The organism is Sinomonas cellulolyticus, assembly GCF_014656475.1.
Taxonomy (GTDB): Bacteria; Actinomycetota; Actinomycetes; order Actinomycetales; family Micrococcaceae; genus Sinomonas; species Sinomonas cellulolyticus.
Map to the genome: position 1 here is coordinate 1 of NZ_BNCM01000012.1, position 112,787 is coordinate 112,787.

Genomic DNA, 112,787 nt, shown 5'->3' on the forward strand with positions numbered 1-112,787 from the left:
AGGCCATCCTCGACGCCCTCACCACCGGGAAATCTCAGGCACTAAGCAAATGACCAAACTCAGGAGGGCGGAGAGTGCCGTGCCGAGCGGGCCTCCGAGCAGCCGCTCCGGCAGGAGGATGGCGAGGGCATCCCCCTCGCTCGCCAGGTCCGGAGCGGCGAGGCGTCCTATCGCGCCGAACGCCGTGGGGAACAGGTAGAACACTGACAGCAGGCCGAGGACGATGACGGTGGTGCGCCGCGCCGTGCGCCCGTCGGGGTTCGTGTAGAAGCGCACGAGCACGTGGGGGAGCCCGAGGGTGCCGAAGAGCAGGGCGAGGAGCAGCGAGAAGGTGCGGTACCCGCCGTCGTGCCCGGCCCCGTCCGTCACGCCCGACGGGGCCAGCACGCCCACTCCGTCGGGGAGAACCGGCGCGCCGCGCCCCGCGAGCAGCAGGACGAGGAACACCGCCGGGATCGCGAGGGCCCCGAGCTTGAGCCAGAACTGGAACGCCTGCACGAACGTGATCGAGCGCATGCCGCCGATCATGACGGCGCACACGACGACGGCCACCACCGACACTGATCCGACCCACCCGGGCAGCCCCGTCGTGATGCGGACGGCAAGCGCGGCGCCCTGGAGCTGGGGGACGATGTACAGCCAGCCGATCAGCACGACGAGGACGCTCGTGGTGCGCCGCGCCGCGAGCGACCCCAGCCTGGCCGCTGTGAAGTCGGGCAGCGTGTAGGCGCCCGAACGGCGCAGGGGGGCGGCGACGAACAGCAGGAGCATGAGGAACCCGGCCGTGTATCCGACGGGGTACCAGAGGGCCTCGGATCCGCTGACCATGATGAGGCCGGCCACTCCGAGGAAGCTCGCGGCGGAGAGGTACTCGCCGCCGATCGCGGAGGCATTCCACCAGGGCCGCACCGTGCGGGAGGCGACGTAGAAGTCGCTCGTGGTGCGCGAGATCCTCAGCCCGTAGAAGCCGACGAGGACTGTCGCCACGGCCACCACGCCGAGCGCCGTGAGCCCGAGGGCCGGACTCATCCGTGGTCCTCGAGGAGCTCCGCGTAGCGCTGCTCATTCCGGGTGGCTCCCCGGTAGTAGGCGATGCCGGCGAGCACCGCAGCAGGATAGGGGAGCAGTCCGACGAGGAGCCAGCGCAGCGGCAGGCCGGGCAGCCACGGGAGTGACCCGGCGAGCTGCGAGACGCCCCACAGGGCTGCGACGGCAGCGAGGAAGGCCCCCGCCACGAGGGCGCCGAGGCGCAGCTGCGCGCGCAGGAGCGAGCGCAGGACGACTGCGCCGATCTCGGACTGCTCCGCCACCTCCCGGGAGAGGGAGGGTGCCTTGGGCACCCGGGCGGCACTCGAGAGCGGGGCCGTGACGCGGACGCGCTGGCTCCGGTCGATCCGGCGCTCTCCGTCCCCGAGCCCAGTCACCGCGCCGCGCCCCTCACGGGAGCGGCCGGATCCGGCTCGCCGCGAGCCGTTCCCGAAGCCCGGGCAGGCTCCTGCGGCTCACCGGCAGCTCGCTCCCGGCCGCCACGACCGTTGGCTGCGAGCCCCCGAGCCGCAGCTGCTGCACGGCGTCCATCGCCACCAGGTAGGAGCGGTGGATGCGGACAAACCCCGAGGAGCCCCACTGCCGTTCGAGATCGCTGAGCGGGACCCGGACGAGGTACGACCCCTCCGCCGTGTGGAGGCGGGCGTAGTCGCCCTGCGCCTGGACGAAGGCCACATCGTCGCGGCGGATCATGCGCGTCACGCCGGCCTGCTCGACGGTGATCATCTCGGGCGCCGCCTCGGCCGGGGGCCGGTTCCCCTCGCGCTGCTCGGCAATCCGGCCGATGCAGCGCTCGAGCCGCTGCGGACGCACCGGCTTGAGCAGGTAGTCGACCGCCGCGACGTCGAACGCCTCGAGCGCATGGTCATCGTCCGCGGTGACGAAGACGACGGCCGGGGGCGCCGAGAAGCGCGCGATCACCCGGGCAAGCTCGAGCCCGCTGAGCCCGGGCATGTGGATGTCGAGGAAGATGGCGTCCACCTCCTCGCGCTCGAGGACCTTCAGGGCCTCTGTGCCGGACGTTGCGGAGTGGACGGCGCCGATGCGCCCATCACGGCCCAGCAGGTAGGAGAGCTCCTGCACAGCGGGCAGCTCGTCGTCGACGACGAGGGCGGTGATCATGCGCCTCAGTCTACTGGCGGCCGCACCTCGTGCTGGGGCTGCGACTTCGGGATGCGCATCGTGATGAGCGTGCCCTGGCCGGGTGCGGTCTCGACGACCAGCCCGTGGTCGTCGCCGTACACCTGGCGCAGCCGCGCATCGACGTTGCGCAGGCCTACGTGGGCGCCCCCCGCGTGCCCGGCGAGGACGTCCCGCAGACGCTCCGGGTCCATGCCCGCGCCGTCGTCCTCGATCTGCACGACCGCCTCGTGAGGGGTGTCCTCCGCGGTGATGCTGATGTGGCCGACGCCCTCGCGCGCCTCGAGGCCGTGCCGGACGGCGTTCTCGACGAGCGGCTGGAGGCTCAGGAAGGGGATGAGCGTGCCCAGGACCTCAGGGGCGATGCGCAGGCTCACCTGCAGCCTCTCGCCGAACCGCGCCCGCTCGAGGAGGAGGTACTGGTCGATGCTGCGCAGCTCCTCCGAGAGCGTGGTGAAGTCGCCGTGGCGGCGGAACGAGTACCGGGTGAAGTCCGCGAACTCGACCACGAGCTCGCGTGCCCGGGCAGGGTCGGTGAGGATGTAGGAGGCGATTGCCGTGAGGGAGTTGTAGATGAAGTGCGGACTGATCTGCGCCCGGAGGGCGCGGACCTCCGCCTCCATGAGCAGCGTCCGGGAGCGGTCCAGTTCCGCCAGCTCCGCCTGGGTGGCCACCCAGTCCGCCACCTCGCCGGCGGCGCGCACGAGACCGGCACCGGCCGACGGCGAGAAGGCCACCACCGTGCCGATGACCCGGCCGCCAGCCCTGACGGGTGCCACGACTGCCTCGCGCAGCTGGCAGTCCGCCGCGGTGCAGCCGGCTGCGGCGCAGTCGAGCTCGTCGTCGTGTGCGACGCGGACCCGCCCCTGGGCGAGCGTCTTCTCGGCGAGGCCCATCACCGTCCCCGCATGCGCCGTTCCCTCGCCGTCCCACGCAAGGAGCCGGGACTCGTCGGTGAGGGCGAGCGCAGGGGCGCCGAGCATGGAGCGCAGGTGGCGTGCGGCCTTGGCGGCGCCCTCCGGCTCGAGGCCGCTCCTGAGGTACCTTCCAGCCTGTGCTGCCGAGTGGAGGATCGTGTAGCTGGCCCGCTCCGCCTCGCTGCCGAAGTCCCGGCGGCCGCGCCACACGCGCCACGCCACGGCGCCCACCCCGGCACCCACCGCGAGCACGAGGACGAGTGCGGCGAACGTGAGGACGTCAGGGGACATGCAGCAAGGCTAGCGGGCGGCTACGCGGCCGACGGCGGGCAAGGCCACCGAGCCCGCGGCGACCGCGCGTGAGCGCCGCCGTTCGGCGTCGAGGGTGTGCCGCTCGGCGCACGCAGACGGCCGTTGGGCGATCCGCGTCCGACGGCGCTGGCACGCGCGGCGCACCGGCGGCCAGAGTGATGCACATCACTCATCCGCCGGGCGGGACGTCCGGCACGATACGGAGGATCCATGGGCAACGACGCCTCCCGGGACGCGACGGCCGCCACGGCCCCGCACCCGGACTTCCAGCTGGTCCAGTCCAGCAGCGAGTTCCGCACCCTGCGCAAGAGCCACCGCAGCTTCGTGTTCCCCATCGCCGGAGCGTTCCTGCTCTGGTACTTCATGTACGTCCTGCTCGCCGACTACGCACATGACTTCATGTCCATCAAGGTGGCCGGGAACATCAACCTCGGCCTCATCCTCGGCCTGCTGCAGTTCGTGACGACCTTCGGCATCACGGCCTGGTACGTCAGCCACGCCAACAGGAAGCTCGACCCGGCAGCGGAGTCCATCCGCACCGAGATCGAGCACCATGACTTCGACAACGGCACCGCGGCCGCAACGGGCGCCGACGCCGAGGGGAGCACGCGATGAACGTGGCAGCCAGCCTCCAGAGCACCTCGTGGCTCAACATGACCATCTTCGGCCTCTTCGTGGCCGTGACGATCGTGATCGTGCTGCGGGCCAGCAAGAACAACAAGACCGCAGCCGACTACTACGCGGGTGGCCGCTCCTTCACGGGCGGCCAGAACGGGACGGCGATCGCCGGCGACTACCTCTCGGCCGCCTCGTTCCTCGGCATCACGGGTGCGATCGCCGTCAATGGCTACGACGGCTTCCTGTACTCGATCGGGTTCCTCGTGGCATGGCTCGTGGCGCTGCTGCTGGTCGCCGAGCTCCTGCGCAACACGGGCAAGTTCACGATGGCGGACGTCCTCTCGTTCCGCCTGCGCCAGAGGCCGGTCCGCATCGCCGCGGCGATCTCGACGCTCGCGGTCTGCTTCTTCTACCTCCTCGCGCAGATGGCCGGCGCGGGCGCGCTCATCGCGCTCCTGCTGGGCATCTCCGACTGGGGCGGCCAGGCGATCGTCATCACCGTGGTGGGCGCCCTCATGATCATGTACGTCCTCCTCGGCGGCATGAAGGGCACCACGTGGGTGCAGATCATCAAGGCCGTGCTGCTGATCATCGGCGCGTTCGCCATGACCATGTGGGTCCTCGCCATCAACGGGTTCAACCTCTCGGCGCTGCTGGGCAGCGCCGTCGAGAGCGCCGGGGCCGCCGGGGACAAGATCCTCAACCCGGGCCTCGCGTACGGCAAGAGCGACACGTCCAAGCTCGACTTCGTCTCCCTGGGCCTCGCCCTCGTGCTCGGCACCGCGGCCCTGCCGCACGTGCTTATGCGCTTCTACACGGTGCCCACCGCGAAGGAGGCCCGCAAGTCGGTGGTCTGGGCCATCTGGCTCATCGGCGCGTTCTACCTCTTCACCCTCGTGCTCGGCTACGGCGCGGCGGCCCTCATCGGCCCGGACGCCATCAAGGCCGCTCCCGGCGGCGTCAACTCCGCGGCCCCGCTGCTCGCGTTCCAGCTCGGCGGCCCGCTCCTCCTCGGCTTCATCTCGGCCGTCGCGTTCGCCACGATCCTCGCGGTGGTGGCGGGACTCACGATCACGGCTGCGGCCTCGTTCGCCCACGACATCTACGCGAATGTCCTCGCCAAGGGCAAGACGACCCCGGCATCCGAGGTCAAGGTCGCCCGCCGCACCGTGGTGGTGATCGGCATCTTCGCGATCATCGGAGGCATCTTCGCCAACGGCCAGAACGTCGCGTTCCTCGTGGCCCTCGCGTTCGCGGTCGCAGCGTCGGCCAACCTCCCGACGATCCTCTACTCGCTCTTCTGGAAGAAGTTCACCACCCAGGGCGCGCTGTGGAGCATCTACGGGGGCCTCGCCTCCGCGATCCTGCTCATCACCTTCTCCCCGGTGGTCTCGGGGGCGAAGACCTCGATGATCCCGGGCGCGAACTTCGCGTGGTTCCCGCTGAGCAACCCGGGCATCATCTCGATCCCGCTCGCCTTCGCCCTCGGCTGGCTCGGCACGGTGCTCGACAAGCGCCGTGAGGACCCGGCCAAGCAGGCCGAGATGGAGGTCCGTTCCCTCACCGGGATCGGTGCCGAGAAGGCGGTCTCGCACTAGGCGCATCCCGCGCACCCGAGCGGTGCAGCGCTCGACGGCGGGCGGCGGCTTCCCCACGGAAGTCGCCGCCCGCCGTCGTGCACCGGGGCTCCGGCGCTTGCGGCACCGTCCCCGCTAGGCAGGCGGCCGGGGTCCCCTTGCCAGGAGGGGATCCATCCTGAAGGGGATGAGCTCTCCCATGGCGAGCGCCGTGTCCGTCCGCTCGACCCCGTCCACCGCGAGGATCTTCCCGTTGATGCGGAACAGGTCCTCGGCGTCCACGGCTGCCACGCGCAGGAGCAGGTCAGCGGTGCCGGTGAGGCCGTGCCCCTCGAGTACTTCCGGGATCTCGGCGATGTGCGCCGTGATCTCGGCCAGCTTGCGCTGCTGGACGTGCACGGTGATGAAGGCCAGAAGTGGGTAGCCCAAGGACGTGGGGTTGATGCGCCGGTCGAAGGCGAGGAACGCGTGCCCGCTCTCAAGCCGGGCGAGCCGCGCCTGCACGGTGTTGCGCGAGAGGCCCAGCTCCTGGGCGAGGGCAACCACCGTGCGGCGGGGGTCCTTGGCGAGGGCCCGCAGGATGCGGGCGTCGGTCGCGTCGACGACGTGCATGCTGCGCAGAGTAGCACGGTCGCGAGGGGCCGATCTGGGCATCCTGACCAATCTCGGAGTGGTTGGTTGTACCCCCTGTGCGTTGTGAGTATGGTCACATTTACCCGGGGGCCCACAGGCCTCCCGAGACCAGAGAGGGATGCGAACCACAGTGTCCACCTACCAGATGTTGACGGGCGACGACGGGTCGCCGCTCCAGCTGCTCTCACCCGACGGCACGCGCCGGCCACACGAGCGGTACGACCGCCTCGTGGCCGATCTCGACCCTGAGTCCCTCGTGGGACTCTACGAGGACATGGTGGTCGCCCGGCGCATCGACGCCGAGGGCACTGCGCTCCAGCGCCAGGGGCAAGTGGCCCTCTGGCCCCCGTTCCTCGGCCAGGAGGCCGCGCAGATCGGGTCCGCTCGGGCTGCGCGTCCCGACGACTTCATCTTCGCCAGCTACCGCGAGATCGCGGTCGGCTACGTCCGCGGAATCCCGGCCGAGGACCTCATGAAGCAGTGGCGCGGCACGCAGAACGCCGGCTGGGACCCCTTCGAGTTCAACATGGCCCCCACCCAGGTGGTCATCGGCGCGCAGCCGCTGCACGCCGTCGGCTATGCCATGGGCGTTCAGTTCGACGGCGCCGAGACCGCCGTCATGACCTACTTCGGCGACGGGGCGACGAGCCAGGGAGACGTCAACGAGGCCATGGTCTTCGCCGCGAGCTACCAGGCGCCGGTGGTGCTGTTCTGCCAGAACAACCACTGGGCCATCTCCGAGCCCGTGGGCCTGCAGGCGCACGTCCCGATCGCCCTTCGCGCCCCCGGATTCGGGATCCCGAGCGTGCGGGTGGATGGCAACGATGTGCTCGCGTGCCTGGCCGTGACCCGGGAGGCGCTCGAGCACGCCCGCGCCGGCCACGGGCCCTCCTATATCGAGGCCGTGACCTACAGGATGGGCGCCCACACGACAGCGGACGACCCGACCCGCTACCGGGACGCCAACGAGCTCGAGGACTGGAGGGCGCGGGACCCGATCTCGCGCTTCGAGGCCTACCTCACGCACGAGGGCATCCTCGACGGTGCGCGCCGCACCGCGGTGTCGGCCAAGGCCGACGCCGTCGCCGCCGAGCTCCGGGAGGCGACCATCCACATGCCCGACCCGGAGCCGGAGGAACTGTTCGAGCACGTCTACGCCGCTCCGCACGCGGTCCTGGACCGGCAGCGCAGCCAGTTCGAGAGCTACCACGCAGTCTTCGACGACCATCCCGAATCGGTCGCCTACAGCGACTTCACGGAAGGGGCGCACTGATGCCCGAGATGACGTTCTCCAAGGCGCTGAACACCGGGCTGCGCAAGGCGATGGAGCGGGACCCCAAGGTCGTGCTCATGGGCGAGGACATCGGCCGCCTCGGCGGCGTGTTCCGCATCACGGACGGCCTCCAGAAGGACTTCGGGGCCCACCGGGTCATCGACACCCCGCTGGCCGAGTCCGGCATCATGGGCACCGCGATCGGCATGGCCTACCGGGGCTACCGGCCGGTCGTCGAGGTCCAGTTCGACGGCTTCGTCTACCCGGCGTTCGACCAGATCGTGTCGCAGGTGGCCAAGCTCCACTACCGCTCGAGGGGCACCGTGAAGGTCCCCATCACACTCCGGCTGCCCTTCGGCGGCGGCATCGGCTCGCCCGAGCACCATTCCGAGTCGCCGGAGGCGTACTTCGCGCACACGGCGGGGCTTCGGGTCATTGCACCCTCGAACCCCCAGGACGCGTACACGATGATCCAGGAGGCCATCGCGTGCGACGATCCGGTGGTCTTCCTCGAGCCGAAGCGCCGCTACCACGACAAGGGGCAGGTCGACGAGGCCCTCGTGGACAGCGTGGGCGGCCTCGGGCTGGGCTCCGCCCGCGTCGCAGTGGAGGGCACGGACGTCACGCTCGTGGCCTACGGGCCGATGGTCAAGACGTGCCTCGATGTCGCTGTCGCCGCTGAGGACGAGGGCGTCTCGGTCGAGGTCATCGACCTGCGCTCCCTGTCCCCGGTGGACTACGGGCCGCTCGTGGCATCCGTGCGCAAGACGGGGCGGCTCGTGATCGCCCACGAGGCGTCCCGCACGCTCGGCCTGGGCGCCGAACTCGCGGCGGAGATCACCGAGCGGTGCTTCTACCACCTCGAGCACGCCCCCGTACGGGTCACGGGGTACGACGTCCCGTACCCGCCGTCGAAGCTCGAGTTCTACCACCTGCCCGATCTCGACAGGATCCTCGACGGGGTGGACCGCGCCATGGACCGCCCCAACTCGCTCAGTTCCATGGAGGACGACGCATGAGCGCGGCCGCCGCAGACCCCACGCCCGGGACGACGACCCGCGCCTTCCTCCTGCCCGACCTCGGCGAGGGCCTGACCGAGTCGGAGATCGTCTCGTGGCGGGTCGGGGTGGGGGACACCGTCACGCTCAACCAGGTCATCGGCGAGGTCGAGACGGCCAAGGCCGTCGTGGAGCTTCCGAGCCCCTACGCGGGCAAGGTCACCGCGCTGCTCGTGGCGCCGGGAGACGTCGTGGCCGTCGGCGCGCCGATCGCGGAGTTCGAGGTGGCGGCCGACGCCGGCCGCGCACCCGGCGGGACGAGCTCGCCGAAGCGCGAGGCGACTCTGGTCGGCTACGGTGCGATGCCCGAGACCGGGGGGCGCCCAGCGCGCCGAGCGCGCCGCCTCTCGGTGGTGGAGCCGGCGGCGCAGGAACCTCAGGCGCCCGCGGCGGAGCGTGGTGCATCGGCGGAGCCGGCCGTGACCACAGCCGCGTCCGCGGAACCTGAGCCCATGGCGCCCGAGGAAACCGCGCCGGAGCCGACCCGCGGCGCCGCCTCCGAGCGGCCCCGCTCAACCCCTCCGGTCCGCAAGCTCGCGAAGGACCTCGGCGTCGACCTCACCTCCCTGACGGGCACGGGAGCCCACGGCCTCATCACCCGCGACGATGTGCTCGCCTCGATCGGCACGCAGACACCCCCGTCAGGCGCGCCGGCCACAGTCCCCGAGGGGACCCCGGCGGCCGGTGCCCCCACCGCTGAGGGGGCCGGCCGCGTCGTGCGCGAGACGCGCTCCCCGATCAAGGGCGTGCGCAAGCACACAGCGGCGGCCATGGTGGCCAGCGCCTTCACGGCCCCGCACGCGAGCGAGTTCCTCACGATCGACGTGACGCCGGCCATGGACCTCATCGGCCGGCTCAAGGCAAGCCGGGCGTTCGCGGGCCTCAAGGTCACGCCGCTGACCCTGGTCGCCAAGGCGCTGCTGATTGCCCTCACCCGCAACCCGACCCTGAACTCCCACTGGGACGAGGACGCACAGGAGATCGTGCAGTACCACTACGTGAACCTCGGCATCGCCGCCGCGACACCCCGGGGGCTCATGGTGCCGAACCTGAAGGACGCCGAACGGCTCTCGCTCGCGGAGCTTGCCGGGGCGCTCGCCGAGCTCGCGCAGACCGCGAAGGACGGGCGCACAGCCCCCGCGGACCTGTCCGGCGGCACGATCTCGATCACGAACATCGGCGTCTTCGGGATCGATGCGGGCACCCCGATCCTCAACCCCGGCGAGGCAGCCATCCTCGCGATGGGCCAGGTCCGGCGGCTCCCCTGGGAGCACGAGGGCGAGATCGCGCTGCGGCAGGTCATGACGCTTTCGCTGTCCTTCGACCATCGCCTCGTCGACGGCGAGCAGGCCTCGAGGTTCCTTGCCGATGTCGGTGCGGTCCTCGCCGACCCGGGCATGGTCCTGACGATGGTGTGAACCGCCAGCGACCCCGCAACGGTGTGGCAGGGACCCCGCAACGGTGTGGCAGGGACCCCGCAACGGTGTGGCAGGGACCCCGCAACGGTGTGGCAGGGACCCCGCAACGGTGGGCTTCCGTTGCGGGGTCCCTGGCATCGGGTTGAGCGGTCAGGCCGGGGCGGTGAGCGCCGCCAGCGCCATGGCTGTGAGGATCCGCCGGGCGGGGGACGCTGCCACACGTCCCCCGTTCCGGCGCACCGAGTGCGGTGTGGAGTTGATGAGGCCGAACACCGCCTGCGCCCGCAGCCTCAGCTCCGCCGCGCTCACGCCGGGGTGCAGCGTGCGCAACGCGCCCACCCACACGTCGACATAGGCGAGCTGGAGGGCGCGCACGCGCTCGCGGTCCTCCTCCGCCAGCGAGGGGAAGTCCCGGTCCTGGACCCGGATCACGTCCGGCTGCCGCAGCGCGAAGTCGACGTGGAAGTCCACGAGCGCGCGGAGGCGGGCGGCGTCGTCGTGCTCGGCCGCCGCGACCCGCTGCCCCCCGGCGAGGAGGTCCTCGCTCACGCCGGTCAGGAGTGCCCCGAGCACGGCCTGTTTGCCCGGGAAGTGCCGGTAGATCGCCGGTCCGCTGACCCCGGCCGCGGCCCCGAGGTCCTCGAGGGAGGCGCCGGGGAACCCCTGGGCCGCGAACAGGCCCGCGGCGGCATCGAGGATCGCCTGCCGGCGCTCGGCCTTGGCCTGGACGCGGGGACTGGATGGCTCGCTCATGTCCCTCCCGTGCTGGACATCACAGTTAATCCAGATTAACTTAGAACTCGGTTAGCCACCACTAACTGAGTTGATCCCGTCAACCCGCCCACCGGAGGATCGATGGAGACCCTGACCAGCCGGATCGACCCGGCGGGCCCCGTGTTCGCCGAGAACGAGTCCGCCCAACTGGCTCTCGCCGCGGAGCTGAAGGAGCGCCTCGCCGCGGCGGCGCTCGGCGGCCCCGAGCGCTCCCGCGAACGCCATGTGGCCCGCGGCAAGCTGCTGCCGCGCGAGCGCATCGACGTGCTCCTCGACGACGGCTCGCCGTTCCTGGAGATCGCCCCGCTCGCCGCGGACGGAATGTACGACGGCGAGTGCCCGGCGGCGGGGGTGATCGCCGGCATCGGACTCGTCCATGGACGCCACGTGATGGTGGTCTCGAACGATGCGACGGTCAAGGGCGGAACGTACTACCCGATGACGGTCAAGAAGCACCTGAGGGCGCAGGAGATCGCGCTCGAGAATCGGCTCCCGTGCGTCTACCTCGTGGACTCCGGGGGAGCGTTCCTGCCCAAGCAGGACGAGGTCTTTCCCGACCGCGAGCACTTCGGGCGGATCTTCTACAACCAGGCGCGCTTGTCTGCGGCCAAGATCCCTCAGATCGCCGCCGTCCTCGGCTCGTGCACTGCCGGTGGCGCCTATGTGCCCGCCATGAGCGACGAGACGGTCATCGTGCGCAACCAGGGCACGATCTTCCTCGGCGGTCCGCCCCTCGTGAAGGCCGCGATCGGGGAGATCGTCACCGCGGAGGACCTCGGCGGCGGCGAGGTCCACGCCCAGGTCTCGGGGGTCGCGGACCACCTCGCGGACAACGACGAGCACGCGCTCGAGATCGTCCGGAGCATCGTCGAGACGCTGCCCCCGCCGGAGCCCGCGCCGTGGGAGGTGCGCGCCGCGGTCGAGCCCAAGGCCGACCAGGCCGAGCTCTACGGCGTGGTCCCCACCGATGTCAACGCGCCCTACGACGTGCGTGAGGTCATCGCGCGGATCGTGGACGGCAGCGAGTTCCACGAGTTCAAGAAGGACTACGGCGCCACCCTCGTCACCGGGTTCGCCCGCCTCGAGGGCCACCCCGTGGGGATCGTCGCGAACAACGGAGTGCTGTTCTCGGAGTCGGCGATGAAGGGGGCCCACTTCATCGAGCTGTGCGACCAGCGCGGCATCCCGCTGCTGTTCTTGCAGAACATCTCCGGGTTCATGGTGGGCAGCGAGGCCGAGCGCGGGGGTATCGCGAAGCACGGGGCGAAGATGGTCACTGCCGTCGCAACGACCCGCGTGCCCAAGCTCACCGTCGTCATCGGCGGCTCCTTCGGCGCGGGCAACTACTCGATGTGCGGGCGGGCCTACTCGCCACGGTTCCTGTGGATGTGGCCCGCGAGCCGGATCTCCGTCATGGGCGGCAATCAGGCGGCCTCGGTCCTCGCCACTGTGAAGCGCGACCAGCTCGAGGCCCGGGGCGAGGAGTGGCCGGCTGCCGACGAGGAGGCGTTCAAGGCGCCAATCCGGGAACAGTACGAATCGCAGGGCAGCCCCTACTACTCCACCGCCCGCCTCTGGGATGACGGCGTGATCGACCCTGCGGACACGCGGCGCGTGCTCGGCATGGCCCTCGCCGTCGTGGCCCAGAGCCCGCTGCCGGAGACCTCCTTCGGCGTCTTCAGGATGTGAGCGAGATGCCAGTGACCCCTCCCGCCGCCGCCCCTTTCCGGAAGGTGCTCGTGGCCAACCGCGGCGAGATCGCCTGCCGCGTGATCCGCACCCTGCGCCGCCTCGGCATCGCGTCCGTAGCCGTCTACAGCGATGCCGACGCCGGTGCGCGCCACGTGCACGAGGCCGACGAGGCCGTCCGGATCGGGCCGGCCGCGGCGGCCCAGAGCTACCTCAGCATCCCGGCGATCCTCGGGGCATGCCGGGCGACCGGCGCCGAGGCCGTCCACCCCGGGTACGGCTTCCTCAGCGAGAACGCGGAGCTTGCCCGCGCCCTCGAGGAGGCCGGGATCGCATTCGTGGGGCCCGGCACGGAGGCGCTCGCCGTTATGGGAGACAAGATCCGGGCGAAGAACCACGTGAAGGGCTACGGCGTGCCCGTGATCCCCGGGGTGTCGGAACCGGGCCTCACCGACGACGAGCTCATCGCGAGGGCCCGCGAGGTGGGCTACCCGCTGCTCATCAAGCCGTCCGCCGGCGGCGGCGGGAAGGGCATGCAGGTCGTCGAATCGGCGGCCGATCTTCCCGGCGCCCTCGCGACCGCACGCCGCGTCGCCACGGCCGCCTTCGGGGACGGCACCCTCCTGCTCGAGCGGCTCGTCCGATCGCCCCGGCACATCGAGGTCCAGGTCCTCGCCGACGCGCACGGCGCCACCATCCACCTCGGCGAGCGCGAATGCTCCCTGCAGCGCCGGCACCAGAAGGTGATCGAGGAGGCGCCCTCCCCGCTCTTCGAGACGCCGAAGGGAGCCCAGACACGTGCCCGTATCGGCGCCGCGGCGTGCGACGCCGCCCGCTCAGTGGGATACGTCGGCGCCGGCACTGTCGAGTTCCTCGTCTCCGACGAGGCGCCGGACGAGTTCTTCTTCATGGAGATGAACACGCGGCTCCAGGTGGAGCACCCCGTGACCGAGATGGTCACAGGGGTAGACCTCGTCGAGCAGCAGCTGCGCGTGGCCGCCGGCGAACCCCTCGGCCTGCGCCAGGAGGACATCCGCCTCGACGGCCACGCGATCGAGGCCCGCGTCTACGCCGAGGTGCCCGCCCGCGGCTTCCTGCCCGCGACGGGCCGCATCGAGCTGCTCGACGAGCCGACGGGTGAGACCGTGCGCGTGGACAGCTCGCTCGAGCAGGGGCTGGCCATCGGCTCCGACTACGATCCCATGCTCTCCAAGTGCATCGCATGGGGACAGGACAGGGCGGAGGCGCTCGCGGCCCTCGACGCCGCGCTCGGGGAGTACACGGTGCTCGGCGTCGCGACGAACATCGAGTACCTCAGGCTCCTCCTCGCTGATCCGGACGTACAGGCCGGCCATCTCGACACGACGCTCATCGAGCGCCGGCTCGACTCCCTCGCCTTCCGGGCGCCGGGCGAGGCGGAGTATGCGGCTGCCGCGCTGCTCGCGCACGACGGCGGCCGGCTCGCGGACGTCTCCGGCGGACCGGCGCCCGGTCCTTGGGCCCTCGACGGGTGGCGCCTTGGAGCGGCCGCCGCCCATCGGGTCACCCTCGGCACGCCGGACGGCGGCATCGCGACGGTGCACGTGCTGTCCACGCCCGAGGGGGTCCGCGTGAGCGTGGACCTCGCCGGAGAGAGGGGAGCCGAGCGGAAGGCCACGCTCGCGGCCGAGGCCGGCGGCGTCGTCGTGCTCACCCTCGACGGCGACGAGCACCCCTACCGCTGGGCCCAGGGAATCGCGGCGGCGGGGGAGCGGACCGTATTCCTCGGCGATCGCGGTTGGTCGGTTGCGCTGCCTGTGCTGGGGCGGGCAGAGCGGCTCGCGCGGGTGCGTGCAGCGGTGCACCGCCACGAGGGCGAGGCTGATCCGGAAGTCCGGACCCCGATGCCCGGCACGGTCGTCTCGGTCGCGGTCGAGAATGGGCAGCGGGTCGAGGAGGGCCAGCCCCTCGTCTCGGTCGAGGCCATGAAGATGGAGCACCAGCTCACCGCAGCCCTCCCCGGCACCGTGCAGCTGCACGTTGCCCCCGGCGCCCTGGTCAAGGCAGACCAGGTCGTCGCCACAGTGATCCCCCCTGATCTCACCCCGCGCGAAGCGCACGAAGGAGCCTGAACCATGGATTTCCAGCTCACGGACGAGTACCAGGAGCTCTCAGACACGGTGCGGGAGTTCGCCGACGAGGTGGTGGCGCCCGTGTCCGCCAAGCACGACGAGGAGCACAGCTTCCCCTACGAGATCGTCGCCCAGATGGGCGAGATGGGGCTGTTCGGACTGCCGTTCCCGGAGGAGTACGGCGGGATGGGCGGGGACTACTTCGCCCTGGCACTTGCGCTCGAGCAGCTCGGCCGCGTGGACCAGTCGGTTGCGATCACCCTCGAGGCCGGCGTCTCGCTCGGCGCCATGCCGGTCCACCGTTTCGGCACCGACGCCCAGAAGGAGGAGCTCCTGCCCGATCTCGCCGCGGGGCGCGCGCTCGCGGGCTTCGGCCTGACCGAGCCGGAGGCGGGCTCCGACGCTGGCGGCACCAAGACGAACGCGCGGCTCGAGGGGACGGACGGGTCTGGTGAATGGGTCATCAACGGCTCGAAGGAGTTCATCACGAACTCGGGGACGGACATCACGAAGTTCGTGACCGTCACGGCGGTCACCGGCACCGAGGAGCGGCCCGACGGGACCACCCGTAAGGAGATCTCCACGATCATCGTGCCGTCCGGCACGCCGGGATTCCGCGCCGAGAAGGCGTACAGCAAGGTGGGGTGGAACGCCTCGGACACACACCCGCTCTCCTTCAAGGACGCCCGCGTCCCCGAGGCCAACCTGCTCGGTACCCGCGGCCGCGGCTACGCCAACTTCCTCTCGATCCTGGACGAGGGCCGGATCGCGATCGCCGCGCTCGGCACGGGTGCCGCCCAGGGCTGCGTGGACCTCTCGGTGAAGTACGCCAAGGAGCGCAGTGCCTTCGGGACGGCCATCGGCAAGTACCAGGCCATCCAGTTCAAGATCGCCCGCATGCAGGCCCGTGCCCACACCGCCCGCCTTGCGTACTACGACGCCGCAGCCAGGATGCTGGCCGGCAAGCCGTTCAAGACGCAGGCCGCGATCGCCAAGATGGTGGCGGGCGAGGCGGCGATGGACAACGCGCGCGACGCGACCCAGGTCTTCGGCGGGTACGGATTCATCAACGAGTCCACGGTGGCCCGCCACTACCGCGATTCGAAGATCCTCGAGGTCGGCGAGGGCACCACTGAGGTGCAGCTGATGCTGATCGCACGGGAGCTGGGACTGTAGCGTAGGCCACAGATGGACACCGAGGTCAGGAGGGGCACGTGATCGACAAAGTGGTGGCGAGCGCCGAGGAGGCGGTCGCGGACATCGGGGATGGTGCGTCCCTTGCCGTCGGGGGGTTCGGGCTGTGCGGGATCCCCGTGGCCCTCATCGACGCCCTCCACCGTCAGGGCACCTCGCGGCTGACCACGATCAGCAACAACTGCGGGGTGGACGACTGGGGGCTCGGCGTCCTCCTCTCGGACGGCCGCATCGAGCGGACCATCAGCTCCTACGTGGGTGAGAACAGGGAGTTCGCTCGGCAGTTCCTTGCCGGTGAACTCGAGGTGGTCCTCACTCCGCAGGGCACCCTTGCCGAGAAGCTCCGCGCCGGCGGCGCCGGCATCCCTGCGTTCTACACGGCGGCGGGCGTGGGCACCCTCGTCGCGGAGGGCGGCCTCCCGCAGAAGTACGACGCCGAGGGGAACGTCACGCTCGCGTCCTCGCCCAAGGAGGTGCGCACCTTCAACGGCTCGGAGTTCGTCCTGGAGGAATCGCTCACCCCGGACTTCGCGCTCGTGCACGCCCAGAAGGGCGATCGGCACGGAAACCTCGTGTTCCACGCGACGGCGATGAACTTCAATCCCCTCTGCGCCATGGCCGGGAAGACCACGATCGCAGAGGTCGAGGAGCTCGTGGAGCCCGGCGAGCTCGACCCCGAGACCATCGACCTGCCGGGCATCTTCGTCCAGCGGGTGGTCCACGTTCCCCTCGGGAGCCCGCACGGCGAGAAGAGGATTGAGAAGCGGACCGTGTCGACGCCCCCGGCGCCGCAGACCACCGAGGAGGCCTCCTGATGCCCTGGAGCCGCAATGAGCTCGCCGCCCGCGTCGCCAAGGAGCTCGAGAACGGACAGTACGTCAATCTGGGCATCGGCATGCCCACGCTCATCCCCAATTACATCCCCGACGGCGTCGAGGTGGTCCTGCACTCGGAGAACGGGATCCTCGGGACGGGCCCGTACCCCCGGGACGAGGACGTGGATCCGGACCTCATCAACGCAGGCAAGGAGACCGTGACGGTCAACAAGGGGGCCGCGTTCTTCGATTCCGCCACATCCTTCGGCATGGTGCGCGGCGGACACGTCGATGTGGCGGTGCTCGGCGCCATGCAGGTCTCCCGGAACGGAGACCTCGCGAACTGGATGATCCCGGGCAAGATGGTCAAGGGCATGGGCGGCGCGATGGACCTCGTGTTCGGCGCCAAGCGGCTCATCGTCATGATGGAGCACACGGACAGGAACGGGAATCCGAAGATCCTGTCCGAGTGCACCCTGCCGCTCACCGGCCGTGGCTGCGTGGACCGCATCATCACCGACCTTGCCGTGATCGACGTGGTGCGCAGCACCGACGGAGACATCGTGGGCGCGGGGATGGAGCCAGGCTCCGGACCCGTCCTCGTGCTGCGCGAACTCGCCCCTGGTGTGACCGAGGAGCAGGTGCAGGCCGCCACGGGCACTGACCTCGAGGTGGAGATCCATGACAACGAGCCCTGATCCCACGTCGAGCCCTAATCCCACCTCGGGCCCTGAGCCCACCTCGGGCCTTGAGCGCCGCGCCGCCGAGGCCCAGTTCGGGGAGCCGCCGCGCGCCGTCGTCCAGCGCGGCCTGTACTACGACGAGCTCGAGGAGGGCGTGGTCTATGCCGCGAGGCCCGGGCGCACCGTCACCGAGGCGGACAACGTCCTCTTCACGACGCTCACGATGAACACGCAGGCCCTCCACCTCGATGCGGCCTGGAGCGCGGGCCAGCCCTTCGGGCAGAGGCTCATGAACTCGATGTTCACACTCTCGACCATGGTCGGCCAGTCGGTGGCACAGCTGACCCAGGGCACGATCGTGGCGCAGCTGGGGCTCACGGACGTCGCGTTCCCGCACCCCCTGTTCCACGGCGATACGCTCTACACCGAGACCACCGTCGTCGAGAAGCGGCTCTCGGCGTCGCGGCCGGGCCAGGGAATCGTGACGTTCGAGCACACCGGCCGCAATCAGGACGGAACTGTCGTGGCACGGGCGCGGCGCTCGTGCCTCATGTGGACTGAGGATGCGCACGCCAGTGACCGAGATGACTGACCCGTTTGCCATGGGTCCGGCCCTGCTCTTCTGCCCGGCCGACCGCCCAGAGCGCTTCGCCAAGGCGGCCGAGCGTGCCGACGCGGTGATCCTCGACCTCGAGGACGCGGTGGCGCCGGATGCCAAGGCAGACGCGCGGCTCAACCTCGCGGAGACGCCGCTGGACCCGGAGCGGACGATTGTGCGCGTGAACTCGGCCGACTCGGTGCACTTCGAGGCGGACCTCGAGGCGCTTGAGGCGACGGCCTACCGGACCGTGATGCTCGCCAAGGCCGAGTCGGCGAACCAGCTGGCCCTCCTGCGGCCCTACCGGGTCGTCGCGCTGTGCGAGACGGCGGCCGGGGTCCTGGCCGCTCCGGCGATCGCCGCCCAGCCCAACACCGTGGCCCTCATGTGGGGCGCCGAGGACCTCGTGGCATCCCTCGGCGGGACGTCGAGCCGGAGGCACGACGGCGCGTACCGTGCCGTCGCCCTGCATGCCCGGTCCGCCGTGCTCCTCGCGGCCGGCGCCAACGGGAAGGCGGCCGTCGACGCCGTCTACACCGACATCCCCGACGTCGACGGCCTCGCCGCCGAGGTCGAGGACGCCGTCGCCTCAGGATTCGCCGCGAAGGCCTGCATCCACCCCCGCCAGGTCGCCGCCGTACGGGCCGCCTATGCTCCCTCGGACGAGGCGGTCGCCGCCGCCCGAGCGCTCCTCGCCGCTGCCGAGGCCGCAGGGACCGGGGTGTTCCAGTACGAGGGGAAGATGGTCGACGGTCCCATCCTGCGGCACGCCCAGACCGTGGTCGGGCGCGCCGGTCAGGGGCGCTGAACGCATCCCGATGCGTCGGTCAGCGTGTCGGACAGAACACCTGCGTGCGCCAGCTCGCCGGGTCTGACTCCGCCTCGGGGTCGCTGAGGTATACCTCCCACATGCTCTCGCCCGGGGTGAGGCCCTTGCTGCGCATCCACTCGGTCATCTCCCGGTAGGTCTCGGAGAGCCCCTCGTACGGGCCGATGTGCATGGCCTGGACCGCGGGGCCGCCGGGGAGCACGCTCGCGGTGACGCCGCCGCCGTCGGCGAAAGGTCCCGCCACGGGGAATCCGGCCTCGACGTCGATGGTCTCCGTCGGCATCCCGTGGTACATCGCGAACGGTGGCCCGACCACGCGTGCCCCGGCGCTCTGCACGGCCGCGACGACTTTGCCGAAGACGCCGTCGAAGAAGGGCCGGAGCTCGTCGGTGCGGACGGTGGCGCGCACGACGGCGGTCGGCTGCTCGGTGAGGTCGGTGCTGCTGATCTCAGTCATGCCTCCATGCTGGCCCAGATGGGCCGCGAGGGCGAGGGCACGATGAGCCCGGCGTGGCCTTTCGTGCGTGGAACTCCCGCCGCTGGACGGCTTCCGCCGAGGAAGCCCCGAGCGCAGACTGGGCTGTGCCCTCAGTCTCAGAGCTCTCGTCCTGCCCCGCTCCCTTCGCCCTCGGCGGCGGCCGTGCGGGATACTGGCAGACATGCAGAAACCCGGCGAGCCCTCCCGCGAGACCCAGCGTTCCGTCGTCATCCTCGGCTCGACCGGCAGCATCGGCACCCAGGCCCTGGACGTGGTCGACGGCGCCCCGCACCGGTTCCGCGTCACCGCGCTGAGCGCGGGCGGCCACAGCCTCGGGCTCCTCGCGACCCAGGCCGTCCGCACGCGCGCGGAGGCGATCGGCATCGCCTCGGGCGATGTGGACGAGCTGCGGGCCCTGATCGACGGGGAAGCCGCCGCCCACCGAGTGACCGGGTACACCCCGGAGCTCTTCGCCGGACCCGATGCCTCCACCCGCATCGCCTCGTTCAGCGGCGAGAGTGGCCCGGCCGACGTCGTGCTCAACGGCATCACGGGCAGCATCGGCCTGGCTCCGACGCTCGCTGCCCTCGCCTCGGGGGCGTCCCTCGCGCTCGCGAACAAGGAGAGCCTCATCGTGGGCGGGACGCTCGTGACGGGGGCGGCCGCGCCGGGGCAGATCGTCCCCGTCGACTCGGAGCACTCCGCCATCGCCCAGTGCCTGCGGGCAGGTCGGGCGGACGAGGTCGCCAAGCTCATCCTCACCGCCTCGGGCGGCCCGTTCCGCGGCCGGACCCGGGCCGAGCTCGCCGATGCCACCCCCGCGCAGGCGCTCAACCACCCCACGTGGGACATGGGCAGGGTGGTCACGACGAACTCGGCCACCCTCGTGAACAAGGGCCTCGAGCTCATCGAGGCGCACCTCCTCTTCGGCGTCCCCCTCGAGGCGATCGACGTCGTCGTGCATCCCCAGTCCGTGGTCCACTCCATGGTGCAGTTCACCGACGGCTCCGTCATCGCCCAGGCGAGCCCGCCGGACATGCGCCTGCCGATCGCCCTCGGGCTCGGCTGGCCCGACCGCGTGCCGGGCGCCGCCGCGCCCTGCGACTGGACACGGTCCACCGCGTGGACGTTCGAGCCGCTCGACGAGGCCGCCTTCCCGGCCGTGGAGATCGCGCGGGACGCCGCGAAGCGGGGAAGCACCTTCCCCGCCGTGTTCAACGCCGCGAACGAGGAGGCCGTCGAGGCCTTCCACGAGGGCCGGATCGGGTTCCTCGAGATCGTCGACACCGTGGAGGCCGTGCTGAACGAGCATGGAGGTTCCTCGGAGCTCTCTGTGGATTCCGTGCTTGCGGCCGAGGAGTGGGCACGCGCGCGGGCCAACGAGCGTTTGGGTACGCAGAAGTCCAAGGAGTCCCTGTGAACCCCACCGTCCTGTTCATCCTCGGCGTCGTGTTCGTCGCCGTGGGCATCGCCGTGTCCATCGCCCTGCATGAAGTGGGCCACCTCGTGCCCGCCAAGCTGTTCAGAGTCCGCGTCACCCGGTACATGATCGGGTTCGGGCCCACCGTCTTCTCCCGTAGGCGCGGAGAGACGGAGTACGGCCTCAAGGCCCTCCCGCTCGGCGGATACGTGGCGATGGTGGGGATGTACCCGCCCAACACCGCGGACGGTTCGGTGCGCCAGTCCAGCACGGGAATGTTCCAGAGCCTCGCCGAGGCTGCCCGGGACCAGGCGCACGAGGAGGTCCGTCCTGAGGACCACGGCCGGCTGTTCTACCAGCTGCCGGTGTGGAAGAAGATCATCATCATGCTCGGCGGCCCGGCCATGAACATCCTCCTCGGGGTGCTCTTCACGACCATCCTGCTCATGGGATTCGGCACGCCGCAGCCCACGACGCAGATCGCCACCGTCTCGGCCTGCATGGTCACCCAGACGGCCAACGGCTCCCAGACCGGCAGCCAGGACACCAACCCCGCGACCTGCACCAAGACCCCGGCCGCGGCGGCCGGCCTGCAGCCGGGGGACACCGTGGTCGCCTTCAACGGCCAGAGGGTCACGGACTGGGACCAGCTGACCACCTGGATCCGGGACTCCGCGGGCCGCGAGGTCACCGTCACGCTCAAGCGCGGCGGCTCCGAGATCCAGACGACGGTCACGCCCGTGCTCAGCGAACGCCCCGTGATCGGCGCCAACGGGCAGGCCGTGAAGAACGCTGACGGCTCGTACCAGACCGTCCAGGCCGGCTTCCTCGGCATCGGTTCCCAGCAGGCCCTCGTGCCCCAGCCCGCCACGAGCGTCCTCCCCGCCGTCGGCGACAGCATCGCCCAGGTGGCCGGCGTCGTCGTGAATCTCCCGGCACGCGTCATCGCGGTGGGGCAGGCTGCGTTCAGCAGCGCGCCGCGCGACCCGAACGGCCCGATCAGCGTGGTCGGCGTGGGCCGGGTGGCCGGCGAGGTCGCCGCCATGGAGGACGTCCCGCTCAACGCCCGCATCGCGACGCTCGTGGGCATCCTCGCCGGAGTGAACCTCGCCCTGGCCGTGTTCAACCTCATCCCGCTCCTGCCGCTCGACGGCGGCCACGTCGCGGGCGCGCTCTACGAGGGCGCACGACGGCGCGTCGCCGCCTGGCGCAAACGGCCTGACCCCGGGCCGTTCGACATCGCCAAGCTCCTGCCGCTGACCTACGTCGTGGCGAGCGTGCTGATCGCGATGAGCGTCCTGCTCATCTACGCGGACATCGTGAAACCCGTGAAGCTCTTCGGCTGACGGCGTCGGCGCGGCGCCGCGGGAGATAGTCTGGACCCATGACTGTCTTCGCCGTCGAGTACCGGTACGTCTCCGCTCCGGAGGAGGCGGTCCGCCGCCTCGACGAGGTGCGTCCCGCCCATCGCGCGTGGCTCCGTGAACGCGCAGAGTCCGGCGAGCTCCTCGCGAGCGGTCCCATCGACGACGGATCGAAGGCCCTGCTCGTCTTCCAGGTGTCGGATCGTACCGCCCTCGACGCACTCCTGGCCCAGGACCCGTTCCAGAAGGCGTCCCTCGTTGCCGAGACGCAGGCCCCGGAGTGGAACCCCATCATCGGCCGCCTCGCCGACGCCGCGACCGTCTGACGCAGCCACCACGTAGCACCCCTCCCAGCAGTACCCGTAAGGAGCCATCAGTGACCTCGGTCAGCCTCGGAATGCCAGACGCCCCGCCGCCCGTCCTCGCGCCCCGGCGCAGGACGCGGCAGATCAAGGTGGGGTCGGTCGGCGTCGGCTCCGACTCGCCGATCAGTGTCCAGTCGATGACCACGACGCCCACCACGGACATCAACGCCACGCTCCAGCAGATCGCCGAGCTCACGGCCGCCGGCTGCGACATCGTCCGCGTAGCCTGCCCCTCCGCGGATGACGCCGAGGCATTGCCGATCATCGCCAAGAAGTCGCAGATTCCCGTCATCGCGGACATCCACTTCCAGCCGAAGTACGTCTTCGCCGCGATCGAGGCCGGCTGCGCGGGCGTGCGCGTCAACCCCGGCAACATCCGGAAGTTCGACGACCAGGTCAAGGAGATCGCCCAGGCGGCGAAGGACCACGGCACCTCGCTCAGGATCGGGGTCAATGCCGGCTCCCTCGATGCGCGCCTGCTGAAGAAGTACGGCAAGGCCACTCCGGAGGCGCTCGTGGAGAGCGCCGTGTGGGAGGCGAGCCTCTTCGAGGAGCACGACTTCCACGACTTCAAGATCTCGGTCAAGCACAACGACCCCGTGGTGATGGTGCGCGCCTACGAGATGCTCGCTGAGCGCGGCGACTGGCCCCTGCACCTCGGTGTGACCGAGGCGGGCCCGGCATTCCAGGGCACCATCAAGTCGGCCACGGCCTTCGGCGCCCTCCTGTCCCAGGGCATTGGCGACACGATCCGCGTCTCGCTCTCCGCCCCGCCCGTGGAGGAGGTCAAGGTCGGCATCCAGATCCTCCAGTCGCTCAACCTGCGCCCGCGCAAGCTCGAGATCGTCTCCTGCCCCTCCTGCGGCCGCGCGCAGGTGGACGTGTACACGCTCGCCGAGCAGGTCACCGCGGGGCTGGAGGGCATGGAGGTTCCTTTGCGCGTGGCGGTGATGGGCTGCGTGGTGAACGGCCCGGGAGAGGCGCGCGAGGCCGATCTGGGCGTCGCCTCCGGCAACGGCAAGGGTCAGATCTTCGTCAAGGGAGAGGTCATCAAGACGGTGCCCGAGAGCGAGATCGTGGAGACGCTGATCGAAGAGGCGATGAAGATCGCCGAGGGGATGGGGGAAGCCGGTGGCGAAGATCCTGTCCAGGGCGGCCCCGTGGTCACCGTCTCGTAGCCGCCCGCCCGGGCGTGCGGTCCGCCGGCTCAGCGACGGGGACACCGCCGCCCTTGCCGAGCTCGTGGGTGCCGACCCCGTCGCGAACGTCTTCGTCGCCGCGCACCTCGCGGCGCACGGCACGGCCGCCGGCGCCTCCTCCGGCGCCGAGATCGTGGGGATGTTCGACGGCGACGGGCGGCTGATGAGCGCGTGCTGGCTCGGAGCGAACGTGGTCCCCGTCGAGGTGCCGGCGGACCACGCCCAGGCCTACGCCGACGTCATCCGCCACTCCCGCCGCCGGTTCGCCTCGATCTTCGGACCCGCCGAGGCGACGCTGGCGATCTTCGCCGAACTCTCCGGGCCGGCGGCACGGGATGTCCGCCGGGCCCAGCCCCTGCTGGCCATGGAGGGCAGCCCGGCCGTGGCCCCGGACCCCCTCGTGCGGGTCACGACCGCCGACGACTTCGACACGCTCGCCCCCGCCTGCGTGTCGATGTTCGAGGAAGAGGTGGGCTACTCGCCGGTGGCCGGCGGCAGCGAGAACTACTACCGCCGGGTGCGCCAGCTCATCGACCTCGGCCACTCGTTCGCGAGGTTCGGCGAGGACGGCGAGGTGGTCTTCAAGGCCGAGCTCGGCTCGGTCTCCCCGGCCGCATCGCAGGTCCAGGGCGTGTGGGTCGAGCCGTCCCACCGCGGCGAGGGGCTCAGCCACGGCGGAATGGCGGCCGTCGTCGAGCATGCCCGGCGCCTGGCGCCGGTCGTGAGCCTCTACGTCAACGACTACAACTACAAGGCCCGGGCGAGCTACCGCCGGGTCGGATTCGAGCAGGTCGGCACGTTCGCCACGGTCCTGTTCTGAGGCCCAAGGCTGGGCTCACGGCGCCCCGGCCAGCCCTCGAACCGGCGGCAGGGTCCCGGTGAGATGCCGCTCGAGGGCCGGGGCGAGGTACGCCTCCGCCTCGCGGACGGTCAGCGAGGCGATCGGCTCGAGCCGGACCACATACCTCACGAGCACGAAGCCCACCACCTGTGTCGCGGCGAGGCCGGCGCGCAGCTCCCGCTCCGCGGCGTCGCACGGGAGCCCCTCGGCGATCCGGGCGAGGATGCGCCGGCGCACGACGTCGCGCAGCAGCCTCGTGCGGGAGGCCGAGCCGATCGTGGCTCGCGCGAAGGCGGCGAGGACGTGCTGTTGAGGGCCCTCCCAGAGCGCGAGCACGGCGTGGGCCACGAGCTCGCCGCGGCCCTCTGGCACGGCCGGGTCGAGCCCGGCGAGAAGATCGCCGGGGTCAGCAGGGAGGGAGACCGCGGCCCCGAAGAGCTCGTCCTTGCCCCCGAAGTAGTGGTGCACGAGCGCCGGATCCACCTTCGCCTCCCGGGCGACGCGGCGGAGGCTCACGGCGTCGTACCCGTGGTCTGCGAAGAGGCGCCCCGCGACGGCAACGATCCGCGCGCGCCGGTCGCCGCCGTCGCCGGGACGTCCGCGGCTCGCCTCCCGGCCCGCTGGGCTCACGAGCTCTTCCGCGGCAGCGTGAACGAGGCGAGCACGAGAAGCCCCAGGACGATGGCCGCCATGATGCCGAAGTCGCGCCACATCGTCGCGGTCGGATCGGCGTTCTTGGCGATCTCCTGCAGCGCGTTGACGGAGTAGGTGAGGGGCATCCAGTCCGAGACGGTCTGGAACACGTCGTTCATCCTGTCACGCGCCACGAACAGGCCGCAGAGCAGGATCTGCGGGATCACGACGACGGGCATGAACTGCACGGCCTGGAACTCGGTGCGCGCGAACGCGCTGCAGAACAGGCCCAGCGCCACCCCGAGCACGGCGTTCACGACAGCGACGAGGACCACGTAGCCGCCGTTGCCCTTGATGTCGAGGTTGAACACCCAGTACGCGACGGCAGTGGCGATCGCGGACTGGAGCGCGGCCATGAGCGAGAACGCGATGCCGTACCCGAAGAGCAGGTCCGCGGTGTGGATCGGTGTGGTCATGAGCCGCTCGAGGGTCCCGGTGGTGCGTTCGCGCAGCATCGTGATCGAGGTGATGAGGAACATGACGATGAACGGGAAGATTGCCAGCATGATCAGGCCCACGCGGTCGAACGTGCGCGGCGCGCCCGGGGGGAGGGTCTCGTTCTCGTAGAGCCAGTACACCACCGCGAGCAGCGCGGAGGGTACGACGACGATGAGCGCGAGGCTGCGGTGGTCGTGCCGCAGCTGGGTCAGGACGCGCACTGCGGTGGCCCACAGCATCCGGGGGTTCATGCGGCATGCTCTTTCGCGGGGACGGGCAGGCCGGCCGCCTGCCGGTCGAGGTCGGCCCGGATGATGCCGAGGAAGGCCTGCTCGAGGTCGTGGCTCCCGCCCCGCTCGCGCAGGTGGTCCGGGGTGAGCTGTCCGAGGAGGCGGCCCTCCCGCAGGAGCAGGAGGGTGTCGCAGCGGCTCGCCTCCTCCATCACGTGGCTCGAGATGAGCAGCGTGCACCCGGAGTCCGCGAGGGCCCGGAAGCGCTCCCAGAGGTCCACGCGGAGCACCGGGTCCAGGCCCACGGTCGGCTCGTCGAGGACGAGCAGCACGGGATCCCCCACGAGCGCGCACGCGAGGGAGACACGGCTGAACTGGCCTCCCGAGAGGTCGGAGGCCTTGCGCTTGGCGAGGTCGGCGAGTCCGACTGCCTCGACGGCTCCACGGGCGTCCGCAGCGGACTTGCCATGGAGGGCGCCGAAGTACCGGACGTTGTCCAGGACGCTGAGGTCCCGGTAGATGCTGGCCTCCTGGGTCATGTAGCCGAGGGAACGGCGCAGGGACGCGGACCCGGCGGGCCTCCCGAGGACGGTGAGGGTGCCCCCACCCAGCCGCTGGACGCCCACGATGGAGCGCATGAGCGTGCTCTTGCCGCTGCCGGAGGGCCCGAGGAGCCCGGTGACCCGGCCCGCGGGGACCGTGAAGTCGAGCTCATGGAGGATGGGGGTCCGGCGGATGCGCACGGAGAGGCGGTCCGCCTCGATCGCCGGCGGGGTGGAAGCGGCATGCGCTCCCGTGGTGTGTTCCATGGCTCGCTCCCGGGCTGTGGGCCAGTGAGAATTCATCAAGTGATGAATTGCACGCTAGACCCGGGCCCGGCGGCGGTCAATGGAGCGATGTGACAGGACGGCCCGAGCGCGGCCCGGCACGGACGAAGACCCCCGGGCAGGGGCCAGGCGCCGGTGGGACGGCCGGCGCCTGGAGTCGTGGGGGAGGGAGGGGGGCTACGCCTCGCGGCGGAACTGGACCTTCCACTCCTCGGGGCCCTCGGTGAGGTACGTGATCTCGAAGGCGCCGTCGCGGTAGCGCTGGTCCACCTGCGCGAGGAGGGGAAGGGGGGCGTGGTTGGCGATGATCACGAGCCCGGAGCCGACGGCGAGCGAGTCGAGCGCGCCGAAGATCGTCGCGTGCCGGATGGCGTGCGGGATGACACGGACGTCCAGCTCGGGGAAGCCCTCGGCGTCGTGCTCGCCGCAGGCGCAGGACGACTTCTGGGTCAGGGTCAGGGGGTTCGCCTCGGTGTATTCCATCTCATGTCCTTCCAGGGGAGGTGTCCTGCTCCAGACTTTACTACAATAAATTCCGTGGAAAAGACCTCTCTCGGCCCGCAGCCCGCTTCCCCCGGCCCCGCGCTTCCCCTCTCCGGCGCGCGTGCCGCCATTCTCGACCTGCTGCGCGCCGCCGGGGGCCCGCGCACGGTCGAGGAGCTCGCCGGAGAGACCGGGCAGCACCCCAACACCGTCCGGGAACACCTCGAGGCCCTCGTGGGCGCGGGGAGAGCGGAACTCGTCGACGGCCCTCCGCTGGGGGAGGGCCGTCGCGGACGTCCGGCCAAGCACTACCGTGCCGTGGAACGGCCTGAGAGCGTCGGCTACGCCGGGCTCGCCGGTGTGCTCGCCAGCGAGGTGGCGCGCCTCGCACCGGATCCCGAGCGCGCCGGGGTGGAGGCGGGACGCAGCTGGGCCCGCCGAACGCTGGGCGCTGCAGTCCACAGCGGCGCGGCCCAGGGCGATGCAGCGGGCGGCGGCACGGCAGGGAGCACCCCAGCTGCTGCTGTCCCGGCCGCAGACGCACGACGCCGCGTGCTCGCCGAACTCGATGAATTGGGCTTCGGCGTCGAGGAGCCGCAGAGCCGGGGCGCCCGTGCCAAGGGGACCGTGCGCCTCGTGGCCTGCCCGCTGCTGGCTGCGGCCAAGGACGAGCCCGGCGTCGTCTGCTCGGTGCACGCGGGCCTCGTCGAGGAGTCGCTGAGGCTCCTCGGCCACCCTGAGCTGGGCTCCGCCCTCGAGCCGTTCGCCGAGCCCGGCGCATGCCTGCTGACGATCGGCCGCGCGTGAGTCCCCGTACCGCGCCACCGCCGAGCGCAGCGCCCAAGATCGCCACCACTGTCTGGCCGCGCGCCCTCCTCCTGGTCCTCGGGGGCGCCGCCCTGCTCGCAGGCCTCGACGCGGCACTGGCGCTTCTCGGCGTCGCCGCCCCGGTAGGCGCGCAGGCAGCGCCCGCACTGCCGCCCTCGCACGGGACGCTCATGGTGTTCGGGTTCGTCGGCACCCTCATCGCGCTCGAGCGCGCCGTGGCCCTGCGGCGGTGGTGGGGCTATTCGGCTCCTGCACTGCTGGGTGTCGGCTCCCTCGCGCAGCTTGCGCCCACGCCGGGCGCCGGCACGGCCTGGGTACCGCGCGCCGTCGTGCTCGCGGGTGCCGTGATGTTCGCCGTTGTCTACGTGCCGCTCTGGCGGCGTCAGCGGGACCCCGCCGTCCTCGTGCAGGCACTCGGTGCGGTCGCCGCAGCCGGTGGGGCAGCGCTGCTCGCAGCCGGGGTGAGCGTTCCCGCCGTCGTGCCTTGGCTGGCCGCCTTCCTGCTGGCGACCATCGCCGGCGAGCGTCTCGAGCTCGCACGGCTGCGGATCTCGGGCCGCTGGGCAGAGCCGCTGCTCGTTGCCGCGTGCGCCGTGCTCGTCGTACTGGCCCCCGTCACCCTGCTCTGGCCCGCCGTGGGCTATCCCCTGTTCGGGCTGGCCCTGCTCGGGCTCGCCGCGTGGCTCGTACGGTACGACGTCGCGCGCGCCACCATCCGCTCCCGCGGGCTCCCGCGCTTCGTGGCCGCCTGCCTCCTCTCCGGCTATGCGTGGCTCGCGGTCGCGGCTGCCGTGAGCCTCCTCGCTCCCGGCTCGCGGTCCGGAGCGCTCACGGGATCGGCCTACGACGCATTCCTCCACGCGGTGTTCCTCGGCTTCGTCATGTCCATGATCATGGCGCACGCGCCCGTGATCCTCCCGGCGGTCCTGCGCCGGCCCCTTCCGTACCTGCCGGCGATGTGGGTCCCGGCGGTGCTCCTGCATGCAGCCCTCGTGCTGCGCCTTGCCGTGGGTGACGCTCGCGGCGACATCGTCGCGTGGCAGTGGGGCGGGATGGGCAACGTGGCCGCCGTGCTCGCGTTCGTTGCCGTTGCCGCCTATGCCGTGGCGGCAGGACGGCGGGGGAGGCGGCCCACGCTCGACCGTTCCCGGCCCGCGCGCGCCCGTCAGGAGGGGGCAGCATGATCCCCACCGTGCCGCCCCGGGGGGCCAGCCCCGCGCCGGTTCCCGGCCGGCCCGGCACCGGCCGTGCCACATGGCACCGCTGGGCCAACGTCCCGACACTCGTGTGGCTGCTGGCCATCGCGGTGCTCTCCGGAATCCACCGTGGCGTCCCCGCCGCAGGGTGGCTCCTGACGCATCTTGCCCTGCTGGGCGCGGCGACCAACGCCATCATGGTCTACTCGTGGCACTTCGCCGAAGCGCTCCTGCGGCTGCCCGTGCCGTCACGCCGAGCCCTCGCCGCGCGGCTTGCACTGCTGAACCTCGGCGCCGCCGTGGCCATGGCCGGCGTTGTGGGCCAGATGTGGCCCGCGACGGTCGCGGGCGCCGCGGCCATCGGGGCCGCGGCGGGCTGGCACGGGATCGCCCTGCTGCTGCGCGTGCGCCGGGCTCTGCCCTCGCGGTTCGCCTCGACCCTGCGGTACTACCTCGCGGCATGCGCCCTCCTGCCCCTCGGCGCCGCAGCGGGAGCCCTGCTCGCGCTCCCCGGCCTCGAGGACGCGGGTGACCTGCACCCGCGCCTCCTGCTCGCCCACGAGTCGGTCAACGTCCTGGGCTGGGTGGGCCTGAGCGTCCTCGGCACCCTCGTCACCCTGTTCCCGACCATGCTGCGCACGCGCGCCGACGACGCGGCGGAGCCCACGTCGCGCCGCGCACTGTGGGCCCTCCTGGCGGGTGTGGGGCTGGCCGCCGTGGGCGCACTCGTCGGCGTCCGGCCCCTCGCAGCGGCCGGCGTGCTCCTGTACCTGTCCGGCGTGGTCGTCTCGGCCGTCCCGCTCGCGCGCGCGGTGCGGAGCAAGCCGCCGGTGGCCTTCGCGCCGCTCTCGGCACTCGCCTCCCTGCTGTGGCTCGCCGGTGCCCTCGTGCGCCTCGCCTGGCTGTGCGCCACCGCATCGGACTGGGAGTCCCTCCACGTGGCCCTCGCGGACCTCACGCCAGCCCTGGCCGCCGGGTTCGCCGCGCAGGTGCTGCTCGGTGCTCTCTCGTACCTGCTCCCGGTCGTCTTCGGCGGAGGCCCGGCCGTGGTCCGGCGGCGCACCGACATGCTCGACGGCGCCGCGTGGTTCCGCGTGGTCCTCGCCAACGGGGCGCTCGCGCTCTACCTCCTCCCGGTGCCCAGCACGGTCCGGGTGTCCGCGGCCGTCGCGGGCCTCGTGGCGCTCGCGGCCTTCCTGTGGCTGGCCGGCCGGGCGTGGTTCTCCCGCCCCCGCCCCGAGGACCAGCCCCGGTACCCGGCAGGCTCCGGGCCTATCGCCGTGGGCGCATCCGTCCGCAGCCGCCTCGGCTCGGGGGCCGTGGGACTGGCCGTGCTGCTCACGGCCGTCGTGACCGGGGTTGCCGCAGATCCGTCCGTGCTTCCTGCCGCGGGCGGGGGCTCTCCTGTGGCCGCCGAGGCGGCCGGCGCCGCGGGAGCGGACGGAGGCACCGGCGTCGTGCCCACCGGCCACACCACGACCGTGGACGTGGCCATGTCCGGGATGCGCTTCGTGCCGGACACTGTGGCCGTTCCCGCGGGGGACCGGCTCATCATCAGGCTGTCCAATAAGGACCAGACCCCGCACGACCTCGTGCTCGCCACCGGCCAGGACTCCGGGCGCGTCTACCCCGGGCAGGGCGGCCAGCTCGACGCCGGGGTGATGGCCGCCTCCGTGGACGGCTGGTGCTCTGTGGTGGGGCACAAGCAGATGGGCATGGTGTTCCGGGTCAACGTCACGGGCACGGCCGGCCCCGGTGCTCCCCAGGCTGGGACGATGGACATGCCAGGCATGCAGCACGCGGCCGCGTCGTCCGCTGCCGCAGCACCCGCGTCCCCCGGCGCCTCCGCAGGGGCCCACACCCCGTACCCCGCCGACCTCCCGCCCGTGCCCGAAGGGACGACCCACAAGGTGACCCTCACCGTGCGGGACACGGTCACGGAGGTGGCACCCGGGGTTGAGCAGACGCTGTGGACCTACAACGGAACCGCGCCGGGGCCCGTGCTGCACGGCCGGGTGGGGGACACGTTCGAGGTGACGCTCGTCAACGACGCCTCCGCGGGGCACTCGATCGACTTCCACGCGGGCTCGCTCGCCCCGGACGGTCCCATGCGGACCATCGACCCCGGCCAGCAGCTCACCTACACGTTCAGGGCCACCCAGCCGGGGATCTGGATGTACCACTGTTCCACCATGCCGATGTCCCTGCACATCGCGAACGGGATGTTCGGCGCCGTCGTGATCGACCCGCCGGATGCGCCGCCCGTGGACCACGAGTTCGTGCTCGTCCAGAGCGAGCAGTACCGGGGCGCCGCGGCGGCCGACGGCGCGCCGGGGATCGCCGACTCGGCGAAGATCGCTGCTGGTGCGCCGGACGCCGTGGTCTTCAACGGGTACCCGAACCAGTACGACGCCGCGCCGCTCGCCGTGCGCGCGGGGGAGCGGGTCCGCGTGTGGGTCCTCGACGCCGGCCCGGACCGCGCGACGTCGTTCCACGTGGTCGGCGCCCAGTTCAGCGCCGTCTGGGCGGAAGGGGCGTACCGGCTCGCCCCGGGCGCGGACGGCGGGCAGGCGGGGGCGTCCCAGGCCATGGACCTTGCTCCCGCGCAGGGCGGCTTCGTGGACCTGACGTTCCCTCAGGCGGGCCACTATCCCTTCGTGAGCCACTACATGGTGGACGCCGAGCGCGGGGCGCACGGGGTGTTCGAGGCCGGTGCCGCCAAGTGAGCGGCGAGTGCCGGACAGTCGCGCTGGGATACATTGGTAGCTGACATTTTCTCCTGCTCCACATCCAGAAACGGAAAGCCCTGTGGTCCTGCGACTCTCCACCCTGTTCCTGCGCACGCTCCGGGAGGACCCCGCCGACGCTGAGGTGGCGAGCCACAAGCTGCTCGTGCGCGCCGGCTACATCCGCCGCGCGGCACCGGGCATCTACACCTGGCTCCCGCTCGGGCTCGCGGTGCTGCGCAAGGTCGAGCAGGTGATCCGCGAGGAGATGGCAGCGATCGGCTCGCAGGAGGTCCACTTCCCGGCGCTCCTGCCGAAGGAGCCCTACGAGGCGACCAACCGCTGGACCGAGTACGGCGAAGGCATCTTCCGCCTCAAGGACCGCAAGGAGGCCGACTACCTCCTGGCCCCCACGCACGAGGAGATGTTCACCCTCCTCGTGAAGGACCTGTACTCCTCGTACAAGGACCTCCCGCTCTCGCTCTACCAGATCCAGAACAAGTACCGCGACGAGGCCCGCCCCCGCGCGGGCCTCCTCCGCGGGCGAGAGTTCATCATGAAGGACTCGTACTCGTTCGACGTGGACGACGCCGGCCTCGACGTGAGCTACGCCAAGCACCGTGAGGCGTACCTGAAGATCTTTGCCCGCCTCGGCCTCGAGGTGGTCCCCGTCAAGGCCACCGCGGGCGCCATGGGCGGCTCCAAGAGCGAGGAGTTCCTCCACCCCACCGAGGTGGGCGAGGACACCTTCGTCCGGTCGGCGGGCGGATACGCCGCGAACGTCGAGGCCGTCACCACCGTGGTGCCGGAGGAGGTCGACTACTCCGACGCGCCGCCCGCACAGGTCCTCGACACCCCGGACACGCCCACCATCGAGACCCTCGTGGCCGCGTCCCAGACGATCTTCCCGAACCCCGAGCGGCCGTGGACCGGCGCGGACACGCTCAAGAACGTGGTCCTCGCCGTGACCCTGCCGACGGGGGAGACGCAGCTCGTGGTGATCGGCCTCCCCGGCGACCGCGCCGTGGACCTGAAGCGCGTCGAGGCGAACATCGGTGCCTTCCTCCCCGTCGCCGGCGAGATCGGCATCGAGGCCGCGAACGACGAGCAGCTCAAGCAGCAGCCCCTCATCGTCAAGGGCTACCTCGGCCCGGGCCTCGATCGCGAGGACGCGCTCCTCGGCCTCGAGGGCAAGGCCAAGATCCTCTACCTGGTGGACCCCCGCGTCGTCTCCGGCACGCGCTGGATCACCGGCGCCAACGAGCACGGCAAGCACGTCTACGGCCTCGTGGCCGGCCGCGACTTCGGCTGGGACGGCGTCATCGAGTGCACCGAGGTCCGCGCCGGCGATCCGGCCCCGGACGGCTCCGGCCCCCTCGAGACGGCCCGCGGCATCGAGATGGGGCACATCTTCCAGCTCGGCCGCAAATACGCTGAGGCCCTCGAGCTCAAGGTCCTCAACGAGAACGGCAAGCAGGTCACCGTCACGATGGGCTCCTACGGCATCGGCGTGACGCGTGCGGTCGCAGCCCTCGCTGAGTCGAACCACGACGACCGCGGGCTCATCTGGCCGCGTGCGGTGGCCCCCGCCGACGTGCACGTCGTCGCGGTGGGCCGCGGCGAGGAGATCTTCGCCGAGGCCGAGCGGATCACCGCAGAGTTCGAGGCCCGCGGCCTCACTGTCATGCTCGACGACCGCCCCAAGGTCTCCCCGGGCGTCAAGTTCGGCGACGCCGAGCTCATCGGCGTCCCGACCATCGTCGCCGTGGGCAAGGGCTTCGCGACGGGCACGCTCGAGGTCAAGGACCGCCGCACGGGCACCGCCGAGGATGTCCCCGTCGACGGAGTCGTGGACCGCGTCGTAGCGCAGGTGCGCGGGACGGCCCCTGAGGCTGTTCCCGCCGCAGCCTCGGCCGACGTCGACTAGCGCCGGCGTGCCCAGCGGGTTCGAGGCCGTCGATCCCCTCACCCTCGTCCTGATCATCGTCGCCGGGTTCTGCGCCGGCTGGGTCGACGCCGTCGTGGGGGGCGGGGGGCTCATCCAGCTGCCTGCACTGCTTGCGGTGCCGGGCATTGCGCCCGTGCAGGCGCTCGCCACGAACAAGATGGGCTCGGTCTTCGGCACGACGACGAGCGCGCTCACCTATGCGCGCCGCGTGCGCCCGGACCTACGCACGGCCATCCCCATGGCGCTCGTCGCGCTCGGGGGAGCGTTCGGCGGCGCCTCGGTGGCCACGGTGCTCCCGGGGAAGGTGTTCAAGCCGATCATCCTGGCGGCGATCGTCGCGGTGGCGCTGTTCACGGCCTTCAAGCCGCAGATGGGCCAGTACACAGAGCTGCGCCTCAAGGGCCGGCGCCACCTCGCCGCGGCCTGCGGCCTCGGGCTCGTGATCGGCTTCTACGACGGGCTCATCGGCCCGGGCACGGGCTCGTTCCTGGTCATCGCGCTCGTCTCCGGCATGGGGTACGCGTTCCTTGAGGCAAGCGCCAAGGCCAAGATCGTCAACATGGCCACGAACATCGGCGCGCTCATCCTCTTCGGACTCTTCGCGCCGGCCGGGACCCTCCTGTGGGGGCTGGGCCTCGTCCTCGGAGCCGCCAACATGCTCGGCGGATACACCGGGGCGCGCATGGCCGTGGCCAGGGGCAATACGTTCATCCGGTGGGTCTTCCTCGCCGTCGTCGCGGCCCTCGCCGTCAAGCTCGGCATTGATGTGTGGACGGAGAACTTCGCCTGACACGGCCCTGTGCGGGCCCGAGAGCCGGGCGTAGCATGCAGCCATGCTGCGCCCCGAGGACTTCGACGAACCCCTGTCCCGCGCCGCAGGACACGCCCGGCGGTGGCTCGCCGGCGTGCCCACACGGCACGTGGCACCCCGCGCGACGGCGGACTCACTCGCCGAGGTGTTCGGCGGCGCCCTCCCGGCAGAGGGCCTCGACCCGGCCGAGACCATCGACCTCCTCGCCTCTGCTGCCGAGCCGGGCCTGACTGCCATGGGCTCGGGACGGTTCTACGGCTTCGTGATCGGCGGGACGCTCCCCGCGGCGATGGCCGCCGACTGGCTCGTCTCCGCGTGGGACCAGAACGCGGGCCTGCGCTTCGCGACGCCCGCCGCTGTGGCAGCGGAGGAGGCGGCGGGGAGGTGGGTCGTGGACCTCCTCGGCCTGCCGGCTGGCGCCGATGTCGGGTTCACCACGGGTGCAAGCATGGCCAACTTCTCCGGCCTCGCCGCCGCACGGTGGCGCGTCCTCGAGCGTGCTGGGTGGGACGTCAACGCCCGGGGACTGGCCGGAGCGCCGCGCGTCCGTGTGCTCGTCGGGGCAGAACGCCACGACACCGTGGACATGGCCCTGCGCATGCTCGGGCTCGGCGCGCCAGAGGCCGTCGAGGTGGACAGCCAGGGGCGGATCCGGCCGGATGCGCTGCGCGCGAGGCTTCAGGGCGCCGGTTCAGCGTCCGACGACGCCGGCGTCCCGACGATCGTGTGCCTCCAGGCCGGGAACCTCCACTCCGGTGCCTTCGACCCGTTCCGTGAGGCAGTCGAGGCGGCCCGCGACCATGGGGCCTGGGTCCACATCGACGGTGCCTTCGGGCTGTGGGCGGCGGCGTCCTCGACCACCCGTCACCTCATGGACGGAGCCGAACTCGCGGACTCGTGGGGCACCGACGCCCACAAGAACCTCAACGTCCCGTACGACTGCGGGATCGTGGTGTGCCGTGACATCCCGGCCCTGCGGACCGCGCTCGGGATGCATGGTGACTACCTCATGCACGACCCGCTCGGCGGACACGGGCCCGGTGACCCTTTCGAGAAGGTGCCGGAGCTGTCGCGGCGTGCCCGGGGCGTGACGGTGTGGGCGGCGCTGCGCTCGCTTGGCCGGTCCGGCGTCGACGCCCTCGTGGCCGGTCTCGTCGGGAACGCGCGCGAGCTGGCCCGCCGCATTGCCGCGCTCGACGGCGTCGAGGTGCTCAACGACGTCGTCTTCAGCCAGGTGTGCCTCGCCTTCGGTTCCGATGAGCGCACCCAGGCTGTGGCCGACTGGCTGGTCGCGGACGGCCGCGTCTGGATGACCGGCTCCCGGTGGCACGGCCGGAGCGTGCTGCGGATCTCGGTGGCGAACTGGTCGACGGACGCGGCGGACGTCGAGGCAAGCGTCGCCGCCGTCCATGACGCGCTCACCGCGACAGCGGACCTCTGAGGGCCGCAGGACGGCTCTGGAGGACGCTCAGTCCCGGACGGGAGGAGCAGTCAAGGCGCACCAAGTCCTGAACCTCCGGCGGTTATGGCAGGAGATGACCGGGCAGCTCAGGCGATCCCGGTGGTCCCCAGGAGCGTGCCGAGGCCGAAGGTCGCCGCGAGTGCGAGCGCACCGCCGACCACCACTCGGGTGGAGGCCTTCACACGCGAGCCGCCGCCGATCCAGGCACCCACCCATCCGGTGATCGCGAGCGCGATCAGGACGGCCACGAACGTCAGGGGTACACGGACGGAGGCCGGCGCGAGGAGGATGGTGAGCATCGGCAGGATGGACCCGATGAGGAAGGAGACCGCCGAGGCGAACGCGGCGTGCCACGCGCTGACGATCTCGTCCGGGTTGATCCCCAGCTCGATGTCGAGGTGCGCGCGCAGCGCATCCTTCTCGGTGAGCTCCTTCGCGACCGTCCGGGCCGTCTCCTCGGACAGGCCCTTGTGGCGGTAGAGGCCCACCAGCTCGTCGAACTCCTCCGTGGGCTGCTCGCGGAGCTCTCGGGTCTCCTTCGCGATGAGGTCCCTCTGGCTGTCGCTCTGGCTGCTGACCGACACGTACTCGCCGAGGGCCATCGAGATCGCACCGCCCACGACGGCGGCGAGGCCGGCGGCGAGGATCGGTCCGGTGTCCCCGGTGACGCCGGCGACGCCGACCACAACCGCCGCGACCGAGACGATGCCGTCGTTGGCACCGAGGACGCCCGCCCGGAGCCAGTTGAGCTTCGCTGCGATGTCTGTGCCCTGCGGCTCGGGGTGGAGCTGGGTGGCTGATTCGCTCATGCCACCACTGTCGCACTCAGGCCCGCTCGCTTCCAGCGAAGCAAGCCTTTCCTTAGCCCCTCCACATTGGGGTGCGGCGGCGCCGATCACGGGCGGTGCCGGCCGCCATCAGGAGGCGGCAGCCGCGAGGTCGGCGATCTTCCCCGGGTTGCCCGGAAAGGCCCGTGAAGCAGCGGATCCCGGGGCCACGGCCGCGGCCTGGCGCGCGGCCTTCACGAGGCCCTGTGCGGCCTCCTGGCGCAGGCCCGGGTCGGCGGCGCCCACGAGTCCGCACCACGCCGCGGCGGCCGATTCCTCGAGCTGCGCCAGCTGGGCTGGAGTGCCGGCATCGGCGGGGAGCGCGTAACCGGGCGCGGGCGTTGGAAGGGGAGCGCCCGCACGGCGGGCCAGTGCGGCAAGCTCCTCGAGCCGCGTCCGGTGCAGGCTTGCCGCGGCAAGGTCCGCCGAGCGCGCCGCGGAGGAGGCCCGGGCAGCGAGGACCGTGTACGTCCACACGGCCGCCTGCTCCGCCGACTGGGCGGCTGCGAACGCGGCCGTCTCGGGGGCGCTGGCCGCGCTCGGGACCGGGGTGGTCGGGGAGGCCGACGACGTCGCGGAGCCGCCGGCGCCGGTCGGCGCACCGGTGCCGGTGGGGCGTGCCGTCGAGGGGTCTGCGGCCGGGGTTCCCGCCGCAGGCGTTCCCGCGCCCCCAGATGCGCCGGTGCCGGTTGGGGGTCGGCCGGGTGCTAGCTGGTCTGCGGCAAGGACCTGCCCCGCAGCGACGGATGCGAGGAGGGCGGCGGTGGGCCCATCGACCGCGCCGAGGTCCGCGAGCCGCGCGGAGGCGCTCAGGTCCAGCTGGGAGGCCAGCGCCGGGCCCGAGAGCGTGGGCGGGGGGGACCCGGTGAGCGTGGCGGACGCGCTGGATTCTGAGGATTCGGTGGGTCTTGAGGACGCGGAGGGAATGGTGGACCCGCGGGGTGTGGAGGATCCGGTCGACGAGGGGGACCTGGTGGGTGCGGCAGACCCCGTGGGTGTGGCCCCTGCGGTGGGGACGAGCCGCGGCGGAAGCGAGGCCGCGAGCATCCGTGCCTGGAGGTCCAGGAGGTCGTGGATGCTCGGCCTGCCATCCAGGCCCGCGTCTCCAGAGGAGGAGGCGGCGGCGAGGCGGGCGGCGTCGTCGTGCGCGCGCAGGAGCGCCGCCTCCGCGGGGGTGGGCTGCGGCTCAGCCGCGTCGGGCGCGGCCATGACCGACGCGGCCGCCGCGAGCACCGCAGCCACCACGAGCGCGGCCGCCCACAGCCACCAGGGCACCGTGCCGCCGGACGCCGTGCGGGGCGGGCGGTCGGCGGGGGCGGTGGTGGATCTCACGGAGTCGATGATCCCATGGGCCGCCTCCCCACCCTCGCCGGGTCCGGCGAGCGGATAGTCTTGGAGGACAACTCAAGCAGAAGGAGGCGGACCCCCATGTCCGAGCCCGACCTGCCCTCGCGGGGCACCCCGACGCAGGCAGCACAGGATTCGCATGCGGAGGGGGAGGAAGCGCGCCTCCACTCGCTCCTCGAACCGACTGTCGAGGCCCGCGGCCTCGCGCTCGAAGGCGTCACGGTCAAGCCCGCCGGCCGGTACCGCACGGTCCACGTGGTCGTGGACCTCACCGACGACCAGACCGGCGGCGTCGGCCTGGACCTCATCGCCGAGCTTTCCCGCGAGCTCTCCGACGTCATGGACGCGGATCCTGAGGGTGACAGCAGGCCCTACGACCTGGAAGTGTCGTCCCCCGGGGTGGCCCGTCCCCTGACCCAGCTCCGCCACTGGCGGCGCGCACGGGGCCGGCTCGTCAAGGTCAACGTGATCGGCGGGGAGAACGTCACCGGGCGGCTCCGGGAGGTCAGCGATTCGGGCATCGTCGTGGTGCCGGATCTCCCCGCGAAGAAGGGCATGAAGCCCAAGCCCGGAGAACCGCTCGAGCTTCCCTTCGAGAAGGTCCGCTCGGGCCGGGTCGAGATTGAATTCACCCATCTCGAGGACATCCCGGCTCCCCCCGCGGGAGACGGCCACGACACCGACAACGCCGAGGAGGCCTAGTGGACATCGACATGAGCGCGCTGCGCCTGCTGGAGCGTGAACGGGACATCCCCGTCGAGAAGCTCATCCCGACCATCGAGCAGGCCCTCCTGCTCGCCTACCACAAGTCTCCCGGCGCGATCGAGCGCGCCCGCGCAGAGGTGGACCGCAAGAGCGGCCACGTCACCATCTGGGCCGTCGAGGAGGACGACGAGGGCAATCCCGTCGGCGAGTTCGACGACACGCCCCAGGGATTCGGGCGCATCGCCGCCACCACGGCGCGCCAGGTCATCCTGCAGCGGCTGCGGGACGTGGAGGACGACAACGTCCTGGGCGAGTTCAAGGGCCGTGAGGGGGAGCTCGTTGCCGGACTCATCCAGCAGGGCCACAACCCGAACATGGTGCAGGTGAACCTCGGCACCGTCGAGGCCGTCCTCCCGCCGCCCGAGCAGGTCCCGGGCGAGAAGTACCTGCACGGCTCCCGCATCCGCGCCTACGTCGTGGACGTGCACCGGGGGATGAAAGGTCCGTCCATCACGCTCTCCCGCTCGCACCCCGGCCTGGTGAAGAAGCTGTTCGAGCTCGAGGTGCCGGAGATCGCCGACCGGAGCGTGGAGATCGTGGCAATCGCACGCGAGGCCGGCCACCGCACCAAGATCGCCGTGCGAGCCCTCGTACCCGGCGTCAACGCGAAGGGCGCCTGCATCGGCGAGATGGGATCGCGCGTCCGCGCTGTCATGACGGAGCTGAACGACGAGAAGATCGACATCGTGGACTACAGCGACGTCCCGACGGCCTTCATCGCGAACGCCCTCTCGCCGTCGAAGGTCACCAGCGTGACTATCGTCGACGAGGCGACCCGCTCGGCGCGTGTGATCGTGCCCGACTACCAGCTCTCGCTCGCCATCGGCAAGGAGGGCCAGAATGCCCGGCTCGCCGCGAAGCTGACCGGGTGGCGCATCGACATCGGATCCGACGCACAGTCCGCCGAAAGGGTCTAGACTAGATAGGTCCGGGCTGTGCCCGGCGGCAGGGCTGGCCACCGCGCCGGCCCAAAGTGATGTGAGAGAGCAGGGATGGCGCAGATTTCCGGTCAGCCTCTGCGAACATGCATCGGATGCCGCCGCGTCGCGGCCCGGTCGGAACTGCTCCGGCTGGTGGTAGATCCCGAGGACGCGCGCCGCGTCGTCGTGGACCCCCGCCGCCGGCTGCCCGGTCGCGGCGCATGGCTGCATCCCGACCGGGCATGCCTGAAGCAAGCCGTCAAGCGGCGAGCCTTCCATCGCGCCTTCCGGGCGCCGGTGGATGCGACCGCCGTCGACGACTACTTCGGCACCTCCCTCCCGGCCACCGCCGGGGTGGGAACCGTCCAAGCTGAAAGCGGGTCAGAAATCTGATGGACACCCGATGAGTCCCCGACCGATGAGTGCGTAGCAATGACCTTCTCGTTGCGCACCGCCGAGGGCTCCGTGACGCGCACCCGCGCTGAGGGAGCCTGCAGCAAGCAGTAGACGGTCCGTGCCTGGCTCGGCGCGGACCGAGACAGGAGAAATGTGGCCAAGGTCCGCGTACACGAGCTCGCCAAGGAGCTCGGTATCACCTCCAAGGACGCTGTCGCCAAGCTCGCAGAGCTCGGCGAATTCGTGCGTTCTGCGTCCTCGACCATCGAGGCGCCCGTCGTGAAGAAGCTTCGCGACGCCTACCCCGGCGAGGCCGGGAAGAACACCGGCAGGAACGGCGCGGGGGCGAAGGCCTCCGCCGGGACTGCGGAGAAGCCCTCCCGCCCGGCGCCCAAGCCGTCCGGTGCCCCCAGCCCCGGTCCGGCGCGTCCTGCGCCCGCACCCCAGGCAGCCGCCCCTGCGGCGACCCCGGGACCGGCACGCCCCGCCGCCCCCCAGCAGCCGGCAGCCGAGTCCACCCCGCGGCCGGCAGCACAGCCCGCGCGCACCGGCGGTTCCGACGCCCCGCGTCCGGCAGCGCGACCCGCTGCCGGATCCTCGGCTCCGCGCCCGGGCACCCGCTCGGCCGCCACTCCCGGTCCGCGGCCGAGCGGCCCGCGTCCCGGCAACAACCCGTTCTCGTCGTCCCAGGGCATGCAGCGGCCTGCACGCGACGGCGACCGGGCGCCCCGCCCGGGCAACAACCCGTTTGCGTCCTCCCAGGGGATGCCGCGCCCGGGCGGCCGTGACGGCGACCGTCCCGGCGGCCCGCGTCCCGCAGGACCCCGTCCCGGCGGTACGGCAGGGATCCCGCGTCCCGGTGCCCCGCGTCCGGGAGCTCCCCGGCCGGGCGCCCCCCGGCCCGGCGGCGCGCCGCGCCCCGGGGCTCCGCGCCCCGGCGGCTCGGGCGGCGCTCGCCCCAACCCCGGCATGATGCCGCCGCGCACTGACCGCCCGCAGCCGGGCGCCCGCCCGGCGGGCACCGGCGGACGCGGCCCGGGTCGGCCCGGTGGCGGACCCGGCAGCGGTCCCGCCGGCGGCGGCTTCGGCAAGGGCGGACGCGGACGCGGCGGCACGCAGGGCGCCTTCGGCAAGGGAGGCGCCGGCCGCGGCAAGCAGCGCAAGTCGAAGCGCGCCAAGCGCCAGGAACTGGAGCAGATGAGCGCACCGTCGCTCGGCGGCGTCTCGGTGCCCCGCGGTGACGGCTCGACGATCGTCCGGCTCCGCCGCGGCGCGTCCATCACGGACTTCGCAGAGAAGATCAACGCGAATCCGGCCTCGCTCGTGACCGTGCTGTTCCACCTCGGTGAGATGGCCACGGCCACGCAGTCGCTCGACGAGGAGACCTTCGCGGTGCTCGGCGAAGAGCTCGGCTACAAGATCCAGGTCGTCTCGCCGGAGGATGAGGAGCGCGAGCTCCTCGAGTCCTTCGACATCGACCTCGACGCTGAGCTCGAGGCCGAGACGGACGAGGACCTCGAGAAGCGCCCCGCCGTCGTGACCGTCATGGGCCACGTCGACCACGGCAAGACCCGCCTGCTCGACGCCATCCGCAACACCAACGTGGTGGAGGGCGAGCACGGCGGCATCACGCAGCACATCGGTGCCTACCAGATCGCGTTCGAGCACGACGACCGCGAGCGCAAGCTCACCTTCATCGACACCCCGGGCCACGAGGCGTTCACCGCCATGCGTGCCCGCGGCGCCCAGGTGACGGACATCGCTGTGCTTGTCGTGGCCGCGGATGACGGCGTCATGCCGCAGACGGTCGAGGCGCTCAACCACGCCCAGGCGGCCGGGGTCCCGATCGTGGTCGCGGTGAACAAGATCGACAAGGAGGGCGCCAACCCGGAGAAGATCCGCGGCCAGCTCACCGAGTACGGCCTCGTTCCCGAGGAGTACGGCGGCGACACGATGTTCGTCGACGTCTCGGCCCGGCAGAACCTGCACATCGACGACCTGCTCTCCGCGATCCTGCTCACGGCCGACGCCGCGCTGGACCTGCGCGCGAACCCGAATAAGGACGCGCGCGGCGTGGCCATCGAGGCAAACCTCGACAAGGGCCGCGGCGCCGTCGCAACGGTGCTCGTGCAGTCCGGCACGCTCCACGTCGGGGACAACATGGTGGCGGGCACGGCCCACGGCCGCGTCCGTGCCATGTTCGACGAGGACGGCGAGGCCGTGGAGGCCGCGACCCCGTCGCGTCCGGTCCAGGTCCTGGGCCTGTCCTCGGTGCCGCGTGCAGGCGACACGTTCCTCGTGACCGAGGACGAGCGCACTGCCCGGCAGATCGCGGAGAAGCGCGAGGCCGCCGAGCGCAACGCACAGCTGGCCAAGCGCCGCAAGCGCATCAGCCTCGAGGACTTCGACCAGGCTGTGGCCGAGGGCAAGATCGACACCCTCAACCTCATCCTCAAGGGTGACGTGTCCGGTGCCGTCGAGGCGCTCGAGGACTCGCTGCTCAAGATCGATGTGGGCGAGGAAGTCCAGCTCCGGGTCATCCACCGCGGCGTCGGTGCCATCACGCAGAACGACGTCAACCTCGCCACGGTCGACAACGCGATCATCATCGGCTTCAACGTCAAGCCGGCCGAACGCGTTGCCGAGCTCGCCGACCGCGAGGGCGTGGACATGCGCTTCTACTCGGTCATCTACGCGGCGATCGAGGACATCGAGCTCGCGCTCAAGGGCATGCTCAAGCCGGAGTACGAGGAGGTCCAGCTCGGCACCGCCGAGGTCCGGGAGATCTTCAAGTCCTCCAAGTTCGGCAACATCGCCGGCTCGATCGTCCGCAGCGGCCTCATCCGCCGCAACGCCAAGGCCCGCGTGCTGCGCAACGGGGTCGTGGTGGGCGACAGGCTCACGATCGAGTCGCTCAAGCGGTTCAAGGACGATGCCACCGAGGTCCGAGAGGGCTTCGAGTGCGGCATCGGGCTCGGGTCGTTCAACGACATCCAGCTCGAGGACATCATCGAGACGTTCGAGATGCGCGAGAAGCCGCGCGCCTAGCCGCCTCCAGAGGAAGGGGTCCCGCCCGTGGGGCCCCTTCCTCCTGTCCCGTCCACGCAACCTTCCGACGAAGGAGAACACCATGGCCGATCCGGCCCGTGCCGCGCGCCTCGCGCAGCGCATCAAGGTGGTCGTCGCCGAGGCCCTGCGCAGGTCCGTGAAGGACGAGCGCGCAGAGGCGATCACGATCACCGACGCCCGCGTCACCAATGACCTCCAGCACGCCACGGTCTACTACACCGTGCTGGGCGACAGGACCGCTGCCGAAGGCGCCCGTGAGGTGCTCGAGACGAAGAAGGGGGTGCTCCGCCGCGAGGTGGGGCGCAACCTGACGATCCGGCTCACGCCGACCCTCGAGTTCGTTGCCGACGAGATCCCGGTCAATGCCTCGCACCTCGAGGACCTCCTCCGCGAGGCCAGGGCCCGCGACGCCGAGGTGGCCCAGCTCGCCCAGGGCGCGACGCCCGCCGGCGACCCCGATCCGTACCGCAAGGACGACGAGGGGGACGCCTACGACGGCGAGGAAGAGTCCGACGGCGTCGAGCCGCGCGACGACTGACCTGCGCGTCCCAGGACGAAAGGGGCGGTGCGGCATCCCCTCGGGTGCCGCACCGCCCCTTTCTCGTCCGCGCTGGTTTCCCGTGTACTGGCCTAGAGCTTCAGGGAGATGAGCTTCCCGGCGCCCAAGACGTCGGTCGTCGCATACAGGGTGCTGCCCTTGACGGTGACGTCGGCGGTCAGCGGTTCCTCGAGGAACATCTGGGCCGCGTGGGTGCCCGCGGCGACCTTGAAGACACCACCTCCGAAGAGCGAGGCGACGTAGAGGTTTCCGGATCCGTCGAACGCAATGCCCGTGGGGGAGACCAAGCCGGTCACCCACTCCTGGACGGCTCCCGTGGTCGGGTTGACCCTGTAGACCGAGCCGTTCGCTCCGAGGCTTCCGTCCTCGGGTCCACCGGGCAGCGACGAGACGTAGAGCCAGCCGTCCGGGCCCACGGTCACGTCTGTGGGCACTGCCTCGAGCGAGTATTGCACTCCCGCGCAGGCCTCGAGTCCCGGAAGGGCCGGGATGGCCACCGTCCGTGGCGGGATGACAGCGAGTGTCCGGATGGCGCCGGAGGTCAGGTTGACGGCGAGGATGTCGTTGCCCCCGGCGTCCGCGACGTACGCCGTGTTGCCGTGGACCGCGATGGCGTAGGGGTGCGAGTCGACCTCGCCCGAATACGAGCCCGGGAACCCCGCTCCTTCAAGTGCCGCGATGCAGTCTGTGGCGGCACTCGGAGCGCCGTAGTGCGTGTCCCCGTCCGGGTTGTGCGCGGTCTCCCACGCGCCGATCTGCTCGGTGATGGTCCGCGCTGTCCCCTTGCTGTCGATCGCGACGAGCGAGCCGGCGAGGGGGTGCGTGTCCTCGGGGCCGGCGCCCTGGCTCTGCACGACGTACGTGGTGCTTCCCTGTGTCGCTGTCCCCGCGACGTCCCAGCCTGGGTCCTCGTGGAGGGGATCTGCCGTACCGACCCGTGTGAGCCTGCCGGCGAACTCTTCCGAAACGATCGGGGTGCTGCCCGTGCCGATCGAGACGTGGAGAGGGGTCACGAGGCCGGTCGCGAGCGTCGTCGGACCGGACGTCGGTGGCGCCGCGGCGGCAGGGTTCGCCGTCCCGACCGCCAGGAGCCCGGCGGCGAGCAGTGCGAGTGTCTTCTTCACTTCAACTCCTCAGGTGTGCGAGTGCCCCGAGGCCACGGTGTTCCCCCCACCTGATCCGGGATCCTAGTCCCCACGGTGCGCGATGGCCATGCTCGACCACGCCGGCACCGCCCGGGCCACCCTAGGATGGGCCCATGCCCCAGATGTCCGAGCCTGAGATGCCCGCGCGCCCGCTGCCCCAGCCCACGGCGTCGGCCGACGCCGAGCGGTTCCTCGCGCGCGCCGTCGAGCTTGCGACCGCGAACGTCGCCGACGGCGGCGGCCCGTTCGGCGCCGTCCTGGTGCTGCCCGACGGGCGAACCTTCGAGGGGCAGAACCGTGTCACGCGGGACAACGATCCGACTGCCCATGCGGAGGTGGTGGCGATACGGCGGGCGGCTGCCGCGGTCGGCTTCGACCTGACGGGGGCCGCACTCTACGCCAGCTGCGAGCCGTGCCCGCTGTGCCTCGCGGCGGCCCTCTGGGCGCGGATCGGGACGCTGCACTACGCCGCGGACAGGTACGCCGCCGCCGCTGCAGGGTTCGACGATGCGGCGTTCTACGCGTACCTCGACGCCGGCCCGGAAGCACACGGCCCCGGATCCCTCCTGGCGGTCACGCGGACCGAGATCGCGAGCCAGGGCAGGCCGTTCCGGGCGTGGAGCGAGTCCGAGGGCCGCGTCGAGTACTGATCCGGCTCCATATACTGGGAGGCGTGCTTTCTGGACTGGTGATCGTGGACAAGCCACGCGGGTGGACGAGCCACGACGTCGTGGGGAAGGTGCGCCGGCTCGCCGGCACGCGCAAGGTGGGCCACGCCGGAACCCTCGACCCCATGGCCACGGGGGTACTGGTGGTGGGCATCAACAAGGCCACGCGCCTCCTATCCCACATCGTCGGCACCGAGAAGACCTACACCGCGACGATCCGGCTCGGCCAGCGCACCGTCACCGACGACGCCGAAGGCGAGGTCGTCGAGGAACGGATTGCCGCCGCCGTCACAGAGGAACAGGTCCGGGCGGCCGCGGCCCGGCTCACGGGCAGCATCATGCAGGTGCCCAGCAGCGTCAGCGCGATCAAGGTCGCGGGCGAGCGCTCCTACGCGCGGGTCCGCGCAGGCGAGGAGGTGGCCCTCGACGCCCGGCCCGTCACCATCCACGCATTCGAGATCCACCGGATCCGCAGGGAGCGGGCAGGCCGCCTCCAGGACGTCGACGTCACGGTGCGCTGCTCGTCCGGCACGTACGTACGGGCGCTCGCGCGGGACCTCGGGGACGATCTGGGTGTCGGAGGCCACCTCACCGCGCTGCGCCGGACCCAGGTGGGCCCCTACGGGATCGACCAGGCGCGCACCCTCGAGCAGTTGGCCGAGGACTTCGAGGTGCTCCCGCTCGCCGATGCCGCGCGCGAACTCCTGCCCGTGCGCGAGCTCAGTCCCGAGGAGACGGTCGAGCTCTCGTTCGGCCGGCGCATTCCCGCCACCGGCTCGGAGGCGCTCACCGCGGCCTTCGCCCCCGACGGCGCGCTGGTCGCCCTTGTGAAGGACGTGGCCGGGCTCGCGAAGCCCGAGCTCGTCTTCGCTGCCCAAGGGGAGGGAGCCTGACCGTGGATCCCTTCTTCATCGTCGGGACGGCAGTGTGCGCCCTGTCCCTGGTCCTGTGCATCGCCGCGGTGGCTACCAAGACCTACCCCGGAGACGCGGCCATTGTCTCGGTCGCCGTCGTCGAGCTCTTCCTCATCGTCTTCGGCGTGGCAGCCGGCATCCGGCAGGGCGGCGGCGAAGCCATCCGCGGTGCCGTCTGGGAGTTCTGGGGATACTTCGCCACCGCCCTCATCATCCCGATCGTCGCCTTCTGGTGGGCCATCGCGGACAGGACCCGATGGAGCAACGTGGTGCTCGGCGCGGTCCCCCTGACCATCTTTGTGATGCTGTTCCGGATGGAGCAGATCTGGAACGGAGCCCCCTTCTCATGAGCCCTGACACCCACGCACCCCGCGCCGAGCATTCCCCGCGCACCCGCAGCGTCGGGCTCGGACGGATCCTCGTGGCCGTCTACGGCGTGTTCGCGCTGTCCGCGACAGCACGGGCCGTCTACCAGATCGCGGCCCAATTCTCCCAGGCGCCGCTCGCCTACATCCTCAGCGCCGTCGCAGGCGTCATCTATATCGTTGCGACCCTCGCGATGGCGCGGCGCGGCGTCACCAGCTGGTATGTGACTCTGGCCGCCGTGCTTCTGGAACTCGTGGGAGTCCTCGCTGTCGGTGCGGTGAGCGTGCTCGACCCCGCGGCCTTCCCCCACGACACGGTCTGGAGCGGGTTCGGGCGCGGCTACGGCTACGTTCCCCTCGTCCTGCCGTTCGTCGGGCTCGCCTGGCTCCTGTACAACAGGCCGCGGAAGGCCGCGGCGGCGCCGCAGCAAGGCGCATAGGCTGCGCTGCCGGTCCGCGCGGGGCCTGGGCAGAACCGGCACGGGACCCGTCCGCCGGTGCGTCCGCGCCGAGCCGGTAGTCTTATCAGGCACGCAACAGGGCGACGAGGCGAGGACGATGGTCTTGATCTGGCACGGGACGGACGAGGTTCCGGCGAACATCGGTCCCACGGCGGTCACCATCGGCAACTTCGACGGGGTCCACCGCGGCCACCAGCAGGTCCTCGCGCAGCTGAAGGAGACGGCGCGCGAGAGCGGCAGTCTCGCCGTCGCCGTCACGTTCGATCCCCACCCGGCTCAGGTCCACCGGCCCGACGCCGCCCCGCACCTCATCATGGGGCTCGAGGACCGGCTCGCCGCGCTGTCCGCCTCCGGCCTCGACGCGGTCCTCGTGCTCCACTACACGCTCGAGTTCGCCCAGCAGAGCGCCGAGGAGTTCGTCCGCAGGATCTTCGTCGATGCCCTCCACGCCTCGCACGTCGTGGTGGGCCATGACGTCCGGTTCGGCCGCGGCAATGCCGGGGACCTCGGCACGATGCAGGGACTCGGCGAGCGTTATGGCTTCCGGGTGGTGGTGGTCGAGGACTTCACCGAGCACATCGCTCCGGCGGAAGGGGTGGCCGCGGACGACGACGAGCAGCGCCGCTGCTCATCGACCTGGGTCCGGGAGGCCCTCGAGAAGGGCGACGTCGTCACGGCCGCGGAGATCCTGGGACGCCCCCACGCGATGCACGGAGAGGTGGTCCACGGGGCCGCCCGCGGGCGGGCCCTCGGCTTCCCCACGGCCAACCTCGCGCACGACGCGGCGGGGCACATCCCCGCCGACGGCATCTATGCCGGCTGGCTCGTCGACGAGTCCGGCACACGCTGGCCGGCCGCGATCTCCGTCGGATCCAACCCGACCTTCGCGGGCGTCTCGCGACAGGTCGAGGCACACGTGATCGACCGTCCCGACGAGGCCCCTGAGGCCTTCGACCTCTACGGCCAGCAGGTCGTCATCGAGTTCGTGGACCGCCTCCGAGGCATGGTGGCCTATCGGGGGCCGGAGGCCCTCGTGGAGCAGATGAAGGTCGACGTGGACCAAGCCCGCCGCGTGCTGGCCGGGCGCGGATCCATCGCCTGAGCCGTGCCCGTCGTCGCGCTGCGCCGTCGCGCTGTGGACGTGCGGCGTCGAATGCTCCGACCCCCTGTTTCGACACATCACGGCGGGAACCGATAGAATCCTCTGTGGCCCTCGCTGCAGTCCGTGGCGGCCTGGGCCGCGCCGGCCGTACCGGCACGTGTCCCGACCGTGCTGGAAGGGTCCGGTGTTCCCCGGGGACGCAGCGTCCAGCGGGCCGCACGGCACGAAACGAGGAGCTCCAATGGCTTTGGATCCCGCCGTCAAGCAGGCGATCATCAAGGAATATGCCACGAAGGAAGGCGACACCGGGTCCCCCGAGGTCCAGATCGCCGTTCTCACCAAGCGCATCAAGGACTTGACTGAGCACATGAAGCAGCACAAGCACGACTTCCACACCCAGCGCGGCCTGCTCGCGCTCGTGGGTCGCCGCAAGCGCATGCTCGCCTACCTGCACGACACCGACATCGCGCGCTACCGTTCGCTCATCGAGCGTCTCGGCCTGCGCCGGTAGTCTTGGGAGCGGCCCGACCTTCCGTCTGAGGGAGGCGGGCCGCTCCTCACCATGGGCCACGGCACGCCGAGCCCCACAACCGAATCACCACCAGGAGGCACCGGCGGCCTGCGGTCCTCGGTAGTGGCCTTTGCGGGCAGGACGTCCTTGGGCGTCGATGCGCCAAGGGCCTCGATCGAAGACCGGGTTCCGTTGCCTCCACGCTCACGAAATGGAGGTGCTCTCCCATGGAGGGTCCCGAGATCCAGTTCTCCGAGGCCGTTATCGACAACGGCCGCTTCGGCCAGCGCGTCGTGCGCTTCGAGACGGGCCGCCTGGCCAAGCAGGCCGCCGGCGCCGCGATGGTCTACATCGACGATGACACCGCACTCCTCTCGGCCACGACGGCCGGCAAGTCCCCGCGCGAGGGCTTCGACTTCTTCCCGCTCACGGTGGACGTCGAGGAGCGCATGTACGCCGCGGGCCGCATCCCCGGCTCGTTCTTCCGCCGCGAGGGCCGCCCCTCGACCGAGGCCATCCTTGCGTGCCGCCTCATGGACCGCCCGCTGCGCCCGGCCTTCGTCAAGGGCCTCCGCAACGAGGTCCAGGTGGTCGTGACCGTCCTCGCCGTCAACCCCGACGAGCTCTACGACGCCGTCGCGATCAACGCCGCCTCGATGTCGACCCAGCTCGGCGGCCTGCCGTTCTCGGGCCCGATCGGTGGCGTGCGCGTTGCCCTCGTCCACGACGAGAACGGCGCCCAGTGGGTCGCGTTCCCGAAGCACTCGCAGCTCGCCAAGGCGACGTTCTCGATGGTCGTCGCCGGGCGGATCGTCTCCGGCGGTGCTGGCTCCGACGAGGCCGACGACATCGCCATCATGATGGTCGAGGCCGAGGCGACCGACCACGCGTGGGGCCTGATCAAGGACGAGGGTGCCACCGCCCCGACCGAGGAGGTCGTCGCAGAGGGCCTCGAGGCCGCGAAGCCGTTCATCCGCGCCCTGTGCGAGGCCCAGCAGGACCTCGCGAACCGTGCTGCGAAGCCCACGAGCGAGTTCCCGGTCTTCCTCGACTACGAGGCGGACGCGTACGACGCCGTCGAGGCGGCTGCCGCCGCGAAGCTCGCCGAGGTCTTCCAGATCGCCGACAAGCAGGAGCGCGAGGCCGCCTCCGACGCGCTCAAGGCCGAGGTGCTCGAGCAGCTCGCCGGGCAGTTCGAGGGACGCGAGAAGGAGCTGTCCGCAGCGTTCCGCTCGGTCACCAAGAAGGTCGTGCGCCAGCGCATCCTCAAGGACCAGGTCCGCATCGATGGCCGCGGCCTCACCGACATCCGCCAGCTCACCGCGGAGGTCGAGGTGCTGCCGCGCGTCCACGGCTCCGCGATCTTCGAGCGCGGCGAGACCCAGATTCTGGGCGTGACGACGCTGAACATGCTCAAGATGGAGCAGCAGATCGACTCGCTCTCGCCGGTCACGCACAAGCGGTACATGCACAACTACAACTTCCCGCCCTACTCCACGGGCGAGACCGGCCGCGTCGGCTCCCCGAAGCGTCGCGAGATCGGCCACGGCGCCCTCGCCGAGCGCGCCCTCGTGCCGGTGCTGCCGTCGCGCGAGGAGTTCCCCTACGCGATCCGCCAGGTCTCCGAGGCCCTGGGTTCCAACGGCTCGACGTCGATGGGCTCCGTGTGCGCCTCGACCCTGTCGCTGCTCAACGCCGGCGTGCCCCTCAAGGCCCCGGTCGCGGGCATCGCCATGGGCCTCGTCTCCGACCAGGTGGACGGCCAGACCCGCTACGCCGCCCTCACGGACATCCTGGGTGCCGAGGACGCATTCGGCGACATGGACTTCAAGGTGGCCGGCACGTCCGAGTTCGTCACCGCGATCCAGCTCGACACGAAGCTCGACGGCATCCCGGCCTCGGTGCTCGCCGCAGCGCTCAAGCAGGCCCGCGAGGCCCGCCTGCACATTCTGTCCGTGATCAACGCAGCGATCGACCGCCCGGATGAGCTCTCCGAGTTCGCGCCGCGCATCATTGCGATCAAGATCCCCGTGGACAAGATCGGCGAGGTCATCGGCCCCAAGGGCAAGATGATCAACCAGATCCAGGAGGACACGGGCGCAGACATCTCCATCGAGGACGACGGCACCGTGCTCATCGGCGCGACCGACGGCTCCTCGGCGGAGGCGGCGCGTGCCGCGGTGAACGCGATCGCCAACCCGCAGCTGCCCGAGGTCGGCGAGCGCTACCTCGGCACGGTCGTCAAGCTCACGACGTTCGGCGCGTTCGTCTCGCTCACCCCGGGCAAGGACGGCCTGCTGCACATCTCCGAGCTGCGCAAGCTCGCCGGCGGCAAGCGCGTGGACAACGTCGAGGACGTTGTCGCCGTGGGCCAGAAGGTCCAGGTCGAGATCACCAAGATCGACGACCGCGGCAAGCTCTCCCTCGCGCCGGTCGTGGACGAGAAGCCCCAGGACGCCGAGGCTCCGGCGGCCGAACCGGCCGACGCGTAGCCGCATGGCAACAGTCGAACTGCCGCTGACCGCTGGCCAGCTCGTGGACGGCGCCCCCGCGTCGACCACGATCTTCGGGAAGGAGGGCGGCGCCGTCGTGCGCCGTTCCGTCCTCCCCGGGGGCGTCCGCGTCCTCACGGAGGCGATGCCCGGCCAGCGGTCGGCGTCGATCGGCTTCTGGGTCGGGGTTGGCTCCCGTGACGAGGCCGACGGCCAGCACGGGTCCACCCACTTCCTCGAGCACCTGCTGTTCAAGGGCACCGAGCGTCGCACGGCCCTGGAGATCGCGTCGGCGTTCGACGAGGTGGGCGGCGAGTCGAACGCCGCGACCGCCAAGGAGAGCACGTGCTACTACGCCCGGGTTCTCGACACCGACCTGCCGATGGCGATCGATGTCATCGCGGACATGATCACGTCCGCGGTCCTGGACGCGGACGAGCTCGAGCAGGAGCGCGACGTCATCCTCGAGGAGATCGCCATGGACGGCGACGACCCCACGGACGTGGCGCACGAGCACTTCGTCGCGGCCGTCCTGGGCCAGCACCCGCTGGGCCGCCCGATCGGCGGCACGCCGGAGGCGATCAAGGCGGTCCCGCGGGACTCTGTCCTCGCGCACTACCGCCGCTACTACCGGCCCGAGGAACTCGTGGTGACTGCCGCGGGCGGCCTCGACCACGAGACCGTGTGCTCGCTCGTCCTCGACGCGCTCCGCGGTGCGGGGTGGGAGCTGGCCGAAGGCGCCGCGCCTGTGGCGAGGCGCACGACGGCGCCCGCCTCCATCACGGGCCGCCCCGGCCTGACCGTGGTGAAGAGGCAGGTCGAGCAGGCCAACGTGATCATGGGCTGCCCGTCCATCATCGCGACCGACTCCCGGCGCTATGTGATGAGCGTGCTCAACGCCGTGCTGGGCGGCGGGATGTCCTCCCGCCTGTTCCAGGAGATCCGCGAGAAGCGCGGACTCGTGTACTCGACATACTCGTTCGCCTCGGCGTATGCGGACGCCGGCTACTTCGGGATCTACGGCGGCTGCGCCCCGGCGAAGGTTCCCCAGGTGATTGCCCTCATGGCCGCCGAACTCGAGAAGCTGGCCGAGCACGGCATCTCGGACGAGGAGCTGCGCAAGGCCGTGGGCCAGCTCAGGGGCGGCATTGTCCTCGCGCTGGAGGACACGGGCTCGCGGATGTCCCGCCTCGGCAGGGCCGAGCTCGTCTCCGGCGAGTTCCAGGACATCGAGGAGACCCTCGCGCAGATTGCGGCCGTCACGGCCGAGGAGGTCCAGGAGCTCGCGAGGGTCCTCGCGACCGCCCCGCGCACCACGACCGTGGTAGGCCCCTTCGAGCAGACCGAGACGTTCGGCCTCGCGCTCTGATCTGCCCGCTCCCCTTGAGAAGTGACCCCTCAAAGGTGACGTGACCCCTCAACCCATCTGCGGTTGGGGGGTCACTTCACTGATGAGAGGTCATTTCCCTTCGCCCCAGGGTCAGGCCAGGATGTCCTTCGTGGTGAACCGGCCGTACGCGAGGGCCCCGAAGAGGGCGATGTACCCGAGCTGGAGCCACACGTTCTGCCCGAATGAGTCCCACGAGATCGGGTCGCGCAGGAGGTCGGCCAGCCCGAGCCAGCGGTCGGTGAAGAGCCATGGGTGCAGCCAGTCGAGCTGGTCGAGCGCGCCGAGGATCTGCGAGGCCACCGCAAGCACCGCCGCACCGGCCATGGCGCCCACGGGAACCGACGTGAGGGTGGAGGCGAACAGCCCGATGGCCGCGAGCCCCAGGAGCGAGACCGTCACGTAGGCGCCCATGAGCAGCAGCCTCCCGAAGGAGTCTCCCGCCCCGATCTGGGTGCCCGAGAGCAGCGTCGCCTTCCCGAGCGGGAACAGCACCACCCCCACCGCTGCCCCTCCGAGCACGACGGCGAGCGCGGCCGCGGCGCAGAACACCGCGGAGCTGAGGTACTTCACCGCGAGGAGGCGCACCCGGCCGACAGGCGCGGCGAGCAGGTACCTCAGGGTGCCGAGGTTGGCCTCGCCCGCGATGGCGTCTCCCGACACGACGCTCACGGTGAGCGGCAGGAACAGGGGCGTGCACACCACGAGCCCGACGACACCCGCGAACAGGCCGTTGTCCGTGATCTGGTCCAGGAATGCCGGGCCGCGTCCACTGGGCGGGCGGCCGGGAGCGAACCGCACGGCCAGGCCGATCACGACTGGGACGGCGGCGAGGGCGGCGAGCATGGCCCACGTCCGCCAGCGCCGGAACAGGACGCGCAGTTCGGAGCCGAGGAGCCGCAGCGTGTGCCCGGCCGCTGTGGGGGAGGGCGTCTCAGCCTGCGACATCGAATCCCTCTCCCGTGAGTTCCACGAACCGTTCCTCCAAGGTGGCCGCTTCTGCGGTGAAGCCACGCACCCGCACCCCGGCCGCGACGAGCGCGGCGACAACATCCTCCGCCGCCGGGGGCCGCGCGCCGTCGTGCGCTGCCGCTTCCGCGCCCGGCGCTTCACGGGCGGCAGCGACCACGGTCTCCGGCCCGGCCGGCTCGAGGTCGAAGCTCAGGCCCCGCAGCACGCGCGCTGCCGCGGCCGCGTCAGGGGTCCGTACCGTCAGGCGCGGTCGTGAGGCGCCCCGCAGGGAGTCGAGCGTCCCTTGGGCCACGAGGCGTCCTGTGCGGAGCACCGCGGCGTGCGTGCACACCTGCTCGACCTCGGCGAGGAGGTGGCTCGAGACGAAGACCGTGGTGCCGTCTTCGGCGAGGGAGCGGATGAGCGCCCGCACCTCGCGCGTGCCCTGCGGGTCCAGCCCGTTGGTGGGTTCGTCGAGCATCAGGAGGGTCCGCGGCGCCAGGAGCGCTGCGGCCAGGCCGAGCCGCTGCTTCATGCCCAGCGAATAGGCGTGGACCTTCTTGGCGGCCGCGTGGGCCAGGCCGACCCGCTCGAGCGCTTCCCCCACCCGGGCGCGCCGCGTGCGCGAGGGCGCGAGCGGGTCCGCTGTGTCGAGCCGTGCGAGGTTCGCCGCACCGGTGAGGAATGGATAGAACGCGGGACCCTCGACGAGTGCTCCGACCCGCGGCAGCACCTCGCGGGCGCCGCGCGGCATCACACGCCCGAGCACCTCGGCCCGCCCGGCGCTCGGCGCGACAAGGCCGAGCAGCATGCGGATCGTCGTGGTCTTCCCGGACCCGTTCGGCCCGAGGAACCCGTAGACGGAGCCTTGGGGTACGGTCAGGCTCAGGTGGTCGACCGCGGTGTGGGCGCCGAAGCGCTTGGTGAGGTCATCGGTGACGATCGCGGGGCGGTCGCTCACTTGGCTCCTGTGGTGGCCGGCGCCGCCGCCGCTGCCTCGAGCGTGGAGGCCGGTACGGCGCCGGCGAGCACGCGCCCGTCCGCGGCGAGGAAGACCGTGAACAGCGAGGACGAGATGACGGAGCCTCCCGCCACGGGCGTGGCCAGCTGCTTCACGAGCGGCTGGTCCGCGAATCCCGCCGGAACCTTCGCTGCCGGGACGGTGACGACCGCGTCCCACCCCCGAGGCGCGGTGGCGGCCTTCGAAGCCGGCGCCTTGTCGGTTCTCGCGTGATCCGTTCCCGCCGGGGCGGACGGCGCCCCCTTCTCCGTGACGGTGGCCCCTGCTGGCGGCGTGAACGCGAACACCGACGGGTCAGGGGCCCTGAGGGCGAGCTTCGTGAAGGCCGCGTGCACGGCAGGTTCGGACTGGCCCTTGGCGAAGACGTCCACGGCAAGCGGCAGGCCCGTCTGGGACTCGACCGCGATCGTCACCCGCGCCACGAGCGTGCCGGAGGCCTTCGGTGTCAGGACGAGGGTGTAGGCGCCGTGGCCGGCCACGGTGGTCGGGCTCCCGAGGGACACGTCGGTGTTCGGCCCGGCTGCGGCCAGGAGCCGTTGCGCGAGCTGGTCCGGCGAGAGGGCCGCGGGCGTCGGCGCTGACGCGGCCGTCCCGGCGGGCAGCTGTGCGTGCGTCACCTTGTGCGTCGAGGAGTCGTAGGTCCACGCATCGGTCCCGTTGCGGATCGCGTCCCGCTCGGCGAGCTGGTCGATGACCTGAACACGCTGGCGGGTGGGGCCGTCGGCGTACACGTTGGCCGTGTGCGAGGCGGTCAGCAGGTCCAGCAGGGCCGCCTCGGAGCCCAGGCTCGAGCTCCCCTTGGCGGCGCTGAGGGCCTGACCCGGAATCGATGGCAGGCCAAGGTCCGTGTGCTCCTCCATGGTCCCGGAGAACGACCGTGCCGTGTGCGCCGCCACGAGGGCGAGGACCTGCTGCGGGGTCGAGGGCGGGGGAGGCGAGCCGGCGGTCGCACCCGAGGCCAGCACTCCGACCGCTACGACGGCGGGGACCGCAGCGGCGGGGATCCAGCGCGTCCACCGGCGCGGCGTCGCGCGCTCCTGCCGGACGTCCGCCTGCGTCTCCTTCATGGCAACCTCCCGGAACGGCCTTGATCCCACGCTACGCCTCCCGTACGGGAGTGTCGTCATCCCTGGGACGGATCTGCGGCCGGGGGCGGTCAGCCCCCCGCGAAGGGCGGGAGCACATCGACCTGGTCCCCGGCGGCGAGCGGCCGGGCCGGGTCCTTCGCCGCCACCTCGTTCACCAGGAAGGAGCACCGCCGCAGCACGTCGGCGAGCTGCGGCGCTCCGTCGCGCGGCCGGCGGACGACGGCGCGCACCGCCTCGAGCGCATCGGCGAGGGTAGCGCCGTCGGGCACCTCGAGGTGCTCTGCGTCGACGCCGGCGGCCGCCTGGGCCGCGGCGTAGTACCGCAGGGTGATCTGCACGGGGTGCTCCTTGGGTCTCAGCCGCCGATGGCGGACATCGAGCGGTCGGGCTGGGTGAAGCCGTCGGCGCCGAGGCCGGTATGGTCCATGCCGTGGGCCCGCGGCTTGAGCCACATGGCCTCCTGCCAACGCTGTGCGACGTCCTCGTCGGAGGCACCGGAGCGCAGGAGGGCGCGCAGGTCCACTTCCTCGTGGGAGAAGAGGCAGCTCATGACCTTGCCCTCGGCTGTGATCCGTGTGCGCTTGCAGTCGGAGCAGAACGGCTCCGTCACCGAGGCGATGATGCCCACGGTGCCCAGGGCGGCGTCGTCATCCTTCCGGCGCACCTCGAAGCGCTCGGCGGGGGCTCCGTCGCGGGCCCGGGGGTCCGGGGCGAGGCGGAAGCGCTCGGAGAGGATCGCGCGGACCTCGGCGGCGGTGACCATGCCCTGCCGTGTCCACCCGTGGTCCGCGTCGAGGGGCATCTGCTCGATGAACCGCAGCTCATAGCCGCGCTCGAGGCACCAGGCCAGCAGGGCCGGCGCGTCGGCGTCGTTGATGCCGCGCATGAGCACCGAGTTGACCTTGATCGGACCGAGGCCCGCGGCGTCGGCAGCCTCGATGCCGGCGAGCACGCGGTCGAGGAACGGGCGGCGTGCGAGCTTCGCGAAGGTCTCGGGGTGCAGCGTGTCGAGCGAGATGTTGATGCGGGTCAGGCCGGCGCCGCTGAGCGCGGCCGCCTTCGCATCCAGGCCCACGGCATTGGTGGTCAGGGCGATCGGCAGGTGAGGATGGGCCGCGCGCAGCGCCGCGATGATCTCGACCAGATCGGCGCGGACGAGGGGCTCGCCGCCCGTGAGCCGGAGCTCGCGCACGCCGAGGCGATGCACGCCGATCCCCACAATCCGCACGATCTCCTCCGCGGAGAGCACGGCGTCCTTGGCGAGCCAGGGCAGCCCGTCGGCCGGCATGCAGTAGGAGCACCGCAGGTTGCACTTGTCCGTCAGGGACAGCCGCATGTCTGTGGCCACGCGGCCGTACCGGTCCACGAGTCCGGCGAGCCCGGCGGGACGGTCGGCAGCGCGCGGATCCCGGCCCAAGGGGTCCGTGGTCCGCCGTTGCGGCATCCCGAGCTCAACAGTCATGCGTCTACGGTACGCCAGCGCCGCAGACGGCGGGCGGACGTCTCACTGCGCGGTCACGCGGCCGGTCTCGCTCCGCGGTCGCGCTCACTCCGCGGTCGCGCGCCCGCGGGAAGCACCCCGCCCAGAAGTCCACATCGCGGCGCGCCGTCGCCGGGTCCCGCGCGCCGCCGCCGATTTACGCTGGAGGCATGAGCCCCCGCACTGCAGCCAGCCCCGCGCCCGCAGTACGCGCCGCGAGCCGGAGGCGCACGGGGTTCGCGGCACTCGCCGGGGTGCTCTCGGCGGCCGCGGGCGTCCTGACGGGCGAGGTGGGCGCGGCCCTCCTCAGCCCCTCGCTGAGCCCGGTCTCGGCCGTGGCCGGAGCCGTCGTGGACGCCACGCCGCCCGCCGCGAAGGACTGGGCGATCCAGACCTTCGGCACGGGCGACAAGGCCTTCCTCGTCACCGTGATCGGCCTCGCGCTGGCGGTCCTCGGTGCGGCCGCTGGCGTGCTCGAGCTGCGGAGGCCGGGCGTCGGGGTAGGCCTGGCCGGGGCGATCGGGCTGGTGGGCCTCGGGGCTGTCGTGACGCGCTCGCTCGCCGGGCCCGGGGCGTGGCTATGCGCTCTCGCCGCCGGCATCGTCGCGATGGCACTCCTCCGCTGGCTTGTGAACAGGCTCCGGCGCGAGCCCCTGGGCCACGTCGGTTCATCCCCCGGAGGATTCCCCCGGCGGGGATTCCTCCGGGCGCTCGCGGGTACGGGGGCGGCCGTCGTGCTGGGAGGCGTCGTGACCGCCGTCCTGCGGGGAGCCGCGGTTGCGGCGGCCTCGGCCCGGGACGCCCTCAGGCTGCCGACGCCCGCCGACCCCGCGCCGCCGATCCCGGAGAGTGCCCAGGTCGGCGTCGCGGGCGTCTCCGCGCTCGTGACTCCCGCTGCCGACTTCTACCGCATCGACACCGCGTTCGTCGTGCCGTCGGTGGATCCGGCCACGTGGCAGCTGAGGGTCACGGGCCTCGTGGAGGAGCCCGTGACTCTCACGTGGTCAGAGCTGCTCGGCAAGCCGCTCGTGGAGCGGTACGTGACGCTGACCTGCGTCTCGAACGAGGTCGGCGGGAACCTCGCGGGCAACGCGCGCTGGCTCGGCTGGCCCGTCCGCGAGCTGCTCGCGGCGGCCAGGCCGCGGCCGGGTGCGGACATGGTCCTCTCGCGCAGTGTGGACGGATTCACTGCCGGCACGCCGCTGACAGCGCTCACCGATCCGGGCCGGGACGCGCTGCTGGCCGTGGCGATGAACGGCGAGCCGCTTCCCCCCGAGCATGGATTCCCCGTGCGCCTCGTGGTGCCGGGGCTGTACGGCTATGTCTCCGCAACCAAGTGGGTCACCGAGCTCAAGGTCACGACCTTTGCCGCGGACACCGCCTACTGGAGCACGCGGGGCTGGAGCGAGAAGGGACCGATCAAGACTGCGTCCCGCATCGACGTGCCCCGGCGTGGGAGCGGGGTCACGGCGGGAGAAGTCACCGTGGCCGGCGTCGCGTGGGCGCAGCACCGCGGCATCTCGGCCGTGGAGGTCAGGGTGGACGACGGCGCGTGGCAGCCCGCGCGGCTCGGCACCGGGATCTCTCGGGATACTTGGTACCAGTGGGCCGCCTCGGTCCGGCTTTCGCCGGGACGCCACCGGATCGCGGTCCGGGCGACCGACGGCGACGGGCAGGTGCAGACCGCGGCCCAGGCGCCCCCCGCCCCGGACGGGGCCACGGGATACGACATCATCGACGTGGAGGCCGCATGACCGCACAGCATCGGAACGCGACATCGCAGCGGCTCGCCGGCGCGTCTGAGGTCGGTTCGGCCCTCGGGCACGTCAGCGGGCGCGTCAGCGGGCACCCCAGCGTCGCTGATCACCGCGCCAGGATCGCCCGCCTGCTCGAGCCCCTGGCCGCGCGTCCCGTCCAGCGTGTCCCTCTGGGCGAAGCGCTCGGTGCCGCCCTGGGCGAGGACCTCGTGGCACCCGTGAGCCTGCCGCCCTTCGACAACTCCCAGATGGACGGATTCGCCGTGCGTGCGGCGGACTTCCACGGCGACGGCTCTGACGGGCCACACGCCCCGGGCCGGCGGGAGTTCACGGTGGCGGAGGCGATCCCGGCCGGGGCCGTGCCCGAATGCCTCGTCCCCGGCAGGGCCGCACCGATCATGACGGGGGCCGTGATGCCGGACGGCGCGGACGCCGTGGTGCCGGTCGAACAGGCCGTTCCCTCCGCCTACCCGGCGGCGGGGGAGACGGTGCTGCTCCCGCGGGCGGAGGCGGGCACCTTCGTGCGGCGAGCCGGCAGCGACGTGGAGGCGGGCGCCGTCGTGCTCCTGGCCGGGACACCCTTGGGGCCGGCCCAGCTCGGGCTGGCCGCGGCCCTCGGATTCGGGGATCTGCCCGTGCGGCCGCCCCTGCGCGCCGCCGTCGTCAGTACGGGCGCGGAACTCGCGGCTCCCGGCGACGCCCTCGCCCCGGGCCAGATCCACGACGCCAACGGTCCCCTCCTTGCGGCCGCGCTGAGGGAGGCCGGGCTCGCGGTGGAGCATCTGGCCGTCCGGACGGATGACCCCGCCGAGCTGCTGCTCGCCCTCGAGTGCCTCGCCCGGCCCAGCGCCGACGAGGGGCCGGACCTGATCGTCACCACGGGCGGTGTGTCCCAGGGCGCCTTCGAGGCGACCAAGCTGGCTCTGGCCGGCGGCGACGTCGAGTTCTCGCACCTCGCGATGCAGCCCGGCGGTCCGCAGGGGCTCGGCGCCTTCCGGGGCGTCCCGGTCATCGCTTTCCCGGGCAACCCCGTGAGCTGCTGGATCTCCTGGGAGGTCCTGCTGCGCCCAGTGCTCTCCGAGCTTCTCGGCGCGCCCAGGCCCCGGCGTGTGCTGAGCTCCCGGCTGGGCGAGCCCCTCGTCTCCCCGGCTGGGAAGCTCCAGATCCGCCGGGGGCGCCTCCGCCGCGACGGGGCCGTGCAGCTCGTGGGGGGCCCGGGCTCCCACCTGCTCGGCGCACTCGCCTCATCGGACGCGCTCGTCATGGTGCCGGAGCACGTCACGGAGCTCAGTGCCGGTGCCGAGGTGGAAGTATGGCTGACGTGAACGAGACCCCCAAGCTCACCCACGTGCGGGCCGACGGCAGCGCCCACATGGTCGATGTGAGCAGCAAGCAGGAGACCACGCGCGAGGCGACCGCTCAGGCGGTCCTCACCACCACGCGCGAGGTGATCGCGCTGCTCGCGGAGGGCGGCCTGCCCAAGGGCGATGCCCTCGCCGTGGCGCGCGTGGCCGGGATCATGGCCGCGAAGAAGACCCCCGAGCTCATCCCGCTCTGCCATCCGCTGCCGATCGCCAAGGTCACGGTGGACTTCGAGCTGGGCCCGACGAGCGTCACCGTCTACGCGACCGTCAAGACGCGGGGCGTGACGGGGGTGGAGATGGAGGCACTGACCTCGGCTTCCGTCGCGGCGCTGGGCGTCTACGACATGGTCAAGGCCGTCGACAAGCACGCCGTCATCTCCGAGCTGAAGGTCCTGGCCAAGTCCGGTGGCAAGAGCGGGGACTGGTCATTGCCGGGCGCCAGCGGCGGCGACGCCGGCGGGACCCCCCGCGGGGATGCCTCGTGAGGCGCGCGGGCATCCTCATCGCCTCGACCCGGGCGGCGACGGGCGCGTACGAGGACCGGACGGGCCCGGTCATCGCGGACTGGCTCTCCGAGCACGGCTTCGAGGTCATCCCCACCGCGGTCGTCCCCGACGGTCCCAGCGTCGGCGCCGCCCTCCGGGCCCTGCTGTCCCTCTCTCCCGCCGCAGTCATCACGAGCGGGGGGACGGGGCTGAGCCCGGACGACCGCACCCCTGAGGAGACACGGCCGCTCCTGGACCGCGAGGTCCCCGGCATCATGGAGGCCATCCGCGCGGCCGGCCTGGCGAAGACGCCCCTCGCGGCACTGTCCCGGGGGCACGCCGGACTCGCGGGCACCTCGTTCGTCGTCAACCTGCCGGGGTCGCCGTCCGGCGTCATGGACGGCCTCGCGGTCCTCGACCCGATCATCGAGCACCTCTGTGACCAGGCTGCCGGAAAGGCCGGCCACGACCACGGCAAGGAGAACCATGTCCACGAGTGATCGCCGGGTCCACGTGGTCCACGCCGCAGTGACCCTTGAGCCGCTCGAGGAGACCGCGGCGCGGGCCGCCGTCGACGCGGCGGACGCCGGCGCCGTCGTGCTCTTCTCCGGCGTGGTCCGCGACCACGACGAGGGCCGGGGCGTCACCCGCCTCTCGTACACCGCGCACCCCACCGCGGAGGCAGTGCTGCGCGAGGTCGTGGACCAGGTGATCCATGAGCACGCCGCCGTGCACCCCGCCTCCGAGCGGGCGATGCGGGTGTGGATCGCCCACCGCGTCGGGGAGCTGGCAGTGGGGGACGCCGCCTTCGTCTGCGCCGTATCGGCAGCCCACCGCGGGGAGGCGTTCCGGCTCTGCTCGGACCTCGTGGACACCGTCAAGGACCAGGTGCCGATCTGGAAGGAGCAGTTCTTCGACGACGGCGGGAGCGAGTGGGTGGCCGCACTCGGCTGACCCCGAAGGGGGCGCCGGCCGCGCTGGGCTAGGCTTGAGGCCATGGCAGAACGACTTCCCGTGGCAGTGCTGGGCGCGAATGGGCGCATGGGTTCCGAGGCCGTCAGGGCAGTCAATGCAGCGGAGGACATGGAGGTCGTCGCAGCGCTCGGCCGCGGCGACTCGCTCGAATCGCTCGTCGAGTCCGGCGCCACCCACGTCGTCGACCTCACCGTCCCCGACGCCACCGAGGAGAACGTGCGTTTCGCCGTCGAGCACGGAATGCACGCCGTCGTGGGCACCACGGGGTGGACCGACGGGCGGCTCGAGTCCCTCGGCACCCTGCTCTCCGAGTACCCCGGTACCGGCGTGCTCATCGCTCCCAACTTCGCACTCGGCGCCGTGCTCGCCTCAGCCTTCGCCGCGAAGGCCGCGCAGTACTTCGAGTCCGTCGAGATCGTCGAGCTCCACCACCCCGACAAGGTGGACGCTCCTTCCGGCACGGCCGTGCGCACCGCGCAGCTCATCGCCCAGGCCCGCGCGGCCGCCGGCGTCGGGCCCTCGCCGGACGCGACGGCGAAGACGCTCGACGGCGCGCGCGGCGCCGACGTCGACGGCGTCCGGGTGCACGCGGTGCGCCTCCGCGGCCTCGTGGCCCACCAGGAGGTCCTCCTCGGCAGCGTGGGGGAGGAACTGACTATCCGCCACGACTCGTTCGACCGCGCGTCCTTCATGCCCGGAGTGCTGCTCGGCCTGCGCCAGGTCGCGGCGCACCCGGGGCTCACCGTCGGCCTCGACGGCTACCTGGACCTCGGGCTGTGAGCGCCGTGGACTGGTTCAGGGCCAACCGGGTGAAGATCGGCGTGGCACTGGTCACGTTGCTGCTGGTGTTCTACCTCGTGGTCACGTTCGACCGTGCCCGCATCCTGCTGACGGACCCGCAGCCGGTCGCGAAGGCGATCGGCGCAGCCTATCTCGTGCTGCCGATCGTGGGAGCGTGGGCGCTCCTGCGCGAGCTCTCCTTCGGTGCCCGCCTCGAGCGGATGGGCAAGGAGCTCGCCGCCGAGGGCGGCCTCCCCGAAGACAACCTGCCACGCACAGCTGGGGGCCGGATCGTGAGGTCAGCCGCAGACGCGGAATTCGGGCGTTACCGGGGCGAGGCCGAGGCAGCGCCGGAGGACTGGCGGTCCTGGTACCGGCTCGGCCTCGCCTACGACGCCTCCGGCGACCGCAAGCAGGCACGCGCCGCGATGCGCCGCGCAGCCGCGCTGCACCGCGGACGCTAGCGCCGCAGCGTCCGCGGCGGGGCGCCCGACGCGAGGAGGCCCAGACGGGACGCTCCGTGGGCCACCCACTCGAGGGGGCCGCGCCAGCCGTTCGCGTTCACGAACAGGCCCACGGCGAGGGCCACCGTCACATGCAGGGCGAGCAGGGTCTCGCGGGTCACGTGGGCGAGGTCGGCTACGGGCAGAGAGAGCGCCCACACATGGGCTGTATAGAGGGTGAGGGTCATCGTGCCCGCGCCTGCGAGAGGCGCGAGCAGGCCGGTGCGCATGAGCGGGCCGACGCGCGCAAGGAGGAGGAACCCGCCGATCACCGCCGCGGAGGTCCCCGAGGTATGCAGGAGGTCCAGGGTTGTGCCCGAGTGTGGGGATGCCGTCGTGAGCCACCACCACGTTCCGGTCTGGTCCACGCCGGTGAGGTTCGCCTCGAGCATCGCCCGCAGCGGCCAAACCCGGGCCTGATCGGTGGCCAGGAGCACGTTCAAGCCGCCCAACGGTGTGAGGAACGCCCACGCGCACGCCTTGGCGGTCACGGCCGTCACGACGCCTCCGACCACGAGCCATGCCTGGGTCGACGTCCTCGCGAGGTCGGCGCGGCCGACCCACAGGCCAACGAGCACGTAAGCGAACCACTGCAGGGCCGGGTAGTAGCCGGTCACGGTCAGGTCTGCGAGGAGGCGCCCGGGCTCGGCCAGATCGGCCCACGCGGGGTTGTGGCCCAGGCGAAGCGGCTGGGGGGACTCCAGGAGCGCCGGGCGCAGCAGGTAGGCGACCACGGGCGCGGCGAGGAGCCACGCCGCAGCGAGCAGTCCGAGCGCCTGCCGCCTCAGTCCCAGCACCGGCAGGGCGCACCAGAACAGCAGGGCGTATTGGACCAGGATCACCGCGACGTTGACCTCCGCGAGCCCGAGGGTGAGGCCGACGGCGGCGATCACCGCAGCGCGCAGCGCGAGGCCCGCGCGGTTGCGCACCGCCGGGACGCGGCCGAGCGTGAGCGAGACTCCCGCGAGGACTGCGAAGAGGGCGGCTGCGCGACCGGAGAATACAAGCCCCACCCACGTCGGCGACCAGGCCGAGGACGAGGCATCCCGTTCAAAGGTGGGAAGGATGTGGGTTGCCATCATGGCCAACAGTGCACTTCCGCGCGCGAGGTCGACGCCGCCCAGACGGGCGCCCGCAGCATCGCGCCGCCGGGTGCCGCGCCCCGCACGGGGTGTTTCCGACCGTCCGCCCATGGGCCGATCGTCTCATGGCCGCCCGATGCCCGGGTCTCCGGGCGCAGGGCTTGTTATTCGAAGATATGTTCGACTAGAGTGGCGTCCATGAGCAGGGACCATACGCCCGTTCAGGGAACCGCCGCCGCCCCGTTCCTGTCCCCCGGGGCGGGGGGCCCCCTCTCCCGGCAGCTGGTGGAGAGGTCGGTGGGGCGGGACCCCTCGGTGCATTCTTGGCGCGCCGGGGGCCCGCTCCTTCCCGGCGAGCCTCCGCCGGGGGAGCTCGCGCGCCGGCTCTCCGAGACAGAGGTGCGGTACCTCACGGACTTGGAGCTGGAGGCGTACGTGCGGGCCTGCGCGGACCTGGGTGCGTGGGCGGGAATCCGTGCGTGCGCCGCCCACGCAGAGATGGCGGCGCGCCTCCGCGGCCGTGTCTAGGAGCATTGGAGCCTGCCCTACGATGGCGTTATGCCCGCCGAGCTCACCGTCGCAGCCGTGCAGTCCGTGCCGCTTCCTGGAGGCCTCCAGGCGAACATCGATGAGCACGTCCGCCTCCTCGAAGACGCCGAGGGGCATGGCGCGCGGCTCGCCGTCTTCCCTGAGCTGTCGCTGACCGGCTACGACCTCTCGCTGCTCGCCGACGGAGGGTACTGGATCACCAGCATCTCCACCCAGCTCGCGGAGATCCAGGCCGCCTGCGAGGATATGGGGATCGTCGCCGTCGTCGGGGCTGCCGTCCGCGAGCCGGACGGCACGCCGCGCCTCGCATCGCTCCTGCTGCGACCGGGAACTGCCCCCCTGATCGCGCCGAAGATGCACCTCCACGGAGATGAGCGCGACCTCTTCGAACCGGGAACCCGGCCCACCGTCGTCGACGTCGATGGGTGGAGGGTTGCCCTCGCGGTCTGCTTTGACGTCGCCCAGCCTGGACATGCGGCCGAGGCGGCCGCCGCGGGCACCGACCTTTACGCGGCGTCATCCGTCTACGTGGCCGGCCAGGAACGCCGGCTCGACCTCCACTTCGGGGCGCGCGCCATGGACAGCCGATTCTTTGCCCTTCTCGCGAATGCCGGAGGAACGAGCACCCTGGGGGCTTCGTGCGGCGGGACCGGCATCTGGGGCCCTGACGGCCACCGCATGGCCGCGGCCCGCGGCACCGGTTCCGAGGTGGTGCCGGCCGTCCTGTTCCGCTCCGCGCTCGAACGGTACCGCGGCCGTCACTGACCCGCGTTGCCCAAAGCGCCTGCCCACACGGTAACGTTCTGTGCATGGCTGACTCCGACCTCACGCGCACTTTCGGCACTCTCCTGACCGCCATGGTGACCCCGTTCACCGAGGACGGGGAGGTCGACTTCGAGGCGGCGGGCAAGCTGGCAGCCAAGCTCGTGGACGACGGCTGCGATGGCCTCGTGGTCACGGGTACCACGGGGGAGACGTCGACCCTCACCGACGAGGAGAACCTCGGCATGTTCAAGGCCGTCCTCGAGGCGGTGGGCGGGCGCGCCAAGGTCATCGCCGGAACAGGCACGAACGACACGCGCCACTCGGTGAGCCTGTCCCGCCGCGCCGCGGAGCTCGGCGTGGACGGGCTGCTCCTGGTCACCCCGTACTACAACAAGCCGAGCCAGGCGGGAGTGCAGGCGCATTTCGAGACCGTCGCGTCCTCGACCGACCTTCCGGTCATGCTCTACGACATTCCGGGCCGCTCGGGCATCGCCATTGCGACCGAAACCATCATCCGGCTCGCCGAGCACCCCAACATCGTCGGCCTGAAGGATGCCAAGGCGGACTTCGCGGCCGTCACGCGCGTGCTCGCCAAGACCGACCTCGCCGTCTACTCGGGCGACGACGGGCTCACCCTCCCGTGGATGGCTGCGGGCGCGCTCGGCGTCGTGTCCGTCACGGCCCACGTGGCCACCGCCAAATTCCGCACCCTCGTCGACGCTGCGCTGGCCGGCGACTTCGCGACGGCCCGCAGGGTCCACTTCGAGCTCGATCCGGTGATCCGCGGCGTCATGACCCGGGTCCAGGGCGCGGTTGCAGCCAAGCAGGTTCTCAAGTGGCAGGGTGTCCTGCCCAACTCCGTGGTCCGCCTTCCCCTCGTGGAACCGGGCGAGGCGGAGCTTTCCCTCATCCGCAACGATCTGGCCGAAGCCGGAATGGACTTCGGCGCCTAGGAGCAGCACCAGCATGACCCAACGAGCCCTGTCCGTCCTCACCACCCCGCCGCCGCTCCCTTCGGGCAGCCTGCGGATCGTCCCGCTCGGCGGGCTCGGTGAGGTCGGGCGGAATATGGCCGTCTTCGAGATCGGGGGCAAGCTCCTGGTGGTCGACTGCGGCGTCCTGTTCCCGGAGGAGACGCAGCCCGGCGTCGACCTCATCCTCCCCGACTTCTCCTACATCGAGGACCGGCTGGACGACATCCTCGCCGTCGTGCTCACCCACGGGCACGAAGACCACATCGGCGGCGTCCCGTACCTCCTCCGGCGCCGCCGGGACATCCCCCTCGTGGGCTCCCAGCTCACGCTGGCCTTCGTCGAAGCGAAGCTCGCCGAGCACCGCATCACTCCCGTGCTGCGCGTGGTCGAGGAGGGGCAGGTGCTCGACTTCGGCCCGTTCCAGACCGAGTTCATCGCCGTGAACCACTCCATCCCGGACGCCCTCGCCGTGTTCATCCGCACCGCGGGCGGCACGGTGCTGCACACAGGCGACTTCAAGATGGACCAACTCCCGCTCGACGGCCGCATCACGGACCTGCGCCACTTCGCCCGCCTCGGCGAGGAGGGCGTGGACCTGTTCATGGCGGACTCGACGAACGCCGACGTCCCGGGCTTCACGACGGCGGAGAAGGAGATCGGGCCGACGCTGGACCGCTTCTTCGGCCAGGCCCGCAAGCGGATCATCGTCGCGAGCTTCTCCTCGCACGTCCACCGCGTCCAGCAGGTGCTCGACGCCGCGCATCACCACGGCCGCAAGGTCGCCTTCGTGGGCCGGTCGATGGTGCGCAACATGGGCATCGCGGCCAAGCTCGGCTACCTCGACGTCCCGCCGGGGATCCTCGTGGACATCAAGCAGATCGATGAGATCCCGGACCACCGCCTCGTGCTCATGTCCACGGGATCGCAGGGCGAGCCGATGGCGGCCCTGTCGCGCATGGCAAGCGGCGACCACCGCGTGCAGGTGGGCCAGGGCGACATGGTCATCCTGGCCTCCTCGCTCATCCCGGGCAACGAGAATGCCGTGTTCCGCGTCGTCAACGGCCTGCTCAAGCTCGGCGCCACCGTGGTCCACAAGGGCATGGCCAAGGTCCACGTCTCCGGCCACGCGGCCGCGGGGGAGCTTCTCTACTGCTACAACATCGTCGAGCCGCTCAATGCCATGCCCGTGCACGGCGAGACCCGGCACCTCATCGCCAACGGCAACCTCGCCCTCGAGACCGGCATGGAGCCGGAGAGCGTCATCCTCGCGGACAACGGCACGGTCGTAGACCTCGCGGACGGCGTCGCGAAGATCGTCGGGCAGGTCGAGGTCGGCTTCGTCTACGTCGACGGCAGCAGCGTCGGCGAGATCACCGACGTCGACCTCAAGGACCGCCGGATCCTCGGCGAGGAGGGCTTCATCTCCGTGATCACGGTGGTGAACCGCTCCACGGGCAAGGTGGTGTCGGGCCCCGAGATCCACGCGCGCGGCGTCGCCGAGGACGACTCGGTGTTCGATGACATCGTCCCGAAGGTCAACGAGGCGCTCGAGGAGGCCATCCTCGCCCGGCCGGACCACACGGCGCACCAGCTCCAGCAGGTGGTCCGCCGGGTGATCGGCACGTGGGTGAGCCGGAAGCTCCGCCGCAAGCCCATGATCATCCCGGTGGTCCTCGAGGCCTGAGGCACCGCTCGCCTGCGATAAGGCCGCCGCTCCCGCCCAAATCCGCGGGGACGGCGGCCTTTCGCGGTACGGTGGCCAATATGGCGACTCGTACCTCCTCCACGCCACCCACCAGATCCGGCACCTCGAACCGGTCCAGCGCGTCCAAAGCGGGCAGCCGGGCCGGTGCGTCCCGCGCGAGGACGGGCAAGGGCGGTGCGGGGTCGCGCCGCGTCACGACGACGGAGAGTGGACAGCCGTGGCTCGCGCGCGTGATCGGCGGCGTCTGGGGCGGCATCGCCCACACCGTCGGCGGGGGAGTGCGCCGCATCGGGACGGACGTGAGCGACGTCGACCCCGAGGTGCGGCGTGACGGGGCCGCGCTGTTCAATCTGGTCCTGGCGGTATTCATCGCCACCTTTGCCTGGTGGGGGTGGACGGGCTGGTTCCCGGACGCGGTCTACGCCGTGGTCAACGGCACCTTCGGCTGGGTCTCACTCCTGCTCCCGCTCATGCTGGGCGTGTGCGCGTTCCGCCTCTTCCGCAAACCCGCCGACCACCGCGGGAACAACCGAGTGGGCATCGGCTTCCTCGTCATGGCCTTCTCTGCGACCGGCCTGGCCCACGTCTTCGGAGGGCTGCCCTCGGCTGCCAACGGGTTCGACGGGCTGCGCACCGCCGGCGGGATGCTCGGCTTCCTCGCGGCGTCCCTCCTTGCCACGATCCACCCCGCCGTTCCGGTGATCGTGTACTCGCTGCTCGCGTTCGTCTCGGTGCTCATCGTCACGGCGACTCCCTTCGCGGCCATTCCACGCCGCATCCGCGGCGCGTGGGAGCACCTCATGGGGCTGGACCTCGGGCCCGAGGAGCAGGACGGCCACGACCGCAGCTACCTCTACGACTCGGAGCGCCGCGCCCAGGACGCCGCGCACGAGCGCCGCCGGAAGAAGCGCGGCCTGTTCGGCAGGCAGCCCGAGGGCAGCGAGGAGGAGCCTCAGGAGCGTTCGGGGGACGAGCCCTATGAGCGGGCCATCGTCGACGACGCCGAGGCCCCCGAGCCCACCGCCCAGATGCCTGCGGCGGGTCCCGGCCGCTCCCAGGCGGAGGCGGCCATCCAGAAGATCCGCGCGGCGCAGGGCCGCGCGGCGGCTGCGGGCCCGGCGGCCGGGGTCCCCACGGGGGAGCCGACGGAGGCGATCCCCACCGTCGGGCTCCCCACCCCCACGGTCGGCGCCGCTGTCCACGTGCCGTCGAATCCCGTGGCGCCGACCCCGCCGCCGGCGCCGATCCCGCAGCGCACCGAGCAGCTCCAGCTCTCGGGCGACGTCGCGTACACGCTGCCGTCCTCGGACTTCCTCGTGCAGGGTTCCGCGCCCAAGGAGCGCACCGAGGCGAACGACGCCGTCGTGGCGGCGCTGACGAGCACGCTCACGCAGTTCAATGTGGACGCCGAGGTGACCGGGTTCTCCCGGGGCCCGACGGTCACGCGGTACGAGATCGAGCTGTCTCCGGGAACCAAGGTCGAGAAGGTCACGGCGCTGTCCAAGAACATCGCCTACGCGGTGGCGAGCTCCGACGTGCGCATCCTCAGCCCGATCCCGGGCAAGAGCGCGATCGGGATCGAGATCCCGAACACCGACCGCGAGACGGTCTCGCTCGGCGACGTGCTGCGCAGCCAGAACGCGCGCCGAACGGAGCATCCGATGGTGATGGGCGTCGGCAAGGATGTCGAGGGCGGCTTCGTCGTCGCGAACCTCGCCAAGATGCCCCACCTGCTCGTCGCAGGTGCGACCGGCGCGGGCAAGTCCTCGTTCGTGAACTCGATGATCACCTCGATCCTCATGCGGGCCACTCCCGATGAGGTGCGCATGGTCATGGTCGACCCGAAACGCGTGGAGCTCACGGCCTACGAGGGCGTGCCTCACCTCATCACCCCCATCATCACGAGCCCCAAGAAGGCCGCCGAGGCCCTCCAGTGGGTGGTCCGTGAAATGGATGCGCGGTACGACGACCTCGCCAACTACGGCTTCAAGCACATCGACGACTTCAACAAGGCAGTCCGTGCGGGCAAGGTCGTGCCCCCGCCGGGCTCCGAGCGCAAGGTGCGTCCCTATCCCTACCTGCTGGTGATCGTGGACGAGCTCGCCGACCTCATGATGGTCGCCCCGCGCGACGTCGAGGACTCCATCGTGCGCATCACCCAGCTGGCGCGCGCGGCAGGCATCCACCTGGTGCTCGCCACCCAGCGCCCGTCGGTAGACGTCGTCACGGGCCTCATCAAGGCCAACGTGCCGTCGAGGATGGCATTCGCGACGTCCTCCGTCACCGACTCCCGGGTCGTCCTCGACCAGCCCGGCGCCGAGAAGCTGATCGGCCAGGGCGACGCGCTGTTCCTGCCCATGGGGGCGTCGAAGCCCATGCGCGTCCAGGGCGCGTGGGTGTCCGAGTCCGAGATCAACAAGGTGGTCGAGCACGTCAAGGGCCAGCTGACCGTGACGTACCGCGAGGACGTGGCGGCCGAGCCCGAGAAGAAGCAGATCGACGAGGAGATCGGCGATGACCTCGAGGTGCTGCTCCAGGCGACCGAGCTCGTCGTGACGACCCAGTTCGGCTCGACGTCGATGCTCCAGCGCAAGCTGCGCGTGGGCTTCGCCAAGGCCGGCCGGCTCATGGACCTCCTCGAGAGCCGCGGGGTCGTCGGGCCCTCCGAGGGATCCAAGGCGCGCGATGTCCTCGTCAAGCCCGACGACCTGCCCGCGGTGCTCTCCGCGCTGCGAGGCGAGGACGCGCCGTCGTCCGCCGCTCCCGACCAGGCCCGGAGCGACCACGCGCTCGCCGACAACGCGAGCGCAAACCACCACGTGGGCGACTACGAGGTCGACTCGCCCTACGCCGAGGACCTCGTGGCCAAGGACCTCGACTCCCGTCCGCAGGCTGTCGACTACCACGACGGTGACGACGACGGCGACGGCGAGGACGCCTGGCAGCTCACCGGACGCTAGGCTGAGACGGTGACCATCCCCTCGGCAGCGCCGCCATCACAGCTGTGGAACGTGCCCAACATCCTCACCATGGTGAGGATCATCCTCGTCCCGTTCTTCATCTGGTCGCTCCTCGCCGACGGCAGCCAGCACGGGGTGCTGCGGTGGATCGCCTTCGTGCTGTTCGCGGTCGCGATCTACACGGACCAGCTCGACGGCGCCATCGCCCGCAAGCGGAACCTCATCACCGACTTCGGCAAGATCGCCGATCCCATCGCGGACAAGCTCCTCACCGGATCAGCACTCGTGCTGCTCTCCGTGCTCGGCGAGCTGCCATGGTGGATCACGGTCCTCATCCTCGTGCGCGAATGGGGGATCACGGCCCTGCGGTTCGTCGTGATCCGCTACGGTGTCATGCCCGCCTCGCCTGGGGGGAAGCTCAAGACCGTCCTGCAGACCGTTGCGATCCTCCTCTACCTGTTCCCGCTCACCCCGGGACTTGCAGTCTTGGCGGCGATTGCTTTCTGGATCATGGTCCTCGCCCTCGCCGTGACCGTGGTGACGGGCCTCGACTACCTTGTGAAGGCTGCGCGGCTGCGGGCGAGCGCCCTGAAGGGCCGGTGAGCTGATGGCGGCCGACGTGTCCGAGGGCGCAGCCACGACAGCGCGCGACGTGGTGGAGGCCTTCATCGCGCAGGGTGCGACGGCGGCGACGGCCGAGTCCCTCACGGCGGGCCTCGTTGCGGCGTCCCTCGCGGACGTCCCGGGTGCCTCCGCCATGCTGCGCGGCGGCGTCGTGAGCTATTCGAGCGAGGTGAAGGCGGACGTGCTCGGCGTGTCCCGCGCGCTGCTCTCGGCGGTAGGTTCGGTCGACGCCGAGGTGGCGCGCCAGATGGCCGACGGCGCCCGGCGCGTCTGCCGTGCGGACTACGGCGTCTCGACGACCGGCGCCGCAGGCCCCGAGCCTCACGACGGCAAGCCGGTGGGGACGGTCTTCGTTGCCGTCTCGGGGCCGGCGGGTACGACCGTGAGGCCCTACCTCTTCAGCGGCGACCGGCCCGCTGTCCGCGCGGCCGCCGCCCAGGCCGCGCTGGACGGGCTGCTGGCCGCGCTCCGCGGGGGCTCCTGAAAACTGGGAGCCCGCTGTGAATTGTGTGTGGCCGGGCGCCGACGGGGAACAATCCCAGTGTCGTGAAAGTTGTGGATAGTGTCGTCACCGGATGGCGGCAGCACTAGGATGATTCACACGGACCCGCCCGCCGCGGGGATCTGGACCAAGGAGCGCATCGATCCACATGGTTAAGCAGCCCGTATCCGTCAACGGCGTTGTGCGCTGGCGTGACGTGGGCCTGGCCGACATCGGTAAGCAGGAACAGAAGGAGCGCAAGATGGTTGTTCTGCGTCATGAGATTGGAGACGTCCTCCGCGACGTCCGTCAGCGCCAGGGCCGAACGCTCCGTGAAGTCTCGCACAATGCGAGGGTGTCGCTCGGATACCTCAGCGAGGTCGAGCGCGGTCAGAAGGAGGCCTCCTCGGAGCTGCTCTCCTCGATCTGCTCGGCACTGGATGTGCCGCTCTCGGTCATGCTCCGCGAAGTCAGCGACCGCGTTGCCGTCGCGGAAGGGATCACGATCCCGGACACGGTGCCTCAGGAGTTCGCCCAGCGGTATGGCAGGGACACGAACACTGACCTGGACGCCGAGCTGAGCACGATCAGCTGACGCCACCACGACTCGGGAAGGACCGGACGCGAAAGCGTCCGGTCCTTCGTCGTCTCCGGCCGCTCGTCGGGGCGGGGAGCTCAGTGGTGGGGGGCGAGGGCGTCGTTCATCCGGCGGAGGTACTCGGCCAGCTCGGTGAGCTCACGGGGGTCCCAGGAGGCGAGCCGCTCGGCGAAGAACTCGTGCCGGCGGCGCTTCAGCTCTGCAACCTGGCGCTCGCCCTCGCCCGTCAGGGTGACTTGCTGGGCGCGCCCGTCACTGGGATCTGCCTCCTTGGCCACGAGTCCGAGTTCTTCGAGGAGCGCGATCTGCCGGCTCACCGTCGGCTTTCCAACCCCGACGGAGGCGGCCAGGTCAGTCACCCGGCGCGCCCCGTCGCGGTGGAGGATCGTCAGCAGGCCGTAGGCCGCCGGGTCGAGATCGGGATGGAGTCCGCGGGACAGTCCCACCGACGCAGCGCGGCCGCGGCGCCAGAACACCGCAAGCTGCTGTTCGACGTCGACAAGGGCGGTGTCGAAGGCGGCTGGGGCATGCGGTATGGACATGCCTTCATCTTAGGGCGGCTCGCCGGCTCCCGATCGGCAGGGGGCAGGAGGGGGACCGCGGGCTGTGGGGGAGAATGGCCGAGTGCGCAACAGTGATTTCTGGAGGCTGATGGAAGACGAGTTCGGCGCGGGCTACGCGCATGTGCTTGCTTCCAGCGCCGTGCTCTCTGCCGTGGGCGGCCGGACCGCTGAGGATGCCCTCAAGGCAGGGGTCCCTCCGCGCACGGTATGGAACGCTGTCTGCGATCTCCAGGATGTGCCCCCGGAGCGGAGGCTGGGCAAGGACCGTCCCCTCAAGGACTGAACCTGGAGCCCGCTTCCGGGCGCCTGCGGGAGAGCTGACGACACGCCGAGTGGGATTCGAAGATGTGTTCGGGGGAGCTGTAGTGTCGTATGCAGAGCATTCCAGAGGCTGACTGCGCCGAGTTGTCCACATGGCGGGGTGACTGCGCTTCCATTGTCGGTGGGGGTCGGTAGCGTGAGCGGCATGGAGGAGCGGCAGGCAGGACAGGGCGCTGCCGCGACAGAACCCGACTCGGAGGAAGACCATGGCAGCATCAACGCCGTCCACGCCGGAGCGCCAGAAGGCGCTTGAGGCGGCACTGGCGCAGATCGACAAGCAGTTCGGCAAGGGCTCGATCATGAGGCTTGGAGATGACACCCGGGCGCCCATCGAGGTCATCCCCACCGGGTCCATCGCACTCGACGTCGCCTTGGGCATCGGCGGCCTCCCGCGCGGCCGCGTGGTCGAGATCTACGGCCCGGAGTCCTCGGGCAAGACGACGGTGGCCCTCCACGCGGTCGCCAACGCCCAGCGCAACGGAGGCATCGCTGCGTTCATCGATGCCGAGCACGCGCTCGATCCGGAGTACGCCGCCAAGCTGGGCGTCGACACGGATGCGCTGCTCGTCTCCCAGCCGGACACGGGAGAGCAGGCGCTCGAGATCATGGACATGCTCGTGGGCTCCGGCTCGCTGGACATCATCGTCATCGACTCTGTCGCGGCGCTCGTGCCGCGTGCAGAGATCGAGGGAGAGATGGGGGACAGCCACGTCGGCCTCCAGGCGCGTCTCATGAGCCAGGCCCTCCGGAAGGTCACCGGTCGGCTCAACCAGACCAAGACCACCGCGATCTTCATCAACCAGCTGCGTGAGAAGATCGGCGTCTTCTTCGGCTCGCCTGAGACGACAACCGGTGGCAAGGCGCTCAAGTTCTACGCGTCGGTCCGCATCGATGTCCGTCGGATCCAGACCCTCAAGGAGGGCGCCGATTCGGTCGGCAACCGGACCAAGGCGAAGATTGTCAAGAACAAGATGGCGCCGCCCTTCAAGCAGGCCGAGTTCGACATCATCTACGGTCAGGGCATCTCCCGCGAAGGGGGAATCATCGACATGGGCGTCGAGCACGGCATCATCAAGAAGTCGGGCTCGTGGTTCACGTATGACGGCGATCAGCTGGGTCAGGGGATGGAGAACTCACGCCGATTCCTGCGGGACAACCCCGAGCTGGCTGAGGAACTCGAGCGGCTCATCAAGGAGAAGCTCGGCGTAGGAGTCAAGAAGGACGCCGAGGACGAGGACCAGCCGCGCCTCAAGGCCGTCGACGGGGACTAGGTGACTGGCGGAAGGCGCACTCAGGGCCCACCGCCCGAGCTGGATCCGGACGCCGACCCCGAGGCTGTGGCGCGGGCGATCCTGCTCCGCCAGCTCACCATGGGGCCGCGCAGCCGACTGCAGCTCGAACAGAAGCTGCGCGATCGGAACGTCCCCGAGGACCTCGCCCACGCGCTCCTCTCCCGGTTCGAGGAGGTCGGTCTTGTCGACGACGCGGAATTCGCCCGGATGTGGGTCCGGAGCCGTGGGGAGACGAGGTCGCTTGGCCGGACCGCGCTGCGCCGTGAGCTGAGCGAGAAGGGAATCACCGGCGAGACGGCAGAAAAGGCATTGGGCGAGCTCAGCCCCGAGGCCGAGGAGGACGCCGCTCGGCGCTTGCTGGCGCGGCGCGTCAGGCCCTTCGACCGTGAGGATCGGGCCGCCCGCGACAAGGAGCTGCGCCGACTGGTCGCCATGCTCGCGCGGAAGGGGCATGCACCGGGTACCGCTTTTCGCCTTGCCGCGGAGGTACTCGCGGCCGAGGTGTTGGACGCCGAGGCCCTCGAGGTGCCGAACGGAGAGACCTGACATCGTGTAGGGACTCATCTCCGGCGTGTCTCCGAGGTTGCTGGGAATCCTGTGACTACAGTGACAAATGGGATTACTGGGGTATTCTCTAACCCGTGCGATCAGAGCAGGGCTTCCCCTTACGCCGGCGCCTCGGGCGGGTGCGTAGCGCAGTGCTGCTGACGCTCGCCGTGGTCAGCGCCTTGCCGGCAGGGGCGCCGATGGCGGGTGCTGACGACGGGCCACCCTCTGGCTACCCCACCTGGGCAGATGTGCAGGCCGCGAAGTCCAACGCCGACTCCGCCAAGGCGGAGGCAGACCGGATCGGCTCGCTACTGACCAGCGTCGAATCCACCGCCGCCGACGCGTCGGCGAAGGCTGTGACGGCGGGCGCCGCATCCGCGAAGGCCGCCCAGGCCGTCAAGGACCAGCAGCAGGTCGTGGCGGTGCTCGACGCGGAGGCAGCGAAGCGGGCGGCTGAGAGGGATGCGGCGCAGCGTCAGGCCGGCCAGCTCGCCGCCGACTCCTACATGGGCGGGTCAGGCGGTGGCCCCATAGAAGCGCTCTCGGTGATCGGCCAGCAGGACGGGCTGAACCGCCTCCAGACGCTGCAGGTCCTTGGGGACCAGACGGCGCAGGCCGTGAGGGACTACCGGGTTGCTGCCAACGCCGCGGCGGCTGCCGAAGACGCGTCACAGGCCGCGAAGGATGCGCTGGCCGATCTCGCCGCCACGGCCGCCCAGCAGTTCAGCCTTGCCCAGCAGGCACAGCAGCAGGCACAGGACGTGGTCACCCAGACCCAGCAGCACGAAGACCTGCTCCTGGCCCAGCTGGCGGACCTCAAGGGAACGTCTGTCGAGGTCGAGCAGAAGTACCGTGAGGGGCAGGCCGCGCAGGCTGCCTACGCGGCCGCGCAGGAGGCCAAGCGCCGGGCCGCCGAACAGGCCGCCCAGCAGGCGGCGGCCGAGGCGCAGCGGCGGCAGCAGGAGGCGCTCGCCCGCCAGCAGGAGGCCCTGGCCCAACAGCAGGCGCAGCAGCAGCAAGTCCAGACGCAGCGTCAGGTTCCGGTGCAGCCGCCGGCGCCCGTGCAGGGACCCGCAGCCTCAGGACAGGCGCAGGGAGCGGCTGTCATCCCGGCCGCTCCCGTCGTCGCTCCCCTCCCGGCGGCACCCCCGCCGCCCCCGCCGGCAGTCAGCCCGGGTGTGGGTGTGGTCGACGACCCGGCCGGTGCCCAGGCCTACGCATCCTCTCAACTCGGAGCCTATGGGTGGGACAGCGGCCAGTTCGGCTGCCTCCTGAAGCTCTGGACGCAGGAATCGAGCTGGCTCACCGACGCGACGAATCCTTCGAGCGGCGCCTACGGGATCGCCCAGGCGCTCCCGCCGAGCAAGTACTACACGGCGGGCAGCGACTGGCTCACCAACTACCGTACGCAGATCAACTGGGGGCTCGGCTACATCGCCTCCCGCTACGGCACGCCGTGCAACGCGTGGGCGCACGAGGTCTCCGCCGGCTGGTACTAGGACAAGCCGCGGAGGTCGGGACGATCCGGTCTTCCGGTGGGCGAGGCGGCCGGTACCCTTGGTGGGTGAGTTCTCCGCTGCCCGCCCCCGCTGCCGAGCCGTCCCCACGCTCCTATGAGGTGCGCACGTTCGGCTGCCAGATGAATGTCCACGATTCAGAGCGCATGTCCGGTCTTCTCGAGTCCGCTGGCTACGTCCGGGCGCAGGAGGGCAGCGAGCCGGACGTCGTCGTGTTCAACACCTGCGCGGTGCGTGAGAACGCCGACAACCGGCTCTACGGCCACCTCGGCCAGCTGCGGCCGGTCAAGGCACGCCACCCCGGCATGCAGATCGCCGTCGGTGGCTGCCTCGCGCAGAAGGACCGCGACACCATCCTCGCGAGGGCGCCGTGGGTTGATGCCGTCTTCGGCACCCACAACGTCGGGGCGCTTCCGGCCCTGCTCGAACGGGCGCGCCACAACGCCGAGGCGCAGCTGGAGATCCTCGAATCCCTGGAGGTCTTCCCTTCCACGCTGCCCACCAAGCGTGAGTCTGTCTACAGCGGCTGGGTCTCCATCTCGGTGGGCTGCAACAACACCTGCACGTTCTGCATCGTGCCCAGCCTGCGAGGCAAGGAGCGCGATCGCCGGCCGGGCGACATCCTCGCGGAAGTTCAGGCCCTCGTGGACGACGGCGCGATCGAGGTGACGCTGCTCGGGCAGAACGTCAACTCCTACGGCGTCGAGTTCGGCGACCGGCTCGCGTTCGGCAAGCTGCTGCGCGCGTGCGGGCAGATCGAGGGCCTCGAGCGTGTCCGCTTCACCAGCCCGCATCCCGCGGCCTTCACTGACGACGTCATCGAGGCGATGGCCGAGACCCCGAACGTCATGCCCCAGCTGCACATGCCGCTCCAGTCCGGCTCCGACCGGATCCTGCGCGAGATGCGCCGCTCCTACCGCAGCGCGAAGTTCCTCGGAATCCTGGACCGCGTCCGCGAGCGCATCCCGCACGCGGCGATCACCACCGACATCATCGTGGGCTTCCCCGGCGAGACCGAGGAGGACTTCCAGGCCACGCTCGACGTTGTGGAGCGTTCGCGCTTCTCGAATGCGTTCACGTTCCAGTACTCCCAGCGGCCCGGCACGCCGGCGGCCACGCTCCCGGACCAGCTGCCCAAGGCCGTGGTCCAGGAGCGCTACGAGCGCCTCATCGCCCTCCAGGACAGGATCGCCGCGGAGGAGAATGCGGCGCAGGTCGGCCGGACGATCGAAGTCATGGCGACGGCCCAGGCGGGCCGCAAGGCGGGGGAGACCCATCGCCTGTCCGGGCGCGCGCGTGACAACCGTCTCGTGCACTTCTCGGTTCCCGAGGGAGCCTCGGCCCCCCGCCCGGGTGATCTCGTGACGGTGACGGTCACCGACGCGGCGCCGTTCCACTTGATTGCCGATCCGGCAGGCCCGGATGCCTACTCGCTGCGGCGCTCCCGGGCCGGAGACGCGTGGGACCGCGCCCAGGCGGATACGTGCGGCGTGCCGTCCCAGGGCGTCTCGTCGGCGCCCGGTGGATCCGTGAGCCTGGGCATGCCCGCCCTGCCCCTCCGCACCGCGTAGCCGCAGTGCCGGGAGCAGAGGACGCAGCCGGCGCGCCGCCCGTCATCGCGGTCGTCGGGCCCACTGGGTCCGGGAAGTCAGACCTCGCGGTCGAGCTCGCGCTCATCCTCGGCGGCGAGGTCGTCAACGCGGATGCGCTGCAGTTCTACCGCGGAATGGACATCGGCACCGCGAAGATCACCGTGGCCGGGCGCCGGGGCGTCCCGCACCACCTCCTCGACGTCCTCGACGTCACCGAGGAGGCATCCGTGTCTGCATTCCAGGCGTGGGCGCGCGGGGCCATCGCCGACATCCACGCCCGTGGACGCCGCGCAATCCTCGTGGGCGGCTCTGGCCTCTACGTCCGCGCGGCCCTCGACGTCCTCGAGTTCCCCGGAACCGACCCTGCCGTCCGCGCCCGGCTCGAGGCGGAGGCGGAGAAGGTCGGGATCGAGGTGCTGCGGGAGCGGCTGCGCTCCGTGGATCCGGATTCTGCCGGCCGGCTCGGCGACGCCCGTCGGATCATCCGCGCCCTCGAGGTCCACGAGATCACCGGCCGGCCATTCAGCTCCTTCATGCCGGAGCGGCAGTACGCCGCGCCCGCGGTGCAGATCGGCCTCGACCTGGACCGCGCCGTGCTCCACGAGCGGATCGCGGCCCGCGTGCACCGGATGGTCGACGCCGGTCTGGCCGCCGAAGTCGCGCGTCTGGCCGCCGCGGGGCTCCGTGACGGCAGGACCGCCTCCCGGGCGCTGGGCTACGGGCAGTTCCTCCGGGTCCTCGACGGCGAATCCACGGCCGAGCAGGCGGTCGAGGAGACCATCGTCGCAACCCGGCAGTTCGCACGCCGCCAGCTCACGTGGTTCCGCGCAGATCCCCGTGTGCGCTGGCTCGACGCAGTGGCGCCGGACCTCGTAGAGCGGGCGCTCGCCGTCGTGCGCGAGGCCGACGGTAGGCTTGGCGCATGACCCTCTCCGCGCCGTCCGCCCCCGACGTCCTCCACGGCCTGACCGGCCTGCCGTTCGCGAAGGGCCACGGCACCGGGAACGACTTCGTGCTCGTTGCCGACCCGGCCGGGGAGAGGCATCTGGCTGAGGCGGAGGCCGCCGCGCTGTGCGACCGGCACCAGGGCATCGGCGCCGACGGACTCATCCGCGCCATCCGCTCGAGCGAACTCGCCGAGGGCGCCGCTGTCCTCGCCGAGGAGCCGGCCGCCGAGTGGTTCATGGACTACCGCAATGCTGACGGCTCGCTCTCGGAGATGTGCGGCAACGGCGTCCGCGTCTTCGTGGCCTTCCTGATCGACCAGGGCCTGGTCGAGCTGGCGCCGGGCGAGGTTCTGCCCATCGGCACGCGAGCCGGGGTGAAGCGGGTCGAACGCCGTGCGGACGGCTTCGCCGTCGACATGGGTCCGTGGGAGTTCATCGACCCACGGCGCGCGGCCGCGGACGCGAGCGATGCGACGGTGACGGCCGGGGGCCTCGACGTGGCACGTCCCGGCCTGAGCGTGAGCATGGGCAACCCGCACACGGTGGTGGCGCTCGCCGAGCCGGGTGAGCTCGCGGCCCTCAATCTGCACGCCGCCCCTCTTGTCGAGCCGGTTCCGCCGCATGGCACCAACGTCGAGTTCGTGGTCCCGTCGGAGCCGCTCGTGGCGGACGGGATCGGGAGGATCACGATGCGCGTGCACGAGCGCGGAGTCGGCGAGACGCAGTCCTGCGGCACGGGCGCGTGTGCAGCCGCGACGGCGATCCGCTACTGGGCCGGCGACGCCGCCCCCGATCGGTGGGACGTTGCCGTGCCCGGAGGGCGGGTGGGCGTGGCGTTCGTGCCGGGCACCGACGGCCGCGAGCACGTCGAACTGTCCGGCCCCGCCGTCATCGTGGCGCACGGCACCCTCGGGTAGCGGCCCACCCGCCCACGCAGCGCGTCTAGTCGGAACGCCGGTAGCGCAGCAGCAGTTCGTCGCCGGCGCGCAGCACTCCTGCGAGCGCCATCAGGGTAGGAGCACCGTCTGGCCCGTGGGCAATGCGTCCCGCACTGCCGCCCTCGAGGGTCGGTGCGAGCGTGAGCAGGAGCTCGTCGACCGCGCCTGCCGCGAGGAACGCGCCGAAGAGGCTCGGGCCGCCCTCGGCGTGGATGTGCACCAGCCCGCGGTCCGCAAGGTCGGCTCGCACAAGGAGCGGGTCGAGTTCCGAACGGCCTGCCTCCACGACGTCCGCCACCGCACCGACGGCCGCCCGCGGGCCAGCGGGCGCTCCGCCGACGGTGTAGACGATCGGCCGCACGGGGGCATCGGCGAAGATCGGCGAGCCGGAGTCGAGGTGCAGGGACGCGCTGACGAGGACGACCACGGGATGGCGCGTCATGCCACGGGCAGTGCGCCAGGCCTGGGCCTCACCGGAGAGCACCATCGCCCCGTAGCCCTCCGCGCGGGCGGTCCCGGCCCCCACCAGCACGGCGTCGGCATGCCGGCGTGCGAGCTCGAAGACCCGGCGGTCGGCGTCGTCCCCCAGTCCGGCTGACTGTCCCCCGCGCGTCGCCGCGCCGTCGAGCGACGAGACGAAGTTCATCCGCAGCCAAGAACCGGGCGGCGGCGCATACAGGCCCAGCAGCGCCTCGTCGTCGAGGTCGGAAGCGGCGATTGGCCAGAGGCTGTCGATGCGGGCGCTCATGCGCTGTGGGCGGGGTGGGCGTCGAGGCGTGCGTGCATTGGCATGATGGTGCTCCTCTTCCGTCGTGTTCAGGTCTCAGCCGTGGGCGGATAGGTGATGGTTCGGCCGTGGACCACCGCGAAGGGCGTCAGCTCTGCTGGTGTTGCCCCGGCCGGTGAGACCAGATGGATGACCTCGACTCCGTCAACCAGGAGCGCATCGGAGATGAGCCGACGATGGCAGCGCCATGGCACTGCCTCGCTGCACATGATCGCTGGGACGGCGTTCGCGGCGAGGTCCTCGAGCTCGTCCAGGCCCTCCATGAACGCCGTCGTGCCCATATAGTCCGCGTAGTCCCGGAAGCCTTTGACACGCCATCCTGCGTTGGGGGTCGGGACGCCGGCCGGGGTGTGCCGGCGCCCTCCGAGGGCCGGGATCCAGTGGTAGCGCAGGTCGGCCGGAAGCACTTCGGCGAGCGCTGCCTGATTCCACTGCGGGTGCTTGCGGGACGCCGGGAACGAACGGACGTCGACCAGCACGCCCACGCCGTGCTTCCGCAGCATCTCCACCACCTCGTCGACTTGCCGGGTGGAATGGCCGATCGTGTAGACCCGGGGCGCGGGCCGGCCCGAGCCGTCGCTAGAGGTCGGCATGGGCAGCGTGCGCCATGGCTGCACCCCTCACTGTAACGTCCCGGCCTTCATTTTTAGACTGGCCCCGAGGAGGCTGCCTGTCAACACTCCGCGCAGTGCCGAGCGGCGGTCGGGGCGCCTCAGCTCCTGCCGGGGCGCCTCAGCTCCTGCGCGTGACCACGAGCAGGCGGAAGCCCTTCGACGTCGCCGCCCGTGCGACGTCATACGCGCCGCCCAGCTCCTCGGCGAGCCACCGGGCGAGCGAGTCCGCGCCGAGGTTCTTCTGCACCACAAGCCATGCCTCCCCGCCCACCGCGAGGCGTGGGAGCCAGAGGCGCAGGAGTGCGTGGAGCTCCGCCTTGCCGATGCGGATCGGGGGGTTGGACCAGATGGTCGCGAACCGCAGGCCCGGATCCACGTCCTCGGGCAGCTGGGCGGACACGTTCTCCAGGCCGAGCAGCGTCGCGTTCTCGAGAGTGAGTGAGAGGCTGCGCCGGTTGACATCCACAGCATGGACGGTCGCCGCGGGCGAGCGCAGGGCCATCGTGAGCGCGATGGGTCCCCACCCGCAGCCGATGTCCAGCAGGTGCCCTTCCGGCGCGGGATCCGGGGCCTGCGCCAGCAGTACGGCCGTGCCCTTGTCGATCCCGTCGGGGCTGAAGATGCCCGCCGACGTACGCAGCGTCACCTCGCGCCCCTCGAGCACGACGGCGAGCGGCCGCCGCACGTCGGGGACGCCCGGCTCGGCGTTGAAGTAGTGGGCCTGGTCCATAGCAGTCCAGACTAACGGCCGCGGGCAGGGGAGTGATCCGGTAGAATGATACGCATGCTGTTCTCCTGATGCCCTCAGTCTTTACTGATGCCCTCAGTCTTTACTGGGCCCTGCGCTTCCGTGTGCTTGACCATCGATCATCCCAGGAACCTGGCCCTTCGACCGTGTCCCGCCGACGACCCTTCCGGCCGGACCCTGAACAGGCACTCACAGGAGCACCGTGCATCCCCAGCATCCGCGCGCGGCTTTTCCACAAGTCCCCGCATCCAAACCCACCGGCGCGCAGCGCCCGCATTATTCTGGAACTCCATCCGTGAAGGAGAGCATGACCGAGAACCAGCAGGACCCCAAGGACCTCAGCCCCGCGGACATCCAGGCCGTCATCGACCGGATCCTCGCGAAGGAGGAGGCCGCGGCCGCCAAGGGCGCGCGGAAGAGCGGCGGCGGGGCGGGGAGCGACGACGGCGAGCGGACGCCCCGTGGCGCCCTCGGCGATGGCCGGGCGCTCGCGATCTCTGACGTGGCAACCGAGCACGGCGACTACGACGGTGACCAGCAGGACCTCGCCGAGCGCCGCGCCCTCCGCCGCGTGGCCGGTCTGTCCACAGAGCTCGAGGACATCACCGAGGTGGAGTACCGCCAGCTGCGACTCGAGCGCGTTGTCCTCGCCGGGATCTGGTCCGAGGGCACGCTCGAGGACGCAGAGAACTCCCTGCGCGAGCTTGCCGCGCTGGCCGAGACGGCCGGCTCGGAGGTCCTCGACGGTGTCGTGCAGCGGCGTCAGAAGCCCGATGCCGGGACCTTCCTGGGTTCAGGCAAGGCGCTCGAGCTCAGGGACATCGTCGCGGCGACAGGCGCCGACACGGTGATCGTGGACTCGGAGCTCTCCCCGTCCCAGCGCCGAGGCCTCGAGGACATCGTCAAGGTCAAGGTCATCGACCGCACGGCGCTCATCCTCGACATCTTCGCCCAGCATGCCAAGAGCCGCGAGGGCAAGGCCCAGGTCGAGCTCGCCCAGCTCGAGTACCTCCTCCCGCGCCTTCGCGGCTGGGGCGAATCGATGTCCCGTCAGGCTGGCGGACGCGTCGGCGCGGCCGGCGGCGGCATCGGCTCCCGCGGCCCCGGTGAGACCAAGATCGAACTCGACCGGCGGCGCATCCGCACACGCATGGCCAAGCTGCGCCGCGAGATCGCGGGAATGAAGCCGGCCCGAGAGACGAAGCGCGCCAACCGCAAGCGCAACGAGATCCCCTCGGTGGCCATCGCCGGCTACACCAATGCCGGCAAGTCCTCGCTCCTGAACAGGCTCACGGACGCGGGGGTGCTCGTGGAGAACGCCCTCTTCGCGACCCTCGACCCTACCGTGCGCCGAGCCGAGACGCCGGACGGGCTCCCGTACACGATCGCGGACACGGTCGGGTTCGTGCGCTCGCTGCCCACGCAGCTCGTGGAGGCGTTCCGCTCCACGCTCGAAGAGGTCGCGGACGCGGACCTCATCCTGCACGTCGTGGACGCCTCGCACCCCGACCCCGAGGGCCAGATCGCCGCTGTGCGGCAGGTGCTCAGCGATGTGGACGCGCGCAAGGTCCCCGAGATCGTGGTGCTGAACAAGGCAGACGCTGCGGATCCGTTCGTCCTCGAGCGCCTCCGACAGCGCGAGCCGCGCCACGTGGTCGTGTCCGCCCGGACCGGGATGGGCATCGACGAGCTCAAGAACGCCATCAGCGACGCGATCCCGCGCCCGGACGTGGCGCTCACGCTGCTCGTCCCGTACAGCCGCGGCGACCTGCTGAACCGGCTGCATACCTCGAGCGCGGAGATCCGATCGCTCGAGCACGTGGCGGAGGGGACGCGCGTCGAGGCGGTCGTGCGTGAGGAGCTCGCGGCCGAGCTCGCACCGTTCGTGGTCCATGACTGATCCTGCAGGTCCCGGCACGACGGTTCAGGCTGAGGACGACGGCGGGGGCCCGCCCGCCGACGTCGCCTCGCCGTCCGAGCGTGAGGCTCTCGGGCTCCTGGACGCCGCTGTTGCCGCGATGGGGGGCCAGCAGCGCGACGGCCAGCACGAAATGGCCCGCCAGGTGGCGCGGGCCATCGAGGAGGGACAGCACCTCCTTGTCCAGGCGGGCACCGGGACCGGCAAGTCCCTCGCCTACCTCGTGCCGCTCATCGCCCACGCGCAGTCGAGCGAGCGCCCCGCCGTTGTTGCCACTGCAACGCTCGCGCTCCAGTCCCAGATCGTGGGCCGGGACATCCCGCGGCTCCTCGAGGCAATCACGCCCCGTCTGGACCGACCGGTGGATGTGGCCCTGGTCAAGGGGCGCTCGAACTACCTGTGCCGGCACAAGCTCGAGGGCGGGTTTCCGACCGACGAGCCCGCCGAGGGGCAGCTGTTCGCGCTGGGCGAGGACGGCGCCGTCGGGCACCCGGGGGCCGGCCCCACGAGCCAGCTCGGTCGGGAAGTGGCGCGCCTGCGCGAGTGGGCCTCGGAGACCGAGACGGGGGACCGCGACGACCTCGTGCCAGGGGTCAGCGACAGGGCGTGGCGCCAGGTGTCCGTGACGGCACTCGAGTGCCTCAGCGCTCAGAAGTGCCCTTTCGCCGCGGAGTGCTTCAGCGAGCTTGCCCGGGCCCGGGGCGCCGAGGCGGACATCGTGGTGACGAACCACGCGATGCTCGCGATCAACGCCTTCGAGGGGCTCAACGTGCTCCCGGAGTACGACGTCGTGGTGGTGGATGAGGCTCATGAGCTCGCCGACCGCGTGACCGGCGCGGTGAGCGCGCAGCTCTCCGCGCAGATGATCCAGGCGGCGGCGTCGAGTGCCCGCCGCCACTGCGGCATCACGGTCGACACGCTCCAGGCGGCGGCCACGGCCCTCGAGCTTTCGCTCATGTCGGCTCCGACCGGACTGCTTGCCCGCGGCCTCGACGAGGAGCAGGCACAGGATGTCGCTCTCGTGCGCGACGCCTGCCGCGTGGCGTTGTCCGATTCCAAGCCCTCCGAGGGGCAGCAGGCCGACGGCGGCAGGCAGGTGGCACGGTCGCGGCTCCTGGCCGTTCTCGAGGTATGCGAGCGCATCCTCGACGCCGAGGCCAACCGCGAGGTGCTGTGGGTCACCCGCACCGGCGCCCCTGACCCGGTGACGGGGTACTCGGCCCCCGATGACTCCGCCCCGCCCATGCTGCACATTGCCCCGCTCGGGGTGGGGGGCCGGCTGAGGGAAGGCCTGTTCGACGGGCACACTGTGGTGCTCACGAGCGCGACGCTCGCCATTGGATCTGCCTTTGAGCCGACGGCGGGCGGCCTCGGGCTTCTGGGAGCAGGGGCACCCTCGTGGACTGGCGTGGACGTCGGTTCGCCCTTCGACTACCCGAAGCAGGGGATGCTCTATGTGGCCCGGCACCTGCCCAAGCCGGGGCGCGGTGTCTCGGCCGCGGCCCTCGATGAGCTCGAGGACCTCCTGACCGCCTCGCGTGGCGGCGCCCTGTGCCTGTTCTCGTCGCGTCGCGCCGCGGAGGACGCCGCCCATGAGCTGCGCGGACGGGTCGCGGTGCCGATCCTGTGCCAGGGCGAGTCCTCGATGAGCGCGCTCGTGAAGCAGTTCGCCGCGGAGCCGGACACGTGCCTCTTCGGCACGATGTCACTGTGGCAGGGGGTGGACGTCCCCGGGCAGTCGTGCCGACTGGTGGTGATCGACCGGATCCCCTTTCCCCGCCCCGACGACCCTCTCATGACGGCGCGGTCACGGGCCGTCGCCCAGGCGGGGGGGAACGGCTTCATGAGCGTTTCCGCGACGCATGCAGCGGTGCGCCTCGCCCAGGGGGCCGGACGCCTCATCCGCTCGACGGCGGACCGTGGCGTGGTCGCGGTGCTCGACTCGCGCCTGGCGACCGAGCGCTACGGTGCCTTCCTGCGCAGCGCGCTGCCGCCGCTGTGGGGAACGACCGACCGTCGAACCGTCCTCGACGCCCTGGCCAGGCTCGCCGAGGCCGCCTGAAGCCGGCGGATCAGACGGAGCGCAGTACCGAGACCACCTTGCCCATGACGGTTGCCTCGTCGCCGAGGATGGGCTCGTACCGGGTGTTCTGCGGAAGGAGCCACGTGTGGCCGTCCCGCTGCCGGAAGGTCTTGACGGTGGCCTCGTCCTCGAGCAGCGCGGCGACGATGTCCCCGTTCTCCGCGCTGTTCTGCCTCCGGACCACGACCCAGTCGCCATCGCAGATCGCGGCGTCGATCATGGAGTCGCCCCGGACCTTGAGCATGAACAGCTCGCCGTAGCCCACGAGCTGGCGGGGCAGGGGCATCACGTCCTCCACGGACTGCTCCGCCAGGATGGGGCCACCCGCAGCGATGCGTCCGACAAGCGGGACCATGGCAGTGTCCGCGGCGCTTGCCATGCTCTCGAGGGTGGCTCCCCCCGCTCCGAGCATGGCAGCTGCGCCGTCGGCGCTGATGCTGAGCTCGCCCTCGTCGAGCGTGAGGGGCATGAGCACCTCCATGGCGCGGGGGCGCTTGGGGTCGCGCCGCAGGTAGCCGAGCTTCTCGAGCTGGCTCAGCTGATGGGTCACGCTCGAGAGGCTCGCGAGGCCGACCGTGTCTCCGATCTCGCGCATCGACGGCGGGTAGCCCTTCACCCGGACCGAGCGCTGGATCGTCTCGAGGATCCTCTTCTGGCGAGCGGTGAGCCCTTTCGCCGCCTTGGTCCTTGGTGCCATTGCGCCCGCCCCTTCGTCCTGCCGCGAAAAATGTCAGACCCCCTGCTCACCGTGTGGTCATGGCGTTGGCATGGCGGTTGCGAGGAGATATTGCTCCCACGGTAAGCGACTTCGCACACGCTTTCAAACATCTGTTCGAGCGAGTCTGGACAAGCTTCGCGAACAGGTGCTAAGAAAGATCACATCAATTCGAAGATCCGTTCGAAATTCTGCCCGACGCGGGGCTGGCGGTTCGTACCTCGTTCGAAGCGCTGGGAAGGCCGGGGGAGCGGCAGGGCAGGGGAAGGCACACCATGGCACAGGCAAGCGTCGTCGGCCAGCACTCGCGCCGGCATCCCGCTCCGCACCGTTCTGATGCTGCCACGGCCGCATCGAGCCGCAAGGCGCCGCCGCTGCGGCTCACCCGCCGCGGCCGCGTGGTCCTCATCGTGATTCCTGCGTTCCTCGCCGCGCTTGCACTGCTCGTGGCCTGGGCCGCTCTCATGGCGCCGGCTCATGCCTCGGCAGAGCACCTTGAAGGGCCGGGAGGCGCGGTGGCGGTCACCGTCCAGCCGGGCGAGTCACTGTGGACCATCGCCCAGGAGCGGGTGCCTGACCAGGACCCCCGGGTGACGATCAGCCAGATCCGCGAGCTGAACGACCTGACGGGATCGCGGGTGCTCCCGGGCGACCAGATCTTCGTGCCGACGGCGAGCTGAGACGCTGCTCGCAACCAACGGCTGTGAACCAGCCCTCGGGGCCGGGACGCATGCCGAGCATCTCGCGGAGGAACTGTCACGAAGGACGCAGGGACAGGCCCGATGCGGGCCGCTGCTGCCGCTGGACGTAGGCTGGACGGGTGGATGACCAGCTTGCCCGACTCAACCGGCTCCCGCTCCGCGACGATCTGCGCGGCCAGCATCCCTACGGAGCCCCGCAGCTCGACGTCCCCATTCAGCTCAACGTGAATGAGAACACGCATGGGGTCCCGGAGGAGGTCCAAGAGGCCATCGTCGATGCCGTGCGCTCAGTGGCGTCGGGGCTGAACCGGTATCCGGACCGGGAGTTCACCCAGCTGCGCACCGCGCTCGCGGAGTACCTCGGCCACGGGCTCGTCCCCGAGCAGCTGTGGGCAGCCAACGGATCGAATGAGGTGCTCCAGCAGATCCTCCAAGCGTTCGGCGGCCCGGGGAGGTCGGCGCTCGGCTTCCCGCCCACGTACTCGATGTACCCGCTGCTCGCCGCAGGCACGGGGACCGCCTACCTCAAGGGCGTCCGCGCCGACGACTTCGAGCTGACGGCGGGCTCCGCCGCCCGCCAGGTGCGGGACCTGGCGCCGAACGTCGTCTTCCTCTGCTCCCCGAACAACCCGACCGGCACAGCTCTGGGGCTCGACGTGGTGGAGGCCGTGTATGAGGCCGGCGAGGCGAGCCAGGCCGTCGTGATCGTGGACGAGGCCTATGCCGAATTCGCCCACGCGGACACGGAGAGCGCGCTCGCGCTCCTGCCGGGCCGCACGCGCCTCGTCGTCACCAGGACCATGAGCAAGGCCTTCGCCCTCGCCGGAGCCCGTCTCGGCTACCTTGCGGCGGCACCGGAGGTCGTGGATGCCCTCCGTCTGGTCCGCCTTCCGTATCACCTCTCAGCCATCACCCAGGCGACGGCCCTCGCGGCCCTGCGGCATCGTGAGTCCCTCATGGCGGAGGTCGAGGAGATCAAACACCAGCGCGACCGCATCGTCAAGGAACTAGAGCGCATGGGACTCGAGCCCGCCTCGTCGGATTCCAACTTCGTGTTCTTCTCCGGTCTCGAGGATCCGCAGCGGATCTGGAAGGGCCTGCTGGACGCCGGAGTGATCGTCCGGGATGTGGGAATCCCCGGAAGCCTCCGGGTCACCGCGGGGACGGCATACGAGACCACGGCGTTCCTCACGCGCCTCGAGGAGCTGCTCGCCGCAGAAGGACGCCTGCCGGTTGCCTAGAATGGGTATGCACCCACTTGCCGACTCCTGATCGAAGGATATCCAGCCATGAGCACCGAGCTGCAGACCGCGCCCGTGACCGAGCGGACTGCGCGGATGGAGCGCACGACGAGCGAGTCCTCCGTGCTCGTCGAGATCAACCTCGACGGCACAGGCCGTTCGGACATCTCCAGCAGCGTCCCGTTCTATGACCACATGCTCACGGCGCTCTCCAAGCACTCGCTCATCGACCTCACGGTCAAGGCGACAGGGGACACGCACATCGACGTCCACCACACCGTCGAGGACATCGCCATCACGTTCGGCGAGGTCCTGAAGCAGGCTCTCGGCACCAAGGCCGGCATCCGGCGGTTCGGCGAGGCCTCGGTTCCGCTGGACGAGGCGCTCGCGCACGCCGTCGTGGATGTCTCGGGCCGCCCCTACCTCGTGCACTCCGGAGAGCCGGCAGGGCAGGAGTACCACCTCATCGGCGGCCACTTCACAGGGTCCCTCACGCGCCACGTCTTCGAGGCGATCACCCTCCACGCCGGGATCTGCCTGCACATGACGGTGCTCGCCGGCCGCGACCCGCACCACATCGTGGAGGCACAGTTCAAGGCGTTCGCGCGCGCCCTGCGCGCCGCGGTCGAGCCGGACCCGCGGATCGGCTCGGCGATCCCGTCCACGAAGGGCGCGCTGTGACGGCCGCCCCCGACGCGCTCCCCGAGGCTCCCGAAGGCACCGAGGGGGCAGTGGTCGTAGACCCGCGGCACGTCGATCCCCGCCACACCGGCGAGAAGGAGGCCGACCCGCAGGGGCGCCCAACCGTCGTCGTACTCGACTACGGCTCCGGCAACGTCCGCTCCGCGGTGCGCGCGCTCGAGCGGGCCGGTGCCGCCGTCACGCTCAGCGCCAAGGCCGAGGACGCACTCCACGCGGACGGCCTCGTCGTCCCTGGAGTGGGCGCCTTCGCGACCGTCATGGACGAACTCAGGGCCGTCGACGCGCTGAGGATCATCGGACGCAGGGTGGCCGGCGGGCGCCCCGTGCTGGCCATCTGCGTCGGGCTGCAGGTCATGTTCGAGAAGGGCATCGAGCACGGAGTCGAGGCCGAGGGCCTTGGAGAGTGGCCCGGCACGGTCGAGCTGCTGCCGGCCAAGGTCGTTCCGCACATGGGCTGGAACACGGTTTCCGTTCCCGAGGGGTCCAAACTGTTCGCCGGGATCGAGGACGAGCGGTTCTACTTCGTGCACTCCTACGGGGTGCAGTCGTGGAATTTCGAGGTGGCGCAGCCGCGCATGGAGCCCCCGCTCGTGACATGGAGCGAGCACGGCGCGCCATTCGTCGCCGCCGTCGAGAACGGGCCCCTGTGCGCGACCCAGTTCCACCCGGAGAAGTCCGGCGACGCGGGGGCCCGGCTCCTGCGCAACTGGGTGGAGTCGCTGCGGAAGCCGGGGCGCGAGACCGCCGCCGAGGACTCCTGACGCATGTGGTCGGTCCTGCTGTTCGGCCTCGCCGGACTCCTGGTCGGAGGCGCCCTGTCCTTCCGGAGCCAGGGACTGCCCAACTGGACGTGGGTCTCGTTCGGGGCGCTCGCCGCCGCCGCCCTCGTGGCGGCCTACCTGCTGACGCTCCCGGCGAGCTGAGCCGCCGCCGCACCGCACCCGAACGCGTGGGACAGCCTCACGCGCCAAACCGAGGGAGAGACCGTGACCCAAGAGGAGCCGATCCTCGAACTGCTGCCCGCCGTCGACATCGTGGACGGCCAGGCGGTACGACTCGTCCAAGGCGAGGCCGGGAGCGAGACCGGCTATGGCTCGCCGCTCGACGCCGCGCATGCGTGGCAGGACGCCGGGGCCGAATGGGTCCACCTCGTGGACCTCGACGCCGCCTTCGGCCGGGGCGACAACCGGGCCCTCATCGCCGAGGTCGTCAAGAGCCTTGCCCTCAAGGTCGAGCTCTCCGGCGGCCTGCGGGACGATGCCTCCCTCGAAGCAGCCCTCGACCTCGGCGTCGCGCGCGTGAACCTCGGCACCGCGGCCATCGAGGACCCGGAATGGACCGCCCGGGCGATCGCCCGCCACGGTGACCGGATCGCCGTCGGCCTGGACGTCCGCGGCACCACTCTTGCCGGGCGCGGCTGGACCAAGGAGGGCGGCGACCTCTGGGAGGTCCTGGCCCGGCTGGAAGACGCGGGATGCGCCCGCTACGTCGTGACGGACGTGACGAAGGACGGCACGCTGCGCGGACCGAACGTCGAGCTCCTCACCCAGATGTGCCAGCGGACGGACCGGCCCGTCGTCGCGTCCGGAGGCATCTCGAGCCTCGACGACCTCCGTGCCCTCCGCGCGCTCGTGCCGCTCGGCGTCGAAGGTGCGATCGTGGGCAAGGCGCTCTACTCCGGCAAGTTCACGCTTCCGGAGGCGCTCGACATTGCTGGACGGCGCTGAGTGGCTCACGGTCACCACGGGTCGGCCGCAGCTGGGCACGGTCACGGCGCGGAAGGTGAGCCCCACGCAGGTCAGCGCCACCTTCCCGGGCACATTGCCGCAGCGCTGAAGCGTGCCGGCGGCCCGGCCGACTCGGCGGGGCGCGAATGGGCCGGCCGCGACCTTAGCGGCGAGGGGAACCCCCTCCACCGGTTCGACGCGGACGACGGCGCCTCGGACCCCGGGGTGGCCGAGGCCCTCGCCGCACTCCTGGAGGGGAGAGGGGACGAGGCCGGCGTGCACCGTGCCCTCGCCACAGCGCGGGTGTTCGTCGCGGTCGTGGCGAGCCTCGCCGAGGGCGGCTTGGGCGAGCACGGGTTCGCCGAGGACAAGGAGGCGGACATGGCCCTCGTGACCATCGCCGCCCCGGACGGGCGCAAGGCCCTCCCTGTCTTCACCTCCGTTGCGCGGCTCGAGGCCTGGCACCGAGAGGCCCGGCCCGTCGCGGTGTTCGCGCCCCGCGCGGCGCTCTCTGCCGTCGCCGAGGGTGCCGAGCTCCTCGTCCTCGACCCCGGCGCCGAGCTGACCTTCGTGCTCCGGCGTCCCGCCGTGTGGGCGCTCGCCCAGCAGCGCGAGTGGACGCCGTCCTACACCGACGCATCGCTCGTGGCCGACGTGGAGGCAGCCGCCGCGGGCCTTCCGCACGTGCGCGGGATCGAGATCTCCCCGGGCACCGGCGTCGCCTCCCGCGACGCATCCGGACGGGTCGTGGGGGGCGGCGGCCACGGCCCGGAGCTGCGCCTCACCCTCGCGCTCGCGCCCGGGTTGCCTCCCGAGGCGGTGCGTGAGACCGTGTCAGAGCTGAACGGCAGGCTCGCCGGCAGCGCACGGTTCGCGGAGGCCGTGGACTCGATCGAGCTCAAGGTCCGTCCCGCCGCCAGCTGACCTCCGCCCGCCACCCCGGGCGGTGCACGTGAAGAGGACCACCACCCATGGACTTCGCCCAGTACGGGCTGCTGTGGCGCCGGAAGGAGATCCGCCGCCTCCTGATTGTCGCCATGGTGGCACGGCTCCCGCACTCCGCCGCCGGTGTCCTGCTGACCCTGCACGTCGTCCAGACACTGGGTCTGGGCTACGCCGCCGCGGGCGCCGTCGCCGCCGTCCTGACCATAGGCATCGCCCTCGGGGCTCCGTGGCGCGGCCGCCGCGTGGACACGGTCGGACTGAGGGCCGCCCTCATCCCGTCCGTCCTCGCTGAGGCGGTCGTATGGGGCGTCGCCCCGCACTTGAGCTACCCGCTCCTGCTGGTCGCGGCCCTCGTGGGCGGACTCTTCGCCCTCCCCGTCTTCTCCGTCGTCCGCCAGTCCCTCGGCGCCATGACCGCGGCGGCACAGCGGCGCACCGCCTTCGCGCTCGACTCGATCGGTACGGAAGTGACCTTCATGGTGGGGCCGGCCATCGCGGCCGTCGTCGGGGTCACCTTCTCAACCGTGTGGGGCATCACCGCAGTCGGTGCCTCGGCGGCGCTCGCGGGCCTCGCCCTCATGTGGTTCAACCCGCCCACCCGGTCAGGCCAGCCGGGCGCGATGCCCGCAGACGCCGTCGCCCCGGCAGGGGAGTGGTCGGACCTCCCGTCGGGACCGGAGTCGGCTGAGTCGCCGGCTCCGGCGGAGGTGGCTGCCGGCCAGGCCGACGGCGCGTCCGGGCTGCGGCGCCTCTTCGGGCGGATGCGGGGCGGGGCCCGGTGGGTGACCGTGGCGGTCATCGTGGTCCTGGCCGCTGGCGCCGGTGCTGGAATGGTGCTCTCCGGCACAGATGTGGGGATCGTCGCGGTGCTGCGGGCGCACGGCGAGGGCGTGCAGCTCGGCGTCGTGTTCTTCTTCTGGTGCTTCGCCTCGCTCATCGGCGGCCTCGTGTACGGGGCGATGCGCCGGCCCGTCTCGCCGCTCGTCCTGCTGGGCGGCATGGGCGCGCTGACCATCCCGATGGGATTCGCCCACGACACAACCAGCCTGAGCCTGCTCTCCATCCTTCCGGGCCTCCTGTGCGCTCCGACGCTCTCGGCTGCCTCGGAGAAGGTGGCGGAGCTCGTCCGGGAGGATCGGCGAGGAGAGGCCATGGGCTGGTACGGATCGGCGCTCACGGCGGGAACTGCACTCGGCGCGCCGCTGACGGGCACGATGATCGACGCAATCGGGCCCTGGGCAGGCTTCGTGGGCATCGGGGCGGCTGGCGCCCTGCTGTCCGCCGCCGGGGTCGCCGCTCAGAGCGCACGACGGCGGCGCTCACCGCGACCTGTCGGCTGACAGCGCACTGGGGTGGCGGGAATCGGCTCACGGCGTGGACTGACGGGGTGAGGCTGACGTGTTCCCCGCCAAGCGGAAGGCTCCGCGCCGGTCAAAGGCGGGGCCAGCTGGCGAGCGGCGGAGCCGGCGCTAGTTGACCGGTCCGGTGTACTTCTCCCCCGGACCCTTGCCGGGCTCGTCCTGGATGGCTGAGGCCTCGCGGAACGCGAGCTGGAGCGAGCGGAGCCCGTCGCGCAACGGCCCTGCATGCTGGGAGCCGATCTCGGGGGCCGCGGCGGTGACCAGGCCGGCCAGCGCTGTGATGAGCTTGCGGGCCTCATCGAGGTCCTTGAGATCCTGGGCGTCAGGGCCGTCTGCGAGCCCGCACTTGACTGCCGCCGCGCTCATGAGGTGCACCGCGGTGGTCGTGATGACCTCGACGGCGGCGACCTCGGCGATGTCACGCACCTCGGCGCTCACATCGGGAGAGGCTTCGGCGGCGTGCCCTCCGTCGTCACCGAAGCTGTGCCGGTGGGTCTGGTCGCTGGGGGCAGGGGAGTTCGGGCTGGTGCTGCTCATGCTGCTAAGCTTGGCACAGACCGACTGGATGTCGTGACCAGTGTGATCAGCCAGACGGGACCCATCAGCAGCATCCCGCGGAGCTCGCGGCCGTGCCTGTTGTGGGTTTCGTGCGTTCACCCTGTACAATCGATTGATAGTTTGCAAGCGGAGATCTCTCCCACCTGTCGGCGTCCGAGCCTCTGGCCGGAAAGCTGCCGGGTACTCAGGTTGGCCGGTGCGGCGCATGCCGCTCCGAGCACGCGCACCCCGCGGGGAATGCGCGCCATCCGAGGCCTCCGATTGCACCGGCAATCGGGGGCCTTCCTTGTTGCCGGGGACGTCCGTCACCAAGTACAGGAGCTTGAACATTAGCGATCCACGCATCAATGAGCGAATCCGCGTTCCCGAGGTTCGCCTCGTAGGCCCTGCGGGCGAGCAGGTGGGCATCGTGCGCATCGAGGATGCGCTTCGACTGGCTGCGGAGGCAGACCTCGACCTCGTCGAGGTGGCACCCCAGGCCAAGCCGCCGGTATGCAAGCTGATGGACTTCGGCAAGTACAAGTACGAGGCCGCGGTCAAGGCGCGCGAAGCCCGGAAGAACCAGACCAACACGGTTCTCAAGGAAATCCGCTTCCGCCTCAAGATCGACAAGCACGACTACGAGACGAAGAAGGGCCACGCGCTCCGCTTCCTCGGAGCCGGTGACAAGGTCAAGGCCATGATCCAGTTCCGTGGCCGCGAGCAGCAGCGCCCCGAGATGGGCATCCGCCTGCTGCAGCGGTTCGCCGAGGACGTGGCGGAGGTCGGTTCGATCGAGTCGACCCCCCGCATCGACGGACGCAACATGGTCATGGTCATCGGCCCGCTGAAGAACAAGGCCGAGGCCAAGGCGGAGGCCCGCCGCGCCGCACAGCGTGCCGCGGACAAGGCCAAGGCCGAGGCCGCCAAGACCGCATCGGTGACGGCGGAGCAGTCGCCCCTGACACAGTCGCTGGGCGATGCGCTCCCCGCTGAGTTCCTCGAGGCCGCCAAGGCCCGCGAGGAGGCGCAGCACGAGGCCAGCCCGGAGACGGAACAGGCCGCGGACATCTCGGAGGCGACTGCGCCGGAGGAGATTCAGTCCGAGGAGCTTCAGCCGGAGGCTCCGCAGGCTGAGGAGCCCCAGGCCGAGGAGCCGCAGAAGGAGGAGCCGGAGCCCGAGCAGCCCGTGGCGGCTGAGAAGCCCGCGCCCGCAGCGCGGGTGGCCGCCTCCAAGCCGGCAGCCGCCCCCAGGCCGTCCCCCGCGCCGGCCGCTCCGGCGGCCAGGCCCGTTGCTCCCAAACCAGCAGCCGCCTCGGCTGCCCGCCCCTCCGCGCCGAAGCCGTCGGCGACGCCGAAGCCCGCGGCTCCCAAGCCGGGGGCCCCGCGCCCGTCCGCGGGTGCACCGAAGCCCTCCGCCCCGAAGCCCACGGCACCCCGGCCGTCCGGCCGGCGGGGCAACTAGCCAGATCTGGCCCGGGCGACGTCCCCCGATGAGGGGGCCGCAGCCCGCCGGGTCCACCGCCGCCGGCCTCGCACCGGAAGGCGGCAGCAACCAGTCGGCCTGCGTGAGCAGGCCGCCAGAGAAATCCGCGGCCACCGTGCCGCGGGAAGCAGAAGGAGATCGGTTCCCATGCCGAAGATGAAGACGCACAGCGGCGCCAAGAAGCGCTTCAAGCTGACCGGGTCCGGCAAGCTCAAGCGCCAGCAGGCCAACCGCCGGCACTACCTCGAGCACAAGCCGACCACGCTGACGCGCCGCCTCGCCGCGGACAAGATCGTCACGGGCGGCAACGCCAAGGTCATCAAGCGGATGCTCGGCATCTGATTTTCTTCCACCACCGGCCCCGCAGGGGCCACTAGCCATCCCGGCCGGGCGAACGCGCCCGGGTGACTGGGAGAGATTCAGAAGGAGTACGCACGTGGCACGTGTGAAGCGGGCAGTCAACGCCCTCAAGAAGCGCCGTACCGTCCTCGATCGGGCGTCCGGCTACCGCGGTCAGCGCTCGCGCCTGTACCGCAAGGCCAAGGAGCAGCTGCTGCACTCGTTCGTGTACAGCTACCAGGACCGCCACAAGCGCAAGGGTGACTTCCGCCGCCTGTGGATCCAGCGCATCAACGCCGCCTCCCGCGCGAACGGCCTGACCTACAACCGCCTCATCCAGGGCCTGAAGGCCGCCGAGGTCGAGGTTGACCGCCGCATGCTCGCAGAGCTGGCCGTCTCCGACGCGGCCGCGTTCTCGGCTCTCGTCGAGGTCGCGAAGAAGGCCCTCCCGGCCGACGTTAACGCACCGGTCGCGAAGTAGCCCCAGCAGTTCTCGACGGCGCCCGTGCAGCACACCGCTGCACGGGCGCCGTCGTGTCTTCCGGCCTCGGCTCATGGCTAGAGTTGGTGCGTGACCTCGAACGAGACCATGACCAACCCGCGCGCCGACCGGGTCCGCGACGTGGCCAAGCTGGCCGCGCGCTCGGCGAGGAACCGGCGCCGGCAGTTCCTCGCCGAGGGTCCCCAAGCGGTCCGGGAGGCGCTGCGGCTCGACGCCGAGCGGCGCGCCGAGGGGAGCTCCGCCGTCGTCCTCGAGGTCTACGCCTCGCCGGAGTGCCTCCGGCGGTATCCCGAGATCGCCGCCCTGGCTGAGCAGACCGGCCGTCTCCGGCTCGCCGACGACCAGGTCCTCGCCGCGATGGCGGACACCGTCAGCCCCCAGGGAGTCCTCGCGGTCTGCACGATGCTCGACGTCCCGCTCGAGTCCGTCCTCGCCGCAGGCACTCGGCTCGTGGCGGTCATGTGCCGCGTGCAGGACCCGGGCAACGCCGGCACCATCCTCCGTGCTGCCGATTCCGCCGGTGCGGATGCGGTGGTCCTCACGGCGGGCAGCGTGGACATCTACAACCCGAAGGCGGTCCGCAGCACGGCAGGTTCGCTGTTCCACGTGCCCGTGGTCCTCGGCGCGGACCCGGCACAGCTTGCAGCAGACCTGCGCGGCGCGGGGGTTGCGGTGCTCGCCGCGGACGGCGGCGGGCGCCTCGACCTCGACGAGCTCCAGGACGAGTCGGCGGCGCGGCGGATGCTGGGGGAGTCCTCCGCGGAGCACGACGGCGGCTCGGTCGCCTGCCGCCTCGAGGACCCCACGGCGTGGCTGTTCGGCAATGAGGCGCAGGGCCTGGGCGAAGAGGAGAAGGCCCTCGCCGACGAGACGGTCGCCGTGCCGCTCTACGGGCAGGCGGAGAGCCTGAACGTCGGAACCGCGGCGACGGTCTGCCTGTATGCGAGCGCCAGGAGCCAGCGCCGCGGGGCCGGGTCCACGACCGGGTAGGTTGGTTCCGGCGGTTCCGCATGCACCCGCGGGCCCGGACATGAGGGGAAGAGGGAAGAGCATGGCTTCTGGCGGTGGGACCAAGGCCGTCGTCGCGGCACTGTCGGCAAACCTGTCGATCGCGGTGATGAAGTTCCTCGCGTTCGCGCTGACGGCCTCATCGTCGATGCTGGCAGAGGCGATCCACTCTGTCGCCGACTCGGGCAACCAGGTGCTCCTGCTCGTCGGCGGGAAGCGGTCCAGGAAGCGCGCGGACCGCGAGCACCCGTTCGGCTATGGCCGTGAACGCTACATGTATGCGTTCATCGTCTCGATCGTGCTGTTCACGGTGGGCGGCCTCTTCGCGCTGTTCGAGGCGTGGGAGAAGTTCCACGACCCCCACGGCATCGAAGGCCCTTGGTGGTGGGTGCCGCTCGCGATTCTCGTCGGCGCGGTCATCGCCGAGGGCCTCTCCTTCCGGACGGCCATCAGGGAGTCCAACCACCACCGGGGCGACGAGTCGTGGGTGTCGTTCATCCGCAATGCCAAGCAGCCAGAGCTGCCCGTCATCCTGCTCGAGGACTTCGGCGCCCTGATCGGCCTCGTGTTCGCCCTCTTCGGCGTCTCGCTCACCCTCGTGACGGGCAACGGGCTCTGGGACGCCGCGGGCACGGCGATGATCGGCCTGCTGCTCGTGGCGATTGCGGCAGTCCTCGCAGTCGAGACCAGTTCCCTCCTGCTGGGTGAGTCCGCGACCAGAGCGGACGTGGCGAAGATCGAGGCGGCCATCGAGAGTGACGGCACCCGCGTGATCCACCTGCGCACGATGCACCTCGGTCCCGAGGAACTGCTCGTCGGCGCCAAGATCAGCGTGGCCCGCGGTGCGAGCGGAAGCCAGATCGCGCAGTCCATCGACGATGCCGAGGTGCGCATCCGGTCCGCCGTCCCCACCGCCCGCATGATCTACCTGGAGCCGGACATCCACCGTGAGGAGGCGCAGGACGCACCCGGCCCTCAGTAGGCCGGCGACCGCCTCCGGAGGGCTCGACCGAGAGCCCAGGGGTCCCGGCTAGGCCAGCGGCCGCCGCCTCTCGAGCGCGCCACTGGCGAGCGCGATCCCGAGGCCGAGCACGGCGAGCGCCGCGCCGACGTAGGCGGGGGCAACGAATCCCCATCCCGCTGCGATGACGGCGCCTCCGAGGAACGCGCCCAGCGCGTTCGCCACATTGAGCGCCGAGTGGCTCAGCGAGGTGGCGAGGGTGGCGGCGCCGGGGGCGGAGTCGAGCAGGCGCGCCTGCAGGGCGGGGATCAGGACTGAGCCCGAGCCGCCGACCACGAAGACCATGAGCAGGGCCAGCGGCCAGACAGGCGCCGCGAGCCCGTACAGGACCATCACGAGCGCGACGACCGCCAGCGCCCGGTAGATCGTGCCCATGACCGAACGGTCCGCGAGTCGGCCGCCCACCATGTTGCCGGCCACCATGCCGAGGCCGTAGAGCCCCACCACGAGGGGCATGAGGTCTTCGGGGAGGCCGGCCACCCCCGTCATGGTGTGGGCGATGTAGGTGTAGGTGGCGAAGAAGCCGCCGAACCCCACAATGCCCACCGCGAGGGCGAGCCAGAGCTGCACGCGCCTGAGGGCCGAGAGCTCGCGCCGGATGCTCGCCTCGGGATGCGGGGGCTCGAACGGGACGAAGCGGGCGATCATCCCGACGCACGCCAGGGCGATCGCGGCGGTCGCCACGAACAGGAGCCGCCAGCCGAGGGCCTGGCCCACCCATGTGGCGGCGGGGACGCCCAGGACGTTGGCGATCGTGAGTCCGGACATCACCGTGGCGATCGCCCATCCGCGCCGAGTGGGCGCAACGAGTGAGGAGGCGACGACGGCCGCCGTGCCGAAGTAGGCGCCGTGGGGCAGCCCTGCGGCGAACCGGGAGACGAGCATCGCCCCGTAGTCGGCCGCGACGAAGGAGGACAGGTTCGCGAGCGCGTAGAACGCCATGAGCCCGAGCAGGAGTGCCTTGCGCGGCAGCCGGGCGCCGAACGCTGCGAGCAGCGGGGCACCGACGACGACGCCCAGCGCGTAGGCAGAGATGAGCTGGCCCGCTTCAGGCGTGCTGATCGACAGCCCGCGCTCGATCTCCTTCAGGAGGCCCATCGTCGCGAACTCGACGGTGCCGATGGCGAAGCCGCCGAGGCCGAGCGCGAGCATCGCCCAGAAGAGCGGCCTGGGCGCGAGGAGCGTCGACCGCCGGGGTACGCCCGGTCTGGTGGTCGGAAGATCCGGCAGGCGGGAGGCCTCTGCGCCGGGCGTGGGAAGGGCTGGCTCGGATGCAGGCACGGGTTCCTCGGATGGTGGCGGATGGGGTCGCGGGGAGGAACGGCGGTGGCCCTCGTCAGTGCCCAACTCTAAGGGCCTGCGGATCATTCCTCCCGCCGACGCCTACACTGTGACGCGTGCAGACGCAGGTTCAGGACGGCATGGGCGACGCCATGGTCCAGGTTGTGGGCGGTGCCCTCGTCGACTCGCTCGAGCGGCCCACCCGGCTCCTCGTGGCCCGGAGGACGGCGCCGCCGTCCCTGGCCGGAATGTGGGAGTTCCCCGGCGGCAAGGTGGAGTCTGGCGAATCGGCTGAGCAGGCGCTGCACCGGGAGCTTCTCGAGGAGCTCGGCGTCAGCGTGGTCCTCGGCGCCGAGGTCCGCGGCCCGATTGCCCAAGGATGGGCTCTGAACGACCGAGCCGCCATGCGCGTGTGGTTCGCCGAAGTGGCGCGCGGGCGGCCTGCCCCGCTCGAGGACCACGACGAGCTCCGCTGGGTCAGCCTGGACGGCGACGACGTCGAGCGGCTTCCGTGGATTCCCGCCGACTTCCCGATTGTTGCCGCGCTGCGCGGGCACCTCGCACGCACTGCATAGGGTGAACACGCTTCGCACCGGCCTCACATGAGCCGGCACAGCGGCCTCGGATGAGCGGGCGTCAGAACAGGGCGCTCTGCTGCGCCTCGCTGGCTGGCCCGGAAGCGTCAGGCCCCGCGGTCTGGACGTGCATGTCTCGGTGCCCGAACGCCTCGTCCCTCTCGAACCCCCTCCCGAATCCGTGGCGTGCCTTGGCCCGGGCCACCCGGCGGCCGAGCCACGCGCGGTACTCCTTGGGCGCGTAGGCACTCTTCGCGTACAGCCGCTGGTACGGCCCCACCAGGCGGGGGTGCTCGTGAGCGAGCCAGGACATGAACCATTCACGGGTGCCGGGGCGCAGGTGCAGGGCGCCGGCCGTCACCCCCGTCGCTCCTGCCGCGGCAAGCTCGGCCATGAGCGCGTCGAGGGCCTCTTCCGAGTCGGTGAGCCACGGAAGGATCGGCATGGCCATGACGCCGCACGGGAGGCCGGCGTCCCGGAGCCTCGAGACGAGGCGGAGGCGCGCTGCCGGGGAGGGCGTGCCCGGCTCGAGGGTGGCCTGGAGCGCGGGATCGAGGACCGCGAGCGAGATCCCGGCCCCGATCGGAACCTGGGTGCCGGCAGCCTTGAGCAGAGGCAGGTCCCTCGCGAGGAGGGTGCCCTTGGTGAGGATAGAGAACGGCGTCCCCGAGTCGGCCAGTGCGCGGATGATGTCCGGCATGAGGGCGTAGCGGCCCTCCGCGCGCTGGTACGGGTCCGTGTTCGTCCCCAGGGCCACGTGCTCGCGGCGCCAGGAGGCCTTCGAGACCTCTGCGCGCAGCACCTCGCCGACGTTCACCTTCACTACGAGCTGACGGTCGAAGTCGAGGCCGGCGTCGAGGTCGAGGTAGGTGTGGGTGTTCCTGGCGAAGCAGTACACGCACGCGTGGCTGCAGCCCCGGTAGGGATTGACCGTCCAGCGGAACGGCATGGAGGACGCCGGGGGGACCTTGTTGAGCGCCGATTTCGCGGCGACCTCGTGGAAGGTGATTCCCTGGAACTCCGGCGTCCTCACCGTGCGCAGCGCACCCGCAAGGGACAGGAGGGGCGGCTGCGCCGGGCGGCCGCTGTCGGTCTTGGGGAGCGGCTCGGCCACCGTCTGCGTGTTCCATCGCATGCACTCTATTCGAATCTATGTTCGAATCAGTGTCAAGCCTCCGCGCCGAGCTCCCAGGTCACCGTGACCGAAGCCGTGATCTCGGCCTCGCCCGCTTCGACGGGAGCGCTCACCCCAGCGGCAAAGGCCACTCGGTGCACGGGGACAGGGGTGCCGGGCGCCGGTGCAGGCCAGCCGGCTTCGACCTGCATGACGGCCCCGAGCGCCCGTCCGGCAAGCCCGGCAAGCCGCTGCGCGGCAGCGTGCGCATCCCTGAAGGCGGCTTCCTGGGCCGAAGACCGCGCGGCGGAGGCGTCCGAGACGCCGAGCGAGAGGCCATGGATGCGGACCGCGTCGGCGCCTGCAGCCACGATCGCATCCAGCAGCTCTCCCGTCCGGGAGATGTCCCTGGCGGTGATGGTCAGCCCGCGGCCGGCGGAGTATCCCACGAGGCGCTGGCCCTGCCCCTCCTCCCACGTCATCTCCGGGGTGACGGAGAGCGAGGAGGAGGCGATGTCTGAGCGGGCGATGCCGAGGCCCAGCGCAGCGGCGACCATCGCCTCGGAAGCCCGGGACGCGCCGTCGTACGCGTCCCTGAGGCGGGGGGCGCGGACCTCGGCTCCGGTCCGCAGCACAGCGATGTCCGGCACGATGGCAGCCGATCCCGTCCCGGTCACGGTGAGGGAGTGTGGATGGGTCATGGCGCTGTTCCTTCCCCTTGTCGATTCCGGAGGGATCGGTAGCCGCCGTCCTCGAGCCCCGCAAGGCGCTCGAAGGGGTTGAGGGAGGCAGGATCGCCGCGGGAGGCGAGCGACACGAGTGCGGCGGCGAAATAGAGGGGCAGGAACGGCAGGCCGAGGCACGCCGCGTACTGCGTCGCATGGCGCGCCTCGTGGGCCAGGAGCTCCGGCTGCGCCAGCAGCTGCGCCGCCGAGCCCCTCGTCAGGACGACGTTCCCCACGGTGAAGGCGCCCGCGGCGGGGAGGCGCGGCGTGTATCCCTCGGCCACGAAGAGGCCGCCGGGTCCGCGGCGCAGGCGCGTCCGGGCCGCCACCGCGAGCCCGAGGCCCAGCAGCGTCGACAGGTTCAGCGTATTGAGCACAGCCCGTGCCCGGCTGCCAGCACGCACAGGGGCATAGTAGCCCGTGAACTAGACTTGACGGGTGCCCGAGACAACGCCCCCATCAGCTGAGATCGAAGCAGCGACCCACACTCCCGTGACCCTCCCCAGCGTCCCAGACCCCCTCGACGAGGCAGCCGTCGCCGCAGCAGTCGAGGACGCGTTCTCCGCCATCGCCGCCGCGGCGGACCTTGACGCCCTCAAGGCAGCCCGCCTCGCGCACACGGGCGAGAAGTCGCCCCTCGCCCTGGCGAACCGCGCGATCGGATCGCTGCCCAAGGAGTCCAAGGCGGCGGCCGGGAAGATCGTGGGCGGGGCCCGCGGCCGGGTGAACAAGGCCATCGCCGAGCGCCAGGCCGTCCTCGAGGCTGAGAACGACGCCCGGATCCTCGTCGAGGAGACGGTCGACGTGACGGCGGCCCCCCGGCGCCGTCGTGCGGGGGCCCGGCACCCGCTGTCGACGCTGCAGGACCGCGTCAGCGAGATCTTCGTGGGAATGGGCTGGGAGATCGCGGAGGGCCCCGAGGTCGAGTCTGAGTGGTTCAACTTCGATGCGCTCAACTTCAAGCCTGACCACCCCGCGCGCGAGATGCAGGACACGTTCTTCGTCGACCCGCCCGAGGCGCACCTCCTCCTGCGCACCCACACGTCCCCCGTGCAGGTCCGCTCTATGCTCGAGCGCGAGGTGCCCATCTACGTCCTCTGCCCCGGCAAGGTCTTCCGCACGGACGAGCTCGACGCCACCCATACCCCCGTCTTCCACCAGTTCGAGGGCCTCGCCATCGACAAGGGCCTGTCCATGGCGGACCTGCGCGGCACACTCGAGCACTTCGCGCGCCAGATGTTCGGTGCCGAGGCCCAGATCCGCCTGCGCCCCAACTACTTCCCCTTCACCGAGCCGAGCGCGGAGCTGGACATCTGGCACCCGGGCGCGAAGGGCGGTCCCGCATGGATCGAGTGGGGCGGCTGCGGGATGGTCAATCCGAACGTGCTGCGCGCCGCGGGCATCGACCCGGAGCAGTACTCGGGCTTCGCCTTCGGCATGGGAATCGAGCGCACGCTCATGTTCCGCAATGAGGTCGCCGACATGCACGACATGATCGAGGGCGACGTCCGCTTCAGCCAGCACTTCGGGATGGAGATCTAACCCCATGCGAATCCCCCTTTCATGGCTGCGCCAGTACACGCAGCTCCCCGCCGACGCGACGGCTGAGGACCTCATGGCGGACCTCGTGAAGGTCGGTCTGGAGGAGGAAGCCGTCCACCGGCCCTCCGACACCATCAGCGGGCCCATCGTGGTGGGCCAGGTCCTCAGCGCCGTCAAGGAGCCGCAGAGCAACGGCAAGACCATCAACTGGTGCCAGGTCCGCGTGGTCCCCGAAGGCCAGGAGCAGACGCTCACCGGCAAGGGTATCGACCCGTCGGGCGTCCAGGGCATCGTGTGCGGGGCGCACAACTTCGAGCCTGGCGACAAGGTGGTCGTGACCCTTCCGGGCGCCACCCTGCCCGGCGACTTCCACATCGCGGCCCGCAAGACCTACGGCCACGTCTCTGCCGGGATGATCGCCTCCGTGCGGGAGCTCGGCATCGGTGACGATCACGACGGGATCCTGGTCCTCTCCCGGATCGGTCTGGACCCCGAGGTCGGCACCGACGCCCTCGAGCTCCTCGGCCTGAACGACGAGGCCGCCGAGATCAACGTGACGCCCGACAGGTCCTACTGCTTCTCGATCCGGGGCATCGCCCGCGAGTACTCGCACGCGACCGGGACCCCGTCGACTGACCCCGCCACCCTCGTGGAGGTGCCCGAGACGCTCACCGGGGGACACGCCGTCGTGCTCGACGACGACGCGCCCATCTACGGTGCGCCCGGGTGCGACAGGTTCGTGGCGCGCACGGTGCGCGGCATCGACCCGACGCGCCCCACCCCGCAGTGGATGGTCTCCCGCCTGCGGCTCGCGGGCGTCCGCTCCATCTCGCTGCCTGTGGACATCTCGAACTACGTCATGTTCGAGCTCGGCCAGCCCACCCACTGCTACGACCTGGACAGGATCACCGGGGCCATCACGGTGCGCCGCGCGCGTGCGGGGGAGAAGCTCACGACCCTCGACGACAAGGTCCGTGACCTCGATCCGGAAGACCTCCTCATCACCGACGAGTCGGGGCCGATCGGCATCGCCGGTGTCATGGGCGGCGCCTCGACCGAATGCTCCGACACCACCGTGGACGTGCTCGTCGAGGCCGCGCACTTCGACACGGTGACCATCGCCCGATCCCGCCGCCGGCACAAGCTCCCGTCCGAGGCCTCCAAGCGGTTCGAGCGCGGCGTGGACTGGAACGTCGCCGGGGTCGCAGCGCAGCGCGTCGTCGACCTCCTCGTCGAGCTCGGCGGCGGTGTTGCCGACGAGGCGGGCACCGACGTCGGCACCGCACCGGAGCCCGTGCGCATCGACCTCCCCGCCCGGTTCGCGTCCGAGCGGATCGGCATGGAGTTCAGCGACGAGCTCATCACGCGCGCGCTGGGCGACCTCGGCGCGGACGTGGAGCGGGCCGGCGCCGACTTCGTGGTCACGCCGCCGAGCTGGCGCAACGACCTCGAGACCAAGGAGGACCTGTCCGAGGAGATCGCCCGTCTGGTCGGGTACGACAAGATCCCGGCGACGCTCCCGGTGGCGCCCCCCGGGCGCGGGTTCACCCGCACGCAGCAGCAGCGCCGCCGGCTCGTCCAGGCGCTCGCGGACGCCGGGCTGACCGAGATCCTCGCGTACCCCTTCGCGACCAAGGCGGAGAACGAGACGTTCGGCGTCGCAGAGCAGGGCGCGCCACGCCCCGCCGTCAAGCTCGCCAACCCGCTGAGCGAGGAGCGCGGCTGGCTGCGCACCTCGCTCCTGCCGGGCCTGATCGACACGGCCAAGCGCAACCACGGCCGCGGCTTCCGCGACCTCGCACTGTACGAGGCCGGTCTCGTGTTCCTTCCCGGCGATGGCGTGCTCGGCACCGCGGAGATCCCGCCGCTCGGCGTGCGCCCCTCGGAGGAGGTGCTCGACTCCCTCTACGATGGGCTGCCGGATCAGCCGCTGCACGTCGCGGGGTTGTTCACGGGCAAGGAGGCGGCTGAGTCTCCCGGCGCGACCCCGCGGTCCTGGGACTGGGCGGACGCGATCGACGTCGCCCGTCTGGCCGGTGACGTGCTCGGCGTCGAACTCGTGGTCTCCCAGGGATCCCATCAGGCCTTCCACCCGGGCCGCGCTGCGCAGTTCACGCTGCGCTCCGGCGAGGTGGTCGGGTACGCGGGCGAACTGCATCCGAAGCTGCTCGCACAGCTCGACATGCCGGCCCGCACGGTGGCGTTCGAGCTCGACGCGGAGGCCCTCTTCGGCGCCGCAGCCGACGTGGTGGTCGCCAAGCCGATCTCGACCTACCCGGTCGCGACCCAGGACGTCGCCCTCATCGTCGACGCGGACCTCCCGGCGGACTCCGTTCGCGCCGCCCTGACCGAGGGCGCCGGCGAGCTGCTCGAGGATGTGCACCTCTTCGACGTGTACATGGGCAAGGGCATCGAGCCGGGCAAGAAGTCGCTTGCGTTCGGGCTCCGCTTCCGCGCCGACGACCGCACCCTCACTGCCGACGAGGCTTCGGAAGCGCGTGCCGCCGCCGTCGCCCTCGCGGCCGAGCGGTTCGGCGCCATCCAGCGCTAGCAACGGCGCACGGAGCAGCCGTGGTCCTGCGGGCAGTGCCACTCGGACATCCCGGGTCTGCGCTGCCCGCCGGCGTCTCCACCCCCGGTGAGCTCGAGCGCGCCGCTGCGTTCGCCGATCCGCTCGCGCGCCACCGTTTCCTCGCCGGGCGCCTTGCCCTGCGCGCGCACGTCGCAGAGCTCCTCGGCGTGCCGCCCGGCCTCGTCATCCCGACGTACACCTGCCCGGACTGCGGTCCGGGGGAGCACGGTGTTCCGGGGTTCGCGCTCACCGCTTCAGGCAGCGTGACAGCGACGGCGCGGGGCATCCGCGCCGCGCACGACGGCGAGCGGCCGCTCCCGCTTCCCGTCGCCGCGAGCATGTCCCGGGCCGGTGGATGGGTCCTCCTTGCCGCCGAACTCCCGTCCGACGAGGGGGGCGCCGGCGTGGGCGACGCTCCGATACGGCGGCGAGCCCGTCTCGGGGTGGACCTCGCGCGCATCGCGGACCTGCGGGATGCCATCCCTGACGCAGCCTTCTCGGCGGCGGAGCGGCGTCGGGTGTACGCGGCGGATGACCCAGCTGCCGAGGCAGCCACCCTGTGGGCGCGGAAGGAGGCGCTGCTCAAGGCGCTCGGTACAGGGCTGCGCGGCGATCCGTCGGCGGTGGAGACCGTGGGGGACCCGCGAGTCAGTGATCTGGACCCCGGTCGATGCGGTCTCCCGGCGGGGTTTGCGGCTGCGATCGCGCGGGCGTGACCCCAGATGGCAGGGAGGAACAGGGAGGTGCCCCCGGGTCGCTGGGGCGGCGGCTACTCCGGGAGGGGCGGCAGGCGGTACTCGTAGAGCCAGGGCCGGAGGAGGCCGTCGGCGCTGAACGAGGGAGCACCGGCTCCCACCCGGTCGGCGAGCTCGAGGAAGTCGGCGGTGCTGGCGCTCGCGTGCCGGTGCTCCTCCGAGAAGGCCTTGAGCAGGCGGAAGAATCGGTCGTCGCCCAGGGCCCGCCGCACCGCGTGGAGCGCGAGGGCGCCCCGCTTGTAGACGCGGTCGTCGAACATGAGGTCCGGCCCCGGGTCGCCGATGAGGATGTCCTTCCTCTGGGAGTCCACGAGGTCCCACGCGGCGCGTGCACGCGAACGCGTGCTGCCGTGGCCCGCGTGCTCGCTCCAAAGCCACTCGGCGTAGCATGCGAAGCCCTCGTGGAGCCAGATGTCCTGCCACCTCCGGGCGGTGACCGCGTTGCCGAACCACTGGTGTGCGAGCTCATGGGCGAGGAGCCGCTGCGATTCCCACGATCTGGTGATGTGGTTGCGGCCCATGATCGAGAGGGCCTGGGCCTCGAGGGGGATCTCGAGCTCATCCTCGGTGACCACCACGGTGTAGTCAGGGAACGGGTAGGGGCCGAACAGGTCGGAGAACAGCTCCACCATGGCCCGCTGGTCACGCAGCCTTGCGAGTGCCTCCTGCTTCAGCTGCCGCGGCACCGCGGCGTACACGCCGACTGCAGGGGAGGACCGGCGGGGGATCCGCCCGAGCTCGAGCATCTCGTACCGTCCTACCAGCAGTGTCGCCAGGTAGGGTGCCATCGGCTCGTGGACCTCGTACACCCACGTCTCCCGGCTGGCCTTGCGCCGGTGGCCCACGAGCAGCCCATTGGAGACGACGCGGTAGCCCGCATCGGTGGTGGCGGAGATGCGGAACGTGGCCTTCTGGCTGGGGTGGTCGTTGCAGGGGAACCACGTGGGGGCCCCGGTCGGCTGCCCGGCCACGAGCACGCCGTCAGCCAGTTCCTCGAAGCCCACTTCCCCCCACCTCCCGTCCACGGGGCCGGGGTTGCCCTCGTAGCGGACCTCGACGGTGAAGTCGCGGCCCTTGGCGATCGGGGCCGCCGGAGTGACGCGCAGCTCATCGCCGCGTTGGCTGATCTTGGCCGCGCGCGCACCGTCGATGAACACCTTCGGCGCGCGGAGCCCGGTGAGGCTCAGCGCCACCGTCTCGAGGCGCTCTCTGGCGGTGGCCCGCAGGAGTGCGCGCCCGGCGAGGCGGTTGCTCGCGAGCCGCAGATCCAGCTCGAGATCGTAGTGCCGCACCCGGTAGGCGGCGCTGCCGTGTCCGGGGGTGTAGGGGTCCGGGAGTGCGCCGTTGCCGGACGTCCTCGTGGCACGGATGTGCTTGGCGGGGCTCAACGGGTCGGTGCCTCCGGCTCCTTCCACGGTGCCACCGGATTGCCGCGCCAGTAGGTGGCCGGAGGCACGTGCTCGCCCCTCATCACCAGGGATGCCGGCCCCACGGTGGCGCCGTCGCCGATGCGCGCTCCCGGCAGGATCACCCCGTGCGGGCCCAGCGTGGCACCCTCGCCGAGCTCGACGGCGTCGATCGACATGATGCGGTCGTGGAACAGGTGGGTCTGGACCACGCAGCCGCGGTTCACGGTAGAGCCAGGGCCGAGGGCCACGAGGTCCGCCTCGGGCAGCCAGTAGCTCTCGCACCAGCTGCCCGAGCCGATGCGGGCGCCCAGCGAGCGCAGCCACCAGACAAGGGCGGGCGTGCCGGCCGCGGCCCGCGCGAACCACGGCGCCGCCACCATCTCCACGAACGTGTCCTGGACCTCGTTGCGCCATACGAACGAGCTCCACAGCGGGTGCTCGCCGGCCTTGATCCGGCCCACGAAGAGCCACTTCGCGGCCGTGGCCGAGGCTGCGGCGACGGCCCCCGCGGCGAGCATGACTGCCCCTCCGAGGAGGGCTGCGGCCAGGTAGCCCCAGGCCGCGGCGATCCAGTCGAGCGCCGCGAGCACGACGACGGCGATCGCCGTCGTGAGCACGACCGGTACCGCCCGGCACAGCTCCCACAGCGCCCGCGCGGCCTTGAGGCGCGACGGCGGCCGGAACGTCCGCTCGAAATCTGCCTCGACGGCGGTGCGCCTCAGCCGGACCGGCGGGCTGCCGAGCCAGGAAGAGCCGGACTTGGCCTTCCTGGGGGTGGCGGAGAGGACTGCGACCAGGCCGTACTTCGGCACAGAGCGGCCGGCCGCCGTCATTCCCGAGTTGCCGAGGAAGGCGCGCTTGCCGATCTTGGCGGGGGCGATCCTGACCCAGCCGCCGCCCAGCTCGTAGCTGGCCACCATGGTGTCGTCGGCAAGGAACGCGCCGTCGGCCACCGTGGTCATGGATGGCAGGAGGAGGACGGTCGAGGCCTCGACGTCTTTGCCGACCTTGGCTCCCAGCATGCGGAGCCAGACAGGCGTGAAGAGGCTCGCGTAGATCGGGAACAGTACGTCCCGGGCCAGGTCGAGCACCCGCTCGGTGGCCCACACCTGCCAGCCGGCTCGGGACCGTATGCGGTGGTACCCCTCGGCGAGCCCCAGCCCGAGCACTCGGGTGACGGCCGCGATGAGCAGGACGTTGAGCACAAACCAGACGGCAGCCGCAGCGGGGGTCAGCGCCAGGACCGGGCCAAGAGCTGCGTGCAGGGATCCGTGGCCGCGGGCCGCTGCGACGAGCACGAGCGCCGCTGCCGCCGCGGAGACGAAGGGGATGACAGCCAGGAGCGTCGAGCCCGCGGCGAAGGCAGCGATCCAGGCGCCTTCCCGCAGCGGCGAACGGCGCGCCCCGGCGGGCAGCTCGGGCCACTCCGGCTTGGCCTTCCCCACGCGCGTCGCGGGAGAGCCGGCCACGCGCAGTCCCGCCTTGACCTTCCCGGACACCGCGGAGCCCGGGTCGACGACGGCCCCCGCGCCGATTCTGGCCCCCGGCAGGAGGGTGCTGCGCGCCCCGATGGCCGCTCCGGCACCGATGTGGACACCGCCGATGTGCACCCAGTCCCCGTCGATCCACCAGCCGGACAGGTCGACCTCCGGCTCCACGGCGCCCCCCGGGCCCACGGAGAGCATGCCCGTCACGGGCGGAACCGAGTGGAGGACCGCGTCCCGCCCGATCTTCGCGCCGAGCGCCCGGGCGTAGTAGGGGACCCAGGGGGCGCTCGCGAGGCTCACGGCCTGGGCGAGGTCCGCGATCTGCTCGGCGAGCCAGAGCCTCAGGTGCACGCTTCCGGAGCGCGGGTACCTGCCGGGGCGGACGCCGCGCAGCAGCAGCCGGGCCGCACCCACGGAGATGGCCATGCGGCCCCACGGGCTCACGAAGACCAGCCACGACGCGCCGACCCACCACCACGACAGCGTGGGAGCGGCCGTGAAGCCGGCCGCCGCGGCGAGGACGTTGTTCGCCGCGGCGAGATAGGTGAGCCACCGCATGCCCACGAGGATGAAGAGGGGAACGCCCATGAGGGTCTGGACCAGTTGCGTCCGCCGCGAGGTCGGGCGCACCGCGCGCTCGCGCGGGGCCTCTGCGCCCGGTCCCGCGGCCGCGAGGACGGCCTCGACGAGCGCGCCCACCCTCGGGTGGGCGTACACGTCGGCGACCGTGACCGTGGGGTAGCGCCGGCGCAGGGCCGAGACGAGCTGTGCGGCGGCCAGGGAGCCGCCACCGTGGGCGAAGAAGTCCGCGTCGAGTCCTGGGGCCTTCGTGCCGAGCACCGCGCCCCATTGCTCCACGATCCATGCGGCGTCCTCGGGCAGTTCGAGGTCGGGCCCCTCGTCGTTGTCCTGCCCGGGGAGCGGCCACGGGAGGGCGCCGCGGTCCACCTTTCCGCTCGTCTTGGTCGGCAGGGAATCGACGACGGCGAGCACCGGCACGAGCGCGGCGGGCAGCTCCCGCGTGAGCCGCTTCCGGGCGGCGGCGAGGTCCGGCACTGTTCCCTCGGCCGGCGCGAGGTACCCGACGAGGACCTGGTTCCCCGCCGCCGTCGTGCGCACGGCCGCCGCCGCGCCGGCGACGCCCGGGAGTGCCTGGAGCGCGGCGTCCACCTCGCCCAGCTCGATGCGTCGGCCGCCGAGTTTGACCTGCTCGTCGGCGCGGCCCACGAAGACGAGCCCCTCGGGCTCGTAGGTGACGAGGTCGCCGGAGCGGTAGGCGCGCTCCCAGCCGAGCGTGGGCATGGGGGCGTACTTCTCGGCGTCCTTGGCGGGGTCGAGGTACCGGGCCAGGCCCACTCCGCCGATGATGAGCTCTCCGGTGGCGCCCACGGGTACGGGGATCCCGGCCTGGTCCACGATCGCGAGGTCCCAGCCGTCGAGCGGCAGGCCGATGCGCACGGGACCTCCTCCGCCCATGGGCGCGGCGCAGGCGACGACGGTCGCCTCGGTGGGCCCGTACGTGTTCCAGACCTCGCGGCCCTCGACCGCGAGCCGCGCGGCGACCTCCGGCGGGCACGCCTCGCCGCCGAAGATGAGCAGACGCACGTTCTCGAGCGCCTCGGCCGGCCACAGCGCCGCGAGGGTGGGAACGGTCGAGACGACCGTGATCCCGCGCTGCACAAGCCATGGCCCGAGGTCCATGCCGGTGCGGACGAGGGCGCGGGGCGCCGGGACGAGGCAGGCGCCGTGCCGCCACGCGAGCCACATCTCCTCGCAGGATGCGTCGAATGCCACGGACAGCCCGGCCAGCACGCGGTCCTCGGGTCCGATCGGGTCGGCCTTGAGGAACAGCCTCGATTCGGCGTCCACGAACGCCGCGGCAGAGCGGTGCGTCACTGCGACGCCCTTCGGGGTGCCCGTGGAGCCCGAGGTGAAGATGATCCAGCAGTCGTCCTCGGGGACAGGCGGTCGGGGCGACGGGAATGGCTTGGGCCGCTTCCTGTCCACCACCATCGACCCGCCCCCGCGCAGGATGCCCGCGACCCTGGCCTCGCTGAAGACGAGCTTGGCGCGTTCGTCGGGGTCATCGGCGTCGACAGGGACGTACG

General features: G+C 71.4%; 108 protein-coding genes and 1 pseudogene (1 of these 109 running past the window's edge). 77 read left to right on the forward strand and 32 right to left on the reverse strand.

The genetic code is table 11. The features are described 5' to 3' along the window. Positions 1–60: 60 nt before the first annotated feature. The 4 genes and pseudogenes from IE231_RS13970 to IE231_RS13985 all read right to left on the reverse strand — a co-directional run. Positions 61–1,029 (reverse strand): annotated as a pseudogene (locus tag IE231_RS13970) (sodium:solute symporter family transporter); the annotation flags it as partial. Then, positions 1,026–1,424, reverse strand: coding sequence for a hypothetical protein (locus IE231_RS13975; RefSeq protein ID WP_189694598.1), 399 nt, complete (start codon positions 1,422–1,424; stop codon positions 1,026–1,028). The gene IE231_RS13975 and the pseudogene IE231_RS13970, both read right to left, overlap by 4 nt. Before the next feature lie 13 nt (positions 1,425–1,437). Then, the gene (locus tag IE231_RS13980) at positions 1,438–2,169 is read right to left on the reverse strand and encodes a LytR/AlgR family response regulator transcription factor (protein ID WP_189694599.1); all 732 of its coding nucleotides are present in this window, start codon (positions 2,167–2,169) and stop codon (positions 1,438–1,440) included. A 5-nt stretch (positions 2,170–2,174) separates the two neighbouring features. After that, positions 2,175–3,395, reverse strand: a complete 1,221-nt coding sequence (locus tag IE231_RS13985; RefSeq protein WP_189694600.1) for a histidine kinase — start codon at positions 3,393–3,395, stop codon at positions 2,175–2,177. Between the two features lie 231 nt (positions 3,396–3,626). Between IE231_RS13985 and IE231_RS13990 the strand changes: the two genes are divergently transcribed. Beyond that, the gene (locus IE231_RS13990; protein ID WP_189694601.1) at positions 3,627–4,031 is read left to right on the forward strand and encodes a DUF485 domain-containing protein; all 405 of its coding nucleotides are present in this window, start codon (positions 3,627–3,629) and stop codon (positions 4,029–4,031) included. After that, positions 4,028–5,632 carry a monocarboxylic acid transporter gene (locus IE231_RS13995; protein WP_189694602.1) on the forward strand — a complete coding sequence of 535 codons (1,605 nt, stop codon included), beginning with the start codon at positions 4,028–4,030 and terminating at the stop codon, positions 5,630–5,632. The genes IE231_RS13990 and IE231_RS13995 overlap by 4 nt, the downstream gene beginning before the upstream one ends. A 114-nt stretch (positions 5,633–5,746) precedes the next feature. Here the strand turns inward: IE231_RS13995 and IE231_RS14000 are convergent, their stop codons facing one another. After that, entirely contained in the window at positions 5,747–6,223 is a 477-nt protein-coding gene (locus IE231_RS14000) for an Lrp/AsnC family transcriptional regulator (RefSeq protein WP_189694603.1), read from the reverse strand. A gap of 139 nt (positions 6,224–6,362) precedes the next feature. Here IE231_RS14000 and pdhA point away from each other — a divergent pair, with 139 nt between their 5' ends. The 3 genes from pdhA to IE231_RS14015 are packed head-to-tail and all read left to right on the forward strand — an operon-like array spanning position 6,363 to position 9,993. After that, positions 6,363–7,517 (forward strand): pyruvate dehydrogenase (acetyl-transferring) E1 component subunit alpha, encoded by a 1,155-nt coding sequence (pdhA, locus tag IE231_RS14005; RefSeq protein ID WP_229867022.1) that lies wholly within the window; start codon positions 6,363–6,365, stop codon positions 7,515–7,517. Then, positions 7,517–8,536 (forward strand): alpha-ketoacid dehydrogenase subunit beta, encoded by a 1,020-nt coding sequence (locus tag IE231_RS14010; protein WP_189694604.1) that lies wholly within the window; start codon positions 7,517–7,519, stop codon positions 8,534–8,536. The genes pdhA and IE231_RS14010 overlap by 1 nt, the downstream gene beginning before the upstream one ends. Then, positions 8,533–9,993, forward strand: a complete 1,461-nt coding sequence (locus IE231_RS14015; RefSeq protein WP_189694605.1) for a dihydrolipoamide acetyltransferase family protein — start codon at positions 8,533–8,535, stop codon at positions 9,991–9,993. The genes IE231_RS14010 and IE231_RS14015 overlap by 4 nt, the downstream gene beginning before the upstream one ends. 150 nt (positions 9,994–10,143) lie before the next feature. Here the strand turns inward: IE231_RS14015 and IE231_RS14020 are convergent, their stop codons facing one another. After that, the gene (locus IE231_RS14020; RefSeq protein WP_189694606.1) at positions 10,144–10,746 is read right to left on the reverse strand and encodes an SACE_7040 family transcriptional regulator; all 603 of its coding nucleotides are present in this window, start codon (positions 10,744–10,746) and stop codon (positions 10,144–10,146) included. A 102-nt stretch (positions 10,747–10,848) separates the two neighbouring features. Between IE231_RS14020 and IE231_RS14025 the strand changes: the two genes are divergently transcribed. From IE231_RS14025 to IE231_RS14055, 7 genes are read left to right on the forward strand one after another with little or no spacing between them, the layout of a single operon-like run. Beyond that, positions 10,849–12,456 (forward strand): carboxyl transferase domain-containing protein, encoded by a 1,608-nt coding sequence (locus IE231_RS14025; RefSeq protein WP_189694607.1) that lies wholly within the window; start codon positions 10,849–10,851, stop codon positions 12,454–12,456. Positions 12,457–12,461: 5 nt separating this feature from the next. Continuing rightward, positions 12,462–14,567, forward strand: a complete 2,106-nt coding sequence (locus IE231_RS14030; RefSeq protein WP_189694705.1) for an ATP-binding protein — start codon at positions 12,462–12,464, stop codon at positions 14,565–14,567. A gap of 3 nt (positions 14,568–14,570) precedes the next feature. Next, positions 14,571–15,743: an acyl-CoA dehydrogenase family protein gene (locus IE231_RS14035; RefSeq protein ID WP_189694608.1), complete on the forward strand. Its 1,173-nt coding sequence runs from the start codon at positions 14,571–14,573 to the stop codon at positions 15,741–15,743. Between the two features lie 38 nt (positions 15,744–15,781). Then, a complete protein-coding gene (locus IE231_RS14040; RefSeq protein WP_189694609.1) occupies positions 15,782–16,576 on the forward strand; it encodes a CoA transferase subunit A in 795 nt (264 codons plus the stop codon). Further along, on the forward strand, positions 16,576–17,274 hold the full coding sequence (locus IE231_RS14045; RefSeq protein WP_189694610.1) for a CoA transferase subunit B: 699 nt from the start codon (positions 16,576–16,578) through the stop codon (positions 17,272–17,274). Before IE231_RS14040 ends, IE231_RS14045 begins: the two co-directional genes overlap by 1 nt. After that, positions 17,258–17,851: a MaoC family dehydratase gene (locus IE231_RS14050; protein ID WP_189694611.1), complete on the forward strand. Its 594-nt coding sequence runs from the start codon at positions 17,258–17,260 to the stop codon at positions 17,849–17,851. The genes IE231_RS14045 and IE231_RS14050 overlap by 17 nt, the downstream gene beginning before the upstream one ends. Further along, complete coding sequence (locus IE231_RS14055) at positions 17,844–18,665, forward strand: HpcH/HpaI aldolase/citrate lyase family protein (RefSeq protein ID WP_189694706.1); 822 nt, start codon at positions 17,844–17,846, stop codon at positions 18,663–18,665. Before IE231_RS14050 ends, IE231_RS14055 begins: the two co-directional genes overlap by 8 nt. A gap of 19 nt (positions 18,666–18,684) precedes the next feature. Here IE231_RS14055 and IE231_RS14060 read toward each other — a convergent pair whose 3' ends face one another. Further along, entirely contained in the window at positions 18,685–19,143 is a 459-nt protein-coding gene (locus IE231_RS14060) for a GyrI-like domain-containing protein (RefSeq protein WP_189694612.1), read from the reverse strand. Between the two features lie 202 nt (positions 19,144–19,345). On the opposite strand from IE231_RS14060, the gene dxr reads away from it, so the two are divergent. Genes dxr through IE231_RS14085 form a run of 5 tightly spaced genes read left to right on the forward strand, consistent with a single transcriptional unit; the run spans position 19,346 to position 24,332 of the window. Beyond that, positions 19,346–20,584 carry a 1-deoxy-D-xylulose-5-phosphate reductoisomerase gene (dxr, locus tag IE231_RS14065; protein WP_189694613.1) on the forward strand — a complete coding sequence of 413 codons (1,239 nt, stop codon included), beginning with the start codon at positions 19,346–19,348 and terminating at the stop codon, positions 20,582–20,584. Next, positions 20,581–21,930, forward strand: a complete 1,350-nt coding sequence (locus IE231_RS14070; RefSeq protein WP_189694614.1) for a M50 family metallopeptidase — start codon at positions 20,581–20,583, stop codon at positions 21,928–21,930. Before dxr ends, IE231_RS14070 begins: the two co-directional genes overlap by 4 nt. 38 nt (positions 21,931–21,968) lie before the next feature. Further along, the gene (locus tag IE231_RS14075; RefSeq protein WP_189694615.1) at positions 21,969–22,274 is read left to right on the forward strand and encodes a YciI family protein; all 306 of its coding nucleotides are present in this window, start codon (positions 21,969–21,971) and stop codon (positions 22,272–22,274) included. Between the two features lie 50 nt (positions 22,275–22,324). Beyond that, positions 22,325–23,491, forward strand: a complete 1,167-nt coding sequence (gene ispG / locus IE231_RS14080; RefSeq protein WP_189694616.1) for a flavodoxin-dependent (E)-4-hydroxy-3-methylbut-2-enyl-diphosphate synthase — start codon at positions 22,325–22,327, stop codon at positions 23,489–23,491. Beyond that, positions 23,445–24,332 carry a GNAT family N-acetyltransferase gene (locus IE231_RS14085; protein ID WP_306341570.1) on the forward strand — a complete coding sequence of 296 codons (888 nt, stop codon included), beginning with the start codon at positions 23,445–23,447 and terminating at the stop codon, positions 24,330–24,332. Before ispG ends, IE231_RS14085 begins: the two co-directional genes overlap by 47 nt. 15 nt (positions 24,333–24,347) lie before the next feature. On the opposite strand, the gene IE231_RS14090 is transcribed toward IE231_RS14085, so the two are convergent. From IE231_RS14090 to IE231_RS14105, 4 genes are all read right to left on the reverse strand, one after another. Further along, positions 24,348–24,983, reverse strand: a complete 636-nt coding sequence (locus IE231_RS14090; protein WP_229867029.1) for a TetR/AcrR family transcriptional regulator — start codon at positions 24,981–24,983, stop codon at positions 24,348–24,350. Then, the gene (locus tag IE231_RS14095; protein WP_374189461.1) at positions 24,980–25,723 is read right to left on the reverse strand and encodes an ABC transporter permease; all 744 of its coding nucleotides are present in this window, start codon (positions 25,721–25,723) and stop codon (positions 24,980–24,982) included. The genes IE231_RS14090 and IE231_RS14095 overlap by 4 nt, the downstream gene beginning before the upstream one ends. Positions 25,724–25,731: 8 nt before the next feature. Further along, entirely contained in the window at positions 25,732–26,523 is a 792-nt protein-coding gene (locus tag IE231_RS14100) for an ABC transporter ATP-binding protein (protein ID WP_189694618.1), read from the reverse strand. Positions 26,524–26,718: 195 nt separating this feature from the next. Then, positions 26,719–27,024 (reverse strand): DUF2249 domain-containing protein, encoded by a 306-nt coding sequence (locus IE231_RS14105; protein WP_189694619.1) that lies wholly within the window; start codon positions 27,022–27,024, stop codon positions 26,719–26,721. Positions 27,025–27,078: 54 nt separating this feature from the next. Here IE231_RS14105 and IE231_RS14110 point away from each other — a divergent pair, with 54 nt between their 5' ends. The 6 genes from IE231_RS14110 to IE231_RS14135 all read left to right on the forward strand — a co-directional run bounded on the left by IE231_RS14110 (position 27,079) and on the right by IE231_RS14135 (position 35,974). After that, complete coding sequence (locus IE231_RS14110) at positions 27,079–27,831, forward strand: helix-turn-helix transcriptional regulator (protein WP_189694620.1); 753 nt, start codon at positions 27,079–27,081, stop codon at positions 27,829–27,831. Beyond that, the gene (locus IE231_RS14115; protein ID WP_229867034.1) at positions 27,828–29,036 is read left to right on the forward strand and encodes a DUF8744 domain-containing protein; all 1,209 of its coding nucleotides are present in this window, start codon (positions 27,828–27,830) and stop codon (positions 29,034–29,036) included. The genes IE231_RS14110 and IE231_RS14115 overlap by 4 nt, the downstream gene beginning before the upstream one ends. Continuing rightward, positions 29,033–31,774, forward strand: a complete 2,742-nt coding sequence (locus IE231_RS14120) for a multicopper oxidase domain-containing protein (RefSeq protein ID WP_189694621.1) — start codon at positions 29,033–29,035, stop codon at positions 31,772–31,774. The genes IE231_RS14115 and IE231_RS14120 overlap by 4 nt, the downstream gene beginning before the upstream one ends. Positions 31,775–31,856: 82 nt before the next feature. Beyond that, entirely contained in the window at positions 31,857–33,701 is a 1,845-nt protein-coding gene (locus IE231_RS14125) for a proline--tRNA ligase (protein WP_189694622.1), read from the forward strand. A 7-nt stretch (positions 33,702–33,708) separates the two neighbouring features. Further along, the gene (locus tag IE231_RS14130) at positions 33,709–34,512 is read left to right on the forward strand and encodes a sulfite exporter TauE/SafE family protein (protein ID WP_189694623.1); all 804 of its coding nucleotides are present in this window, start codon (positions 33,709–33,711) and stop codon (positions 34,510–34,512) included. A gap of 43 nt (positions 34,513–34,555) precedes the next feature. Further along, the gene (locus tag IE231_RS14135) at positions 34,556–35,974 is read left to right on the forward strand and encodes a pyridoxal phosphate-dependent decarboxylase family protein (protein ID WP_189694624.1); all 1,419 of its coding nucleotides are present in this window, start codon (positions 34,556–34,558) and stop codon (positions 35,972–35,974) included. 107 nt (positions 35,975–36,081) lie between these two features. Here the strand turns inward: IE231_RS14135 and IE231_RS14140 are convergent, their stop codons facing one another. Further along, positions 36,082–36,804, reverse strand: coding sequence for a VIT1/CCC1 transporter family protein (locus IE231_RS14140; RefSeq protein ID WP_189694625.1), 723 nt, complete (start codon positions 36,802–36,804; stop codon positions 36,082–36,084). A 108-nt stretch (positions 36,805–36,912) separates the two neighbouring features. Beyond that, the gene (locus IE231_RS14145) at positions 36,913–38,154 is read right to left on the reverse strand and encodes a DUF4439 domain-containing protein (protein ID WP_189694626.1); all 1,242 of its coding nucleotides are present in this window, start codon (positions 38,152–38,154) and stop codon (positions 36,913–36,915) included. A gap of 96 nt (positions 38,155–38,250) precedes the next feature. Between IE231_RS14145 and rimP the strand changes: the two genes are divergently transcribed. From rimP to rbfA, 5 genes are all read left to right on the forward strand, one after another. Further along, the gene (gene rimP / locus IE231_RS14150; RefSeq protein WP_189694627.1) at positions 38,251–38,871 is read left to right on the forward strand and encodes a ribosome maturation factor RimP; all 621 of its coding nucleotides are present in this window, start codon (positions 38,251–38,253) and stop codon (positions 38,869–38,871) included. After that, positions 38,871–39,851, forward strand: coding sequence for a transcription termination factor NusA (gene nusA / locus IE231_RS14155; protein ID WP_189694628.1), 981 nt, complete (start codon positions 38,871–38,873; stop codon positions 39,849–39,851). Before rimP ends, nusA begins: the two co-directional genes overlap by 1 nt. A gap of 75 nt (positions 39,852–39,926) precedes the next feature. After that, entirely contained in the window at positions 39,927–40,247 is a 321-nt protein-coding gene (locus IE231_RS14160; RefSeq protein WP_189694629.1) for a YlxR family protein, read from the forward strand. A gap of 156 nt (positions 40,248–40,403) precedes the next feature. Then, a complete protein-coding gene (infB, locus tag IE231_RS14165; RefSeq protein ID WP_189694630.1) occupies positions 40,404–43,298 on the forward strand; it encodes a translation initiation factor IF-2 in 2,895 nt (964 codons plus the stop codon). A gap of 82 nt (positions 43,299–43,380) precedes the next feature. Beyond that, on the forward strand, positions 43,381–43,857 hold the full coding sequence (gene rbfA / locus IE231_RS14170) for a 30S ribosome-binding factor RbfA (protein WP_189694631.1): 477 nt from the start codon (positions 43,381–43,383) through the stop codon (positions 43,855–43,857). Between the two features lie 92 nt (positions 43,858–43,949). On the opposite strand, the gene IE231_RS14175 is transcribed toward rbfA, so the two are convergent. Then, positions 43,950–45,002: a ScyD/ScyE family protein gene (locus IE231_RS14175; protein WP_189694632.1), complete on the reverse strand. Its 1,053-nt coding sequence runs from the start codon at positions 45,000–45,002 to the stop codon at positions 43,950–43,952. 143 nt (positions 45,003–45,145) lie between these two features. On the opposite strand from IE231_RS14175, the gene IE231_RS14180 reads away from it, so the two are divergent. From IE231_RS14180 to IE231_RS14215, 8 genes are all read left to right on the forward strand, one after another. Next, complete coding sequence (locus IE231_RS14180) at positions 45,146–45,673, forward strand: nucleoside deaminase (RefSeq protein WP_374189462.1); 528 nt, start codon at positions 45,146–45,148, stop codon at positions 45,671–45,673. A 23-nt stretch (positions 45,674–45,696) separates the two neighbouring features. Further along, positions 45,697–46,584, forward strand: a complete 888-nt coding sequence (gene truB / locus IE231_RS14185) for a tRNA pseudouridine(55) synthase TruB (protein WP_189694633.1) — start codon at positions 45,697–45,699, stop codon at positions 46,582–46,584. Between the two features lie 2 nt (positions 46,585–46,586). Next, on the forward strand, positions 46,587–46,955 hold the full coding sequence (locus IE231_RS14190) for a hypothetical protein (RefSeq protein ID WP_306341571.1): 369 nt from the start codon (positions 46,587–46,589) through the stop codon (positions 46,953–46,955). Beyond that, a complete protein-coding gene (locus IE231_RS14195) occupies positions 46,952–47,410 on the forward strand; it encodes a hypothetical protein (RefSeq protein ID WP_189694634.1) in 459 nt (152 codons plus the stop codon). Before IE231_RS14190 ends, IE231_RS14195 begins: the two co-directional genes overlap by 4 nt. A 118-nt stretch (positions 47,411–47,528) precedes the next feature. Further along, positions 47,529–48,533 carry a bifunctional riboflavin kinase/FAD synthetase gene (locus IE231_RS14200; RefSeq protein ID WP_189694635.1) on the forward strand — a complete coding sequence of 335 codons (1,005 nt, stop codon included), beginning with the start codon at positions 47,529–47,531 and terminating at the stop codon, positions 48,531–48,533. Positions 48,534–48,774: 241 nt separating this feature from the next. Next, positions 48,775–49,044: a 30S ribosomal protein S15 gene (gene rpsO, locus IE231_RS14205; protein ID WP_189694636.1), complete on the forward strand. Its 270-nt coding sequence runs from the start codon at positions 48,775–48,777 to the stop codon at positions 49,042–49,044. Positions 49,045–49,271: 227 nt separating this feature from the next. Next, positions 49,272–51,536 carry a polyribonucleotide nucleotidyltransferase gene (locus IE231_RS14210; protein ID WP_189694637.1) on the forward strand — a complete coding sequence of 755 codons (2,265 nt, stop codon included), beginning with the start codon at positions 49,272–49,274 and terminating at the stop codon, positions 51,534–51,536. A gap of 4 nt (positions 51,537–51,540) precedes the next feature. Next, positions 51,541–52,905: a M16 family metallopeptidase gene (locus IE231_RS14215; protein ID WP_189694638.1), complete on the forward strand. Its 1,365-nt coding sequence runs from the start codon at positions 51,541–51,543 to the stop codon at positions 52,903–52,905. 111 nt (positions 52,906–53,016) lie between these two features. Here the strand turns inward: IE231_RS14215 and IE231_RS14220 are convergent, their stop codons facing one another. The 5 genes from IE231_RS14220 to moaA form a co-directional block, all read right to left on the reverse strand. Continuing rightward, positions 53,017–53,871 carry an ABC transporter permease gene (locus IE231_RS14220; protein WP_189694639.1) on the reverse strand — a complete coding sequence of 285 codons (855 nt, stop codon included), beginning with the start codon at positions 53,869–53,871 and terminating at the stop codon, positions 53,017–53,019. After that, positions 53,858–54,835, reverse strand: a complete 978-nt coding sequence (locus IE231_RS14225) for an ABC transporter ATP-binding protein (RefSeq protein ID WP_189694640.1) — start codon at positions 54,833–54,835, stop codon at positions 53,858–53,860. Before IE231_RS14225 ends, IE231_RS14220 begins: the two co-directional genes overlap by 14 nt. Further along, a complete protein-coding gene (locus IE231_RS14230; RefSeq protein WP_189694641.1) occupies positions 54,832–55,962 on the reverse strand; it encodes a LolA family protein in 1,131 nt (376 codons plus the stop codon). Before IE231_RS14230 ends, IE231_RS14225 begins: the two co-directional genes overlap by 4 nt. 89 nt (positions 55,963–56,051) lie before the next feature. Then, positions 56,052–56,315 (reverse strand): MoaD/ThiS family protein, encoded by a 264-nt coding sequence (locus tag IE231_RS14235; protein ID WP_189694712.1) that lies wholly within the window; start codon positions 56,313–56,315, stop codon positions 56,052–56,054. Between the two features lie 23 nt (positions 56,316–56,338). Continuing rightward, on the reverse strand, positions 56,339–57,445 hold the full coding sequence (gene moaA / locus IE231_RS14240) for a GTP 3',8-cyclase MoaA (protein ID WP_189694642.1): 1,107 nt from the start codon (positions 57,443–57,445) through the stop codon (positions 56,339–56,341). 188 nt (positions 57,446–57,633) lie between these two features. Between moaA and IE231_RS14245 the strand changes: the two genes are divergently transcribed. Genes IE231_RS14245 through IE231_RS14275 form a run of 7 tightly spaced genes read left to right on the forward strand, consistent with a single transcriptional unit; the run spans position 57,634 to position 63,288 of the window. Then, entirely contained in the window at positions 57,634–59,217 is a 1,584-nt protein-coding gene (locus tag IE231_RS14245) for a molybdopterin-dependent oxidoreductase (protein ID WP_189694643.1), read from the forward strand. Next, the gene (locus tag IE231_RS14250; protein WP_189694644.1) at positions 59,214–60,545 is read left to right on the forward strand and encodes a molybdopterin molybdotransferase MoeA; all 1,332 of its coding nucleotides are present in this window, start codon (positions 59,214–59,216) and stop codon (positions 60,543–60,545) included. Before IE231_RS14245 ends, IE231_RS14250 begins: the two co-directional genes overlap by 4 nt. Beyond that, positions 60,533–61,069, forward strand: coding sequence for a cyclic pyranopterin monophosphate synthase MoaC (gene moaC / locus IE231_RS14255; protein WP_189694645.1), 537 nt, complete (start codon positions 60,533–60,535; stop codon positions 61,067–61,069). Before IE231_RS14250 ends, moaC begins: the two co-directional genes overlap by 13 nt. After that, a complete protein-coding gene (locus tag IE231_RS14260; protein WP_229867036.1) occupies positions 61,066–61,569 on the forward strand; it encodes a MogA/MoaB family molybdenum cofactor biosynthesis protein in 504 nt (167 codons plus the stop codon). Before moaC ends, IE231_RS14260 begins: the two co-directional genes overlap by 4 nt. Then, on the forward strand, positions 61,556–62,023 hold the full coding sequence (locus tag IE231_RS14265; protein WP_189694646.1) for a molybdenum cofactor biosynthesis protein MoaE: 468 nt from the start codon (positions 61,556–61,558) through the stop codon (positions 62,021–62,023). Before IE231_RS14260 ends, IE231_RS14265 begins: the two co-directional genes overlap by 14 nt. Before the next feature lie 42 nt (positions 62,024–62,065). Next, on the forward strand, positions 62,066–62,824 hold the full coding sequence (dapB, locus tag IE231_RS14270; protein ID WP_189694647.1) for a 4-hydroxy-tetrahydrodipicolinate reductase: 759 nt from the start codon (positions 62,066–62,068) through the stop codon (positions 62,822–62,824). Continuing rightward, a complete protein-coding gene (locus IE231_RS14275) occupies positions 62,821–63,288 on the forward strand; it encodes a hypothetical protein (RefSeq protein WP_189694648.1) in 468 nt (155 codons plus the stop codon). The genes dapB and IE231_RS14275 overlap by 4 nt, the downstream gene beginning before the upstream one ends. On the opposite strand, the gene IE231_RS14280 is transcribed toward IE231_RS14275, so the two are convergent. Then, positions 63,285–64,520 carry a heparan-alpha-glucosaminide N-acetyltransferase domain-containing protein gene (locus IE231_RS14280; RefSeq protein WP_189694649.1) on the reverse strand — a complete coding sequence of 412 codons (1,236 nt, stop codon included), beginning with the start codon at positions 64,518–64,520 and terminating at the stop codon, positions 63,285–63,287. The genes IE231_RS14275 and IE231_RS14280 overlap by 4 nt on opposite strands. Before the next feature lie 87 nt (positions 64,521–64,607). Between IE231_RS14280 and IE231_RS14285 the strand changes: the two genes are divergently transcribed. The 8 genes from IE231_RS14285 (at position 64,608) to IE231_RS14320 (ending at position 73,062) form a co-directional block, all read left to right on the forward strand. Beyond that, positions 64,608–64,937: a hypothetical protein gene (locus IE231_RS14285; protein ID WP_189694650.1), complete on the forward strand. Its 330-nt coding sequence runs from the start codon at positions 64,608–64,610 to the stop codon at positions 64,935–64,937. Positions 64,938–64,967: 30 nt separating this feature from the next. Beyond that, positions 64,968–65,723 (forward strand): carbon-nitrogen hydrolase family protein, encoded by a 756-nt coding sequence (locus IE231_RS14290; protein ID WP_189694651.1) that lies wholly within the window; start codon positions 64,968–64,970, stop codon positions 65,721–65,723. Between the two features lie 44 nt (positions 65,724–65,767). After that, positions 65,768–66,676 (forward strand): 4-hydroxy-tetrahydrodipicolinate synthase, encoded by a 909-nt coding sequence (dapA, locus tag IE231_RS14295; protein ID WP_189694652.1) that lies wholly within the window; start codon positions 65,768–65,770, stop codon positions 66,674–66,676. A gap of 13 nt (positions 66,677–66,689) precedes the next feature. After that, positions 66,690–68,381, forward strand: coding sequence for a ribonuclease J (locus IE231_RS14300; protein ID WP_189694653.1), 1,692 nt, complete (start codon positions 66,690–66,692; stop codon positions 68,379–68,381). An 80-nt stretch (positions 68,382–68,461) separates the two neighbouring features. Next, positions 68,462–71,362, forward strand: a complete 2,901-nt coding sequence (locus tag IE231_RS14305) for an FtsK/SpoIIIE family DNA translocase (protein ID WP_189694654.1) — start codon at positions 68,462–68,464, stop codon at positions 71,360–71,362. Between the two features lie 69 nt (positions 71,363–71,431). Next, entirely contained in the window at positions 71,432–71,965 is a 534-nt protein-coding gene (gene pgsA / locus IE231_RS14310; protein WP_189694714.1) for a CDP-diacylglycerol--glycerol-3-phosphate 3-phosphatidyltransferase, read from the forward strand. A 4-nt stretch (positions 71,966–71,969) separates the two neighbouring features. Next, positions 71,970–72,470, forward strand: coding sequence for a CinA family protein (locus tag IE231_RS14315; RefSeq protein WP_189694655.1), 501 nt, complete (start codon positions 71,970–71,972; stop codon positions 72,468–72,470). A gap of 166 nt (positions 72,471–72,636) precedes the next feature. Then, the gene (locus IE231_RS14320) at positions 72,637–73,062 is read left to right on the forward strand and encodes a helix-turn-helix domain-containing protein (RefSeq protein WP_189694656.1); all 426 of its coding nucleotides are present in this window, start codon (positions 72,637–72,639) and stop codon (positions 73,060–73,062) included. An 80-nt stretch (positions 73,063–73,142) separates the two neighbouring features. Here IE231_RS14320 and IE231_RS14325 read toward each other — a convergent pair whose 3' ends face one another. Continuing rightward, positions 73,143–73,607 (reverse strand): MarR family winged helix-turn-helix transcriptional regulator, encoded by a 465-nt coding sequence (locus tag IE231_RS14325; RefSeq protein ID WP_189694657.1) that lies wholly within the window; start codon positions 73,605–73,607, stop codon positions 73,143–73,145. A gap of 82 nt (positions 73,608–73,689) precedes the next feature. Here IE231_RS14325 and IE231_RS14330 point away from each other — a divergent pair, with 82 nt between their 5' ends. The 7 genes from IE231_RS14330 (at position 73,690) to dapF (ending at position 80,763) form a co-directional block, all read left to right on the forward strand. Then, positions 73,690–73,911, forward strand: a complete 222-nt coding sequence (locus IE231_RS14330) for a DUF3046 domain-containing protein (RefSeq protein WP_189694658.1) — start codon at positions 73,690–73,692, stop codon at positions 73,909–73,911. A gap of 244 nt (positions 73,912–74,155) precedes the next feature. Continuing rightward, complete coding sequence (recA, locus tag IE231_RS14335) at positions 74,156–75,220, forward strand: recombinase RecA (protein WP_189694659.1); 1,065 nt, start codon at positions 74,156–74,158, stop codon at positions 75,218–75,220. Then, entirely contained in the window at positions 75,221–75,787 is a 567-nt protein-coding gene (locus tag IE231_RS14340; protein ID WP_306341572.1) for a regulatory protein RecX, read from the forward strand. Between the two features lie 140 nt (positions 75,788–75,927). Then, complete coding sequence (locus tag IE231_RS14345; RefSeq protein WP_189694660.1) at positions 75,928–77,289, forward strand: aggregation-promoting factor C-terminal-like domain-containing protein; 1,362 nt, start codon at positions 75,928–75,930, stop codon at positions 77,287–77,289. 65 nt (positions 77,290–77,354) lie between these two features. Next, complete coding sequence (gene miaB / locus IE231_RS14350) at positions 77,355–78,878, forward strand: tRNA (N6-isopentenyl adenosine(37)-C2)-methylthiotransferase MiaB (protein WP_189694661.1); 1,524 nt, start codon at positions 77,355–77,357, stop codon at positions 78,876–78,878. Between the two features lie 5 nt (positions 78,879–78,883). After that, on the forward strand, positions 78,884–79,825 hold the full coding sequence (miaA, locus tag IE231_RS14355) for a tRNA (adenosine(37)-N6)-dimethylallyltransferase MiaA (protein ID WP_229867045.1): 942 nt from the start codon (positions 78,884–78,886) through the stop codon (positions 79,823–79,825). After that, a complete protein-coding gene (gene dapF / locus IE231_RS14360) occupies positions 79,822–80,763 on the forward strand; it encodes a diaminopimelate epimerase (RefSeq protein ID WP_189694663.1) in 942 nt (313 codons plus the stop codon). The genes miaA and dapF overlap by 4 nt, the downstream gene beginning before the upstream one ends. Positions 80,764–80,788: 25 nt before the next feature. Here dapF and IE231_RS14365 read toward each other — a convergent pair whose 3' ends face one another. From IE231_RS14365 to IE231_RS14375, 3 genes are all read right to left on the reverse strand, one after another. Continuing rightward, positions 80,789–81,532 carry a dihydrofolate reductase family protein gene (locus tag IE231_RS14365; protein ID WP_189694664.1) on the reverse strand — a complete coding sequence of 248 codons (744 nt, stop codon included), beginning with the start codon at positions 81,530–81,532 and terminating at the stop codon, positions 80,789–80,791. Positions 81,533–81,600: 68 nt separating this feature from the next. Further along, a complete protein-coding gene (locus tag IE231_RS14370) occupies positions 81,601–82,164 on the reverse strand; it encodes a DUF488 domain-containing protein (RefSeq protein ID WP_189694665.1) in 564 nt (187 codons plus the stop codon). A 139-nt stretch (positions 82,165–82,303) separates the two neighbouring features. After that, positions 82,304–82,915, reverse strand: coding sequence for a class I SAM-dependent methyltransferase (locus IE231_RS14375; protein ID WP_189694666.1), 612 nt, complete (start codon positions 82,913–82,915; stop codon positions 82,304–82,306). 325 nt (positions 82,916–83,240) lie between these two features. Here IE231_RS14375 and hflX point away from each other — a divergent pair, with 325 nt between their 5' ends. Continuing rightward, a complete protein-coding gene (gene hflX / locus IE231_RS14380) occupies positions 83,241–84,833 on the forward strand; it encodes a GTPase HflX (RefSeq protein WP_189694667.1) in 1,593 nt (530 codons plus the stop codon). Beyond that, entirely contained in the window at positions 84,826–86,913 is a 2,088-nt protein-coding gene (locus tag IE231_RS14385) for an ATP-dependent DNA helicase (protein ID WP_189694668.1), read from the forward strand. The genes hflX and IE231_RS14385 overlap by 8 nt, the downstream gene beginning before the upstream one ends. Positions 86,914–86,923: 10 nt before the next feature. Here the strand turns inward: IE231_RS14385 and lexA are convergent, their stop codons facing one another. Continuing rightward, the gene (gene lexA, locus IE231_RS14390; RefSeq protein ID WP_189694669.1) at positions 86,924–87,631 is read right to left on the reverse strand and encodes a transcriptional repressor LexA; all 708 of its coding nucleotides are present in this window, start codon (positions 87,629–87,631) and stop codon (positions 86,924–86,926) included. 293 nt (positions 87,632–87,924) lie between these two features. Between lexA and IE231_RS14395 the strand changes: the two genes are divergently transcribed. The 8 genes from IE231_RS14395 to IE231_RS14430 all read left to right on the forward strand — a co-directional run bounded on the left by IE231_RS14395 (position 87,925) and on the right by IE231_RS14430 (position 94,305). Beyond that, positions 87,925–88,329 (forward strand): LysM peptidoglycan-binding domain-containing protein, encoded by a 405-nt coding sequence (locus IE231_RS14395; RefSeq protein ID WP_189694670.1) that lies wholly within the window; start codon positions 87,925–87,927, stop codon positions 88,327–88,329. A 140-nt stretch (positions 88,330–88,469) separates the two neighbouring features. After that, positions 88,470–89,591: a histidinol-phosphate transaminase gene (locus IE231_RS14400; protein WP_189694671.1), complete on the forward strand. Its 1,122-nt coding sequence runs from the start codon at positions 88,470–88,472 to the stop codon at positions 89,589–89,591. A gap of 48 nt (positions 89,592–89,639) precedes the next feature. After that, a complete protein-coding gene (hisB, locus tag IE231_RS14405) occupies positions 89,640–90,272 on the forward strand; it encodes an imidazoleglycerol-phosphate dehydratase HisB (RefSeq protein WP_189694672.1) in 633 nt (210 codons plus the stop codon). A gap of 50 nt (positions 90,273–90,322) precedes the next feature. Continuing rightward, entirely contained in the window at positions 90,323–91,054 is a 732-nt protein-coding gene (hisH, locus tag IE231_RS14410; protein WP_189694716.1) for an imidazole glycerol phosphate synthase subunit HisH, read from the forward strand. A gap of 3 nt (positions 91,055–91,057) precedes the next feature. Further along, a complete protein-coding gene (locus IE231_RS14415; RefSeq protein ID WP_189694673.1) occupies positions 91,058–91,216 on the forward strand; it encodes a CG2302 family histidine operon protein in 159 nt (52 codons plus the stop codon). A 63-nt stretch (positions 91,217–91,279) separates the two neighbouring features. Continuing rightward, a complete protein-coding gene (gene priA / locus IE231_RS14420) occupies positions 91,280–92,020 on the forward strand; it encodes a bifunctional 1-(5-phosphoribosyl)-5-((5-phosphoribosylamino)methylideneamino)imidazole-4-carboxamide isomerase/phosphoribosylanthranilate isomerase PriA (RefSeq protein ID WP_189694674.1) in 741 nt (246 codons plus the stop codon). Further along, positions 92,021–92,944, forward strand: a complete 924-nt coding sequence (locus IE231_RS14425) for an SseB family protein (protein ID WP_189694675.1) — start codon at positions 92,021–92,023, stop codon at positions 92,942–92,944. A 47-nt stretch (positions 92,945–92,991) separates the two neighbouring features. Further along, a complete protein-coding gene (locus tag IE231_RS14430) occupies positions 92,992–94,305 on the forward strand; it encodes an MFS transporter (protein ID WP_189694676.1) in 1,314 nt (437 codons plus the stop codon). Between the two features lie 129 nt (positions 94,306–94,434). On the opposite strand, the gene IE231_RS14435 is transcribed toward IE231_RS14430, so the two are convergent. Continuing rightward, entirely contained in the window at positions 94,435–94,863 is a 429-nt protein-coding gene (locus tag IE231_RS14435) for a DUF1844 domain-containing protein (RefSeq protein ID WP_189694677.1), read from the reverse strand. Between the two features lie 343 nt (positions 94,864–95,206). Here IE231_RS14435 and infC point away from each other — a divergent pair, with 343 nt between their 5' ends. The 5 genes from infC (at position 95,207) to IE231_RS14460 (ending at position 99,180) form a co-directional block, all read left to right on the forward strand. Beyond that, positions 95,207–96,328, forward strand: coding sequence for a translation initiation factor IF-3 (gene infC, locus IE231_RS14440; protein WP_229867047.1), 1,122 nt, complete (start codon positions 95,207–95,209; stop codon positions 96,326–96,328). 168 nt (positions 96,329–96,496) lie between these two features. Continuing rightward, positions 96,497–96,691 (forward strand): 50S ribosomal protein L35, encoded by a 195-nt coding sequence (gene rpmI, locus IE231_RS14445; RefSeq protein WP_189694679.1) that lies wholly within the window; start codon positions 96,497–96,499, stop codon positions 96,689–96,691. Between the two features lie 94 nt (positions 96,692–96,785). Further along, complete coding sequence (gene rplT, locus IE231_RS14450) at positions 96,786–97,169, forward strand: 50S ribosomal protein L20 (RefSeq protein WP_189694680.1); 384 nt, start codon at positions 96,786–96,788, stop codon at positions 97,167–97,169. 108 nt (positions 97,170–97,277) lie between these two features. Further along, entirely contained in the window at positions 97,278–98,180 is a 903-nt protein-coding gene (locus tag IE231_RS14455; protein ID WP_189694717.1) for a TrmH family RNA methyltransferase, read from the forward strand. 61 nt (positions 98,181–98,241) lie between these two features. After that, entirely contained in the window at positions 98,242–99,180 is a 939-nt protein-coding gene (locus IE231_RS14460; RefSeq protein ID WP_189694681.1) for a cation diffusion facilitator family transporter, read from the forward strand. 48 nt (positions 99,181–99,228) lie between these two features. Here IE231_RS14460 and IE231_RS14465 read toward each other — a convergent pair whose 3' ends face one another. Further along, positions 99,229–100,371 (reverse strand): MFS transporter, encoded by a 1,143-nt coding sequence (locus IE231_RS14465; protein WP_189694718.1) that lies wholly within the window; start codon positions 100,369–100,371, stop codon positions 99,229–99,231. A gap of 269 nt (positions 100,372–100,640) precedes the next feature. Here IE231_RS14465 and IE231_RS14470 point away from each other — a divergent pair, with 269 nt between their 5' ends. Continuing rightward, positions 100,641–101,075 (forward strand): (deoxy)nucleoside triphosphate pyrophosphohydrolase, encoded by a 435-nt coding sequence (locus IE231_RS14470; RefSeq protein ID WP_189694719.1) that lies wholly within the window; start codon positions 100,641–100,643, stop codon positions 101,073–101,075. Between the two features lie 61 nt (positions 101,076–101,136). Here IE231_RS14470 and IE231_RS14475 read toward each other — a convergent pair whose 3' ends face one another. Genes IE231_RS14475 through IE231_RS14485 form a run of 3 tightly spaced genes read right to left on the reverse strand, consistent with a single transcriptional unit; the run spans position 101,137 to position 103,318 of the window. Next, complete coding sequence (locus IE231_RS14475; RefSeq protein ID WP_189694682.1) at positions 101,137–102,210, reverse strand: Rv2578c family radical SAM protein; 1,074 nt, start codon at positions 102,208–102,210, stop codon at positions 101,137–101,139. Between the two features lie 32 nt (positions 102,211–102,242). Beyond that, a complete protein-coding gene (locus IE231_RS14480; RefSeq protein WP_189694683.1) occupies positions 102,243–102,890 on the reverse strand; it encodes an SIMPL domain-containing protein in 648 nt (215 codons plus the stop codon). Beyond that, on the reverse strand, positions 102,887–103,318 hold the full coding sequence (locus tag IE231_RS14485; protein ID WP_189694684.1) for a hypothetical protein: 432 nt from the start codon (positions 103,316–103,318) through the stop codon (positions 102,887–102,889). Before IE231_RS14485 ends, IE231_RS14480 begins: the two co-directional genes overlap by 4 nt. 64 nt (positions 103,319–103,382) lie before the next feature. Between IE231_RS14485 and pheS the strand changes: the two genes are divergently transcribed. Genes pheS through IE231_RS14500 form a run of 3 tightly spaced genes read left to right on the forward strand, consistent with a single transcriptional unit; the run spans position 103,383 to position 107,744 of the window. Further along, the gene (gene pheS / locus IE231_RS14490; protein ID WP_374189463.1) at positions 103,383–104,456 is read left to right on the forward strand and encodes a phenylalanine--tRNA ligase subunit alpha; all 1,074 of its coding nucleotides are present in this window, start codon (positions 103,383–103,385) and stop codon (positions 104,454–104,456) included. Between the two features lie 4 nt (positions 104,457–104,460). Continuing rightward, complete coding sequence (gene pheT, locus IE231_RS14495; RefSeq protein ID WP_189694685.1) at positions 104,461–107,007, forward strand: phenylalanine--tRNA ligase subunit beta; 2,547 nt, start codon at positions 104,461–104,463, stop codon at positions 107,005–107,007. Positions 107,008–107,027: 20 nt separating this feature from the next. Beyond that, positions 107,028–107,744, forward strand: a complete 717-nt coding sequence (locus tag IE231_RS14500) for a 4'-phosphopantetheinyl transferase family protein (protein WP_189694686.1) — start codon at positions 107,028–107,030, stop codon at positions 107,742–107,744. A gap of 53 nt (positions 107,745–107,797) precedes the next feature. Here the strand turns inward: IE231_RS14500 and IE231_RS14505 are convergent, their stop codons facing one another. Further along, entirely contained in the window at positions 107,798–109,198 is a 1,401-nt protein-coding gene (locus tag IE231_RS14505) for a M1 family metallopeptidase (RefSeq protein WP_306341573.1), read from the reverse strand. Beyond that, positions 109,168–112,787, reverse strand: the 3' portion of a protein-coding gene (locus IE231_RS14510) for a Pls/PosA family non-ribosomal peptide synthetase (RefSeq protein WP_189694687.1). The gene runs 322 nt beyond the window's last position; only the last 3,620 of its 3,942 coding nucleotides appear in the window; the start codon falls outside the window, past its right edge — the gene reads right to left on this strand; its stop codon occupies positions 109,168–109,170. The genes IE231_RS14505 and IE231_RS14510 overlap by 31 nt, the downstream gene beginning before the upstream one ends.

Bases quoted from the DNA above. Each gene is read 5' to 3' on its own strand.
- rpsO (WP_189694636.1), top strand. From the start codon at position 48,775: ATGGCTTTGGATCCCGCCGTCAAGCAGGCGATCATCAAGGAATATGCC.
- pgsA (WP_189694714.1), top strand. From the start codon at position 71,432: ATGGTGAGGATCATCCTCGTCCCGTTCTTCATCTGGTCGCTCCTCGCC.
- IE231_RS14160 (WP_189694629.1), top strand. From the start codon at position 39,927: ATGGCGCAGATTTCCGGTCAGCCTCTGCGAACATGCATCGGATGCCGC.
- IE231_RS14465 (WP_189694718.1), bottom strand. From the start codon at position 100,371: ATGCTCGCGCTCGGCCTCGGCGGCTTCGCCATCGGCACCGTCGAGTTC.
- IE231_RS14025 (WP_189694607.1), top strand. From the start codon at position 10,849: ATGGAGACCCTGACCAGCCGGATCGACCCGGCGGGCCCCGTGTTCGCC.
- IE231_RS14300 (WP_189694653.1), top strand. From the start codon at position 66,690: ATGACCCAACGAGCCCTGTCCGTCCTCACCACCCCGCCGCCGCTCCCT.
- IE231_RS14015 (WP_189694605.1), top strand. From the start codon at position 8,533: ATGAGCGCGGCCGCCGCAGACCCCACGCCCGGGACGACGACCCGCGCC.
- rimP (WP_189694627.1), top strand. From the start codon at position 38,251: ATGTCCGAGCCCGACCTGCCCTCGCGGGGCACCCCGACGCAGGCAGCA.
- IE231_RS14195 (WP_189694634.1), top strand. From the start codon at position 46,952: ATGAGCCCTGACACCCACGCACCCCGCGCCGAGCATTCCCCGCGCACC.
- IE231_RS14230 (WP_189694641.1), bottom strand. From the start codon at position 55,962: ATGAAGGAGACGCAGGCGGACGTCCGGCAGGAGCGCGCGACGCCGCGC.
- IE231_RS14050 (WP_189694611.1), top strand. From the start codon at position 17,258: ATGACAACGAGCCCTGATCCCACGTCGAGCCCTAATCCCACCTCGGGC.
- IE231_RS14375 (WP_189694666.1), bottom strand. From the start codon at position 82,915: ATGGACCAGGCCCACTACTTCAACGCCGAGCCGGGCGTCCCCGACGTG.
- IE231_RS14105 (WP_189694619.1), bottom strand. From the start codon at position 27,024: ATGGAATACACCGAGGCGAACCCCCTGACCCTGACCCAGAAGTCGTCC.
- IE231_RS14245 (WP_189694643.1), top strand. From the start codon at position 57,634: ATGAGCCCCCGCACTGCAGCCAGCCCCGCGCCCGCAGTACGCGCCGCG.
- IE231_RS14365 (WP_189694664.1), bottom strand. From the start codon at position 81,532: ATGAGCGCCCGCATCGACAGCCTCTGGCCAATCGCCGCTTCCGACCTC.
- IE231_RS14010 (WP_189694604.1), top strand. From the start codon at position 7,517: ATGCCCGAGATGACGTTCTCCAAGGCGCTGAACACCGGGCTGCGCAAG.
- IE231_RS14060 (WP_189694612.1), bottom strand. From the start codon at position 19,143: ATGACTGAGATCAGCAGCACCGACCTCACCGAGCAGCCGACCGCCGTC.
- IE231_RS14415 (WP_189694673.1), top strand. From the start codon at position 91,058: ATGTGGTCGGTCCTGCTGTTCGGCCTCGCCGGACTCCTGGTCGGAGGC.
- moaA (WP_189694642.1), bottom strand. From the start codon at position 57,445: ATGACTGTTGAGCTCGGGATGCCGCAACGGCGGACCACGGACCCCTTG.
- IE231_RS14290 (WP_189694651.1), top strand. From the start codon at position 64,968: ATGCCCGCCGAGCTCACCGTCGCAGCCGTGCAGTCCGTGCCGCTTCCT.
- dapB (WP_189694647.1), top strand. From the start codon at position 62,066: ATGGCAGAACGACTTCCCGTGGCAGTGCTGGGCGCGAATGGGCGCATG.
- IE231_RS14385 (WP_189694668.1), top strand. From the start codon at position 84,826: ATGACTGATCCTGCAGGTCCCGGCACGACGGTTCAGGCTGAGGACGAC.
- IE231_RS14030 (WP_189694705.1), top strand. From the start codon at position 12,462: ATGCCAGTGACCCCTCCCGCCGCCGCCCCTTTCCGGAAGGTGCTCGTG.
- IE231_RS14220 (WP_189694639.1), bottom strand. From the start codon at position 53,871: ATGTCGCAGGCTGAGACGCCCTCCCCCACAGCGGCCGGGCACACGCTG.
- IE231_RS14250 (WP_189694644.1), top strand. From the start codon at position 59,214: ATGACCGCACAGCATCGGAACGCGACATCGCAGCGGCTCGCCGGCGCG.
- IE231_RS14045 (WP_189694610.1), top strand. From the start codon at position 16,576: ATGCCCTGGAGCCGCAATGAGCTCGCCGCCCGCGTCGCCAAGGAGCTC.
- IE231_RS14280 (WP_189694649.1), bottom strand. From the start codon at position 64,520: ATGGGCGGACGGTCGGAAACACCCCGTGCGGGGCGCGGCACCCGGCGG.
- pheT (WP_189694685.1), top strand. From the start codon at position 104,461: ATGCGAATCCCCCTTTCATGGCTGCGCCAGTACACGCAGCTCCCCGCC.
- IE231_RS14435 (WP_189694677.1), bottom strand. From the start codon at position 94,863: ATGAGCAGCACCAGCCCGAACTCCCCTGCCCCCAGCGACCAGACCCAC.
- IE231_RS13990 (WP_189694601.1), top strand. From the start codon at position 3,627: ATGGGCAACGACGCCTCCCGGGACGCGACGGCCGCCACGGCCCCGCAC.
- IE231_RS14460 (WP_189694681.1), top strand. From the start codon at position 98,242: ATGGCTTCTGGCGGTGGGACCAAGGCCGTCGTCGCGGCACTGTCGGCA.
- rpmI (WP_189694679.1), top strand. From the start codon at position 96,497: ATGCCGAAGATGAAGACGCACAGCGGCGCCAAGAAGCGCTTCAAGCTG.
- IE231_RS14395 (WP_189694670.1), top strand. From the start codon at position 87,925: ATGGCACAGGCAAGCGTCGTCGGCCAGCACTCGCGCCGGCATCCCGCT.
- IE231_RS14180 (WP_374189462.1), top strand. From the start codon at position 45,146: ATGTCCGAGCCTGAGATGCCCGCGCGCCCGCTGCCCCAGCCCACGGCG.
- IE231_RS14455 (WP_189694717.1), top strand. From the start codon at position 97,278: ATGACCAACCCGCGCGCCGACCGGGTCCGCGACGTGGCCAAGCTGGCC.
- moaC (WP_189694645.1), top strand. From the start codon at position 60,533: ATGGCTGACGTGAACGAGACCCCCAAGCTCACCCACGTGCGGGCCGAC.
- recA (WP_189694659.1), top strand. From the start codon at position 74,156: ATGGCAGCATCAACGCCGTCCACGCCGGAGCGCCAGAAGGCGCTTGAG.
- IE231_RS14120 (WP_189694621.1), top strand. From the start codon at position 29,033: ATGATCCCCACCGTGCCGCCCCGGGGGGCCAGCCCCGCGCCGGTTCCC.
- IE231_RS14315 (WP_189694655.1), top strand. From the start codon at position 71,970: ATGGCGGCCGACGTGTCCGAGGGCGCAGCCACGACAGCGCGCGACGTG.
- IE231_RS14200 (WP_189694635.1), top strand. From the start codon at position 47,529: ATGGTCTTGATCTGGCACGGGACGGACGAGGTTCCGGCGAACATCGGT.
- dxr (WP_189694613.1), top strand. From the start codon at position 19,346: ATGCAGAAACCCGGCGAGCCCTCCCGCGAGACCCAGCGTTCCGTCGTC.
- lexA (WP_189694669.1), bottom strand. From the start codon at position 87,631: ATGGCACCAAGGACCAAGGCGGCGAAAGGGCTCACCGCTCGCCAGAAG.
- IE231_RS14305 (WP_189694654.1), top strand. From the start codon at position 68,462: ATGGCGACTCGTACCTCCTCCACGCCACCCACCAGATCCGGCACCTCG.
- IE231_RS14095 (WP_374189461.1), bottom strand. From the start codon at position 25,723: ATGCTGTGGGCCACCGCAGTGCGCGTCCTGACCCAGCTGCGGCACGAC.
- IE231_RS14285 (WP_189694650.1), top strand. From the start codon at position 64,608: ATGAGCAGGGACCATACGCCCGTTCAGGGAACCGCCGCCGCCCCGTTC.
- IE231_RS14325 (WP_189694657.1), bottom strand. From the start codon at position 73,607: ATGTCCATACCGCATGCCCCAGCCGCCTTCGACACCGCCCTTGTCGAC.
- IE231_RS13985 (WP_189694600.1), bottom strand. From the start codon at position 3,395: ATGTCCCCTGACGTCCTCACGTTCGCCGCACTCGTCCTCGTGCTCGCG.
- IE231_RS14370 (WP_189694665.1), bottom strand. From the start codon at position 82,164: ATGCCGACCTCTAGCGACGGCTCGGGCCGGCCCGCGCCCCGGGTCTAC.
- IE231_RS13995 (WP_189694602.1), top strand. From the start codon at position 4,028: ATGAACGTGGCAGCCAGCCTCCAGAGCACCTCGTGGCTCAACATGACC.
- IE231_RS13980 (WP_189694599.1), bottom strand. From the start codon at position 2,169: ATGATCACCGCCCTCGTCGTCGACGACGAGCTGCCCGCTGTGCAGGAG.
- IE231_RS14000 (WP_189694603.1), bottom strand. From the start codon at position 6,223: ATGCACGTCGTCGACGCGACCGACGCCCGCATCCTGCGGGCCCTCGCC.
- IE231_RS14100 (WP_189694618.1), bottom strand. From the start codon at position 26,523: ATGGAACACACCACGGGAGCGCATGCCGCTTCCACCCCGCCGGCGATC.
- IE231_RS14480 (WP_189694683.1), bottom strand. From the start codon at position 102,890: ATGACCCATCCACACTCCCTCACCGTGACCGGGACGGGATCGGCTGCC.
- IE231_RS14430 (WP_189694676.1), top strand. From the start codon at position 92,992: ATGGACTTCGCCCAGTACGGGCTGCTGTGGCGCCGGAAGGAGATCCGC.
- IE231_RS14140 (WP_189694625.1), bottom strand. From the start codon at position 36,804: ATGAGCGAATCAGCCACCCAGCTCCACCCCGAGCCGCAGGGCACAGAC.
- IE231_RS14135 (WP_189694624.1), top strand. From the start codon at position 34,556: ATGCTGCGCCCCGAGGACTTCGACGAACCCCTGTCCCGCGCCGCAGGA.
- dapF (WP_189694663.1), top strand. From the start codon at position 79,822: ATGACCCTCTCCGCGCCGTCCGCCCCCGACGTCCTCCACGGCCTGACC.
- IE231_RS14210 (WP_189694637.1), top strand. From the start codon at position 49,272: ATGGAGGGTCCCGAGATCCAGTTCTCCGAGGCCGTTATCGACAACGGC.
- hflX (WP_189694667.1), top strand. From the start codon at position 83,241: ATGACCGAGAACCAGCAGGACCCCAAGGACCTCAGCCCCGCGGACATC.
- IE231_RS14470 (WP_189694719.1), top strand. From the start codon at position 100,641: ATGGGCGACGCCATGGTCCAGGTTGTGGGCGGTGCCCTCGTCGACTCG.
- IE231_RS14320 (WP_189694656.1), top strand. From the start codon at position 72,637: ATGGTTAAGCAGCCCGTATCCGTCAACGGCGTTGTGCGCTGGCGTGAC.
- IE231_RS14215 (WP_189694638.1), top strand. From the start codon at position 51,541: ATGGCAACAGTCGAACTGCCGCTGACCGCTGGCCAGCTCGTGGACGGC.
- IE231_RS14075 (WP_189694615.1), top strand. From the start codon at position 21,969: ATGACTGTCTTCGCCGTCGAGTACCGGTACGTCTCCGCTCCGGAGGAG.
- IE231_RS14265 (WP_189694646.1), top strand. From the start codon at position 61,556: ATGTCCACGAGTGATCGCCGGGTCCACGTGGTCCACGCCGCAGTGACC.
- rbfA (WP_189694631.1), top strand. From the start codon at position 43,381: ATGGCCGATCCGGCCCGTGCCGCGCGCCTCGCGCAGCGCATCAAGGTG.
- IE231_RS14475 (WP_189694682.1), bottom strand. From the start codon at position 102,210: ATGCGATGGAACACGCAGACGGTGGCCGAGCCGCTCCCCAAGACCGAC.
- IE231_RS14035 (WP_189694608.1), top strand. From the start codon at position 14,571: ATGGATTTCCAGCTCACGGACGAGTACCAGGAGCTCTCAGACACGGTG.
- IE231_RS14055 (WP_189694706.1), top strand. From the start codon at position 17,844: ATGACTGACCCGTTTGCCATGGGTCCGGCCCTGCTCTTCTGCCCGGCC.
- hisB (WP_189694672.1), top strand. From the start codon at position 89,640: ATGAGCACCGAGCTGCAGACCGCGCCCGTGACCGAGCGGACTGCGCGG.
- IE231_RS14020 (WP_189694606.1), bottom strand. From the start codon at position 10,746: ATGAGCGAGCCATCCAGTCCCCGCGTCCAGGCCAAGGCCGAGCGCCGG.
- pdhA (WP_229867022.1), top strand. From the start codon at position 6,363: ATGCGAACCACAGTGTCCACCTACCAGATGTTGACGGGCGACGACGGG.
- dapA (WP_189694652.1), top strand. From the start codon at position 65,768: ATGGCTGACTCCGACCTCACGCGCACTTTCGGCACTCTCCTGACCGCC.